Raw genomic sequence first — 115343 nt, 5'->3', positions numbered from 1 at the left:
TCTGGTGAGGAGCTGACGGCGGGAGAGTGGGGCTTGGACATGGGTTCGACCCGAAGGGGTCAGCCGAAGGAGCAGTCCTTCCCGCGCGTCGGCAGGCAGGAGACCTCCTGGGACAGGTACGTGTCGACGGCCTTCGCCGCCTCGCGTCCGTCCGAGAACGCCCAGACGATGAGGCTCGCCCCACGGCTCGCGTCGCCCGCGCAGAACACACCCTGAGCCGACGTGGCGAAGTGCGCGTCCACCTGCACGGTGCCACGGGGGCTGAGCTTCACGCCCAGCTCCTCCGCCAGCTTTCCCGTGTCCGGCCCCGTGAAGCCCATGGCCAGCACCAGCAGGTCCACCTCATAGGTGACCTCGGAGCCGGGCACCTCCACCAACCGGGGGGGTCCGCCCGCCTCGCGATGCACCTCCACCCGCACCGCGTGCAGCGCCCGCAGCTTGCCGTCCTGCCCCTCCAGCCGCTTCGTCATCAGCCCGAACTCGCGCGCCCCACCCTCCTCCTGGCTCGACGAGGTGCGGAAGATGATGGGCCAGCGTGGCCACGGGTTGTTCTCGGAGCGCCCCTTGGGCGGCATGGGCATCAGCTCCACCTGCGTCACGCTCGCGGCGCCCTGGCGCAGCGCCGTGCCCAGGCAGTCCGAACCCGTGTCACCGCCACCGAGGATGAGCACCTTGCGCCCCGCCGCGTTCAGCCGGGGCTCGCGCGTGGCCAGGCCCGCCACCACCCGGTTCTGGTGCTCCAGGTAGTCCATGGCCTGCACCACGCCGGACAGCTCGCGCCCGGGAACCTCGAGCTCCCTCGCGCGCCTGGCGCCCATGGCCAGCACCACCGCGTCGTACTGCTCGCGCAGTGCGCGGAAGCCCGGCTCGCGGCCCACGTCCACCCCGCAGCGGAACGTCACGCCCTCGGCCTCCATCAGCTTCAGCCGCCGGTCCAGCACCGCCTTCTCCAGCTTGAAGTCCGGAATGCCGTAGCGCAGCAACCCACCGGGCCGGTCGTCCCGCTCGTACACGGTGACGAGGTGTCCCGCCTGGTTGAGCTGCGCCGCCGCCGCCAGGCCCGCGGGTCCCGAGCCCACCACCGCCACGCGCTTGCCCGTGCGGCTCATCGGAGGCCGGGCTCGCACCCACCCCTCGGTGAAGGCCCGCTCGATGATCTCCTTCTCCATCTGCTCGATGGTCACCGGGTCCTGGTCGATGTTGAGGACGCAGGCGGCCTCGCACGGCGCCGGGCACAGCCGGCCGGTGAACTCGGGGAAGTTGTTGGTGCCGCTCAGCGCGAGGAAGGCTTCCTTCCACTTGCCCCGGTACACCGCGTCATTGAACTCGGGGATGGGATTGCCCAGCGGACAGCCCTGGTGACAGAAGGGCACGCCACAGTCCATGCACCGCCCCGCCTGCCGCTTCGCCTCGTCGGCGGACAGCGGGAGCACGAACTCACGGGAATCCCCCACGCGCTCGGACTTCTCCCGCTTGGGGGCGGGCACGCGCTGCCACTCCATGAAGCCGGTCGTCTTTCCCATGGCTCAGCGCTCCCCGCCCACGACCTGGAGACGCGGCATGGCAGCCGGAGGCGGCTTGCGGGCCGCCCGGCGCGCCTGAAGCACGCGCTTGTAATCGGTGGGCATCACCTTCACGAACTGCGGCACCATCAGCTCCCAGTTGTCGAGCACCCGTTGCGCCAGCGTGCTGCGCGTGTGGTGCAGGTGGCGTTCGATCATCCCGTGCACGAGCCAGATTTCGGACTCGTCCACCAGCGACTCCAGCTCCACCATCTCCAGGTTGCAGCGCTCGCGGAAGGAGCGCTCGCGGTCGAGCACGAAGGCGATACCGCCGCTCATGCCCGCGGCGAAGTTGCGCCCGGTGGGCCCGAGCACCACCACCACGCCGCCCGTCATGTACTCGCAGCCGTGGTCACCCACGCCCTCGACGACGGCCTGGGCGCCGCTGTTGCGCACCGCGAAGCGCTCGCCCGCGAGCCCGCGCAGGTACACCTCACCGGCCGTGGCGCCATAGAGGACGGTGTTGCCCACCAGCACGTTCTCCTCGGGGAGGAAGCGGCTGCCCTCGGGCGGGTAGACGATGACGCGCCCGCCGGACAGGCCCTTGCCGAGGTAGTCGTTGGCATCGCCCTCCAGCTCCAGCGTCACGCCGCTGGTGAGGAACGCGCCGAAGCTCTGTCCCGCCGAGCCCTGAAGCCGGATGCGGAGCTGCCCGTCCGGCAGCCCTCGCGCTCCGTACCGCCGGGCGATCTCACCCGACAACATGGCTCCCACGGCGCGGTGCGTGTTGCTCACCGGGCGAACCAGCAGCGTGGGCGCCCCGCCCTCCAGCGTGGCCTTGGCGTGCTGGAGGAGGTCGTGGTCCAGGTGCTCCGACACGTCCTTGGTCTGTGGCGTGGTGCAGTAACGGGCCTCGATCTCCGGGGCACTGGGCGGCGTCAACAGGCCGGAGAGGTCCACCCGTGCCGCCTTCCAGTGGTCCGCGTGCGGGCGCTGCCGCAGCAGGTCCACCCGGCCCACCAGCTCGTCCAGCTTGCGCACGCCCAGGGCGGCCATCTGGCGCCGCAGGTCCTCGGCCACCATGAAGAAGAAGTTCACCACGTGCTCGGGCTTGCCGTGGAAGCGCTCGCGCAGGCCCGCGTCCTGGGTGGCGATGCCCACCGAGCACGTATTGAGGTGGCACTTGCGCAGCATGATGCACCCGAGCGCGATGAGGCTCGCGGTGGCCATGCCGTACTCCTCGGCGCCCAGCAGCGTGGCGATGAGCACGTCCCGGGCGGTGCGCAGACCGCCGTCCACCTGCACCCGGATGCGCCCGCGCAGGCCGTTGTGCACCAGCACCTGCTGCGCCTCGGCCAGTCCCAGCTCCCACGGCAGGCCCGCGTGCTTGATGCTCGAGAGGGGCGAGGCACCCGTGCCACCCTCGTAGCCGGAGATGACCACGCCGCCCGCGCCGGCCTTGGCCACGCCCGCGGCGATGGTGCCCACGCCCACCTCGCTCACCAGCTTCACGCTCACCCGCGCCGACGGGTTCACCGCCTGCAGGTCGTAGATGAGCTGCGCCAGATCCTCGATGGAGTAGATGTCGTGGTGAGGCGGCGGGGAGATGAGCGTCACGCCCGGAGTGGACCAGCGCACCCGCGCGATGCGCTCGTCCACCTTGTGGCCCGGCAGCTGCCCGCCCTCACCCGGCTTGGCGCCCTGGGCCATCTTGATCTGCAGCTCGACCGCGTTGACCAGGTACTCGGTGGTGACGCCGAAGCGCGCGCTGGCCACCTGCTTGATGGCGCTGCGGCGCAGATCCCCATTCTCGTCCGGCGAGTAGCGGCGAGACTCCTCGCCACCCTCGCCGCTGTTGGAGCGCCCGCCCAGACGGTTCATCGCGATGGCCAGCGTCTCGTGGGCCTCGGCGCTGATGGAGCCGAAGGACATGGCGCCGGTGACGAAGCGCTTCACGATCTCGCTCGCCGGCTCCACCTCCTCCAACGGCACGGGGGTCCGGCCCTCCGTCACCACCTCCAACAGCCCGCGCAGGTTGCAGTGCGCGCGCGTCTCGTCATCCGCCAGCCGCGAGAACTCGGCGAACAGCGCGGCGTCGTTCGCGCGCGCCGCCTGCTGGAGCTTCGCGATGGTGGCCGGGTTCCACTTGTGCGTCTCGCCCCGGCGGCGCCACTGGTACTGGCCGCCCACGGGGAGCTGCTCCGCCTCGAAGGCCGAGGCCTCGTCGAAGCCGCGCGCGTGCCGCTCCCGCACCTCGCGCCCCAGCTCCGGCAGGCCCACGCCCTCCACCCGCGAGGGCGTCCCGGTGAAGTGCCGCTCCACCAGCTTGCGCTTCAGGCCCACCGCCTCGAAGAGCTGCGAGCCGCGGTAGGACTGCAGCGTGGAGATGCCCATCTTGGACATCACCTTGAGCAGGCCCTCCTCGATGGCGTGGATGAAGTTCTTCTGCGCCTTCTCGTGGTCCACCGGCAGCTCGCCCGCGTCCGCCAGGGCGCGCAGCGTGTCCAGCGCGAGGTACGGATTCACCGCCGAGACGCCGTAGCCGAAGAGGCAGGCGAAGTGGTGCACCTCGCGCGCCTCGGCCGTCTCCAGCACGAGGCCCGTGTACATACGGGTACCGTCGCGCACGAGCCGCTGGTGCACCGCGGACACGGCCAGCAGCGCGGGGATGGCGGCATGGGCCGCGTCCACGTCCCGGTCGCTCATCACGAGGATGCTGGCGCCCGCGTCCACCGCCTCCACGGCCTCGGTGCACAGCCGCTCCAGGGCCTCCTCCAGCGCGCTCTCGCCCGCGCCCACCGGGTACAGCAGGCTCAGCCGGTGCGTCTCGAAGACGCCCTCGTTGCTGATGGCGGCCAGCTTCGCCAGCTCACCGTTGGTGAGGATGGGGCCCGGCAGCGCCAGCCGGTGGCACTGCTCCGGCGTCTCCTCGAAGGTGTTGCCCTCCGGACCCAGTCCGGTGGCCAGCGTCATCACCAGCGACTCGCGGATGGGGTCGATGGGCGGGTTGGTGACCTGCGCGAAGAGCTGGTGGAAGTAGTTGTAGAGCGTGGGCGCCTGGTCGCTGAGCACCGCCAGCGGCGTGTCCGTGCCCATGGAGCCCACCGGCTCCTTGCCCGTCTCGGCCATGGGCCGCAAGAGCAGCCGCACGTCCTCGTCCGAGTAGCCGAAGGCGCGCTGGAGCCGCCACAGCTCCTCGCCACCCAGGCGAGGGGGCGCGGGCACGGTGGGCAGGTCGTCGAAGTGGAAGACGTTGCGCTGGAGCCACCTCCGGTAGGGCCAGCGCGTGGAGATGTCGCGCTTGACCTCCTCGTCCTCGAGGATGCGGCCCTCGGTGAGGTCCACCATCAGCATGCGGCCCGGGGTGAGGCGGCCCTTGCGGCGGATCTGCGCGGCGGGCACGTCGATGACGCCCGTCTCCGAGGCGAGGATGATGCGCTCGTCCTCGGTGACGAGGTAGCGCGCGGGGCGCAGGCCGTTGCGGTCCAGCGTGGCGCCGATGAGCTGCCCGTCCGTGAAGGCGATGGCGGCCGGCCCGTCCCACGGCTCCATGAGCGAGCTGGAGTACTCGTAGAAGGCGCGACGCTCGTCGCTCATCAGCGTGTGGCCCTCCCACGCCTCCGGAATCATCATCATCATGGCGTGGGGGAGCTGACGCCCGCCCAGGTACAGCAGCTCCACCATGTTGTCGAACTGCGCCGAGTCGCTCTTGCCCGGGACGATGAGGGGGAAGAGCGGCTCCAGGCTGCCGCCGAAACGGGCCGACTGCAGCAGCCCGCGCCGCGCGTTCATCCAGTTGCGGTTGCCGTGCAGGGTGTTGATTTCGCCGTTGTGCGCGATGTAGCGGAACGGCTGCGCCAGCTCCCAGGTGGGGAAGGTGTTGGTGGAGAAGCGCGAGTGCACCAGACCCAGCGCGCTCACGAACTCGGGGTGCTGCAGGTCCACGTAGAAGCGCGGGAGCTGCCGGGGCAGGAGCAGGCCCTTGTAGATGAGCGTCTCCGCGGAGAAGCTGGCCACGTGGAACTGGCCCTCCGGATCCAACGCGCGCTCGCGGATGCGCCGCTCGGCCAGCTTGCGGATGCGGTACAGCTTGCGCTCGAAGGCGCTGGGCACCACGCGGCGCCGGGCGACGAAGAACTGCCGGATGACGGGCGCTCCCTCGCGGGCCAGCCGGCCCAGGTACGAGGGCTCCACCGGCACGTCCCTCCAGCCCAGCACGCGCTGGCCCTCGTCGGCGGCCACCTGCTCCAGCGCCGCCTCGCAGGCGATGCGCGCCTCCGCGTCCGAGGGGAGGAACACCATGCCCACGCCGTACTGGCGGCGCGGGGGCAGGGGGAAGCCCAGCCTCTCGCGCTCGAAGAAGCGGTGGGGCATCTGGACGAGGATGCCGGCCCCGTCTCCCGTCTCCGGATCCCTCCCCGCCGCGGCCCGGTGGCTCAACCGGTTGAGCAGCTCCAGGGCGTCGTCGACGATGGCACGCGACTTCTCGCCCCGGATGTGAGCCACGAAGCCCACTCCACAGGCATCGTGCTCGGTGTCCGGCTCATACAGCCCATAGCGTCCCGGGCCTTGCGGCATCAGTGCTCCCTCGCGGCGGGTAGAAATCCGTTCAACGCCGGGAGTGTATTGCGCCGCGTCAGGAGACGGAAAGAAGAACGCGAGGGAGGGAAGCCCGGAGGAACCCGGACCGGGCGGAGGAGCGAGGGCCCGGGTGGGAGGGGTGCCGGCTCCCTTCGGCGCCGTGGCCTCGCCTGTACGTCCCTGACGCGGAGGTGATGGGAGTGTGGAGTTCGCTCAACTCCGCCCCACCCCGAGCCCGGTAGGCGGCCTCCCACCAAGCCTTCACCTTCTCTGGCACCCACGGCGAGGACGCCGTGGCCAGGGAGGGGAGACGTCATGATGCGAAAGCCCGGGATGAAGGGGGGCGGAGGTGTGCTGACCGCTCTCGCGATGCTGGTCTGTGCCCAGGTGGGATGGGCGGACACCGGAGACAGGTACGAGCAGGTCCAACCCTCGAGCCCCCGTGTGCTCGTCTATCGGCCGGAGGCCTCCACCGCGGTGGACCCGCGCGCCACGCGGGACTCCGGTGACGACGGGCACGAGGGCCCACCCGGGTCCATCCGCGTCTTCTACCCGGTGCGCGGACAGTCCTCCAGCGGCCTGTGCTGGATGGGCCTGGCCGTGGACAGCCGGAACAATGTGTACCCGTTCTTCGGCAACGTCTCCCGCATCCGCCCCGATGGAACGCTCGTCAACGGGGCCAATGACACGAACTACTTCGCGACGGGTGGCCTCGGCTTCTGGTTCTCACTCGATGAGAAGGGAGGGGTCTTCTACAACGCGGGGGGTTCGGAGCTCCTCTCCGCCCCTTTCAGGGAGGGCAGCACCTTCTCCCCGCTCCTCTCGGGATTCGAGCTGGCCGAGGCCATCACCCTGGGGCAGGGCCCCCTCGCTGGAAGCCTCTTCGTGACCGAGCCCACCGTGAACCGGGTCAGCCGCGTGACGCTCTCTCCGCTGGGGCTGAGCGTCTTCAGCTCAGGGCCATTCACGAACCCGGAGTCGATCGCCAGCGCCCCGGACGGCACCCTGTACGTGGTGAACCTGGGAGCCACGCCGCCCGAGCTCATCCGCATCGCCCCCGATGGAACTCCGAGCCTCTTCGCCACGGGGACGGTCGGTCAGGTCAACAGGGCCATCGCGGTGGACCGCGCCGGCAACGTCTACTGGAGCCGGGCGGAGGGCTTCGTGAAGTATGACGCGAGCGGCGCGGTGGTCGGGATGCTGCCGGGGCCACCGGACAAGCCAGCCTTCGGCAACCCGATGGGCGCCGCCTTCGACCGGCACGGCAACCTCTTCGTCGTCGACAACGGCGACTGCAAGAAGGTCTACGAGTACCGGAGGGTGGGTGACATGGCGGGCCCGGTCGTCATCGACATCGAGCCGGGGGACGACACGAACGAGGTCGGCCTGGAGCACAACGCCCGGGTCAAGGTGGCCATCCTGAGCACGGCGGAGCTCGATGCCACCCGGGTGTCACCGTCGACGGTGCGCTTCGGGGCCACCGGTACCGAGGCCGGGCCGGTGAGCTACTCCCGCAAGGACGTGAACGGGGATGGGCGGCTGGACAAGGTCCTGTGCTTCAAGGTCCGGCAGACGGGCCTCACGTGCGACAGCACCTCGGCCGTGCTCACGGGCAGCACCCGGGACGGGACGTCCTTCCGCGGCACGGGCGCGGTGCGGCCCACGGGCTCCGGCTGCCGATGAGGCGGCTCAGGGAAGCATGAGGGCTTCCTGGGGAACGCGCTCCAGGTGGGAGGTGCGTTCCTCGGGACGGCCGCGCTCCTCGGAGGGCCCCAGCGTCGCATGCACGGCGGCGAGCAGATCCGCCTCGCGGTAGGGCCGTGAGCACAGGGAGTGCTCCGGCTGGGCCCAGGCGGGCCGCGAGGCCCCGGCCAGCACGATGGGGATGGGCCGGGCGCGTGGCAGCTCCGCGAAGGCCGCCAGGAAGAGCCCCAGTTGGGTGGGTGGGGCACTGGACGACAGCAGCACCAGGTCCACCGGAAGGGACGAGGCCCGGCGCAGCGCGTCCACGCCATCGTGCGCGGTGAGCACCTCGAAGCCCCCGGCGCGAAGCACGCGCTCGGCCACCACTTCCTGGGAGCGGTCCTCGTCGAGCAGCAGCACCCGGCGCGGCAGCCGGCGCACCTCGTTCACGGGCATGCGCGGCAGCCCCAGGGTGAAGATGGAGCCCTGGCCCTCGGCGCTCGCCACCGACAACGAGCCCCCGTGCAGCCGCGCGATGGAGTGGCTGATGAAGAGACCCAGCCCCAGCCCGCCGAAGTGCCGGTGCGAGGCGTTGCCCGCCCGGTAGAAGCGCTGGAAGAGCCGCGCCTGGTCCTGCGCGGGGATGCCGATGCCCCTGTCCTTCACGTGGATGCGCGCATCCCCGTGCACCACCTCCACCTCCACGCAGATGGGGTCGCCCTTGGGGCTGTACTTGTTCGCGTTCTCCAGCAGGTTGACGAGCACCTGCTCCAACCTGTCCCGGTCTCCCTGGACCCAGAGGCGCTCGCGCGGCACCGTCAGGGTGAAGGGGCGCTCGCAGGTGTGGCGGAACTGGTCCACCACCTCGGCCACCAGGTGGCCCATCTCCAGGGGCGCGGGCAGCAACGTCAAGCGACCTCCCTCCAACCGCGACACGTCCAGCAGACCGTTGACCAACCCCGCCAGCCGATCCACCTGCCGCTTCGACTTGAGGACGCTGGCGGGCTCCACCGGCAGCCCCTGCGCGAGCCGGCGCTCCATGGAGTGGAGCAGGAGCTTGAGCGGGGTGAGGGGCGTCTTCAGCTCGTGCGAGGCGATGGACATGAACTCCTCGCGCACCCGCAGGGCCGCCTGGGCCTCTCGCAGCAGGCGGGCGTTCTCCACCGTCACCGCCACCTGCCCGGCCGCCGCGCTCCACAGCTCCAGCTCGCGCAGGGAGAAGGAGGTCCCCTGCTCCTTATAGAGGACGAGCAGCCCCACGGCGCGCCGGGGGGACAGCAGCGGCACCGCGGCGAAGATGGAGCCCACCGAGTCGCCGTAGCCGCGCTGGACGCCGATCTGAGGCTGCCGGGTGACGAGCGCCGCCTCGAAGGAGTCGGCGTGGTCCTCGAGCGCGTCCTCGGGGGAGCCGGAGCTGGCCAGGTCGGACACGGCCACGCGGCGCAGGGGCTGACCCTCCTCGGCGAGGTACACCTCGGCGCGGCGGACCTGGGCGCAGCGCACCACGGCCAGCACCGCGGCCTTGCAGACGGAGTCCACGTCCAGCGTCTCGCCCACCTCGCGGGCGATCTCCTGGAGGGCCTGGGCGAAGGCGACCTCGTCATCGACACCGGAGGGCTCGAAGAGGAGCCAGGTGCCGGGGGCCGCGCCCGTACGGCCGGGGCGCGCCTGGATGCGCATCTGCTTGAGGCCGGCGGTGATGACGTAGCCCGAGTGGCCGCGGCCCTCTCGCAGGGAGCGCTCCAGGGCATCGCGGCCCCGGCCCCCCTCGAGGATGGACAGCACCGGGTCTCCCACCTTCAGGTCCATCCCCGTCTTGGCGTTGAAGTCCGGCTCCAGCCACTCCACACACAGGTCCGGACCCAGCCGGATCACGGCCTGGGGGACACACGCGAGGATGTCCTGGAAGTCGGAGGGCAGCATGCGGGACAAGAAGTGGAGTACGCCCAGCCGATCGGACACACAAGACGGGCAGCCTCATCCTGCTCCCCCCTGGACACCAGGGGCGTTGAACCCCTGACAGGAGGGGGTCCTGGCGTGGGGGAGAGCGTTCACCACTGAGAGGCTGCAATCCTCCCAGTGTGTGTTAGACGACACCCCGCCATGTCTTCCCAGCCCACCAAGGAATTGAAGACCTTCCCCAACCCGGCACCGGAGCGCGACTACGAGATCGCCTTCGACGTCCCGGAGTTCACGTGCCTCTGCCCGCTGACGGGGCAGCCAGACTTCGCGAAGTTCCGGATCCGCTACGTCCCGGACGAGCTGTGCGTGGAGCTGAAGAGCCTGAAGCTCTACATGTGGTCGTACCGGAACGAGGGCGCCTTCCATGAGAAGGTGACCAACACGATCGCGGACGACATCGTGCGAGCCATCCAACCGAGGCAGCTGACGGTGGAAGGCGACTTCTTCGTGCGCGGAGGCATCGGGACGATCGTGACGGTGCGCCACGAGAAGAAGGGCAAGGGAGCGAAGGCGGCGAAGAAGAACGTCCACGTTCCGGCGCGCCGCAAGTAGGCCCAGGAACCCCCCAAGAACCCCTCTCCGTGTCCAAACCCCTCTCCCCCTGGGAGAGGGTCGGGGTGAGGGTCTACCCGGGACCCGTCACCGCAGTGTCAACTGCCGCACGAGCCCCATCCAGTATGACTGCGTAAACGCGAGCCCGGCACCAAGACCCGCGGCGGCGGTAGAGGCGGCGAGGAGCCAGGGAACCCAGGCCCGGGGAGTCTGGGCCTGCAGGTCGAAGTCCTCGACGATGTTCAGCTCTTCCTGGGTGAGGTGTGCGAGCGCCTCGGTCTCGGTGAGCTTCTGCCGGTGGCGGAGGAAGCCGACGAGGAAGGCCTCGTAGGACATGCGGACGTGGCGGGCGAGGAAGGACTCCAGGTCGCGGCGCATGGCGGCGGCATTGGGGTAGCGCTCCTCGGGCTTCACCTGGAGGGCGCGCTGGATGATGTCGGCCAGGGGCTTGGGGACCTGGGGAGCGACCTTGCCCAGGGGGGTGTAGTCGCCATCGCGGATGCGGGCGAAGACCTCACCGGCGTTGCGGCCGAGGAAGGGGCGGCCTCCGGAGAGGGCCTCGTAGAGGAGCACGCCGAGCGCGAACAGGTCGGTGCGCCCATCCACCGGCGCGCCCGTCACCTGCTCGGGGGACATGTACGAGGGGGTGCCCACCGCCATGCCCTGGGCGGTGAGGGCCTCCAGGCCCACGTCCTTGGCCACGCCGAAGTCCATCAGCTTCACGTCGCCGGCCTTGGTGAGCATCACGTTGGCGGGCTTGAGGTCGCGATGGATGATGCGGCGGAAGTGCGCGTGCTCCAGGGCTCCGGCGATGCGGGCGCCCACGGCGGCCCCCACCTCGGGAGGCAGCGGCCCCTCCTTGATGAGCTCGTGCAGGGTGGGCCCATCCACGAACTCCATCACCATGAAGAGGACGTCGTTCTTCTCCACCAGGTCGTACAGCGTGACGATGTTCTGGTGGCGGAAGGCGGCGAGCGCGAGCGCCTCGCGGCGGAAGCGGGAGACGGCCTCCTTGTCCCGGACGGGATCGGCGAGCATCTCCTTGATGGCGACCTCGCGCTGGAGCATCTCGTGGAGACCCCGGTAGACCTGGGCCATGCCGCCGCGGCCCAGTTCTCCGAGCACGCGGTAGGCGCCTATCTTCCGGTGTCTGACAACAGGCTTCTCGGTGGAAGGCACGGGCCGGAGGGTAGCGAATCCAGGAGCGCGGCGTCGACACGCCCGGAGTGCAGACAGCCGGACGGTAGAAATCCCCACATACGGAAAGCGAGAGAACGAGAAGAGCCACGCGCGCGCTGATACTCTGCGCGCCCCATGAAGAAGCTGCTCATCCTCCTCCCCGCCTTCCTCATCGCCCTCCCGGGCTGCCTCGTCATCCGCGATACCCGCTACGTCCCCTCCCGCTCCAAGCACAGGGACAGGGACCCCGAGTGCCACCCCAGCCAGTACTGGGATGGGCACAAGTGCCGCCACAAGGGCAAGGGCAAGGGCGCGCGCAAGCACGACGACTGAGACGCACGGTACGCGGACACCGAACGGACACGGATGGAATCACCGGCCCCGGAGACCCTCACCCCTGCCCTCTCCCGAAGGGAGAGGGAGGAGTTGTCCGCGGAGACACGGGGGCAACGCATCACCCTGCTCGACGGGGGCGCCGAGGCCTACCCTCGCATGCTGGAGGCCATCGCCTCGGCCACCCGGCGCGTGCACCTGGAGGTGTACGCCTTCGAGCGCGAAGGTGTCGGCACGCGCTTCGTCTCGGCCCTCGCCGCCGCGGCCCACCGGGGCGTGGAGGTGAAGGTCATCGTCGATGGCTGGGGCAGCATCGGCGGGAGCCGCGCGCTCGCGGAGACGCTGAGGGCCGCCGGCATCAAGGTCCGCATCCACAACCCGCTCACCTCCATCCTCCTCGGCCGCATCTGGCGCAACCACCGGAAGCTCCTCCTCGTGGACGACACGGTGGCCTTCCTCGGTGGCATCAACATCGGGGACCACTACGCCACCGAGGAGGGACGGCCGGGGTGGGCGGACCTGGCGCTGGAGCTGCGGGGCGACATCTGCGCGCGACTCGGCGAGAGGCTCACGGCCGGAGCGTCCACGCTGGAGGCGGGCCCGGTGCGCCTGCTGCTGTCCGGCTTCGGCGGAGGGTGGCGCCTGCGGGGGCGCTACCTGGCGGCGCTGGCGCAGTCCCGGGAGAAGGTGGTGCTGGCCCACGCATACTTCCTGCCGGACCGGGGCGTCGTGCGCGCCCTCAAGCGGGCGGCGAAACGGGGGGTGGAGGTGCACCTGCTGCTGGCCGGCCGCAGCGACGTCCCCTTCGCCCGCGCGGCCACCATGCGCCTGTACCACACCCTGCTGCGCGCGGGCGTGCGCATCCACGAGTGGACGGCCACCACGCTGCACGCCAAGGCGGCGGTGGTGGACGGGCGGCGGCTGCTGGTGGGCAGCTTCAACCTCGACCCGCTCTCGCTGGTGAACCTGGAGACGCTGGTGGAGGTGGAGGACGCGGACGTCGCCGCGCGGGCCACCCAGTGGATGGAGCGGCACATGGGCCAGGCCCGGCCGGTGGGCCTGGAGGACTGCGCGCGCTCGGGCCTCCAGCGCTGGCTTCTGGACGTGGTGGGGCTGGCGGTCGCCCGCTTCACCGAGCGCTTCGCCAGCTTCATCGGCTCGCGGCGCATGCGCCGCCGGGGCTGACGGCGCTCAGGCCCTGCCCTCCACGCCGGACGCCCGGGTCACCGCGTCCAGGAGCTGCTCGAGCCGGAAGGGCTTCCTCAGGAAGACGTGCCAGCGCCGCGGCTCGGATTCCGGCGGTGAAATCTCGCTCATGAGGACGATGGGCACGCCCTTCAGCTCGGGACTCCTCGCCATCTGCTCGAGCACCTGCGGTCCGGAGAGGAGGGGCATCATCACGTCCAGGACGATGACATCCGGGCGGTGCTTGCGCAGATACTCGAGGGCCTCCCGGCCATTTCCGCAGACGGCGACCTCATAGCCCTCGTCCCGCAGGACGTCGGCCACGACCTGTTGCACGTCGAACTCGTCCTCGACGACCAGGATGTTCTTCACCGCTTGCCCCCGCCGCCCTTGCCCGGCTTCTTGCCGGCGCGCTTGACCGTCCGCCGCGTCGCTCCCTTCCGGGCCGGAGGAGACCCGCGCAGACGCCCGTGCCCGCTGAGGAGGACCTCGGCGCTCTCGAAGGAATCGGCGACGTCGATGCCCTTGGAGGTGATGCGGAACTCGCGCAGCGAGGTGTCGTAGGCGCTCTCGCGCATCTTCATGATGGAGAGCAGCCGGTACATCTGCGAGCGCAGCTCCAGGTAGCGCAGCACCACCACCGTCTCCACCACGTTGGCCAGCTCGGGGGTGGGCAGGTCGAGCTCGGGCTGGAAGAGCTCCAGCTCGTCGGTGATGACGGTCGTCACGTCCTGCATGCGCAGCTGGTTGGTGAGGGCCGACAGGAAGCGGGGGATGCGGTCCGCGTACACCGCCGCCGCGCGGAAGCCCTCGGCCCCGTCGATGAACAGGCGCCGGCGCTCCTCCTGGGGCTCATCGAGCCGCAGCTTCTCCAGGAGCTGCTCGGCCAGCGAGTCCATGAAGTGCTCCAGTGGCGGCTGCCACTCCAGCTTGATGCTGCCGTCCTTCACGTAGCGCTCCAGGGGGATGCCCACGTCCTCGGCCTTCTCGATGAGGCGGGGCGGCGGCTCGTAGAACCCGAAGTACGTCCCGCGCTGGCCCTGGCGCGCGCCCTCCACCAGGAAGGAGAGGCCCAGCAGCGTCTTGCCCGTCCCCGGCGCCCCCACCAGGGCGATGGTGGAGCCCGAGGGCACACCTCCACCGAGCATCTCGTCCAGCCGCTTCAGGCCGAAGCCCATGCGGACGCGCTGCTCGCGGGCCTGCTCGGGCGGCTTGCTGAATTGAATCTCCGTCCGTGGGTGGATGATGAGACCCGCGTCGGTGATCTCCACCTCGTGGCGCCCCCGGAGGTAGTCGCTGCCACGGAACTTGTGCACCGTCAGCTCGCGCACGGCGCGCGGTCCGATGAGCTGGTCGGACAGCTCGATGACGCCATCCACCAGGGAGTTCTCCACGTGCGAGCGCGAGCGCAGGGTGGAGAGCAGCAAGATGGTGCAGCCCAGCAGGTTGGCGGCGGTCTGGAGCGCGTGCACGAACTCCCGGTAGGCCTGGGGACTGGAGGAGAGCTGCTCGGCGCTCTCCATGCCATCGATGACGAAGAGGGTCGCCCTGCGCTCGCGCAGCGTGCGGCGGATGAGCTCGAGCAGTCCGGTGAAGCCCTGTTCGCGCACCTCCTGATAGCCACTGATGTAGTAGAGCTTCTCGGGGAGGTACTCGTGCTTGAAGAAGCGCAGCGAGGAGAGGTGCCCCACCATCTTCGCGTGCGACTCGACGAGCAGCGTCATGTAGACGCACCGTCCGCCCTGCTTCTCGATGTGATTGCAGCACACCTGGTTGGCGAGGATGGTCTTCCCGCTGCCCGGCGGCCCCATCACGGAATAGGCACCGCCCACCTTGAAACCGCCCTTGAGGATGAAGTCCAGACGCGGAATGCCCGTCTGGACCCGCTCCTCCCGGGTCCCACCGCCCTCGCCCTCGTTCCGGGACTCACTCACTGGCCACCTCCGTCACCTCCACGGGCAGGCACAGCGTGAAGCTGGAGCCCCCGCCCTCCCGCCCCGACACCCTCACCGTGCCCCCATGGGCACGGGCAATCTCCCGGACGATGTACAGGCCGAGCCCCAGGCTCTCCACGCGATGGCCCGAGGCCGCACGCTCGAACGGGTTGAAGATGCGCTCCCTGTCACCGTCGGCCACGCCGATGCCCCGGTCCTCCACCCGTAGGGAAACCGTCCCGCCCTGGAGCCCGGCACACACCGAGATGGGCCCGCCCGCGCCGTACTTGATGGCGTTGGTGACGAGGTTGCTGAGCGCCTGCTCCACCCGCATCCTGTCCCAGTGGACCTGGACCGGGGGACAGTCCTCCACCACCAGCGTCGAACCCGCCTGCCGGGACTGCTCGGTGAAGCGCTCGCACACCTCGCGCACCAGGGTGCCCAGCTCGAAGCGCTCACGTTCCAACACGAAGTGGTTGTTACGGGCCCGGCTCACGTCGAGCAGGTTCTGCACCAGCACGCCCAACCGGCGGACCTGCCTCAAGGCGGGCTCCAACCTCTCGGCCACCTGGCTCCCCGACAGGTTCGTCTCGCGGCGGGCGCCCCGTTGCAGGCGCTCCAGCACGAGCTGGAGCACGGTGATGGGGGACTTGAGCTCGTGCGAGGCCACGGACAGGAAGGTGTCGCGTGCCCCGAGCGCCCGCCGCAGGTCCTCTTCCGCGCGCCGCCACGGGCTGACTTCCTGGAAGGTCAGCGTCACCACGCCCGGCGAGCGGGAGCGGTCCACCCGGGAATGCACCACGAACGTGTGGTCCCCCTCGGGCGTCGCCCAGCGGAACAACTCGCCCTCCAGGCGCTCCCCGCGCGCGGCCCGCGTCACCGGGTGTTGCTCCGGTGGAAGGGGGGCGCCCTCCCCGTCGGACACGGCGGTGGGGGGAACAAGGGAGAAGGGCAGCGCCCGCGCCGCCGCGTTGGTGAACAGCACGCGCCCGGACGCCTCCTCGAGCCGGACCACGGGAACCGCGAGGAAATCGAGAACGCTCTCCCTGCCTGACTGCTCGGACACTCCCGTCTCCCCGTCCATCAGCACAGCACGAACAGATGGCCCCCGGTGTCGCATTCGGTAACCGCGGTCCCCCAAGATGGGCATGCGGTCAACGGAGGCAACCGGGCGGAACGACGCGCCTCGCGCCGCTCCGTCATCTGTTCGACGCTTTTCAGCCCGTGGCCTGTGGCACCTGCCGCGAGGGCACGGGCGCATCCGGGGCCGTGGCATGGCGCAGCGCCTCCAGCGGCTTGGGATCCTGATGGCTGTTGCGCTTCGCCATCTCCATCAGCACGGCCTGGCTGCGCACCTGCCGTCCATCTCTTCCCACCGGCACGTAGGAGCCATCCACCTGGAGCCGCCGCGCCTTCACGTTGTCCGCGAGCGCGACGCCCAGCACCTCGTCCAGCAGCCGCTGGCGGATGGCGGGATCCTCCACGGGGAACATCACCTCCACGCGGCGCAGGAAGTTGCGCGGCATCCAGTCCGCGCTGCTCATCCACACCTCGGGGTTGCTCCCCGCGCCGAAGGCGAACACCCGGCTATGCTCCAGGAAGCGGTCCACCACGCTCGTCACGCGGATGCGCTCGCTCACGCCGGGTACCCCCGGCCGCAGGCAGCAGATACCCCGCACCAGCAGGTCGATCTCCACCCCCGCCTGGCTCGCCGCGTAGAGGGCGCGGATGACGGTGGAGTCCACCAGCGAGTTCATCTTCGCCACGATGCGCGCGGGCTCGCCGCGCCGGGCCTTCTCCGCCTCGCGCTGGATGAGCGAGAGCACCCGCTCCTGCAGGCCCATGGGCGCCACGGCCAGCCGCTTCCACTGCGGCGCCACCGCGTAGCCGGTGAGCATGTTGAAGAGCGCGCTGACGTCGTCGGCGATCTCCTCGCGCGAGGTGAAGAGCGACAGGTCCGTGTACAGGCGCGCGGTGTGGGGGTTGTAGTTGCCCGTGCCCAGGTGCACGTAGCGGCGGATGCCGTTGCCCTCGCGGCGCACCACCAGCACCACCTTGGCGTGCGTCTTCAGGCCGATGAGGCCGTAGACGACGTGCACCCCGCTCTCCTCCATCTTCCGCGCCCAGGCGATGTTGTTGGCCTCGTCCAGGCGGGCCTTGATCTCCACCAGCACCGCCACCTGCTTGCCGTTCTCCACCGCGCGCGACAGCGCCCGGGCAATGGGGCTGTCCCCACTGGTGCGGTACAGCGTCTGCTTGATGGCCAGGACGTCCGGATCCTCCGCGGCCTCCTCCAGGAAGCGCACCACGGGATCGAAGGACTCGTAGGGGTGGTGCAGGACGACGTCCCGCTCGGCGATGACCCCCAGCAGGGACTCGACGTCGCGCAGCACCGGAGGCACCGCGGGGGTGAAGGGCTCCACGCGCAGCTCCGGCCGGGGCTCCACATCCAGCAGCCCCATCACATCCGAGGGCTGCAATGGCGCCTGCTGCCGGTACACGTCCATGCTCCCCAGCTTCAGGGCCGCGGTGAGCAGGGATTCGATCTGCGGACTGGCCGTGGCATCCAGCTCCAGGCGCACCGCGGCGCCCCGGTCCCGCCGGCGCAGCTCGTCCTGGATGGTGGAGAGCAGATCCTCGCTCTCCTCATCGTCCACGTTGAGGTCCCAGTTGCGCGTCACGCGGAAGGCGGCGGTGTGCTCCACCACGTAGCCGGGGAAGAGGTCGGCCGCGCACAGGGCGATGACCTCGCCCAGCAGCAGGAAGGCCAGGCCCTTGTCCACCGGCATGGGCACCAGCTGGCGCAGCACGCTGGGCACCTGCACCACGGCCAGGGAGGAGCTGCGCACGTTGCGCTTGCGCTTGGGGCCCTCGCGCCGCAGCAGCACCGCCACGTTGAGGGACTTGTTGCGCAGGTGCGGGAAGGGGTGGCCCGGATCCACCGCCAGCGGGGTGAGGGCCGGGAAGACGGTGGTGGTGAACCAGGTGCGCGCGGCCGCCTTCTGCTCCGCCGTCAGCTTGTCCCGGGTGAGGAGGCAGACCCCCGCGGCCATCAGCCCGGGCTGGAGCTCCTCCACCCAGAGGCGCGAGGCCGAGTCCACCAGCCTGTGCACGCGCTCGCTGATGGCGCTCAGCTGCTCCGCGGGCAGCATGCCGTCCGCGGCCGTCTCGGCCACGCCGCTGGCCAGCTGCTGCTTCAGGCCCGCCACGCGGACCATGAAGAACTCGTCCAGGTTCGAGGAAGCGATGGCGAAGAACTTCAATCGCTCGTAGAGAGGGAGCTCACGGTCACGAGCGTCGTCCAGCACCCGCTCGTTGAAGGCCAGCCACGACAGCTCGCGGTTGATGAAGAGCTGCGGATCATTGAATTGCACGGCCGGAGAGTCTTGCAGGAGGTCGGTCACGTCACGTCACGGAGCTGTCACGAAACTCTACTAAAGAATGGCGGACCCGGCAGAGGGCCCCATGCTTCGAGCCGCAACCTTTCTCACATCCTGAACCCATGCCCACCTCGTCCCTACATCCCGTGCTCGCCGCCATCGACGTGGGCACCAACGCCGTGCGCCTGGAGCTGGCCCGGCCGGATGCCGAAGGCTCCCTGGAGACCCTGCACCAGGAGAGAGACCCCATCCGCCCCGGTGAAGGGGTCTTCACCAGCGGTGAGATGCCGAAGGAGACGGCGGATCGGCTGCTGTCCACGCTGCGGCGCTACGCGGCGCTGTGCCGGCGGCACAAGGCCCGGGTGCGGGCGGTGGCCACCAGCGCGATGCGGGACGCGAGGAACCGCGATGAAATCGTCCAGCGGGTGCGCGACGAGGCGGGGCTGAACCTGGAGGTGGTGAGCGGCAAGGAGGAGGCGCGCCTCATCTGCCTGGGAGTGCTGCACCGCAAACCGCCCCAGACGCGCTCGCTGCTGGTGGACATCGGCGGAGGCTCCACGGAGGTGGCCATCGCCACGGGCGAGCGGCCGGATGACCTGTGGAGCCTGTCGCTGGGCTCGGTGCGGCTCACGGAGATGTTCGACGCGGCCGGGAAGGTGACGCCCAAGCAGCTGCGGCTGATGCGCAGCTACGTGGAGGAGCAGATGCACAAGGGGCTCCCCAAGAACCTCTCGCACCTTCCCCGGGTGGCCCTGGGCTCCTCTGGCACCATCAACGCGGTGGTGGGCTTCGCGGCCAGCGAGGGCACCGCGCACGTCTCCGTGCGCCAGTTGCATCAGGCCGTGGAGACACTGGCGGAGATGCCACCGGAGCGGCGGCGCAAGCGCTTCGACCCGCGGCGCGCGGACATCATCGTGGCGGGGGCCACCATCCTCGAGCGGGTGGCGCGGCACCTGGGCGTGGAGAGCGTCACCGCCGTCAACCGGGGCCTGCGCGACGGCCTGCTGGTGGACCTGATGTACCGGCAGGACGAGACGCGAGAGGACACCTCGCTGGCGGACGCGGCGCTGGCCATGGGGCGGCGCCTCCTGTTCGACGAGAAGCACGCGCGCCAGGTGGCGAAGCTGGCGCTCACCCTCTTCGACGATCTGGCCGCGCTGCACAACCTGCCGCTCTCGTGCCGGCCCTACCTGGAGACCGCCGCGCTGCTGCACGACGTGGGCAACGCCGTCAGCTACGAGCGCCACCACAAGCACACGTACTACCTCATCCACCACGGCGACATCCCGGGCCTGGCGGATCGCGAGCGCGAAATCGTGGCGCGGGTGGCGCGCTACCACCAACGCAGCCCGCCCGAGTTGAACCACTCGGGGATGGTGGGGCTGAGCCCCGCCGAGGCGCGCCTGGTGCGCAAGCTGGCCACGCTGCTGCGGGTGGCGAACTCGTTGGATGGCAGCCACCACCAGCCGGTGAAGGAGCTCCGGGCCGTCAACGGCCGCGACGCGGTGTCCCTGCACCTCAAGAGCCGCCAGCCGGTGGACCTGGAGCTGTGGAACGTGGAGCGCGAGGCGGGCCTCTTCCGCCGCGTCTTCGGCAAGCGGCTCTCCCTGCACACCAGCCGTTAGCGCGGACCGGATGGCAGACCCAGAGGGATTGCTCCTGTAACCGCATCGTCACTAAAACTGCCTCCGCAGTACCCAAACCCAAGGAGGCAGACGTATGAGCCAGGACAGCAAGAAGACGGAGCAGAAGGAGCAGCAGAAGAGCCAGCGCACCCCCGGCCGCAAGCTCACCCGCGAGGAGCTCGACCAGGCCACGGGCGGTACGAGCCAGGCCGCCATCCCCGGCTGCTGCACCCAGGGCTGCTGCGAGAGCAATCCTCGTTAGGCCCCCAGCCGTTGCCTGAGGCCCTCCGCACGCCAGGGCTGAACCGGGGCCCTTCCCAGGGCCTCGGAGGCGTGAGCATCCACTGAGCGCCTGATGGGAATCTTCGCCTCTCCCTGTACCGCGCCGCGCCTGTCACCGGGGCGTAATTGCTCCTCCAACGGCACCTCCACTAAAACCCCCCACGCCGTACCCAAACCCAAGGAGGCAGACGTATGAGCCAGGACAGCAAGAAGACGGAGCAGACGGAGCAGAAGACGCAGCAGAAGAGCCAGCGCACCCCCGGCCGCAAGCTCAACCGTGAGGAGCTTGCCCAGGCCACGGGCGGTATCGACCGGAGCCCCTCCATCCCGGGCTGCTGCACCCAGGGCTGCTGCGAGTAATCAGCATCGCCGCCGTCCCCTGATGCCCTCCGCACGCCAGGGCTGAACCGGGGTCCGTCAGGGCCTCGGAGGCGTGAGAATCCAGCTGCCCCGGACCCTGTTCTCCGGGGCAGTCCTCTCCCAAGAAGAACCCGCGCCCTACCCTCCCAATCCCCATGATGGACGATCGCTTCTGGTGGCCTTTCGATCTCTCCCCCCGCACGGAGCGGGCGTTCCTCGCGTTCCGTGAGCGGATGCGGCGCGAGCCGTGTGCGCTGGACACGCGCACCACCCGGCTGGCCGCCGACCTGCTGGCGCACACGATGGCCCGCCATGTCGCGGACGTGCTCGAGCGCGACTCGCTGCCGCACCTGGGTCACATCATCAACGGCTGGGGCAACGCCCGGCTGGGCGGGCGCACGATGCTCGAGGGCCTGGAGCGGTTCGTCCACCGCGACGAGGCCCGGCGCCCCTTCATCCTCCAGCGCGACACGGAGGGCGAGTTCCACCCGTGGCAGAGCTTCGCCTACGTGGTGATGGCGGGAGTGGAGCCCGGACTGCCTCTGCCCACGGTGGGAACCACGTTCCGGGAGATCGCCCTCAACAGCCGCCAGCTCAACGTGACGGATGGCATCGAGCTGGGCCACCAGCTCTACGCGCTCGCGTACCTGGAGCCCGAGCCCCAGCAGGCGCCCTTCTTCATGGGCAAGCAGGCCCTGGACGTGCGGGGGCTGCTGGAGCAGGCGGTGGACGCGCACCACCACGGCGGCTTCCAGGTCTGCCGCAAGGTGCACCTCACCGAGGGCCTGTGCACCGCCGCCGCGCGCATCCGCGGCCTGGAGGACTTCCGCGAGCCGGCCCAGGGCTTCCTGGAGGGACAGCTCGACATCCTCTTCCTGCTCGGCGCGGTGCTGGAGCAGGTGGATGAGCTGTCGGCGTCCGGCGGTCCCTGCGGGCCGGGCACGCTGGTGTACGAGCTGCGCGACACGCTGATCATCGACAACCTGCTGGAGAACCACTGCTACTACGCCGGGCACATCATCGAGCTGGCCGGGCTGGCGCACATGGCCGGCTACGCCATCTCGCCCGAGCACTGGAGCGCCATGGCCTTCGTGGCCAACCGGCTCAACCAGATCTTCCCGCGCTACCTCCCCCACGCCACCTTCGAGGAGTGCTTCCTGCACTTCGGCCACTACCGCCGCGCCATCACCCTGCTGCTCGAGGTGGAGCGAGCCCGCGCGGAGGGGCGTCCCCTGGCGCTCGCGGACCTGGCACGCTTCACCGTGGACTTCGACCACCTGCCCGCGCTGCCGGAGGGCATCAGCCTGGAGCGCGTGGGTTCCCCGCCCGCCAAGGACGACCTCTTCTGGCTGGCCCCGCCCTCGCCCGGTGGCAGGCCCGGCTTCGAGCAGATCGTCGCCCACTACACGCGCCAGGCCCGGCCCCAGCTGGAGGCACGCGGCCGCTTCAACCACTTCCGCCGCGTGGGTCCGCCCACCTGGCCCCGCGCCCTGCACTACGAGCTGCTCGACTACGGCGAGCAGGTGGGAGCGGAGATCCACCTGGAGAGCGAGGCGGTGCGTCCACTCGGTGAGCGGCTGCGGGCCCTGACCGAGCGCGTGGCCCGCCGCTTCCCCAACCAGGCCGTGGAGTGGGACTCCGACTGGTCGCGCCAGCGCGGCCGGCTGCGCCTGCTCTTCGCGCCCCAGACCCCGCCCGAGGCCGTGGCCGCGGGCCTGCAGGCACTGATCGACGAGACCTATCCCGAGCTCGATGCCCTGGCCTCGAACGTGGTCGTGCCGCTGAGCGAGCGGCCCCTGGTCTCCAGCCCCAGCCGGTCCACGCAGTCCGGTCACTGAGTGGGCCTCATGAAGCAGATGGTCATCCTGGCGGGTGGGCGAGGCTCGCGCATGGGCGGGCTGCTCGGCACGTTGCCCAAGCCGCTGGCGCCCGTGGGTGGCAAGCCGCTGCTGCGGCACCAGCTCGAGCTGGGGCTGCGCCATGGCTTCACCGAGGCCGTGCTGCTCACCGGCCACGGGGGCGAGACGCTCGAGAGCGCCCTGGGCCCCGTGGAGGGGCTGAGGCTGCGCTACGTGCGGGAGGAGCGGCCCCTGGGCACCGCGGGGGCACTGATGCAGGCCCTGCCCGTGCTCGCCGAGCGCTTCCTCGTCCTCTACGGGGACACCCTCCTGGAGGTGGACCTGGAGCGGATGTGGACCCACCACCAGCGCGCGGGCGCGGACCTCACCCTCTTCCTCCACCCCAATGACCACCCGCAGGACTCGGACCTCGTGGAGGTGGATGAGGAGGACCGGGTGGTGGCCTTCCACGCGCCCCCCCACCCTCCGGAGCGGCTGGTGCCCAACCTGGCCAACGCCGCCCTCTACGTGGTGGAGCGGCGGATGCTCCAGGGCATCGAGGCCGAGGGCGCGGACCTGGCCCGGAACCTCTTCCCCCGGCTGCTCGCCCGTGGCGCGAAGCTCGTGGGCTATCGCAGCCCCGAGTACATCAAGGACATGGGGACCCCGGAGCGCTACGCGCGCGTGCAGGCGGACCATGCCTCGGGCAGGCCCCAGCGCTGCTCGCTGGAGGCACCCCGGCCGGCGGTGCTGCTGGATCGCGACGGCACGCTCAACCGGCACGTGGGCTACGTGCGGCGCCCCGAGGAGTTGGAGCTGCTCGAGGGTGTGGGAGCGGCGCTGCGCCGGCTCAACCAGGCGGGGCTGCGCACCGCGCTCGTCACCAACCAGCCGGTGGTGGCTCGCGGCGAGTGCACGGAGCAGGAGCTGCGGCGCATCCACTCCCGGCTGGAGCTGCTGCTGGGACGGCAGGGCGCCTACCTGGACCGGCTCTACTGGTGCCCCCACCACCCGGATGGGGGCTTCCCCGGCGAGCGGCCCGAGCTGAAGCGGGTGTGCGACTGCCGCAAGCCGGCCACCGGGCTCATCGAGCGTGCCACCCGCGAGCTGTGCCTGGAGCCGGGTGACTCGTGGATGGTGGGCGACACCACGGTGGACGTGCGCACGGCGCGCCAGGCCGGAGTGCGCTCCGTGCTGCTGAGGACGGGCGAGGCCGGCTCGGACGCGCGCTTCCCGGACCGCCCGGATTTCGTCTTCCTGTCGCTGGCCGAGGCGGTGGAGTTCATCCTCGTGGGCCATGCGGCGCTGCGTGCCCGGCTCGAGCCGCTGGCACGGGACATCCCGCCCGGGGCGTGGGTGGGCGTGGGCGGGCTGGCGCACGCCGGCAAGAGCACCACCGCCTCCGTGCTGCGCGAGGTGCTGCGCGCCCGGGGCCGCGCCGCCTCCATCGTCTCGCTCGACAATTGGATCCGCTCCGTCGGGCAGCGGCGCGAGGACGGCCTGGCCGACAACTTCGATTACGAGGCCATCGAGGACGCCCTGGGGCGGCTGCGCCGGGGCGAGCGCGTGGACATGCCCTGGTACGAACGCGCCACGCGCACGCGCCGCGAGGCGGGGGAGTCGCTGCGGCTCGAGCCCGGCGAGGTGCTCATCATCGAGGGAGTGCCCGCGCTCGACGTGCCCTGGCTCCAGCCGCACCTGGCGCTCAAGCTGTACGTGGAGGCACCCGAGCCCGAGCGCCTCACCCGCTTCATCAGGGACCGCTCCTGGCGCGGACAGGACGAGACCACGGCGCGGGCACTCTACGCGTCGCGCGAGGACGGCGAGCATCCACGGGTGCGTGCCACGCGAGCCCGCGCGGACGTGGTGCTGGGAGTGGGTGGATGATCATCGCCCATGCCCCACTGCGCATGAGCTTCGTGGGTGGGGGCAGCGATCTGCCCTCGTACTACCGTGAGCACGGTGGCGCGGTGGTGTCGGCCACGCTCGACCGGTACGTGTACGTGGCGGTGAAGGAGTCCTTCGACGGCCTGCTGCGGCTGGGGGGCGAGATGCAGGGCAGCGCCGAGCGGGCCGGGCAGCTCCAGCACCCGCGGGTGCGCGAGGCCCTGCGACTGCTGGGCATCGAGGGCGGACTGGACCTCGTCTCCATGTCCGACGTGCCCGCGCAAGGCACGGGCCTCGGTTCCTCGGGGAGCTTCACGGTGGCGCTGCTGCACGCCCTGCACGCCCACCAGGGCCGCCAGGTGGAGCCCGAGTCACTCGCACGGCAGGCCTGCCACGTGGAGCTGGAGCGGCTGGGCGAGCCCATCGGCAAGCAGGACCAGTACGCCTCCGCCTACGGCGGGCTGAACCTCATCGAGTTCCACGCCGACGAGCGCGTGTCGGTGCACCCGGTGGCCTGCCGGCCGGAGGTGCTCGAGGCCCTGGGACGCCGGCTGCTGACCTTCTACACGGGCATCACCCGCAGCGCCTCGGCCATGCTCCAAGGCCAGAACGAGGCCATCCGCACGCGGCCGCACACGCGAGACAGCCTGGGGCGGATGGTGGAGCTCGCGTATCAGATGAAACGGGAGCTGGAGGCCGGGCACCTGGAGGGCTTCGGTGCGCTGCTCGACGCCAACTGGCAGCTCAAGCGCGAGCTGAGCCACGGCATCTCCACGACCGAGATCGACGACTGGTACGAGCGCGCCCGGAAGGCCGGCGCACGGGGCGGCAAGTTGCTGGGCGCGGGCGGCGGCGGCTTCCTGCTCTTCGATGCTCCAGAGGAGCACCACCCCGCCATCATCCAAGCGCTCCCCGGGTTGCGCAGGGTTCCCCTGCGCCTTCAGCCCCGGGGCAGCGCCATCACCTCCATACGCCAGGGAGTGGCACCATGAGCTACAGCCAGACCTATTACGCGCGGATGATCCGGGCCATCCAGGGTCTGGATCTGCAAGAGGTCGAGCGCGCGGTGGACCTCATCGAGGACGCCTGGCGGGCGGACCAGCAGATCTTCACCCTGGGCAACGGAGGCAGTGGCTCCACCGCCTCGCACTTCATCTCGGACTGGAACAAGGGCATCCCCGCCAGGGACGGGCGGCGCCTGCGAGGCATCTGCCTCAACGACAACGTGCCGATGATGATGGCGTACGCCAACGACGTCTCCTACGAGTCCATCTTCGAGGAGCCGCTCAAGAACCTGATGCGGCCGGGGGACCTGGTCATCGGCATCTCCGGCAGCGGCAACTCGCGCAACGTGCTGCGGGCCATCACATATGCCAACGAGCATGGCGGGCGAACGCTGGGCCTGTGTGGCTATGACGGGGGACGGCTCAAGGAGCTGGCCCAGCACGTGCTGCACGTGCGCGAGCACCACATGCAGCTCGTGGAGGACCTGCACCTGTCCTTCGGTCACGTCGTCATGGGGCGGCTCTGCGGCGACCCCCGCCAGACTTGAGCCGGGAAGGCTCGAGCTCCACCAGCCGCCCGTTCCAGGTCTGGGTGTCGTCCGTGTAGGTGCCCCGGTAGTGGCCCACGCGGTAGCACTCGAGGCAGCGCGCGAAGTTGAGGTGCTCGCTGGCGGCGCGGCTCTGGCCCTGCAGGTCCCTGTGCTCGTCCCCGTGGGTGAGGTGGGTGACGCTGCCGCTGCGGCGCGGTGACAGGCCCAGCTCGAGCTGCAACCGCACCAGCAGATCCAGATCCTCCCAACCCCAGCCGGACAGGTCGGAGTTCATGCCGTCCACGGCGAGGAAGTGCTTGCGCCGCAGGAAGACCAGGCCCGGGGCGCTGCGGCTGTTCTCGCGCGGACGCATGAGGTTGGTCTCCACCTGGGCCGAGCGGCCCTTCGCGTCCACGAAGCGCACCGAGTAGGCCATCTCCACCAGGTTCGAGCGCTCTCGGCCGGGCTTGCGCTGGGACTCGAAGGTGCGGTCCACGGTGACGACATGGCGGCGGCCGAGCTGGGTGAGCGCCGGCCCGAGGAGGTCCGCCCCGAGCACGATGTCCGTGTCGAGGAAGAACAGGCGCTCGGCCCGGGCCGTGCCGACGCCCACGTTGAGCGCCAGGGATTTGTTGAAGCCCACGCCCGGCAGCTCCACGCCGCGCAGCCCGGGAAAGGGCCTCGCGCCCAGCACCCGGCGGAACAGCTCCGGGTCCCCTCCGCAGTTGACCACCACCACCTCCGCCGGACAGGCGGTGAACTGGCGCGAGTTCCTGCGCAGGGTCGTCTCCAGCTCGGGGCGGTTGCTCCAGGGAATGATGACGGACAGTTCGGGACGCGTGCTCATGCGCCGCGGAGCAAACCCGCTGCCCACCGCCGGGTCAATCACCGACGAGCAGCAACCCCAAGCGCACCAGGTGCACCACGCGCTCGCGGTCCCACGAGCCCTCACGCTCGAGCTGCTCCACCCTCACGGGCTCGCGGCAGCGCTCGGCCAGGCGGAGCTCCGCGGCGTCCAGGGAGAAGACGGCGGGCCAGGCCGCGTCGTCCAACCGGTACCGTCCGGGGGATTCCTCCGTCAGGGGAGCGGCCAGCCGCAGCCACGAGCGGGGACCGGGCTCGGGCGGCGCTCCGCTGGTGTAGTGGTCCACCACCCCCTGGTAGTGCTCCCAGGGACGATTGGCGGGCGGGAGCAATCCGGACACCTCCGGCTCGGGCCCGCGGGGCGCCAGCGCCACCGGATGCACCGGGCCCTGGGCCCGCGCGGCGACCGCCTCGGAGACCGCGTCACACAACACGCGCGTGCACACCTCCTCGCTGTAGGCGGTGCGGGCCCGCCGCAGTGCCGCCTCGGACATGCGCGCCCGTAGGGGCTCGTCCTGGAGCAGCCGCACCACCTCCTCCACTCCCCTCTCCAGGTCCATGCGAATGCCCGTGCGCGTGGTCCAGGTACGCATGAGCGCGCCCGTCTCCCCCGGCAGCACCGTGTCCTTGAGGCCTCCGTAGGCCGAGCCCACCACTGGCACTCCGCAGGCCATGGCCTCCACCGGCACATAGCCGAAGTTCTCGTCGATGGAGCTGGTGGGGTGGACGAGCACGTCCAGCGCTCCGTAGACCGCCGCCAGGTCCTCGTCCGGGAGGCCGGCGGGGAAGTAGAAGATGTCCTCCTTCAGCCCCAGCTCCTCCAACAGTCGGCCCATGTACTTCTGATACTCCCGCGTGTAGGCCAGCACCGGGTAGTCGACCCAGTAGTTGCCCACCATCACGCCGGCCACCCGCCTGGGATGCAGCCGGCGCTTCAGCTCCGCCACCATCCGCAGGAACTGGTGTGCCCCCTTCTGGGGTACCAGCCGGCCCACGAAGCCCACCACGTAGTCATACGCCTCCACCGAGAGGAACTCGCGGCACCCGGAGCGCTCCTGGGGATGGAACACCCCCGGGTCCACCGGCAGCGGCAGGTGGCACATCCGCGGCATGGGGCCGGAGAAGACCTCGCGGAAGATGGAGATGTCCGAGGTGCAGTTGACGATCAGCGTATCCGTGGTCTCCAGATGGCGCAGGTGCGAGGCGAGGCTCTCCTGGTCCAGGATGGGCCCGCCGTGCATGGCGAAGAGGAGGGGAACGGGCGGATGCGGCCGCAGCTCCCAGCACCGCTTGCTGGAGAAGGACAGCACCGCGTCCACGTCCGGCGGCAGCGGCGCCTCACCTTCGATGGGCAGCAGGGTGAAGCGGGTGGAGAGCGCCCGCTCGTAGAACAGCCGCGTCCGCTCGACGCTGGGCCAGGAGTGTTTACCGAATCCGAAGAGCGCGAGGCGCATGGGGCGGACCGCCTTCCGAACGATGACCAACGACAGACAACGGAGTGGCATCATCCTAGTTGCACCCGAGCAAGGACCCCAATGAACTCTCGACCCTCCTCCGCTCCCCTCGTGACGCGGCTGCTGCTCACGGCCGCCGCCATGACCCTGACCGCCTGCGCCACCACTCCGGCTCCCGCCACGCCCATGGAAAAGACCGCTCCCGCCCCAGAGGCCCGGCCACCGCTGGAGGTGGCGATCACGTTCGATGATCTGCCCAGCCATGGCCCCGAGGTGGCCGGCATCACCCGGGCCGCCGTCATCGACTCCCTGGTCGCCACGCTGCGCAAGCACGGCGTGCCGCCGGTGACGGGCTTCGTCAACGGCTCACTGGTGGAGCAGCACCCCGAGCAGCGCGCCCTGCTCGAAGCGTGGCTCGCCGGCGGCCAGCGTCTGGGCAATCACACCTGGTCACACGTGGACCTGGGGAAGGTGGGACTCGCGAGCTACCTGGAGGACGTGGACCGCAACGAGCCGCTGCTGCGCGAGCTGGTGGGCGCGGGCGAGCGCGAGCGGGAGTGGAAGGTGTTCCGCTATCCCTTCCTCCAGGAGGGCGTGGACCTCGAGTCGCGCAACGCCATCCGCTCCCATCTCCTCTCCCGGGGCTACCGCATCGGCCAGGTCACCATCGACTTCGGCGACTGGGCCTTCAACGAGGCCTACGCGCGCTGCGTGGCCGCGGGCAACACGGCCGCGCAGGAGGCCCTGCGCAAGGCGTACCGCAAGAACGCGAACACCTTCCTGCGCTGGGCCGACGCGGCCGGCCAGCAGGTCTTCGGCCGCCGCATCCGCCACATCCTCCTGCTGCACGCGGGGGCCCTCCAGGCCGCCACCCTGGACGAGCTGCTCACCGCCTACAAGAAGGCCGGCGTGCGCTTCATCTCCCTGGACGAGGCCATGGAAGACCCCATCTACGCGCAGGACCCCGGAGTGGCCAGGACGTGGGGTGACAGCTTCATCGAGCAGGTCATCCAGTCGAGCAAGGCATCCCACCCGCCCTTCCCGCTGCAGCCGCTGGATCTCCTGGAAGTGCTCTGCCGCTGAGCCTCGGCGCGGCGGATGGCCCGCTCCACCGCCTGCTCCCCACCAGAGGGAGCGCCCTTGTCTGGCACCGGACGGAGCCCGTGCCCACCCCTAGCGGGGAGATTCTGGCGCCGAGGACCGGCGCCCGGAGCCCCATGCGGGGGAGGAGTGACAATGAAGGCGGTCGTCTTTCATGGGATTGGGGACATCCGGCTCGAGGACGTCGCGGAGCCCGTCATCCAGCAGGACACGGACGCCATCGTCAAGCTGACGGCGAGCGCCATCTGCGGCACGGACCTGCACTTCGTGCGCGGCACCTTCCCGGGGATGAAACCGGGCACCATCCTCGGGCACGAGGGCGTGGGCGTGGTGGAGGCGCTGGGCAAGGACGTGCGCAACCTGCGCGTGGGGGACCGGGTGGTGATTCCCTCCACCATCGCGTGCGGCACGTGCTCCTACTGCCGCTCGGGCTACTACGCGCAATGCGACGTGGCCAACCCCAACGGCAAGCGCGCGGGCACGGCGTTCTTCGGCGGGCCGGAGATGAGCGGGCCCTTCCACGGCCTGCAGGCGGAGAAGGCGCGCATTCCCTTCGCCAACGTGGGACTGGTGAAGCTCCCGGACGAGGTGACGGACGAGGACGCCATCCTGCTGTCGGACATCTTCCCCACTGGCTACTACGGAGCGGACCTCGCGGAGATCCACCCCGGAGACACGGTGGCGGTATTCGGCTGCGGGCCTGTGGGGCAGTTCGCCATCCTGAGCGCGAAGCTGATGGACGCCGGGCGCATCTTCGCCATCGACTGCCACGCGGACCGGCTGGAGGCCGCGCGGGTGCAGGGCGCCGAGGTCATCAACTTCGACGAGGAGGATCCGGTCGAGGTCATCCTCCGGCTGACGGGAGGCATCGGCGTGGACCGGGCCATCGACGCGGTGGGCGTGGACGCGATGCACGCGCACCACGGGCCGGCGGCGAAGTCGGCGCGCAAGGAGAAGGCCGAGTTCAAGCGCGAGCAGAAGGAAGTGGCGCCGCACACCAACCCGGATGGGGACAACTGGGTGCCCGGTGACGCACCGGCCCAGGCCATCACCTGGGCGGTGGATGCGCTGGCCAAGGCCGGCACGCTGTCCATCATCGGCGTGTACCCGCAGCAGATGCGCACGTTCCCGCTCGGCCAGGCGATGAACAAGAACCTGACGCTGAACATGGGCAACTGCAACCACCGCAAGTACATCCCCCACCTGCTGGAGCTGGTGCGCACGGGCGCGGTGGAGCCGACGGAGCTCCTCACGCACGTGCAGCCCCTCACGAGCGCCATCGAGGCCTACCGCTCCTTCGACACGCGCAAGCCGGGCTGGATGAAGGTGGAGCTCGAGCCGGTGATGCTGACCTGACGGCTCCGGGGTTACAGGATGAGGCACGAGTCCCCGAACTCGTGCCCCAGGTAGCCTCGTGACTCCGCGAGCACCGTGGCGGCGCGCAGCAACTCCAACGGCGCGAACGCCTGGAGCAGGGTGAAGTGGCTGGTGCCGGGCTCGTGCATCCCGGAGAGCAGCCCGTCCACCACCCGGGGGACGAAACCGGGCCCCAGCAGGAGGTCCGTCACGCCCTCCCCCGGCTCCAAGCGGCCCCCGCCCTGCGCGGCGCGCCCCTCCAGTGCGCGGACCACGGTGGTGCCCACGGCCACCACGCGCCCACCCGAGGCCCGTGTCTCGTGAATGGCCTCGACGGTGGAGGCGGGCACGTCGAAGCGCTCGGGACGGGGAAGCGCGGCATCCAGCGCCGCATCTCCGGTGGAGGACAGCCCCGCGGCATGGGTGAGCGAGGCCAGCCGGACGCCCCGGCGCTTCACGTCCAGCAGCAGCGACCAGGTGAGCGGCAACCCCGCGGAGGGTGTCTCCACGGCCCAGGGGCGCGCGGCGTAGGCCGTCTGGATGTGCCAGAGCGCGAGCGGGCGCTCCACGTGGGCGTACTGCACGGGCCGCCCGGCGCGGTAGAGCGCGGACCACAGCGCCGCCCCCTGGGCCTCGAACGCCACGCGCAGGAACCGGGGAGAGGGAGGCAGCACCTCCACCACACGCGCCCCCAGCTCGCCGAAGACGAGCCGCGCCCCCTGGGCCACGGGTGGAGGCGGTGGCCGATCCTCGGTGCGGGTGCGCCAGTCCCCCTGGCCGAAGAGGACGGCGGTCCACGTCCCCTCCTCCTCGCGGGACACGAGGCGAAGCTCGATGGGGGCACCCGACTCCGTGCGGCCCTGCAAGGCCGCGGGGAGCGTGGCGGCGTCGTTGAGGACGAGCAGGTCCCCCGGACTTAGCAGCCGGGGAAGGTCCGTCATCCAGACGTCATCGAGACGGCCGGAGCGGGGGGCCACGTGGAGCAGGCGCCCCGAGTCCGGGTGTTCACGAGGCCAACGGGCGGCGTTCATGCGGCCTCCGACGGTGACACCTGCACGCGAGCGGCCTCCAGCCGAGCGCCGGACGGGTGGACATGGGCGGACTCGATGAGGGCCACGATGCGGGTGGCCACGTCCTCGGGACGGGCGAGCGTGGAGGGATCGGCCTCGGGGATGGCATCGCGGTGCATGCGGGTGTCCATCTCGCCGGGGTCCACGTTGAGGAAGCGCACGCCCGTGCCCTCGAGCTCGGCGGCCCAGATGCGCCCGAGGTGCTCCAGGGCGGCCTTGGACACGCCATAGGCGCCCCAGCGGGGGTAGGCGGCGACGGCGGCATCCGAGGTGAGGTGCACCACCACGCCCTCACCGCGCAGCACCATGGGCCCCGCGATCGCCTTCGTGAGGCGGAAGGGGCCCACGAGGTTGACGTCCAGCACGCGTCCGAGGTCCTCGCACGCGGTATCCAGCAGCAGCGGCAGCGGCGTGGGGCCGAGCGTGCTCGCGTTGTGGATGAGGACGTCGATGGGTCCCACCAGCGCGGCGGCGGCCCCCGCCAGGGGATGGATGGCCTCCTTGTCACCCATGTCGGCGGCGAGCGCGTGGGCCTCGTATCCCCGGGCGCGCAGCCGGGAGACCACGGCCTCCATCTCGCCCGCGTTGCGCGAGACCCCCACCACCCGGGCACCCTTCCGGGCCAGGGCCTCCATCAAGGCCTCACCGAGACCCCTGCTCGCTCCGGTGATCAGCACTGCCTTTCCCTCGAGCTTCATGGTGTTTCCTCCTTGCTCAGGAGTACGCGCGAGGTGCCCGTTCGTTGGCGGCGGTGCCAATGCCTTGGCAGAATGCCATCCCATGAGCGACGAGGAACTGGCGGGCTGGCTGGCACGCAACATCAAGGCACTGCGAGAGGCCAGGGGAGCGACCCAGGCGCAGCTCGCGAAGCTGGCGGGGGTGCCCCGGGCGACATGGGCGAATCTCGAGTCGGGGTCGAGCAACCCGACGCTGGCCGTGCTGCGCCGGGTGGCCTCGGCGCTTCAGGTCTCGCTCGAGGAGCTGGTGGCCAGGCCCCGGGCAAGCGTCCGGCACTACCCCCTCAAGAGCCTGCCCGTGCGAGCGCGGGGTCCGGGCTTCGTGCGCAAGCTGCTGCCGGATCCACTGCCGGGCATGGAGTTCGACCGGATGGAGCTACCACCGGGAGCTCGAATCACCGGCGTGCCACACACTCCGGGTACTCGCGAATACCTGGTGTGCGAGTCGGGCCAGCTGGCGCTGGTGGCGAGCGGCGAGCGCTTCCTGTTGGACACGGGAGACGTGGTGGTATTCCGAGGGGACCAGAAACACTCGTACGAAAATACGGGGTCGAAGGTGGCGGTGGGCTACTCGGTGGTGCTCCTCGCGCCCCCGCTGCACTGAGGTGGAGACTCCGCGAGCTCTGAGACTTCCAATCGGATGCCTCATCGGGTGTGCTAATGCGCCGGCCCGAGAGGGTTCTTTCGACGATGGGTGACACCCGAATGCAACGCGGAGCGAGCGTCATCGCGACGTCCGCGCTGCTCTTCCTGCTACCGCTGGCCACCTATTGGCGCACGATCTTCCATCGCTATGGGATGCGCGATGACTACTCGATCCTCCGGGAGGCCCAGGAGGAACCCGGAAAGGTACTGAGGGTCTGCGCCTCGATAGGGCGGCCGCTCTATGGCTGGCTCCTCGAGCTGTCCATGCGCGTGGCCGGAGGAATCGATGACTTGTGCTGGCTGCGGTTCGCCGGGGTCGCATGTCTGGGTGTGCTCGGCGCGGCGGTCTTCCTCTTGCTGAAGCAGCAGGGTTGGCTCCTGCCACACGCCGCGTTGCTCGCGGCCACGTTGACGATGCTGCCTTCCGCGCAGGTGATCGCGAGCTGGGCCATCTGCTGGCCACAAGCCCTGGCGTCGCTGCTGGGGGCGGTCGCCTTCGCGCTCTCGGACTGGGAGGCACATCGCGCTCCCGGGGTGCTGCCACGCGGGAGCGGGTGGATTCTCGCGGCCCTGGTCATGGCCGTGGCGACGCTCACGTATCAACCGAGCGGTCTGTTCTACGCCGTCCTGGTGGCGTCCTGGCTCGTGGCGCGGCGCCACGACACCTTCCGGAGCACGCTCGAGGGCCTGGCGCGTCACCTGGCGGTCATGGGAGCCGGACTGGGCGCCGCGTTCGTCTTCACGAAGCTCTCGTTCGCCATGGAGGTGTTCCAGCCCTCACCGCGGGTCTCCTTCGAGCTCCACTGGTTGGACAAGGCGGCCTGGGCGATGACTCACGCGCTGCCCAACACACTGGCGCTGCTCGTTCTCAATGACACCCGTGGCGGACCGACGGAGGCGTTCCGGCTCATGGTGGGGCTGACCCTGGTGACCCTCACCGTAGGGGTCCTGCTCGAGGGCCGTCGCGCCGGACTCGCGGGATGCGGGCGCTGGCTCGTGGGGCTCGCGGCGCTATCGGCGGCGGCCTACTGCGTCAGCTTCCTCGCGCATGAACGCTGGCCGACCTATCGCACCATCTACGCGCTCACCGGGGTGTGGAGCGTCTTCTTCGCCGCCTCGCTGGTGAACCTCGGAACCCTCTTGCCCACCGGAGGACAGAAGGTGGCGACCGCCCTGCTCGCGTGTCTCGCGGCGGCCAGCGTGGTTCTCGCGAATCGGCAGTCCTTCGAGCTCTTCGCACTGCCCCAGAGCCGCGAGCTCGCGCTCATGGAAGAAGGCGCACGCCGGGCCGTGCTGGCGGAGCAGCCACGCATCTTCGTCATCACCGTCCTCCAGGACGACACTTCGGCGCCGCGCCGGTATCTGGATGAGTTCGGCTCTGTCTCCATCGACGCCGAATGGATGGCCAAGGAGGTGCTGAGGCAGGTGATGAAGGAGCGCTTCCCGGAGGTACGCGACGTGAGCGGCGCTTATCGCTTCGCCACCGGGTCACGCGCCCCGGAACCCGGCGGCTACGACATCCTGATCGACCTGCGCCGCCTCCGCCAGGGGACGTGAGATATGGAACGCTGTCATCGCTGCAACACGACCTACGAATCCTGGGTGCCCGCCTGCGAGAAGTGCGGAGCACTCATGCCCGAACGGAGCGACTCCCCGGAGCCACCCAAAGCCCCCAGCGTCGACAGGCCCAGGGAGCCCACGGAACTGGAGTCCATGATCAGCAGGGAGAAGACCCGGGCCTTCATCGCCCTGGTTCCCCTGCTCTTCTGCTGCGCCTTCCCGAAGAACGCCTCCGTCTGCCTCCTCGTCATTCCCTGCGTCATCAGTGTCTACTACTCCTACAACGCCACGATGCTCGCCCCGCATGGCAAGCCCGGGAGCGCCGCGTTGTCCGGGTGGCTCGGCCTCGGGGGGATCGTCGGCTGTCTGTTGCTCGGGTTGGTGTACGAGAGTCGGAAGGACGAGGTCAGGAAGCAGGAGAAGGAAGAGCGGATGCGGATGGTGCGCGACCGGCTCGCCAACCGGGACGAGACGCTGGAGAGGATCTCGCGTGACGGAGCGTGTGACCGGCTCGAGATGGAGCTGCTCTACGGCTACCACAGCGACCCCTACGGTTTCGACCTCACCAGCGCGTTGAGCTGCGAGTCCGCGACCTTCGAGCAGGTCGGAACGAAGGCCGTGCTCAGGGGAGTACGGCTCGAGACGAAGAAGGGCTCCGCGAACGTGTCCGCCTGCTTCGAGCGGAACAAGCTCTCCTGGAACCTGATGCAAGTGGGCGGCGATGTGAGCTGCTTGTGATGAACTGGGCGCGGGTAAGCCCGGGAGACGGAGTGCTCTTTCCACCAGTGCACGTCCGTGAAGCCCAGCGATGAACAGTCGGGAGCCGCCGCTCCCAGGTGACACTCCGCACCTGGAATCCAATCCCTACCGTTGGGGCCCCCTTTTCCTCGCACTGGGAGGCCCCGACGTGAAACACCTCAGACGCCTCATCCCCGCCACTCCCGTTATCGTCACGGCCCTCTGGGTCGCTGGCTGTGCCGCCCTGGCCCAGGACACGGGCAAGCCCAGGAACAAGCAGCCCGCCAGTGGCTCGGACATCCTCAAGTCCGAGCCCTCCAACACCTCCGAGGCCCGCCCGAACGCCAGCGGCAAGCCGCTCCCGAACCGGGACGAGGTGACACGCAAGCAGCGCCAGTACCTCGAGCAGCGCTATGACCTCTCCGGCCGCACGCACCCCACCCTCCGCATGTCCGGTGGCCGCAAGGCCGTCCCGGTGGGCCCCACGGCGCGTCTGCCCCAGGGGGTGACGTGGGACGCGCTCGGCCAGATGTCGCCGGAGGAGATGCGCCAGAAGAAGCTCTTCCCGTACACGCCCCTGTGGCACCCGATACAAGAGGTGGGCGGCATGGTGTTCCCGCCCGTGCAGACGAAGGTCGTGGACGGCCTGGAGCGCGTGGACGTGGCCTTCGATCTGCCGGACGCCTACCTGCCGGAGTTCCCCCCCGCCCTCTTCATCACCACCCGTCCCGACCTGGGGGATGTGAGCAAGGGACAGCTCATCACGCTGCAGAACTTCGAGACGCTCTTCCAGGACGTGCTCACGCCCTTCCAGATGGAGGGCATGCGGCTGCTGCTGCAGAAGACGACGGCCCAGCGCCACAACCTCACCCTGGACCGCTCCACGGCGCGCCCGGTGGAGGGTGTCTCCTGCCTGGATTGCCACGTGAACGGCCACACCACCGGCCAGTTCCATCTCACCCCGGACGTGCGGCCCCAGAACGAGCGCTTCCGCCTGGATACCACCTCGCTGCGAGGCCTCTTCGCCCAGACGCGCTTCGGCTCCAAGCGCACCCTGCGCTCGCTCGAGCAGTTCGCCCAGACGGAGGAGAACTCCGCCTACTTCGACGGCGACATCGCCCTGGCCGAGCGCAAGGGCGCGCGCCACTTCACCGACCGCGAGCAGATGGCGATGGGCCACATCCAGAACATCATCGACTTCCCGCCCGCGCCCAAGCTCACCGTCAACGGGCGGCTGGACCGAACCCAGGCCACCGAAGCCGAGCTGCGCGGCGAGGCCGTCTTCGACAAGCACTGCGCCAGCTGCCACCCGGCGCCGTTCTACACGGACAACCTCGCCCATGACCTGCGGGCCGAGCGCTTCTACAACCACGTGGGCTCCACGCCCACGGGCGCCAGGGGCCGCGCCGAGGGTCCCATCAAGACGTTCACCCTGCGCGGCATCAAGGACTCGCCGCCCTATCTGCACGACGGGCGCCTGCTCACGCTGGAGGACACGGTGGAGTTCTTCAACATCGTGCTCCAGTCGCGCATGACGCAGAAGGAGAAGGCCGACCTCGTCGAGTTCCTGCGCGTGTTGTAGCCGCTCCGAATCGGGACCCGGGTGGGTGCTACGCTGGCCCACCCCTCCGGCCAGAGCGCCGTGGGGTGGACCCCTGGAGTTCGCGCGTGAGCCCACTCATGGAAGAGCGTCCTCGTCTTTCCCTGCCATTGACCGCGGCGGGTTACGCAGCGGCCAATGAGGCCTTCCGGCGTTGCTGGTCGGCGGACCGCGAGGAGGTGCTGTCGTTCCTCCAGGCCCATCCGCCCACGAGCGGTACCGAGAACCTACGGGTGCTGGGCATCGGAGTCGGAGACGGCTCGTTCGACCTGCGGATCATCGACACCCTGCGCACGCTGAGGGGCGGGGTACCCATCTCCTACGTGGCCGTCGAGCCCAACGAGGCGCAGCTCGCCGGCTTCCGCTCGCGCGTGAGCGGGGCTCAGGAGCAGGGGACCCAGTTCACCTTCCTGGCGCTCCAGGCCGAGGACTACGTGCCCGACGGGCGCTTCGACCTCATCCACTACATCCACTCGCTCTACCACATGCCCGGCGCCGAGGAGCGCCTGGTCCGCATGTCGTTGGAGCACCTGCGCCCCGGCGGCAAACTGCTGATCTCCCTCTCCTCGGAGCGAGGCGGCATCTACCAGTTGATGCAGCGCTTCTGGAACGAGATCGACTACAGCTTCTTCACCCGGGGGCTGTTCGGCCAGGAGAGCCTGCGCGAGCTGTTCGAGCGGAACGGCATTGCCTACCAGTACGAGCTCTACCCCCAGGTGTCGATCGACGTGAGCGCCTGCTTCGAGCCGGATTCGGCGCAGGGAAGGCACCTGCTCGACTTCCTGCTCCAGGCCGACATGCAGCGAGCCCCCGAGCCGCTGCGCCAGCGGGTGCTCGAGGCCCTGGCGGAGCTGTCCCGGGTCGTCGAGGGCCGGCGCCTGCTCCCGCACCCGAGCGGCGTGTTCACCGTATCCGGGTGACGGTTGTCGAGAGAGCCATTGCACTTCGATCCCGATACGGATGGAGTGCGCCGCCAGCGGAGGCCGCCCTGGCTTCCGCGCTACATGCCATGGGGCATCATCAAAGGGAGGGGTCCTATGTCGAAGGTCATTCGCGCGGCGGTACTGTCGGGAGCGCTGTCGAGCCTGCTGCTCGTTCCGAGCCTGGGCGCCGCGCAGGACAAGGCGCACGTGAAGGTGGGCAAGAACGGCCAGGTCGAGGTGAAGACGGACGACACGTCGGTGAGCGTCGATGGTGAGAAGGCCACCGTCCAGACGGGCGGTGCCGGGACCGAGGCTGGTGGGAACATCTCCATCAGCGGAGCGAACAGCCAGGAGACGCACCGCTGCTCGCCGAAGACCGAGGTGGAAATCACCGGCAGCGACAACGAGGTGACGCTCACGGGTGACTGCAAGAGCGTCAGTGTGAACGGCTCGGGCAACAAGGTGCAGGTGGAGGCCGCCGCCGCCATCACCGTGATGGGTGCCGATAACGAGGTCATCTGGAAGCGCGGCGTGGGCGCCAAGAAGCCCAAGGTGAGCCGCACCGGCACGGACAACAAGGTGACGCAGGCCCGCTGAGCGCGGGTCCGCGGCGGACGTGGCGCCGCGGCTTCCGGTTGGCGACGGGCTCGAATGAGGGTAGTTCGAGCCCGTCACCCCCTTCCGTGAGGACGATGCCTTGGACTCGCTACGCGCGCTCTTCTCGTTGGCCGTGCTGCTCCTGTCTTGGGGCAGTGCATGGGCCCAGGTCACCGCCATCCGCGCCGGCAGGCTCGTGGACCCGGAAACGGGCACCGCGCTCGCGAACCAGGTCATCCTCGTGGAGGGCTCGCGCATCAAGGCCGTGGGCCCGGGGCTCGCCATTCCCGAGGGTGCCACCGTCATCGACCTGTCGGGTGCCACCGTCCTGCCCGGCCTCTTCGATGCCCACACGCACCTGTGTGCCACGCTGGACCCCTCCCAGGACGGAGGGGAGTTCCTCCTCATGAGCCTCCGGAGCCGCGCCGGCTACCGCGCCCTGCGAGGAGCCGCCCATGCCCGCGAGATGCTGGAGGCGGGCTTCACCACCGTGCGAGACATGGGCAACGCCGGAGACTACGCGGACATCGACCTGCGCCGCGCCATCAAGGAGGGGCTGGTGTCCGGCCCCACCATGCTCGCCGCCGGCCGGATCATCGCCCCCTTCGGCGGCCAGTTCGGCGTGCGCACCCGGCGTGAGGTGCTCGAGGATCCCGAGTACCTCTTCGCCGACACCCGCGATGAGCTGCTCAAGGCCATCCGCGAGAACATCTTCTTCGGGGCCGACGTCATCAAGGTCGTCGTCGATGGACAGCGCTATGCCTATTCGACGGAGGACCTGCGCTTCATCGTCGCCGAGGCCGGCAGGTCCGGGCTGAAGGTGGCCGCCCACGCCCAGACGAAGGAGGGCGCCCATCGCGCCATCGAGGCGGGGGTGGCCTCCGTCGAGCACGGCTTCAAGGCGACGGACGAGGACCTCGCGCTCGCGAAGAAGAACGGCGTGGTGCTCGTCAGCACGGTCTTTCCCGAGGACGTGCTGCGCGCGTTCGGCTGGGACGCCGCTGGCGCCCGGCGTGTCCACGGCAACCAGGTGGAGCGGCTCGATCGCGCGTGGAAGGTGGGCCTTCCCATCGTCTTCGGCTCGGATGTGATGGTGGAGGTCCAGGGCCAGACGCGCGGCTCGCTCGCCCTCTCCTATACCGATAGCTTCGTCCGGGCGGGCATCCCCCCCCGGGCCATCCTCCAGTCGATGACGACCCATGCGGCCCGGCTGCTGGGCGTGGAGAAGGAGCGGGGCGCCATCAAGCCCGGGTTCTTCGCCGACCTCGTCGCCACCCCGCGCAATCCCCTCGACGACATCCAGGCGCTCAAGCAGATCCACTTCGTGATGAAGGAGGGCCGGGTGGTGCGGCGCGCTCCGTAGCGGAGGCCTTCACCGCGGTCTTCTGCTCCTCGATCGTGTGCGCCATGCGCTCGAGGAGTTGCCGATCCGCGGGGTCCCGCGCGAGACAGTAGACGCCGATGTCACCCTGGCGATGGGACACGACGACGTCCGGGAAGCTGGCCATGACCTCCTCGTGGGACCAGTCGTCCTTGACGTGCGCCTCGAACGGGTTGCCGTTCACCTCGCTCTGGGGATAGTGCTCCACGGGAATCGAGATGATGACGAAGCGGCCGTGCCGCAACAGCCGGTCCGCCAGGTCCACGGCGTGCTGCTTCTCCATGTGCTCCATCACGTCACCGCAGAGCGACAGGTCGAAGCCGCCCAGCAACGACCAGTCCACCCACCGCGCATCGGCCACGATCACCCGGTCGTACAGCTGCGAGAGCTCGAACTCGCGGACATAGGGGCCCCAGACCTCCACCGCCGTCCAGAACTGTCCCTCGACCTGGAAGCCGGCGTACGTCCCACGGCCCGGCCCGATGTCCACGACCCGATCCACGCCCCCGTGTGTCACCAGCCCCGCATAGAGCTGGAACGTCCACTGCTTGCCCTTGGGAGAGCTCATCGCCATGGGTTTCCCCCCTTCCACATGAGCCAGTGCTTCTGCCCCGCCAGGGTACATCCCTTCCAGCGGAGTGCCTCCCTCATTCATCAACCGGCGCTCCGCCCGTAGAACCAGGCGGTGAGCGCCAGCCGGGGGCCATGCGCGGGCAGCACCTCGTGCTCGATGCGCTCGCTGAGGAACACCACGAGCCTGTCCAGCGTGGGCTCCACGTCCACGGGTCCGCCCTCGGGGTAGATGCGCAGCAGCCCGCCGTGAGCAGGCACCCAGTCCGGGTTGAGGTAGTAGATGGCGGTGACGCGCCGGTTGGACTGTCCGGGGAAGGCGTCGAAGTGGCGCGCGTACCGCGCTCCCTCCCCCGGGTACCAGGCGAGCTGCAAATCGAAACGCCCGAGGCCCAGGTACGCCTCCGCCGACAGCGTCTCACCGAGCGCGGCGTAGGCCTCCCGCAGGTGGCCGATCGCCGAGCCCTGCTCCTCCGGCGTCACCCAGGTGATGAAGTCACCGCGCGTGTCCCGGTCCAGCGTGTGGTCCGCGCCGCGACGGATGCCCGCCGGACGCAGCTGGCCGGCCTCGACGCGCGCCCTCGCCTCGGCGTGGACGGCTCGCGCGGCCGCGTCTCCGAGGAAGGACGCACGGGTGAACCAACCCCGCTCACCGAGTGACTGGATTTCTTCATCCCGAAGGGACAGCAGGCTCATGGCTCGGCGAACCCTACCCCACAACGGCTAGAATGGCGGGCCATGGTGCGCCTCCTCCTGCGGGTGTTGTTCCTCGTCGTCGCCCTGGCCGCCGGGGCCGTGGGAACCTTCCTCTGGCTCCGTCCCAAACCCACTCCCCTGCCCGACACCCCAGCGCTCGTCACCCGCGTCCGCGAGGTGGCCCGCCTGGAGACGCTGGATGTGTCCCTCTACAAGAAGGTGGAGTTCTCCCCGGAGCCCCAGGCCACGGAGTCGCTCTGGAAGGACGTCATCAACTGGGCGCGCTACTCCATCCACACGCCGCGCGGCCGCGCCATCGTCTTCGCGGACGTACACCTCGGCTATGACTTCGGCCGGCTGGATGGCTCCTCGCTGCGCGTCCAGGGCACACGCGTGGACGTGGCCCTCCCTCCCCTGGAGGTGAAGGTGGAGCTCAAGCCCGGGGAGACCGAGGTCATCGGCTCCAACCTCGACAGCGCCCAGACGACCCTCCTGCTGGAGAAGGCCCGCGAGGCCTTCGAGCGCGAGGTGAAGGGCGATGTCCGGTTGAAGGAGAAGGCACGCCGCTCGGCGGAGAATACGCTGCGCGCGCTGTTCCTCTCGGTGGGGTTCCGCGAGGTGAACGTGGTGGACGTGCTGCCTCCTCCGGCCACCGCCGGGTGACCCTCACCCCAACCCTCTCCCAGAGGGAGAGGGAGCATCATCAGAGGGCTTCGAGATGGCCGGCGTCGAGCCGGAAGAGGCCGGAAATGCCATCGGGTGCACCGCCCAGCCGCGCCAGCGACTCGCACGCGGCCACGTCCGTCTCGCGGCACAGCAACGCGAACTCCCGCCAGCCCAGGTGGACGCGCAGGGCCTCCTCTCCCGCGTGCAGCACGAGCCGCCGCCGCTGCTCCGCCGTGAGGAGCCGGGCCGCGTCGTACCCGTCTCCCCCAGCCACCGCCCACAAGCCGCTGAAGGTCTCCGCGAGCACCACCTGCCCCTGATCCAACACCACCGGCCGCACCGGCGCGGGCAGGGTCTCGAGGTTGCGCCAGGCCGCCTCGTCCACCGCCTCCGCCGACAGCCCCGCGGGTCCGAGCGTCGCCTCGGGCAGGTAGTGCACGAACTCGGCGTCCTCCAGGACGTAGAAGACCTCGAGCCCGGCCGGTCCTGGCCGATGGAGCGCCCCCACCGCATGAGCCTCGAAGCCGGCGGGCCGCAGCACCGGACGCAACCGCTTCACCAGGGAGCGTGCGTCCGACGTGAGCCCGGGCAGGCCCTGGAGCTGCGCCACCAGCCCCTCCACGTACGCGCCCAGTTCCTGGGTGCCGTCCCGGTAGGCGGTGTAGAGCGAGGCCACGTCCACCCGGCCCACCTCGCCCGAGGCGAGCCTCACCAGCAGGGCATTGCCCTGCCGCCGGCATGCCACGCCGGCCCGGTGGAGCGCGGCCAGCAGCGCGGCGGTGAACTCCGGACGCAGCGCCTGGACGCGAGGCACCGCCGACGGTGGCACGTCCGCCGCCTCCAGCTCCTCCTTGAGCAGCCGTGCCTCCTGATCGAACGGATCCCTCTCCAGCACCTCGGCCACATGAGCCCGTGCCCGGCCGTGCTCGCCCCGCCGCAGCGCCAGCACCGCGAGCACCTTGAGGGCCTCGGGATCTCCCGGGTTGAGGACGAGCGCCTCTCGCAGCACCGCCTCCGCGTCGCCCGGACGCTCCAGCCCCAGCAGGGCCCGCGCCAGCCCCAGGCGGACCTGGATGTCCTGGGGGAAGTCGCGCCGGAGCACCTCCAGCAGACGCAAGGCCTCGCGCTCGGCCCCCGCGTTCATCAGCGCATGCGCCACGGTGAGCCGCAACGTGGGCCCCGGCGTGTTGCCCGCCACGGTGCGGAGCGCCTCCAGCTCCGCGTCGCTCAGTGTCTCTCCGGCCTCCACCTTGCGGCGGATGCGCTCCAGGGAAGTGGGGTCCACGAGGCGAGTCTATCCGCCCGCCGCGCACACGGCGCATCACTCCCAGGAGATGTCGTATTCACTATCGAGTGGTCCCGTCTGGCGGCCGACGACCGTCACGTTCCGGGCGTTCGTCTTCCCGAGCAGCTCCAGGAAGATGCCCTCCAGGTACGGGTAGGGCAGGAACCCGCCCTTGATGCTCCAGAGGCAGCTCGTCACCCCCGTCCACCGCAACGCGTGCTCGCCATAGCTCAGCGACACCCGGTAGCCCGTGGGAGTGCTGTTCAACAGCCGCTTCGGCTCTCCCCCACCCATCACCAGCAGCATCCTGCCCGCGTTGGAGCCCAGGAAGTCACTGGCGGCCCGCCGCCCCAACAATCGCAGTGCCGGCTCCCAGCCTCCCAGCCGCCCGGCCAGCGTCTCCATCGCGACGGAGATGAGCCGGAGCTGCAACCCGACGGGGTAGCTGAAGAGCTCCACGAACTCCTCGTGTCCGCTGACCTCCCGGCAGCGCCGTACCAACGCCTCGTCCCCGAGCTCCCCGATTGCCTCCAGGAGTCCCCGGAGGAACATGCCTCGCACGGTGTCCTCGGGCGTCGCCAGCTCCATGCGCCGCTCCAGATCTCGCGCCCACTCCTCTGGTGACGCTGGTGACGCCAGGCCCATACCCCCCCTTGTTCATGAGCTATTGCCAGGAGATGTCGTACTCGCTGTCGAGCACACCCGTCTGCCGGCCGATGACCTTGATCTTGCTGGCATTCAACCGCTCGAGCATCGCCACCAACTGCCCCTCGTGGAACTCGGGGGGCATGAAGTCGCGCGTCATGATGAACCGGCAACACTGCGGTCCCAGCCACTTCACCGAGCGCTCGCCATCCACCGACACCTGGTAGGTCGACGGCAGGTTGTTCACCAGCCGCTTCGGCTCGCCGCGGACCAGCACCTGCATCGTCCTGCCCGCCTCGGACTCCAGGAAGTCCATGGCGACGCAATGGCCCAGCAGCCACAGGGCCTGCCCGGAGTCCCCGTAGCGCGCCGCCAGGGCCGGCATCGCCGTGTCGACCAGCTGGAGTTGCAGCCGGATGGGGTAGTTGAAGAAGTCGGAGAAGCGCTTCTGCCCACACACGGCGGTGCAGCGGTTCACCAGGGCCTCGTCTCCCAGCGCCCGGATGGCCTTCAACACACTTTGGAGGAACAACCCACGTGCCATGTCGTTCGGAGTCGTCAACGCCATCCGCTGCGCCCACCCCGACCTCGGAGAGGCCACGTTCCAAGCCACCGCTGCGCCACTCATATGCCCCTGCCCCCTTGATGCCTGCTCACTGCCAACAAAACTCACACTCACTGTCGAGCCCTCCGGTGGGCCATCCGCTCACCCTCACCTCCCGCGCGCCTCCCAGCTCCAGCAGCGTCGCCACCGTGCCCTCGTGGAAGGGGTGGGGCATGAAGTCGCCCCTGAGGACGAAGCGGCCGCTGCGAGGACCCGTCCACCTCAACTCGTACTGGCCGTAGCTCACCGACAGCCGGTAGGCCGTGGGCAGCGTGCTCAGCAACTGCCTCGGGCTCCCCGGAGACAGCGACAGCATCGCCTTGCCCGCCCCGGCCTTCAGGAAGTGCTTCGCGCCCAGGCGCCCGAGCTGCCGCAGCGCCTCCTCCGCGCTGCCGAACTCCTCCGCCAGCGCCGGCAGCGCGGCGGAGACCATCTGCCCCTGCAACCTCACCGGGTAGCGGAAGAAGTCCAGGAAGCGCTTCTCCCCACTCGCCTCCACACAGCGCCTCACCAGAGCCTCGTCTCCCACCGACTGCAGGACCGCCAGCGTGCTGTTGAAGTACAGCCCGCAGACGGTGTCCTCCGCGGTCGCCAGGCACATCCGACGCTCCAATTCCTGTTCCCAGGTGTCTGACTTCACCCACCTGGAACGCGCGCTGGTGCTCACGGCCATGTGTGCCCCCTGGGCAGGAATCAGCCTGATTGAGTAAAGGCTATCCTAATTGCTCCAAGTCGGCCTGTCAGCACAACGGCCCTCCTCCCCGCGCCTTTCCCCCGAGGAGGGACGGGCTTTTCGCCCGCCCATCCACCCGCGTTGTGGGATTGTACCGGCAGCGCACGGCACACACTGTGTTTGTGAAAGCTTTCAGTCCTGCAAGGGTTTCCGCTTTCCGGTGGGGTGGAATTCAAACAGCCCCGCCAAAGAGCCGCCGCTCGAAGTCCACCGGCAGGGTAGTGAAGTCACCAATGACCCAGTGGGCACCGGCGTCGATCAGGACCTCGGCGGGCGTCATGGTGGTGACGCCCACCGCGAGCATCCCGGCGGCGCGCGCCGCGCGGATGCCGTTCACCGCGTCCTCGAAGACGACGCACGTGGAGGGCTCCACCGAGAGCGCCCGCGCGGCGGCGAGGAAGATGTCCGGCGCCGGCTTGCCGCGCGTCACGTCCTCCGCGCCGACCACCTGGGCGAAGTGCGAGCGCAGCTCCAGGCCGTCGAGGACGAAGGCGCGGTTGGCGCTCGGCGCGGCCGTGGCCACCGCGAGTTGGAAGCCCGCGCCGCGCAGGCGCGCGAGGAGCTCGCGAGCCCCCCGCAGCGGCGACAGGTGCGGCGCGTAGAGCTCGCGGTAGTGGGACTCCTTGCGCTCGGCCAGCCGCGTCAGCTCCTCGGGCGGCACGGGACGGCCGAGCAGCGCGGGGAAGATCTCCTCGTTGCGCTTGCCGGCGAACTCCCGCTCGAAGCGCTCCACGGGGACGTCGAGGCCGAGGCTCTGGGACATGGACACCCAGGCCCGGGCGTGGAAGAGCATGTTGTCGACGAGGGTGCCATCCATGTCGAAGATGGCGGCGGAGAGGGGATGGAGGCTCATGACCTCCTCCCGTATCAGCCGGGGAAGGCCAGGGCTACCTTGCCGAAGTGTTGCCCGCTCGCCAGGTGTTCGAGCGCCGCCCGCGCTTCCGTGAAGGGGAACACCCGGTCCACCACGGGGCGCACCGAATGGACCTCCAGCGCGCGAATGAGGTGCTCGAGGCTCGCCCTGCTCCCCGCCGACACCGCCCGCAGGGTGACACACCGGCGGATGGCCTGCGTCAGCTCCAGCTCCGAGCGCGTCTCCTCCAGGAAGCCCAACACGCTCACCTCGCCGCCCAGGCGCACCGCGCGCAGCGCGCGCCCCAGGTTGGCCCCGCCCGCCACCTCCACCACGTGGTCCACCCCGCGTCCGCCCGTGAGCGCCAGCACCGCCTCGTCCCACTCCGGCGTCTTCCGGTAGTTGACGCCCGCGCTCGCGCCGAGCGCCTTGGCCCGGGCCAGCTTCTCGTCACTGCTGGACGTCACCAGCACCCGCGCCCCGGCCAGCCGCGCCAGTTGCAGCGCGAAGAGCGACACGCCTCCCGTGCCCTCCACGAGCACCGTGTCCCCGGGCCGCACCCGGCCCACCTCGAAGAGCGCGTGCCACGCCGTCACCGCGGCGATGGGCAGCGTGGCGGCCTCCACGTCCGACAGGTGCGCCGGCGCATGGACGAGCCCGTGCTCGGGCACCTTCACGTATTGCGCCAGCACGCCATCGGTGGGCCCGCCCAGCCGGCGCGCCACCAGCGAGGGCACGGGCGCTCCCGCCACCCAGTCCTGCACGTACGAGAGCACCACCCGCTCCCCGGGCTTCACGCGCGTCACCTCGGGCCCCACCGCCACCACCTCGCCCGCTCCATCGGACAGCGGAACGAGCGGAAACCGCAGGTTCGGGTCGTACGTGCCCCGCATGAGCACCAGGTCGCGATAGTTGAGCGAGGCCGCGCGCATGCGCACGACGACCTCGAATGGGCCCGGCACGGGGTCCGGCCGCTCGGTGAGCACCAATGAGTCCAATCCGAATCCGCGCAGCTCAAATGCCTTCATGTGATTACTCCTCGTGGATGAGACACCCGGAGGATGCGCTGCCCCCTCCGGGCGCGAAACCCGGGGACGGCGCAGGTACACCCTGCGAAAATGCAGGGCATGCACCATTGGGATGACCTGCGGGTGTTCCTCGCGGCCCACCGGGGCCGCTCGCACGCGGCGGCCGCGCGGCTGCTGGGCGTGGACGCGACGACGGTGGGCCGCCGGCTCTCCGCGCTGGAGTCGGCGCTCGGCGCGCGCCTGTTCGACCGGACGCGAGAGGGACTGTCCCTCACGCGAGAGGGAGCCCGCGTGCTCTCCATGGCCGAGCACATCGAGGAGCGGTTCCTCGGCCTCGAGCGCGAGGTGGGCGGCAGCGATGTCCGCCTCGAGGGCCTGCTGCGGCTGACGGCCGGCGAGGGGTTGATGAGCCTGGTGCTGGTCCCCCACCTGCTGGAGTTCCGCGAGAAGCACCCGGGCATCGACCTGGAGCTGCGCACCGATTCGCGCCCGCTCGACCTGGCCCGCCGGGAGGCGGACGTGGCGGTGCGCCTCTTCCGCCCTCGCGAGGAGGCGCTCGTGGTCCGGCGGCTCGGGTCGCTGCCCTACGGCCTCTATGCCAGCGAGGCCTACCTCGCGCACCGGGGCCACCCGCGCACGCAGCGCGAGCTGTCCCGGCATGACTTCGTCACCTTCGACCCGTCCCTGGACTCCGTGCCCGAGATGCGCTGGCTGCGCCGCCACGCCCCCGGCGCGCGCTACGCAGTGCGCACCAACAGCACCTCGGCGATCCTGGCCGCCTGTGCCTCGGGCCAGGGCCTGGCCGCCGTCGCCACTGCCTTCGCCAGCGCGAACCCCCGCCTGGTGCGCGTGCTGCCCGGCGCGAAGCTACCCACCCGCGAGGCGTGGAGCGCGGTGCACCAGGATCTGCGCGGCAATGCCCGCGTGCGCGCCCTCCTCTCCTGGCTGGTGGACCTCTTCGCGCGGCTGGAGCGCGGAGCCGCGCCCGCTCACGCCTCCCAGGAGACGTCGTAGTCGCTCTCGAGCGTGGAGAGCTGGGACCCGCGCACCCGCGCGCCCCGGGCATTCACCTTGCGCAGCACGCCCAGCAACATCCCTTCTTGAAAGGGATAGGGCATGAACTCGTGCCGCATGGTGAACCGGCCACGCCTGGGCCCCGTCCACACCACCGAGCGCACCCCGAAGCTCACCGAGGCCCGGTAGGCCGAGGGAAGATTGCCCACCAGCCGCTTCACGTCTCCCCCGGCCAGCAGCTGGAGCGTCAGGCCCGCCGCGGACGCCAGGAAGCTCTCCGCCGCCCGGGAACCCAGCTGCCGCAGCGCCTCGTCGAAGCTCCCATAGCGGCCCTCCAGCATCCGCGCCGCGGTGAACACCATCCGGAGGTTCACGCTGACGGGGTAGATGAAGAAGTCCACGAGGTTCTCCTCCCCGCTCAGCCGCTGGCAGCGCCGCACCGCCTCCTCGTCCCCGAGGGTGCGCACCGCGTCCAGCGTGGCCCGGAGGAACATGCCTCGCGCCGTGTCCGACGGGGAGGCCATCGCCAGCCGCCGCTCCAGGTCCTCATCCGAGCCGGGTGGAGCCATCGACATCGACCACCAGGCGCTCTCCTTGCCCATGTGCATGTCTCCCCCTTGGTGAGCCAAGTCCCCGCACCCGCCCACATTGTACCCGCTTCATTTCGCTCCGTCAGGGGAGGGAAGGCACGTTGAATCTTCGTGTCGCACTGTCCTTGAAGAAATCCATTGCGACTGCTCGCGCCCGGCGCGGTGACTCACGCGGAAGGGGGTGCCGACCCGGCTCCGCCGGTGGCCGAGGGTGACTCCGACTGGCCGAGGAACTCGTCCAGCGCGCCCACGTCGATGGGCTTGCGGAAGACGGCGTCCACCAGCGCGAGGTTGGAGCGGTTCTGCCCGCGCACATCCATGCCCGTCACGATGGCCAGCAGCGCGTGCGGGGAGCGCTTGCGCAGCTCGCGCGCCACCTCCCACCCCGAGATGTCCGGCATCACCGCGTCCAGCAGGGCGGCGTCGTAGCGGCGCTCCTCCCACAGCTTCAACGCCACGTCCCCGCTGTGGGCCACCTTCACGTCGTAGCCCTCCTCGCTGAGCACCTCCGCCATCATCCGCGCGTTGTCCGGATCATCGTCCACCACCAGCACCCGGCGCGTCTGCTGGAAGCGCCGCGGGCTCACCACCGAGGTCCGGCTCACCGCCGTCCGCTCCGCCTCCTCCTTCGTGGAGCTCGCCAGCGGCAGCCGCACCACGAAGGCCGCGCCGTCTCCTTCCGGCAGGTTCTCCACCGTCAGCTCGCCGCCCCAGCGCTGCACCTGGTTGCGCGCCACCGCCAGCAGCAGCGAGAGCTGAGGAGCGCCCGCCTCGCGGTTGAGCGGGTCGAACATGCGCGTCATCTCCTCTTCCTCGTACAGGGCGCCGGAGTTCTCCACGCGCAGCATCACCCACCCGTCCGACTCCGTTCGCGTCTCCACCACGACGCGCCCACCCTCGTCGCCCAACCGCTCCTTGGCGGCCAGCAACAGGTTCACCACCAGCTCGCGGAAGAAGCCCTGGTCCGCCCGCACCGCGCACGGCTCTTCCAGGCGCAGCTCCACCGACACCGGGTGCTCGCCCTGCTCCAGCTCCGCCCGCGCCAGCTCCAGCGCCTCGTGCACCGTCGCGTCCACCTGGACGTCCACGAGCTGCTCCTCGGTGCGCTGCACGTTGAACTCCTGCAGCCGCGCCACCAGCTCGCCGATCTGCCCCACCGTCTTGTCCAGCGCGTCCAGGTGCTCGGGCTTGGAGTCGCGCCGCAGCAGGGTGATGCGCAGCCGCAGCACGTTGAGGAAGTTGTTGAGCGCGTGCGCCGCGCCACTGGCGAGCTGCCCCAGCGCCTGCGTTCGCGTGCGTTGCAGCAGCCGCCCCTGCAGCCGCCGCACCTCGTCATGGGCGCTCATCAGCGCCTTCGTCTTGGTGGCGGCCTCGGTGCGGTCGGTGAAGGTCTGCAGGACACCGGCCAGCTCGCCGCCCTCCTCCCAGACGGGCGTGGCGCTCATCTCCAGGGTGGCCTCGCCCCCGCCGGGCCGCTCCACCACCATCATCACCCCGCGCACCGGCCCGCGCTCCTTCATGGCCCGCATGAAGGGCATGTCGGCCACCTTGAAGGGTGTGCCGCTGGGCTGACGCGCGTTCACCTGGGTGAGCACCGCCGTCAGCGGCGACTGCGAGCGCGAGCCCACCACGGCCCGCATGGGCACGCCGAGCAGCCGGCTCACCGGCGGGGTGGCGAAGGACACCGTGCCATCCACCTCGGCCAGGAGGATGCCCACCTCCACGTGGTGCAGCACCGACTCCATCACCGCCGCCTCGCGGAAGCGCACCTCCTCCGTCCTCAGCACCCGCGCGAAGGAGGCCTGCGCCGAGGCATGCGCCTCGCCCACCAGTTCCACGATGAACGTGGCCACCTCCGGCTCCAGCTGGCCGTTGCGCCGCGCGTAGACGTAGAGGAGCACCTCCTCCAGCGCCTTGAACTCGCGCGCCAGGTCCTCCACCTCGAAGCGCTGGTCATACCGGCGCGCCCCATGGGGACGCACCACCTCCGGCCAGAGGACCAGCGCGTCCCTCCCCCGGTCCCTGAGCAGACGGACGAGCTCGTCGACGAGCCGGCGCAGCGGGGCACGCAGGTTGCGGCCGGGGATGTCCAGTTCATACGTCTCCGCTCGGATGCGCTTGGACCACAGGCGCACCACGCGCTCCTCCTCCTCTTCCAGGAGCTGAAGCAGGGCGGCCACCGGATCCACGGGAGGCGGGGTGTCTTGGAGGAAGGGGATGGCCATGGTTCCTCCGGGAGAGAGTGGGCACGGCGTGCGGCTACGGCTACCCGCCCGCCCGGGCGCTCACAGGGAGGAAAAGGAATGGCCAACGAGGGTAACGAGCGCGACAAGAACGAGTACGAGGCCGTACCGCTCTCGGACGCGGCCATGGCCCAGCTGTTCCGGGGCGAGCTCACCCGCTCGGACACCTGGCGCTCGCGCCTGGACAACACCACCAACTGGGCCATGACCACCACCGCGGCCGTCGTCTCCTTCGGCTTCTCCTCGGCCGCGTCCCATGTCGTCTTCCTGGTGGGCATCTGGATGGTGGTGTCGTTCCTGTCCATCGAGGCGCGCCGCTACCGCTATTACGACTTGTGGATGAGGCGGGTGCGCCTGTTGGAGGAGGGCTACTGGATTCCCATGCTGCGCCGCGAGCCGGTGGACCCGGACTCCCTGCGCGAGCTGGTCACACTGATGGAGCGGCCGCAGATCCAGCTCTCGGTCTTCTCCTCCATCTCCACCCGGCTCAACCGGGCCTACGGGCCCATCCTGCTGGTGCTGACCCTGGCCTGGTTCGTCAAGGTGTACAGCCACCCGCAGGCGCCCCTGAACTTCGGCGAGTTCGTGAGCCGGGCACGCATCGGCCCCATCCATGGCGGCTTCGTCATGATGTTCTTCTTCGTGCTGGTGCTGCTCTTCGCCTACCTCTTCGTGGCCTCCTTCTTCACCCGGGCGCCCCTGGGAGAGCTGCGCAGCCGGCCGCGGGGGCGCCGCGCCACCCTGTGGGAGTCCTTCTACCGGCCCTACGCCACGCTCAGCCCCCGCCGCCGCAACCGCCGCAAGGCGCCTCCCGCCCCCCAACCCCCCTCGGAGCCGCCTCCCATCCAGACTCCACCCATGCATTAGCCAGGCTGAGCCAGGGACGTTTTCCTCCTTCCGAGGCATGGCCTTTTGTGCTTGAAGCGCGAGACATGGCGAATACGCGTACGGTCACGGTCATCAATGGCGATGGAATCGGCCCCGAAGTGATGGCGGCCACCATCCGCGTCCTCGAAGCGCTCAAGGCCCCGCTCGAGTTCGAGTACAAGGACGCGGGTGCCGAGGTCATCGCCAAGTACGGCACCAACCTGCCCCACGAGACGGTGGAGGCGGTGCTGCGCAGCGGCGTGGCGCTCAAGGGCCCCACGGGCACGGTGGTGGGCGGCGGCATGGCCTCGGCCAACGTGGGCCTGCGCAAGCGGTTGGATCTGTACTCCTCGCTGCGCCCGGTCAAGAGCGTGCCCGGCGTGAAGACGCGCTACGAGAACGTGGACCTGGTGGTGGTGCGCGAGAACACCGAGTCGCTCTACGCGGGCCTGGAGCACATCATCGTGCCGGGCGTGGTGGAGTCGCTGAAGATCATCACCGAGAAGGCCTCCACGCGCATTGCCCGCTTCGCCTTCGAGTACGCCAAGAAGAACGGGCGCAAGAAGGTGACGAGCGTCCACAAGGCCAACATCATGAAGCTGTCGGATGGCCTCTTCCTCGACTGCACCCGCAAGGTGGGCCGGGAGTACCCGGAGATCCAGTACGAGGAGGTCATCATCGACAACATGTGCATGCAGCTGGTGAAGGATCCGACGCGCTACGACGTACTGGTGATGGAGAACCTGTACGGCGACATCGTGAGCGACCTGTGCGCGGGTCTGGTGGGCGGCCTGGGCCTGGTGCCGGGCGCCAACATCGGCGAGCGCACGGCGATGTTCGAGGCGGTGCACGGCACGGCGCCGGACATCGCGGGCAAGGGCCTGGCCAACCCGACGGCACTGATGATGTCGGCGGTGATGATGTTGGACTGGATGGAGCTGAGGGACGAGGCGCGCAAGTTCGAGAACGCGCTGGCCAAGGTGCACGGCGAGGGCAAGGTGCGCACCGGCGACCTGAGCGGCAGCGCCACCACCCGCGAGTTCACCGACGCGGTCATCGCGGCGCTGTAGCAGGCAACAGCCCTTCGCCACCGCGGTACGTCGAAGCCCGGTAACGGCGCCACCTCAAGGCACGTTGCCGGGCTCGTTCGTGAAGAGCACATGGAAGAGCGTCGTCTCTGGAGGCTCCACCCACTGTGCGTACAGGGGGACGGGAGTCTCGGCGATGTCTCTCGGGAGCTTGCTGGCTCCGAAGCGTGCTTCGATCCTCCTGGAGATGACATCGGCAACGACTTGCCGCTCGGGCAGGAGCGGCTCGAGGCTGACCCGGGGATTGAGCCGCCTTCTTCCGACTCGGCCGTACTCCACACCATAGACGATGTAGATGGGCGCCAGGATGCTGAGACAGCCGACCACGATCCAATGGTACGGCGGGAACGGGCGGCCCTTCACTGGGTAGACAACCCCCCTGAAACAGGCGTCAGCCGTCGCGGTGACGTCCCCGACGGTGTAGTCGGGAAACTCCTGCCGGACCTCACGCAATACCGCACGCCATCGGTCAAGGTCCTCGAGCGCTTCCTCCCATCGTGACTCGAGCCGATCGTGCTCGGGGCTTCGCTCCTGCCTCAGCTCGTAATCCCGATCAGGCCGCCAGTACCCTCGCGCGATGGCCAACAATTCTTCCTTGGAGAGTGGCATGGCCTAAGAGACGAAATCGCCGAATTGAACGGGTATGGATTTCTTGTGGCACGGTGTCTTGACGCGTGAACCCTCGATGGACGCCCAAAGCATGGGCTTGAGCGTCGTCTTGAGTGTTTGACACAACATGCCGAGACCGGACTCTGGCGTAGCAGCACTGAAAACCGCCTCGGCGGCCTCATGAGTGCGTTCCGCTGTGATGCGTTGTGCCAGGCGGAGTGAAATAGGGCCATCCTTGCTCCTGATTGGCACTTCGACTCCAAACTCACAAAAGAAGGACTCCCCCGTATTGGCCCTCTGGATGTTGATACGAATACATGCCACGCGCCATCCGCTCGGCGCGTCCGGGTCCGGCTCGGGCTCGACATCCGTGACGAAGTGAATCTGCCCCGGCTCTATCTTCCCCGTGACAATGGTCCTGGTTCTGGGACCGGTGCGCGCGCAGCCCAAGGACACCAGCAGCAACAGGGCCAGCGAACAAAGCCGTGAGCGTGCGCCGGGCATATCCAGGCTCCTGACGGAGGGAGGCGACTCCATTGGAGTCCCTCGACCCGCCGTCGAACAAGCCCATGCCCCTCCAGCCGTCCACGCCCGGACGTATCCGCGCGGACGGCCCGGAAAGAGCCTCAGCCCACGGTGACGCGGCGCACGCCGCGGGCCTCCAGGAGCGCGGGCAGACGCTCGCGCTGGTCGCCTTGCAGCACCAGGGCCTCGCCCTCCACGGCGCCCCCACAACCCAGGGAGCCCTTGAGGGCCTTGAGCCACTTCTCCAGCTCCGCTTCCCGCAGCCCGAGCTGCTCCACCACCGTCACTTCCTTGCCGCCGCGGCCCTTGCGCTCCATGCGCACCACGGCGCGCGCCGGGCCCTTGGGCTCCTCGGCCTTCACCAGCGCGGGAGCCGGCCCGGGGGGCAGCTCCTCGCGCTTCACTCCGAGCGCCGCGAAGGGGTTGTGGAAGGGCGCCGCCGGGGCGGGCGTCTCGGGCTTCTTGTCACGCTTGCCCATGGGGCGCCCGCTCAGTGCTGATCGCGCGCCTGCAGGGGCTGCGTCTGCGGCAGCACCTGGAAGGCGGGGTTGTTCGCGTCCCCGTCCGCCATGACGAGCGCGTAGATCAGGGACGGGATGGCCCGCACCTCGCGGCCGTTGATGACCACCAGCGGCGTGCCGCGAATCCCGTGCTGCTTGGCGTACGTGAGATCCTCCTGCAGCTTCTGGGTCGTCTCCGGCTTCGTGATGCACGCCTGGAGCTGCTCGCGCGAGACGGAGCCGGAGGAGAGGATGCTCAGCACCGCGTCGGAGCTGGTGAGCGACTGCTGGGCGGCGAAGAGCTTCTCGCGCAGCTCCCAGTAGTCGGGGGCCTCCTCGAGGCAGATCTGCGCCTTGGCCGCCGTGCAGCGGATGCCGGAACCATCGGTGTGCTGCCGGGCCATGGTCGTGTTGCACTCGCTGTCGAGCGGGAACTGGCGGGCCTCCAGGGACAGCTTGCCCTCGGGGAGACGCTTCTTCATGAGGGCGAGGAACTCCACCAGGTTCTTGCAGTGGGGGCAGCGGCTGTCCGTCCACTCCACCATCTTCACCGGCGCGTTCACCGAGCCGTAGAGGCGGCGCGCGGGGGCGGGAGCCGGCTTCGGTGTGGACTGGCGGTAGAGCGCCAGCGCGTTGGAGACGGCCTGCTGCTCGGGCTGCGACAGGCCACGCAGGTAGGCCTCCAGCGAGCCAGGGGCATCCGTGGTGGGCGAGTGGGCGAGGGCCTGGGCGGCGGCGGAGGCCTTGGGCGTCTGCATACCGGGCACGAGCAGCGCCACGTATGAGGCCACGGCGAAGCCGACCGTCCACTTGAGGGCGCGGCCCCACTCACCCGCCTGGGGCAGGACGGGGCCGGGCAGGGCCTTCCAGGCCACCAGGGCGAAGGCGATCGTGAGGACATAGGTGCCCAGACACGTGGGGCACAGCACGCCGGCGCTCGCGCTCGCGACGCCGAAGACGAGGCTGGCGCCCACGCCGGCGGCGGCCACCAGGCGCAGACCATTGGTGGCGGGCCGCACGGTGTACCCGTTGCGCTGCCACACCAGGTAGAGGGCGGAGAGCGCCACCGCGACGAGGCCCCACACCAGGCCGAGCCCGGCCACGGGGATGCGCAGCAGCTCGTGCACCGCGCTGGCGAAGGGGGAGTTCCACACCGTCTCGCAGTTGACGCGCTCGGAGATGCCGCACACGGTGGTGCCACCGGCGCGCAGGGTGAGGAGCTCCATCCACTGGAAGATGGCGAGCGCGCTCTCGGCGAGGGCCAGGCCGAGCAGCACCTGGGCGCCGCGGACCGGGACGGGAGGGGGCGGATTGGCCTTCTTGCTCATGCATGCTCCGGAGGGGGGGTCATCAGGACGAGGAGGCGGGCGTTGTCGGGGCCGTCATTGGTGACGCCGTGCTCGACGCCCGCGGGGGCGGAAATGGCGGCGCCGGGGCCATGGGAGGCTTCCTCGGCGCCGATGCGGAAGCGGCAGCGCCCCTCGAGGACGAGGTACACCTTGTCCGACGTGGCGTGCCGGTGGGGCTTCTGGGTCTGGCCGGGCGTGAGGCAGTACACGTCCAGGAAGAAGCGCTCGGACTTGAAGAGGTTGTGCTTCTGGAGCTTCTCGGCCGAGAAGCCCTGGAAGTCCGACAGGTATCTGACATCCATCGTGGCATTCACTCCCGGGCCTCTATATAGCGACGGTCATGGAACCGCTGTCTCTGCATTTTCTTCACGAGCAGGCAGGCGCCCGCTTCCAGGACGTCAACGGTCGGGAGGTCGTGGGCGACTATGGAGATGGGGGGGCCGAGTACCGGGCGGCCCGGGAAGCGGTGGCGCTCCATGATGCCACCTACCGGGAAGCGCTGCGGATAACCGGCGAGGACCGCGCGAGCTTCCTGCATGGGATGGTGACCCAGGAAGTGAAGGGCCTGGCCTCCGGGGCGGCTACCTACGCGGCGATGATCACCGTGAAGGGGGCCATGGTCGCGGACGCCCGGATCGTAAGGCGCGAGACCGACCTGCTGCTGGACCTGGAGCCCGGGATGGGAGCCAAGGTCCGGGAGTTCCTGGAGAAGTACCTCATCTCCGAGGACGCGGAGCTGCACGACGCCACGGGCGAGCTGGGGGTGCTGCGGCTGCTGGGCCCTCGGACGGCCGACCTGCTGGGCGCCGTGCAGGGGAGCCCGTTCACGCCCCTGCCCCAGGATTCCACCCGTGCTGTCACCGTGGCGGGCCAGGAGGTGCTGGCCGTGGGAACCACCCGGGTGGAGCCGAACGGGGTGGACCTGCTGGTGCCGCGAAGTGGGCTGGAGGCGGTGTGGAAGGCGCTGATGGCGGCGGGGACGGCCTTCGGGCTGAAGCCGCTGGGCTGGAAGGCGCTGGAGGTGCTGCGGGTGGAGGCGGGGGTGCCGCGCTTCGGTCAGGACATGGGGGAGACCACCATCCCGCTGGAGGCGAACCTCACGCACGCCATCTCGTACAACAAGGGGTGCTACATCGGGCAGGAGGTGATTGCCCGGGCCACCTTCCGGGGGCACATGAACCGGAAGCTGGCGGGACTGCTGCTGGGAACCAACGAGGCGGCGCCGGGCACCGAGCTGAAGAAGGACGGCAAGAAGGTGGGATGGGTCACCACCGTGGCGCATTCACCGGGCAAGGGGCTGACGGTGGCACTGGGGTACGTGCACCGGGACCACCTGGAGCCGGGAACGGTGCTGACGGTGGGAGAGGGCCCGACCGAGGCCACGGTCGCCAACCTCCCGCTGCCCTGAGCCCCATTTCATCTCCCCTGCGGCCACCTCCCCTCTCCCTCTGGGAGAGGGACGGGGTGAGGGTATGAAGTACCCGGGGTAAACCCATCTCCACCCGGAGAAAAACCCGAGCCAGAAATCCCGGGGGAAAATCCAGCTGACCGTGGAACGGAGCTCAGGTGTCTTCCGGCTGAATGAGCCGTCACCTGCCCGTCCCCCCTCATGCCACGAAGAGACCCCTCTCCGGAGGGAGCGGCCTGCTCGCGCTCCTGCTCGCGGTCCTGGCCTCGCCGGCCGGAGCCCAACCCGTGGAGACGGGAACGCTCATCACCAAGGAGCAAGAGGTCCGCGCCCTCGATGGAGGGCTGGTGGTCGAGACGCCCGATGCGGGGATGACGACCCTCACCCCGCCCTCGCTGCTCACGGACGCGCCGGCACAGTACCCGGCGGGGGACTGGAAGGGGCCGCGCACGGTGACGCTGGAGCTGCTGCTCACCGAGCAGGGCACGGTCGAGCGGGCCGAGGTGACACAAGGAGCGGAGGAGGCCTTCAACGACGCGGCGGTGCGCGCGGCCACGGGACTGCGCTTCACCCCGGCCACGCTGGACGGCACCCCGGTCTCGGTGCGTCTCCCCTTCACCTACCGCTTCGAGCCGCCGGCCGAGCCCGCGAGCCGCACGGTGCTCACGGGCCAGGTCCGCTCCAAGGGAACGCGGAAGCTCCTGGGCGACGCGGCGGTGACGGTGAATGGCACGACGGTGACCACGGACGCCGAGGGCCACTTCGAGCTCGCGCTGAAGCCCGGCGCCCATGAGGTGTACGTCTCCGCACCCGGCTACAAACCGGCGGACTTCCGCGAGGAGCTGAAGGAGGACCAACGCCTGGAGGTGCGCTACGGGCTGGAGCCGCTGGTGGTGAACCCCTACGAGACGGTGGTGCGAGGGGACCGCGAGCGCACGGAGGTCTCGCGCATCACGCTGCACGACCAGGAGCTGCGGGAGGTGCCGGGCACGCAGGGGGACCCCTTCCGGGTGGTGATGCTGATGCCGGGAGTGGGGAGCGTGGCGTCGGGGCTCTCGTACCCGGTGGTGCGAGGCAGCCAGCCGGCGGCGACGGGCTACTCCATCGATGGGGTGCGCGTGCCGATGCTGTACCACCTGCTGCTGGGCCCCGCGGTGGTGCACCCGGAGTTCATCGACTCCATCGACTTCCAGGCGGGAGCACCGCCGGTGCGCTACGGGCGGAACCTGGGAGGCGCGGTGGATGGGCGGCTCAGCCGGCCGCGCGAGAAGGGGCTGCACGCCACGGCGTACGCGGACCTGCTCAACGCGGGTGGCTTCGTGGAGGTGCCCATCGAGGAGACGGGCACGAGCGTGACGGTGTCGGGTCGGCTCAGCTACTCGGCGCTGCTGGTGTCGCTGGCGGCCAACGCCCTCTCGGCCACGAGCGGCGAGGAGGTGAGCTCCGGCTACCGCGCGGACTTCTGGGACTACCAGGCGCGGGTGGAGCAGAAGGTGGGCGAGGGACGGCTGCGGCTGCTCGTCTTCGGCAGCTCGGACCTGCTGGGCATGAAGGCCGAGAACAAGAACGACTACGCCGGAGACCTCGGCATGCGCTTCCACCGGGTGGACCTGCGCGGACAGCACCCGCTGCTGGGAGGAGAGGCGGAGCTGGGCCTCACCTGGGGCATGGACCAGCTGGGAGTGACGGCCCGGCGCGGGCCGGCGAAGGTCGGCGAGTTCGGCATGGCCGAGCAGAGCTTCCGTGCACGCGCCGGCTGGAGCAAGGGACTCACGGACACGCTGTCGCTGTCGCTGGGCGCGGACGTGGAGCACCGCCGCGGCGGGTTCACCCTCACCGGCATCGCGATTCCTCCGGGCACCCGGGGCGATGACCCGACGGACGCGCTGCGCCAGCCCTCGACGCTGGCCACGTTCTCGGGCCTGTACGGCGAGCTGGGCTGGAAGCCGGGTGCCCGGTGGTCGGTGGTCACGGGCCTGCGCGGGGACTCGTGGCACCTGGTGCCCGGCATCACCTACTACACGCTGGAGCCGAGGCTGGCGGTGCGCCACGCGATGACCGAGCGCCTCACGTTGAAGGCCGGCGCGGGGCTCTACCACCAGCCGCCCACGGTGCTCGTCCAGCTGCCGGTCATGGACGCGGCGGGCCTGCGCTACGGCCTGCAGAACGGAATGCAGTTCGACGTGGGCGCGGAGTGGAAGGCCCTGGAGGGACTCGAGCTGTCCGCGGACGCCTGGTACAACCCGCTGCCGCGCACGGTGGAGTTCAGCTTCGAGCAGCTGCTGGAGAACCGGCGGCGCCGCAACGCGCCCGCGCCGGATCCGGCCTCGCACGGGTACGCGTACGGGTTGGAGCTGATGGCGCGCCACCCGCTCGGAGACAACTGGTTCGGCTGGGTGTCCTACGGCTTCCAGCAGAGCAAACGCTGGGCGCGCTTCGACCGCTACGACGACAAGGACCAGGTGGTGGGCCAGGGCGAGGGCTACCTGCCCTTCGCCTTCGAGCAGGTGCACGTCTTCAACGCCGCGTTGAGCTACCGCTTCCCCGGCAACCTCACGGTGGGCGCGGTGGTGCACTTCAACACCGGCCGGCCCGAGAGCGGGGAGCTCAGCTCGCGCAACATGCACACGGTGCGGGACGAGAATGGCGTCGAGCATTGGGTGCGCACCGACCGCGACCGGGCCGGGCGCCTGCCGCCCTACTTCCGCGTGGACGCGCGCATCTCCAAGACGTGGACGCTGGACGCGGTGGTGGTGGACGCCTACCTCGACGTGCTCAACCTCTCCCTGCAGCGGGAGGTGCTCGCGTACGACTACACGTACACGACCGAGGATTGGCCGGGCACCGGCGTGTTCGCCGACCGCAAGCCCATGGACGTGCCGCCGGTGGTGCTGCCACTGCTCGGCGTGAAGGTGAGCTACTGACATGAAGACCCGTGCTTCCCTCCTGGCCCTGTCCCTCCTGGCCTCCGGCTGCGGCACCCTGTACCCGGAGGATCCCCTCTTCGTGTACGGGCGGGCCCTGCGCGCCGATGGCACCCCGCTGGCGGGCACGGCCCTGATGTTCCAGCGCAAGGCCGCCTACGACGGCTCGACGCCCACCCCTTCCGGCTTCGAGCCCTTCCGCGAGGTGACGACGGAGCCAGATGGCAGCTACACGCTCGAGTTGCTGGTGAAGGAGATCAGCACCCAGGTCAGGGATTACTCCTTCAGCCCGCATGCGTTCCGGCTCCACCGCCAGGAAGAGGACGGATCGGAGACCTGGGTCGGGTTCGATCTCCACGGAGGCGACGTGGAGGTGCCCACGCTCCGCCCCTGGCGAGCGGACCTCCACACCACCCCCACGGCGGACGGGGTGATGCTGGCGCTGGGAGCACCCCTTCCCTCCCTGGAGATTCCTCCCTCGGCCACCTTCGGGGACTGGACGGTCATCGAACCCGACGGCACCCATCACATCGAGCCCAACCCCAGTCCACCCTCGCTCTGGCTGGAGCTGCGCAGTGGAGACGGCCTCCTCTGGTGGAACCCAAACCCGAAGGGGACCGAGACGCTGGCCGTGAGCCGCTCCATCCTGGAGGACTTCGCGACTCCCGTGGCGCGGACATCCGTCTTCATCGATGGCAATTGGAGCTTCAAACCGCTGGTGAGCCTGAACGACAGCTACCTGTCTTTCTATGTCGAGTGGGCGAGCCCGCCCCTGGCGCTGCCGTCCGGGGGGCTCGTTCCGGCCAGCCGGGGAGCGGCCTGCGAGCCGTTCGTCGACACGTGCCCGCTGACGGACGGGAAGTTGGAGACGATCAAGTCCGTACCCCTGAACGAGCTGCGCGTGCGGCTGCCGGCCCCGAAGAAGCTGCGCCAGGCGGTGGTGCGCGGCTTCGCCAGCGCCGGCGATCCGGAAGCGGTGGTGGTGGAGGGGAGCGTGGATGGGCAGGAGTGGACGGAGCTCGGCAGGGCTACCCTCGAGACCCGCCGCAGGGCCCGGAGCATCCAGCTCACGAATCGCCTGGGCGAGGAGCGATTCCTCGACGTGTCACTCGCGCCGGAAGCCCCCGCGGTGACGCAGGTGCGCCTGCGCGTGATGGGCGAAGGGCTGATGAATCGGGTCGACCTCCGCGAGCTCTCCCTCTTCGAGTAGAAGAACCCCCATGACACGGCGCTCGTTCGAGGAGTCCAGGCAAGAAGGCGGCATCCACCACCAGCTGGGGCAGCTCGTCGGTGAGTGGGAGGGAGTGACGAAGACGTGGTTCGAGCCGGACAAGCTCGCCGACGAGTCACCCTGGCGGGGGACGATCCGCCCCGCCCTGGGGGGACGGTTCGTGGTGCACGAGTACGAGGGCTCGTTCCAGGGCAAGCCGCTCGCGGGGATGGCCATCTACGGCTACCACCTCGACCCGGATCGCTACGAGATGGCCTGGATCGACAGCTTCCACAACGGCTCGGCCATCATGTTCTCCAAGGGCCCGAACGAGGGCCGGGGCTATGGCGTCCGGGGCAGTTACGAGGCCCCGTCCGGGCCTCCCTGGGGCTGGCGGACGGAGATCCAACTGCCCGAGCCGGATCGGCTCGTCATCACCCACTACAACATCCCTCCCGAGGGCCAGGAGGCCAAGGCGGTCGAGACGGAGTACCGGCGCAAGCGGTGAGGTGACGCACCGCTCCCAGCTCAGGAGCCGGTAGCGCGCGTGGGCTCCTGACCCTGGAGCTGGGCGTGAATGAGCCGCGCGTAGATGCCGTCGCGCGCGAGCAGTTCCTGGTGCGTGCCCTGCTCCACCAGGCGGCCCTTGTCCATGACCAGGATGAGGTCCGCGTTGATCACCGTGCTCAGCCGGTGGGCGATGACGACGCGGGTGCAGCGCAGCGCGCTCAACGCTTCGTGGACCTTGCTCTCGGTGACCGAATCGAGCGCGCTCGTCGCCTCGTCCAGCAGCAGCATGGCCGGCTTGTGCACCAGTGCTCGCGCCAGGCCCAACCGCTGCCGCTGCCCGCCCGACAGCGATGACCCCTGGTTGGACAGGAGCGTGTCGTACTTCAGCGGCATGGCCATGATCTCATCATGGAGCTGCGCCAGCTTCGCCGCCTCCATCACGTCTTCCAGGGGGATGTCCGGATCATTCAGGGTGATGTTGGCGCGCAGGGTGGTGCCGAAGAAGGCGGGGTTCTGCAACACCACGCCCATCTGCCGACGCAAGGACTGCAGGTCCAGCTCGGACATATCCACGCCGTCGTAGCGCACGTGCCCGGTGGTGGGCAGGTAGAGCCCCAGCAGGAGGTTGGCCAGCGTGGTCTTGCCCGCGCCGGACCTGCCCACGATGGCCACCATCTGCCCCGGCAGGATGCGGCTGGACACGTCCTGCAACACCAGCGGCGTACCGGGCGAGTACCGGTAGCACACCTGATCCAGCTCGCAGGCCCCGGTGAGGCGGAGCGTCTGCCCCACCTTGTCCCCAGAGCGCTCCCGGGGCATGTCCAGCACGTCGGCGAGGCGCTCCATGTAGCTGTTCATCAACTGCAGCTGCGCCCCCGTGGCGACGAGGTTGGAGATGGGCACGAGCACCGCGGCGGCCAGGGCATTGAGGCCCAGCATCGCTCCCGTGCTCAGCTCGCCGCTCAGCACCTGCCAGGTGCCCAGGCCCAACAACAGCATCGGCGAGGCCAGCCGCAACGTGCTCGTCGCCGAGTCCACCCACGCGCTCAACAACCCGCGGGACACCGCCACGTTCAGCACATCCACGAAGACGTTCGAGTAGTTCTGGACCGACCGGTCCTCCACGCCAAAGGCCTTGAGGGTCTGGATGCCCGAGAGCATCTCCATCAAGTACGTCTGGTTCTTGGCCTCCAGCTCCAGGTTCTGGGACAGGAGCTGCCGCTGCCGCCGGCCCGCCAGCAGGAGCACCAGGACCTGCAGCGAGCCCAACCCCAGCACCAGCAACCCCATCCACGCGTTGGTGCTCAGCAGGATGGTCAGGTAGATGCTCACCAGCACGCCATCGAGCAGGGTGGAGAGCATTCCCGACGAGAGCATCTCCCGGATCGTCGAGTTGGTGCTCATCCGCATCATCAGATCGCCCGAGGGCCGCGTCTGGAAGAAGGGAAAGGCGAGGCCGACCATGTGCTCGAGGAAGCCCAGTGTCAGCTCCGAGTCCACCCGGATGCGCAGCTCGGTGAGCAGGAAGCCGCGGATGAGGGTGGTCAGGAACTGGAACAGCACGATGGACAGCATCCCCACGCCCAGCACCAGCAACAGGTTCTGGTCCCCGCGCGGAATCACCCGGTCCACCACCATGCCCGTCAGCAGCGGCAACGCCATGGCGAAGAACTGGACCAGGAACGACAGGGTGGCGATCCGTCCCAGCGTGTGGGACTGCTTCATCATCGGGACGATGTAGCGGCTCCAGCCCTTGCGCGGCGTCTTGCCGGGCGTGAAGTCCTCGCCCGGCGCCAGCTCCAGCGCGACCCCGGTGAAGGACTGGCTGAACTGCTCCAGGGACACCCGGCGCCGGCCCTGCATCGGGTCCACGATGTCCACGTAGTCCTTGCCCAGCCGCTCGAACACCACGTAGTGGGTGAAGCGCCAGTGCAGGATGGTGGCGGGTTGCAGGAAGGGCAGCCGGTCCAGGTCGATGGAGATGCCCCGTCCGCGCAGCCCGAACTGCTTCGCCGCATCCAGCAGCACGCGCGCCGAGGTGCCATCCCGGGACACCCCCGTCACCTGCCGCACCTCCTCCAGCGTGACCTGCCGCCCGTAATAGCCGAGCACCATGCCCAGGCAGGCAGCCCCGCAGTCCATGATGGTCATCTGCCGGATCTCCGGGATGGTGCGCGAGCGCAGCCTTCCCCAGAGCCGGCGCAGGGCCGGGAAGCGCTCGTGCAGCGGAGCCTGGGTGTTATCGGCCATGGGAGAACAACCCCTTCAAGCCAGGTACCAGCGTCATCAGAATGGTCTCGGTCCGCACCCGCGCCTCCGCCCGGGCCGGCATCCCATCGAAGTAGTTGTAGACCTGCCCCTCGCTCTCGAAGCTCTGCGCGGGCATGCGGGCCCGCACCAGGATGTACGAGCCCTTGAACTCGAAGGCGCCGGCGAGTCCCGGCCCCAGGATGCGGCCCACCTCGGTGGGACCGATGATCTGCTCACCCACCTGCTCCACCGTCACCTCCTGATACTCGTGGTGGAAGCCGTCCAGCTCGACCCGAATGGAGGTCCCCGGCCGCAGATACGGGCGGTAATGGCCGGGTAGGAAGGCCAGCAGGGTGGGCGAGACATCCTCCGGCACCAGCGACAGCATGCTCACGCCCTGGGTGAGGTACTGGCTGGGCTGCACACGCACGTCGTTGACCACGCCGTCGCGGGGGGCCCGCAGCGCGCGCGTCTCCAACCGGGCCTCCGCCAGCTCCCGCTCCGCCCGCAGCGTGGTCAGCACCTGGCGCGCCGCGGCGTCCGCAGGGTCCTTCAGGTACCGCACCAGCTGCAGTTCGAACTCGTGACGCAGCCGCTCCACGCTCGCCGTCTCCTCCTCGGAGACGAGGGTGACCAGCTTCTGCCCGGCCTTCACCCGCTGCCCGGGCCGCACCTCCACGGAGGAGACGATTCCGGCCCCCTGGCTCGTCAGCTCCACCCGGCCCTCGAGCTGCACCACCGCGGGACCGGTGGCGTACTCGTCCAGGGTGCCCACGCAGCAGTACAGCAGCCCCGTGACGAGCACGGCCAACAGCAACCAGTACATCCACCGGGACCACTCGGGCGAGATGTGCAGGACATCCCCCTCCTCGTGGACCTGGTTGTGGTGGTCGAGCGCTTCCTGCCGGTAGATGGACTTGTTGGCTCGCACGCTGCGCTCCCCTTCACTGGCCAGGGTGCTGGCCAACCCACGCACCCTGCTCCACGGAGACCTGGACAACGGAGCCGAATGGCAGCTGCGCTCCCTCCTCCTGGGCCACGCTGGCGATGGCCAGCACCATCCGCGAGGCCGCGTCCACTTCCGGTGCCACGTTCTCCACCCGGCCTCGCAGCCGTAGCTCCCGGCCCCGCACACCGATGCGCACCGGCGTGCCCACCGACACGCCCGGGGCGGCGTCCTCGGGGATGGCGAAGCGCACCACCTGCGGCCCCTCCCGGAGGAGGTGGACGATGGGGCGGCCAGCGGACACCAGCGCCCCCGGGTCCACGTAGCGCATGGACACCCTGGCATCGAAGGGGGCGCGGATGGTGGCCTCGGAGACGCGCAGTTGGAGCTGCTCCACCCGGGCCTCCTGATTGCGCACCTGCGCCTGCGCGGCGCTCAGCTTCGCGGCGGCCATCTTCTCCGCGTAGCGCAGCTTCGCCTGCTCCTCCTCGGAGATGGCTCCCATGTTGACCAGCTTCGGATCTCCCCCGCGCTGGAGCGTCTCCTGGGCGGAGGTGAGCGTGAGCCGTGCCACCTCCTCCTCCGCGCGCGCCGCCTGCAGGCTCGCCTGGGTGATGGACAGCTCGTGCTGGACGGACCGCACGTCCTGCCGCGCCAGGACACCGCCCTTGCGCACCAGGTCCCCCACCCGCACTTCCACGCTCTCCAGCACACCCTCGAACCGGGCCGAGACGTCCACGCTGTTGTCCGCGACGATGACCCCGACGAAGCCGGCGCCCTCGCTGGCCACGGAGGGCGGCTGCCCTTGCGGAGCATTCGGAGTGGCGGACGGCGATGATGCCCGGTGCGCCGGTGCTCGGCTCACCAGGAGCAGGGCCAGACCAAACGCCAGCACGAGCCCCATTCCCGCGAGGAAGAGTCGCTGAGCCATCGCTCTCCAGATTACCGGATCATCCCATCCCTGGCACCCAGGGGCTCCAGCAGCAGGATGTTGGGAACGCGCTCCGGCTCCGCGAAGCGCAGCAGGCCCCAGCCGATACCCGCGAGGCCAATCATCAACCCCGGCGTCTCGATGCCGAAGGGCACCGCGCAGCGCCAGGCGCGCTGCTCGGCACGCGAGAGCACGGCCTCCAGGGTGCCCGAGATGAGAGCATCCAGCCCGTCAGGCGCCTCGCCGAGCGCCCGGGCCTGGACGAGCACCTCCAGGTCTCCGAGGTCGCCGTGGCACAGCGAGTCGTTGTAGCCGAAGCCGTGCCGCAGCGTGCCCGCCACCGCGGCGCGCAGGTCCTCGCGCAACCCGGGCTCGTCCAGGTGCTTCAACGCCCGCGCGCGAGCGAGGCCGATGCCGGGAGCGCCGTAGCACCACGCACAGGTGGACTGGCCAGAGGCCGCCGGGGCCAGGTCGGGGGAGTTGCGCACGTCCCGCCAGTTCTCCTGCTCGGGGGAGAAGAGCGTGCGCTCGTAGGTGAGCGCCTCCCGGGCGGCCTCGCGGAAGCGCGCCTCGCCCGAGGCGCTGGCGAGCTCCAGCAGGGCCCACGCCATACCCGAGGCCCCGTGGGAGAAGCCGCTCAGCGGCCGCGCCGAGGGCACCGTCGTCATCCACCCCGCCCCGCCTCCCTCCTGCGGCTGCCGGGTGGCCAGCAGGTGCTCGCCGCAGCGCACCGCCGCGGCCAGCGCGGGCGCCGAGCCGGTGGCATGGCGCAGCGCGAGCAGGCCGCCAATGCACCCGGCCGCGCCGCCGATGACGTCCAGGTTGCGATCCTTCTCGATGATGGACGGCAGGGTCTCGACGACGGCCTCCGCCTCGGAGAACAGCGCCGGCTCGTTCCACAGCTGGCCCAGCTGCGTCAGCGTGTAGAGGATGCCGCCCCACCCCTCGAAGCCGCCAATCACGTGCATCCGCCCGAGCGCCCAGCTCGTCAGCCGCCGCAGGGTGCTGGAGACCTGGCGCGCGGCCTGGGTGAACCGTTCCTCCCCGCTCACCTGTCCGAGCTGCGCCAGAAAGAGAGTGATGCCCGGCATTCCTCCGTACAAGTCGAGCGTCAGCGGGCTGAAGGGCCAGCGGTTGCGTGAGCCCTGGTGCGCGCCCAACCAGCTGAGGGTCCCATCCCGGGCCACCGCCAGGGTGAGGATCCTGTCCCCGATGGCGCGGGCCGCCGCCACCAGCCGGCCGCGGGCCACCGGCGTCTCACTCCGCCGTGGCGGCGCCTGCTCCAGCTCCAGCGGGACATCCGACATGGAGGACAGGAGAGACGAGCGGATCCACCACACGTCCCGCTCCACCGTCGCCTCGTCCAGCTCGCGCAGGCGGTTCTCGGTGGACTCCAGGCCGGTGCACCACAGGAAGTCCGGAAAGCGCTCCCCGGGCCCGCTCCACAAGTCCTTCGACTCGGGCCGCGTGGTGTAGCGGGGAATGTCCCCACGGTGCAGCGCGGCGCGCTCCGCGCTCGCCACACCCGTCAGGAAGGGCCGGCGCTTCATGCCCATCCACAGGCCGTCGAAGTAGCGATCCCGCTCCAACCCATCGCGCAGCAGGTCCGGGTGGTAGCTCTCCTGGAGGAGCGTGTAATAGATCTGCGTCGAGCGCAGCAGGACGCGGATCTCGTCTCCGACGAAGCGCCGCACCGGTCCGCCGGGCGCGAGAAAGGCGTCGCGCTCGCGCATGAGCAGGCGGCACATGCGGGCATAGCCGTCGCACAGGTCGTCCTGGTAGCGGTGGAGCTTCACCGGCTCGCCGCGCAGCGTGGGGAGGTTGCGCGCGCCCTTCATCGTGATGCGCTTGCGGGCCTGCCGCATGGTGTCGTGGCCCTGCTCCTCCCAATAGGGCACCTCGCGCGGAGTGAGCTGCCCCTCGGGCGAGCCCATCCCCCCCACGTCCACACCCTCGTGGTCCGCGCGGGACCAGGCGACGAGCGGCAGCAGCGCGATCCGGCTGAGGGAGTAGTCGATGATCTGCGTGAAGCGCCGCTCCTCGTCGGTGCGGAAGTTCATCCGGTCGCTCACCTGGGGATGGAAGAGCGTCTCGAGATCCACGACCACCGGGTGTTCCCCCTCAGCGATCAGGTTCTCGTAGTGCATGTCCATGCCGCCCAGTTGCTGGAACAGGGCGAGCTGCGCTCCCAACCGGAAGTAGAAGCGCCGCACGCCCTCCTCGGACTCGCACGGCCGGGCGTCCACGAACTCGCTCCAGCCGTAGCCCTCGCGGGGCAGCAGCCGCAACAGCCGGAAGGCAGGCAGCTCCTCGCGCGCGTTGAGCCACGCCAGCAGATCCTGGAAGTGCGCGTCCACGGCGAGCGGGCGGGGCTTGTAGACCAGCCTGGCGCCCGAGGAGAAGGTGAGCGTCTGGACCATGCGCCCATCGTGGTGCTGGTCCCCTCCGTCACCGGAGAGCTCCGTGAGCAGGCCCGGCTCCCCGGGCGGGAGCAGCTCGCGCAGGGAGGGGCCATCCCCGGCGAGCCGGGTGAGGAACTCGATGCTGGCGTCGCTCCACTGCTCGACGGTCTGCGTGCACAGCCGGGCCAGGACGGAGTACTCCTGGAACAGGGAGAGGACGACCTCGGGCTGGCGCAGGGACTCGACGAAGCTCTGGAAACGCTCCGGACCGCTCTCCCCCTTCAACCGGCCCTGGAGCCGGGCGATGTTCATCTCCAGCACCATCGTGCGGTTGATGCGCTCCAGCAGCCGCCGGGGGAGCGCGGCGAAGAGCATCGGCTCGACGGTATCGGGTGAGAAGAGGAGCGAGGCATGGGTGCGCGCCAGCTCCTTCACGTGGGCCCGTACGCGCGCGCGGCCCCGCTCGATGAGCGGACGCACCGCCTCCAGGAAACCCACCACGGGTTGGCTCTGGAGGTTGGGGGGAAGCGGGAAGGGTTCCGAGGACACCGGCTGGGAGAAGGCCTCGCGGAACACGGACAGCCACGGCACGTGGCCCTCGAAGCGCCGCTGCAGCACGGGAGGCGACTCGGTGAGCAGGTAGCGCAGCTCCGCCTCCGTCAGCCCCTCCGCCTCCAGCCGCTTCTCGAAGGGCACGGCGCCGGACTTGAAGGGCTCCTTCTCACGCCACTTCTCCAGCAGACGCGCCGCCTCTTGCTGGACTCCACCGTCTCCCGCATCCGGCACCCGCTCCAGGCGCTCCCGGCGCTCGCTCAACGTCATTGCCCGGAACCACGCTGCGGATGCGAAGGCGGAATCGGTCATGGGGTGTTCCAGCAGGGGGGAGGCCAAAAAGAAACGGCGCGCGGATGCATGAGGGCATCTCGCGCGCCGAAGCCTACTTCAGGCGGAAGTCAGGACCCGAAACGGCTCAGGTCGACGAGGGGCAGCAGGCCGTCGCCGCCGTGGAGTAGGTGCAGCACGACGTCTTGCCGACGGACACGTCCACGTCGATCACCGCCTCGCTCTCCATCATACCTCCCGCCACGCCCTCGAGATCGCCATCGGTCAGCTCGACGATGCCCGCCGGGTTCACCGGGAGGTTGGCGCGCTCGGACTCGGTGAGGCTCATGCGGTACTGCTCATCCTTCCAGGCACGGACGATATCGACGCTCATGGGCAACTCCTTGACGTGACGGCAGGGGGGTGACGGGTACGGCAACACGAAACCCGAAAGAACCGGAACAGCCGGTCTCGCGGGTTCGTAGGGATATAGTGCAAAACCCCACTGTCCATGTCAACTGGAATTCATCACCGGTATTAAAAGAAGCTGTCCGAAGTCCGTACAGAGGGGCCGTTGACGGTGTGTGCACCCGTCGAATGAACTCCCGTTCTAGGAGAAAACGCGATGGAACGATTCCGTCTCAGCAGGTTCGTGCAACTGCTGCCCTATGGTCAGACGGTCATCATCACCCACGGCCCCCGCCTGAGGCGTGTGGTGGTCACCGAGGCCCTGGCGGAATCCCTGAAGCTCTTCGCCAGCCAGGCGCTCAGCCCGCGGGAGTACGAGGCCTTCTTCCCGACGCCGAAGACGGCCGCCCTCCTCTTCCAGTTCTTCCGGGCGCGGGGACTCATCGTGCCCGACGGGCTCGACGAGTTGGAGACACTCGCGCGGGAGCTGGGGCTCTCGAAGGAGAACGCCGCGGCGAAGAAGGGCAAGGTGCTCGAGGATCGCCACGAGGCGGTGATGTTCGGCAAGGCGGAGAGCCTGTCACCCACCGACTTCGATGCGCGAGACGGGCAGCTCGCTCCGCTGCGGGTGGCCCTCGTCGGAGGGTGCGTGCTCCAGGTCATGCCCGACTTCATCAAGAAGGCGGGACTCCAGCACGGCTACCTCGTGGAGGTCGTCTCCGTCACCTGGCCGGATTCGGCCGAGCGGATCCGCGCCGCGGCCGCGGAGAACGCGGACGTCGTCGTCTTCCACCCCTTCATCCGCCAGAACCTCGAGCCCCTCTGGGACCGGTACCACCTGCTCTCGGAGGCGGAGCGCGACGAGCACCTGGCGAGCCTCATCGAGCAACTGCGCATCAAGCTGGGCGCCTTCACCGAGGGCCGCGCGGGACGCCTGGGGCTGGTCCACAACCTCTCCCTGCCGCAGGTGTCACCCCGGGGGCGCTACGACCTCTCCTTCTTCCAGGCGATGGGCCGCATCAATGACGTCCTGATGGAGCATTGCCGTGCCCACCCGAACATCCTCCCCATCAACGAGGAGGCCATCGCCAGCCGCTTCGGCAAGCAGGGCGTCCTGGACGATCTGCACGACGTCTTCAGCCACCATGGACATGGCCTCGTCGGGCTGAACGAGCTCCCGGAGTGGGCCGACGCCGAGCGCACGAGGGACTTCATCGGGACGCTGGCGGAGGAGTACATCCACGCCCACGAGGTCTGGCTGGGCAAGGGGCAGCTCAAGCTGGTCGTCTGCGACCTGGACAACACGATCTGGCCGGGCGTCGCGGGGGAAGAGGGCTTCTCCTGGTACCACGACGGCTTCTATCTGGGCGGCCCCTTCGAGGGCATCCATCAGGCGCTGCACCTGCTGAAGTCCAGGGGCATCCTCCTCGCCACGTGCAGCAAGAACGACGAGAAGAGCGTCCTCGACCTCTGGCGCCAGCAGTGGCGCAAGGGAGCCCTCGGCCCCGATGACTTCGTCGTCCACCGCATCAACTGGAAGCGCAAGTCCGAGAACATCGTCGACCTCGCCAACCAGCTCGGTGTGGGGCTCGATGCCATCCTCTTCCTCGACGACAACCCCGTCGAGCGCCAGGAGGTGCGCCAGTCCCTGCCCGAGGTCCTGGTCTGGGACGGCCCCATCCACGAGGCACGCGCCTACCTCCTGCGCGAGCACCGGCTGGAGCGCGCCACCTTGAGCGCCGAGGCCCTGAGCAGGACGGAGATGATGAAGGGGCAGCTGTTGCGCGAGCAGTCGCGCGCCTCGGCCAGGTCCGAGGACGAGTTCCTTCGCACCCTGGAGGTGCGGCTCGACATCGCGCCCGCCCTGCCCGACGAGGCGGCCCGCGTCACCGAGCTGATCCAACGCACGAACCAGTTCAACACCACCCTGGAGCGGCTCGCTCCCGACGAGGTGTCACGGCTCGTCGAGCGGGGACGGGTCTGGCGGCTCAAGGTCTCGGACCGGTTCACCGACTACGGCCTGGTCGGTGTCGTGGTGCTCGACGAAGGCGTCCGCTTGATGGTGCTGAGCTGCCGGGTGATCGGCCTGCGCGTCCCCGTCCCGTTCCTCGCGACCGTCCTCCGGGCCTCGGGCATGGCCGGCTCCAATCCCCGGGCCCGCCTCGTCATCGGGCCACGCAACGAGCCTGCCCGCTCCGTCTTCCTCGATACGGGCTTCCAGGCAGCTCCCTCGGAGGACAACCTGTTCGTCCTTCCGAATGCCGAGGCGCTCGCCCCGGTCGACGCGTCCATCTACCGGCTCACCCTCTCGGGAGCCCTGGTGGAATGAAGAGGCCAGCGGCCCCGCGCGGGGGCCCCCCTCTCGTTCCGGCGAATGTCTCCATGGTAACATTTCACGTGGACAGTACCGGGTGCGCGAGCGCGCCGGGTGCCCACTGAACGGGAGTCTCTCCGCATGCGTCTCTCTGGCAGCAGCGTGATCAACCTGAGACCCACGCTGCCATCCCTCCCCTTCGAGGCACTCCTGCGGCAGTGGATGGACGCGGCGTTCGAGCCGGCGGAGTGCAGGCGCCGGCTCGAGAGGCTCATGGAGCAGAAGAAGCTCTCCCCGGCGCTCTTCAACCCGGAGGAGATCGAGAAGGGAGGACGCCCGGCGACCAATGCGTTGCTCTTCGACAGCTTCGCTTCGCCCGCGCGGGATTGGACGCTGTTCGCGCAGGTGAAGCGGGGGCCGGAGGTGCTGCGCGCCGGGGCCCGCCTGCCCATCGCGTCCGTGCCCTGGGTGGCCCAGCTCCTCCGCGCCGCCAGCTACAGCGATGACGTGGACACGCTGCGCGCCATGGTGGCCTCCGGGTTGCCCGGCAAGCTCGGACAGGTCTTCAACGCCTGCCTCGAGCCCGCCGAGGACGAAGCGGAGTACGGCGCCTGGCCGGTGGTCGACGCCCCCGGCATCTACCGCCGGGAGCATGCGAGCCTCGTCATCCGCTCCCAGACCACCACGCTCCTGTTCGATCCCCAGATCTTCACCCTGGGGGAGAGCACCCACTTCTCGCGCTATCCCCGGGAGTCCGGCCCGATCGAGCCGGATGCCATCCTCATCACCCACCCGCACGAGGATCACTGGCACGTACCCGCCATCCTGCGCCACGTGGCCAACCGGAACATCCCCATCATCGTGCCCGTGGTCCCCAGGCCCAACCTGCTCACCCCGGAGGATTTCGCGTCCTCGCTCGGACAGGTCGGGCTCGATGCCAGGGCCGTGCCCTGGGGAGACACCGTGAAGGTGGGGGACATCGAGATCGACGTGCTGCCCTTCTACGGAGAGCAGCCGACCCGCTGCGCGCCAGGGCCCGCCGAGGGGCTGCGCTGCTGGGGCAATTGCTATCGCGTCACCTGCCCCCAGTTCAGCGCGCTGATCCTCGTCGACAGCGGAGTGGATCCGCTGGGGGACATGGTCGAAGCGGTGCGCCAGAGCACGGCACGGCGGGGGCCCGTCGATGTCGTGCTGGCCAACTGCCGGTCGTTCCCGGAGGGCATCAACGTCGGGCTGCCCCAGTACGCCATGACGCTGCCCTTCGAGCGGCTGCGTGCCATGTACGCGGAGAATGCCGGCGGGCGCTGGCTGTCGATGACCCTGGGCGGGCCGGGCGTGGCCGAAGCCTGCATCGCGGCCCAGGCTCGTTACTTCCTGCCCTACGCGCACATGTTCCGGGGCCTCGGCAGGGACGCGGAGGACGACACGCTCGCGGGAATCCGCGCGGGGCTCGCCCAGCGCGGCGCCGCGACGGAGGTCCTGGCCTGGAATCCCGGTGACGTCGCCAGGTTCGACGGCGCGCGGCTGGGGCTCCAGCACGTGGAAGCCCCCAGGAAAGCAGCCTGAGCCGTGTTCAGGCCGGCTGCGCGTCGGGCTGCCGGTCCGGGAGTGCGGCCTGGAACGCGGGGAGGCTGGCGCACGCCGCCTCGATGCGCGTGAGCAGCCCGTAGGGCGCGAGGTCCACCCCGAACCGCCGGGCGCCGTAGAGCTGGGGCACCAGGCAGATGTCGGCGAACGACACCGCGTCTCCCATGCAGTACGTGCCCGCCGTCTCCTGCGCGGAGGCCTGGAAGGCCGCCAGTCCGCGGTCGATCCAGTAGGCGCACCAGGCCTTGTCGTCCCCCTTCAGCTCCCCCTTGATGCGTTGCAACACCCCCAGGTTCTGCATCGGTTGGATGCCCGAGTTCACCAGCTCGGCCAGCATCCGGCAGCGGGCCCGGAGATACGGATCGGCCGGCAGCAGCGCGGGCGAGGGGTGACGCTCCTCCAGGAACTCGAGGATGGCGATCGACTGGGACAGCCGGCGCACCTGGCCTCCCTCGGTGAGCTCCAGCGTGGGCACGGTGCGCATGGGGTTGATGGAGCGGTAGGCCTCGCTGTTCTGCTCGCCCCCGTCCTTCACCAGGTGCACGGGCACGTACTCATAGGACAGGCCCTTGAGATTGAGCGCGATGCGCACCCGCCACGAACACGACGAACGCCAATAGCTGTAGAGCTTCACGTGCCCACCACCTTCTGGGAGATACGCCCGAAGAGGCTGCGCCCCTCCGCGTCCAACATCTCGATGTCGATGGTGTCGCCCACCTTCATGAAGGGCGTCTTGGGCGCACCCGTCTCGATGGTCTCGATCATCCGGCGCTCGGCGAGGCAGGAGATGCCCCGGGCGCGGTCCTCGTTGGACACGGTGCCACTGCCCAGGATGGTGCCAGCGGTGAAGGCGCGCGTCTTCGCGATGTGCTGGATGAGGTCGAAGAAGGAGAAGTGCATCTCCGGGCCGGCGTCCGTGTCACCCACCACCTGGCCGTTGAGGATGGAGCGCAGGCGCAGGTGGACGCGGCCGTCCTTCCACGCGGCGCCGAGCTCGTCCGGAGTGAGGGCGAAGGGGCTGAAGGCGCTGGAGGGCTTGCCCTGGAAGAAGCCGAAGCCCTTGGCCAGCTCATTGGGGATGAGGTTGCGCAGGGTGACGTCGTTGCAGAGCATCACCAGCTTCACGTACTTCGCCGCGTCCTGGGCCTTCGTGCCCAGCGGCACGTCGCCGAGGATGACGGCCACCTCGGACTCGAAGTCCATGCCCCACGCCTCGTCCACCAGGGGCAGATCCTGCGTGGGCGCGAGGAAGGTGCCGGAGCCGCCCTGGTAGACGAGCGGATCCGTCCTCATCGTGGCCGGGGGCTCGGCGTTGCGCGCCTTGCGCACGAGGATGACGTGGTTGAGGTAGGCGCTGCCATCCACCCACTCGTAGGCACGGGGCAAGGGGGAGAGCAGTGCGCGGACGTCGATGGGGCGGCTCTGCACACGGCCGGCCTCGAGGTCCTCGGCCAGAGCGCGCAGCTTCGGCTCCAGCTCGTCCCACTTGTCGAGCGCGGCCTGGAGCGTGAGAGCCACGTTGGTGGCGAGCGCGTAGGCCGAGTTGTCCCGCTTGACGACGATGAGCCGTCCATCGCGGGTTCCGTCGTTGAGGGTGGCGAGCTTCACGCGTCGGACTCCCAGGCGGCCAGGGGGGATTGAGCAGGCGGGCCGGCGCCTTCGCCCCGGGGCTTTTCCGTACCGGGGCCGGGGTGTCAAGCACGGGCTGCCGGCGCAGCGCGTCATCCAGGACCCGCACCCGGGGTGATGGGTTGGGAAGAACACACCCTACCCGGGGTCCCAATTTCTCGACGGAATGCGACAGGGAGTTAAGCTGGAGAGCCTCCGACTCTTCCCCAGGGTAGGACCCAACCCATGCCCTCCAACAAGAACGAGCTCGCCGCTCGCATCGCCGTCACCAAGCCCACCGACGCGGTACGCGGTCTGTTCTTCCGGGTGGTGTTCGATCTCGTCGAGAAGCAGGGGGGCGCGGGAGCGCTGCGTCAGCTCCGCACCGGCACGCTGGCCAGAGACATCAGCGACCTGCGCACCTACCCGGCCTCGGACTACCTGACGCTGCTCTACTCCGCGGCGGACATCCTGGAGGAGAAGATGGGCCACCAGGACGCCGTCTTCAACGCCTGCGGCCGTGCCTGCGTGCGGCGCTTCTCCAGCGGCCCGGGCCAGGTCGTCTTCGGCATCCTCGGCAAGGGAGACCCACAGCGGCTCTTCGCCCAGACGCGCGTGGCCTTCAGCACCGTGGTGACGTACGGCCAGCGCGACCACCGTCCCGCCGGCCCCAAGGCGTGCATCATCGCCTACCGCGGCGACATGCAGCCGCCCGCCTACCACGTGGGCATCTTCGAGGGCGCGCTGGAGGCGCTCGGCTTCAACGGCACCGTCACGGCGAACACGCTCGGCATCGACTCGGTGGACTACGAAATCACCTGGGAGTGAGCGTCACTCCAGGCAGGTGAGCGTCAGCTCCATCACCCCCACCAGGCGCTCCCCCACCGAGGCCCAGCAGTAGAAGCGGTGGTCGCGCCCCTCCACCTCATGCAGGTGGGAGCCGAACGTCACCGTCTCCCCGGCGTAGGCCAGGCTGTCCGCGCGCACCTCGCCCCGCGTCACCAGGTAGCGCGCCGACGCGTTGCCCAACAGCTGGTGCAGCAGCGCGCCCGCCATCCCGGACAGGCCGCTCATCACCACCGCCACCGGCAGCACCGGGTGCATGGCGAAGTGGCCCTTGCACAGCTCCGCGCTCACCGGGCCCAGCGTGGCCTTCAGGCACTCGCCGTCGCGCACGTAGTCCCGCAGCGGCAACGGGAGGCGGTGCGGGTTCTGACGCATGGCGGCGAAGTCGGCCGGCGAGCCCTCGCACCGCGCACGCTCGCGGGGCTCGCGGCGCATGTCCTGGCGCGCGCACTGGAACAGGCGCTGGAAGGCCGCCGCGGACAGCACGTTGTAGTCCACCTCCACCGAGAAGAGCGGCAGGCCCTCCTCGCTGGCCAGCAGCGTGCTCGCCGTGGCGGTGCGCTTGTCCTTGAACTCCGCCCGCGCCGCGCCCCACAACAACCCTGTAGCCCGGGGCAGCGGGCCCTCGTGGAGCCGCTCCAACCGCGCGCGCCGCGCCAGGTAGTAGTGCTGCCCCTCCTTGGGGTTCACCAGCGACGACGCGCACGAGCCCAGGATGGCCAGGTGCCGCCCCACCTCCGCGGCGTTGATGGGCGAGGCCTCCTGCCCCGGCTCCTGCTCCACCGGCACCCGGGCCAGCACCTCGCCCTCACCCACGACCGTCACGTCGCGCAGCGCGAAGTACGGGTCCCTCACGCAGATGCGCGCGTACAGCTCCGACGCGCACAGCACCGGGTGCTCCCGCGTCCCCACCTCCTCGAAGGGCATCCGCCCACGCCAGGCTGCGCCCGGAGCGGAGGTGGTGGACTGCGTGACGGACAGGGGGAGATGAAGTGCGTGACCCATACGTCTTCCCTCGTGTGGAGCCCCCTGGGGATGGGGTCTCCTACGACACCGCGCGGTGTCGGACCCGACACCATGGGTGCACCCTAACCCAGGTCGCGGTCTCTCAGCCAGGGGGGAACTTTGCCGTGAGCCCGAATTCATCCTGGAAATGACACCGGGCCGGACAAGCCGCTGATCTTCCAGCGGTTCTCCGGCCCGGTGGCACTCGTCCTCCGCGGGCTGTCAGAGGTCCGTGGCCGGCGCGGCCGGGGTGGAGAGCGGCAGCGAGATGCCGACGCTCACGCGGATGCCGAAGTTGCACGAGGCCGTGTTGCCTGAAGCATCCCTGGCGGTGCAGGTGACGTTCGTCAGGCCCAGCAGGAAGAGCGCGCCGGAGGGGTGCGAACAGGTGACGGGCACCGGGCCGCAGTTGTCCCTGGCCGAGACGGCGTACTGGATGGAGAGGCCGAGGCTGCCGAGGCCCACCCTGGCATCCACCCCGAGCGGGCAGGAGATGACGGGCTTCGTGGAGTCCACCACGGTGACGATGCCCACGCACTGGGAGCTCGCCGCACCGTCCGAGGCCGTCAACGTGACGGAGTGGCGGCCCGGACCGAAGGAGGCGTTGGGCGACTCGGTGAGGGTGAGCGGCGAGGGCCCGTTGTCCGGGTCGTAGCTGCCGTTGTTCACGCTGGCGCGGCCCTGGCAGGAGTCGCTGGCGGTGACGGTGACGTCGCGGCAGAGGGCCACCGGCGGCTGGTTGCTGGGCGGCGGCTGGCAGGTGAGGTCCACCGTGGCGGAGGCGGCGTTGTTGTCCTCGCGGCACTCGGTGTCGCGGCCCGCGCCCGTGCCGTCGTCGTCCACCACGGCGAACACCTCGGCGCTGCCGGTGAAGGAGGAGGGCATGGAAACCGTCACGAGGGAGCTGCCGCCCACGGGCAGCGCGTCGGCGGCGGTGCCCACGGCGAGCAGCGTGCCGCCCGAGGCCGGGTTGCCCTGGTAGAAGGCCACCTTCACGCCGACGGGCACCGGAGCATCGCCCTGGTTGCGCACGCGCGCACCGAGCGTGAGCACGCCCGAGCCATCACACGAGGCCGTCACCTCGGAGGCGACGAGGTCCGCGGCGGCGTAGGGATTGCCCTGGCCCAGGTAGCCGGCGACGTTGGAGCGGAAGGCGTTGAGCTTCGGGTGCAGCCAGTGGGCCTCCGGGTTGCTGGGGATGGAGCCGTCGTCGTTGACGTTCGTCACCGAGTAGGCGTGCTGGTTCCAGATGCGCCGGGCGCCGGCCCAGCCCTCCTGGGTGTCGTGGTACACGCGGATGCCGTTGAGGCCCGGCGCCGGGGCGGCGTGGTCGTTCTCCACCACGACGATGTCCGCGGCGTTGTCCCCATCCACGTCCGCGACGAGCGGGTACTCGTGCGTGGTGCCCGAGCTGTGCGGCGTCTCCCAGCGAAGCGCGCCCGTGACGCCGTCGAAGATGCGCAGCTGACGCTCGTCGGCGTAGATGACCTCGAGCCTGCCATCCCCATCCAGGTCGAAGGTGGTGGAGGTCGTCTTCCCGGAGCTGTAGTCCCAGATGGGGAAGGTCCACTTCACGGAGCCGTTGGTACCGTAGACGGTGTAGTTCCAATCACCCGCCAGGCCGATCTCCAGCTGCCCGTCACCATCGAAGTCCGCGATGTTGGGCGGGCCGCCGTGGCCGGGTTTGTCGTGGTAGGGCTGATCCGTGCCGGTGATGTGGACCTGCCGGCTCCACAGCAGCGAGCAGTCGTCATCGAGCAGGCTCACCTGGCCATGGCCCGCCACGACGATCTCCCCCGCCGCGTCCCCGTCGAAGTTCGCCACACCCGCGAAGCCGCCCTGGATCTGTGAGTTGGTGCACTTGAGCGAGCCATCGTGCCGGTAGACGGAGCGGCCGTTGATGACCTCCTGCTTGCCGTCCTGGTCGATGTCCGCCGCGAAGGAGACGGGGCCGGTGGCCAGGGCACCATCCATGCCCTCGGAGCCCACCCACTTCAGCGCGCCGGTGTGGGTATAGACGCGGTTGCCGTCGAGGATCTCCACGGTGCCGTCGCCCTCCAGGTCCGCCAGCGAGGGGCCACCCCACTCGTTGTAGTCGTACGCATCCGGGGCAGAGCGGAACTTGAAGGCGCCGTCGTTCTCGAAGCAGATGATGCCGCGGCCGTTCTCCGGAATGCCGCAGATCTCCACCGCGCCGTCACCGTCGATGTCACCGGCGGCGATGCTGGCGGAGGGCTTCACCCGGTGCTCCGGGCCCCCCGCGGCCCACAGCTCGTGACCGTCCCTGCCGCTGATGGCCCGGAGCACCCCGTTGACGTTGGGGTTGCCGCCCGCCTGGGCCAGCGCGTTGTACAGCTCACCATCGAAGGTGCTGAAGACGATGTCCGGCGAGCCGTCCCGGTCCACGTCCACCACCACCGGCGTCATCATCACCTGCCTGGACTCGGGCAGCACCCCGCTCCCCGTCCACGCCCATTGGAGCTCCGGCTCGAAGTGGCCCGTGAAGGGCGGCGGAACCTCACAACGCTCCGAGAGGTGTCTCTCCGCCAGCGCCTTCGATCCGCCCTCCTGCTCCGTGGTGCCGCAGGCCCCCGCCAGCACCATCGTCCCCAGCGCAACGTACATCCGCATATCTTCTCTCCTCTCGCACCCGGGCTTACCCGGCGCACGTCCAACCCCCCCGCGACCCCCACCACGCGGTGAGGGCTCCCGTCCTGGAATTGAGGAGAGCACCGGGAATTGGATCTTTCCCCGGTGATGTAGGACATCTCGGGCACCGCCCCGAGTGCCACCCACCTCGGAATGGCACCCGGAACGGAGTCCCCGCTCAGCGGAACCAGGTCCGCACCGTGCCGTCCCCGCCGCGGTGACGCGCTGGGTCGCGTGGAAATATTTCTTCATCCATCCGAAGCCCGCCGGACATGTCCCGCTGGCACCTTCACTCTCGCGACCCGGGGGCATGAGTTCGGCTGCTCAGGGACGGGCAGCAAGACCGCGAACCCCTCTTCATGCCCCCGGGTCGTTCTTCGAGGGACCACGGGCATGGAGCAGACGACACAGGCCGCCGCGGACGAGGGCACCATCCAGGTGCTGCTGGTGGAGGACGACGAGCGGCTGGCCCGCCTCACCAGCCGCTACCTCCAGGAGCACGGCATCCTCGTCACCATCGCCGGCACCGGCCCCGAGGGTCTCACCGAGGCCAGCCGCCATGCCTATGACGTCATCCTCCTGGACCTCATGCTCCCCGGGCGCGATGGCGTGGACGTCTGCCGCGAGCTGCGCACGCGCAGCGACGTCCCCATCATCATCGTGACCGCCCGCGGCGAGGAGGCCGACCGGGTGCTCGGCCTGGAGACCGGCGCCGACGACTACCTCTCCAAGCCCTACTCCTCCCGCGAGCTGCTCGCGCGCATCCGCGCCCAGGTTCGCCGCGCCCGTGGCCGCGTCGGGCCCTCCTCACAGCCCATCCAGGTCGGCAAGCTGGCCATGGATCCGCGCGGCCTCCGCGCCACGCTCGACGGCAGGGTCCTCCCCCTCACCACGTACGAGTTCGGCCTGCTGCGCGTCCTCGCCGAGCGCGCCGGCCGTGTCCTCAGCCGCGAGCAGCTCCTGGACCTCGTCAAGGGCAACGCCGAGGAGGTCTTCGACCGCTCCGTCGACGTCCACATCTTCCGCATCCGCCAGAAGATAGAAGAGGACCCGCGCAACCCCAGGCTCCTCAAGACCGTGCGCGGCGCGGGCTACCTGCTCGCCACCGGGGACGAGCCTTGAACATCCGCCGTCCCCGCTTCCCCAGTCGCCTGCTGTGGCGCATCTACCTGGTGGGCATCGCCCAGCTCCTGCTCGTCTTCTTCGCGCTCACCACCCTCCATCGCTACACACGGGAAGACTCGTTTCGCGAGACCTTCGAGCGCGCCACCACCTACAACGTCTCCGAGTGGGCCTCGCTCCGGGATCGACCCGAGGATCTCCAGAGGGCACTGAACCGGGTTCGCCAACGGCTCGGCACGAAGGTGACGCTGCGCACCGTGGATGGCAGCGTCTTCGCCGCCAACACCTCGCCCCCTCTCCCTCCCCTCTCCGCCGAGCGGCTCCAACGGCTCGAGATCGAGCGCGTGATGAAGCGCGGCACCGGTCCGCCGCCCGCCATGTACGTGGCCATCCCCGAGACCGGTCCGATGGAGGCCTACGCCATGGTGGAGCTCCCCCCACCACCCCAGCCTCCCCCCAGCCCCGTGGTGCCCATCGCCCTGGCGCTCGGGTGCACGGCCATCACCTCGCTCGTCTTCGCCCGCAGCCTCGCCCTGCCCCTGCAGCGGCTGGCCAAGGTGGCTCGCGCCTTCGGTGCCGGCATGTTGGACGTGCGCACCGGCCTGCGCCGCCGCGACGAGATGGGCCAGGTGGCCGAGGCCTTCGACGAGATGGCCGAGCGCATCACCCACCTGCTGCGCTCCCAGAAGGAGCTGCTGGCCAACGTCTCCCACGAGCTGCGCACCCCCCTGGCCCGCATCCGCGTCGCCCTGGACCTGGCCAGCGAGGGTGACGCCGCCCTGGCCCGCGAGTCCCTCTCCGACATCGCCGAGGACCTCTCCGAGCTGGAGCGCCTCGTCTCCGACGTGCTCACCGCCGCCCGCCTGGACCTGGCCACCGAGCAGACTCCCGGTGCCACCCCTCCGCTGCGCCGCGAGCACGTGGAGGCCCAGACGCTGGTGGACAAGGCCGCCGCGCGCTTCCGCTCCGCACGGCCCGAGCACCGCCTCGAGGTCCACGTGGACGGCACCCTGCCCGTGCTGGAGGCCGACCCGGTGCTGCTACGCCGCGCCATCGACAACCTGCTCGACAACGCCGGCAAGTACTCCGAGCCCCACTCCACCGTGCGGCTGCATGCCCGTCCGTTGGAGCACGGCCTCCAGGTGGAGGTGCGTGACGAGGGCATCGGCATCGACGCGAACGACCTGCCCCACCTCTTCACCCCCTTCTTCCGCAGTGACCGCAGCCGGGCGCGCAAGACGGGAGGCGTGGGACTGGGGCTCGCCCTCGCCCGCCGCATCGTCGTCGCCCATGGAGGCACTCTCATCCTGGAGAGCCAGCCCAGCCTGGGAACGACGGCCCGCATCACCCTCCCCGCCGCACCGTAGGTCTCCACTCCGCGCAGTCACTGGCCGAGCGACGAGGGCGGCGGTTTGGCGCTGTAGGCGGGCAAGTAGCACTTGCCCTCGTACTCGTAGAGAATGTCCGGGCACGGGGCCTTGAGTTCATGCGGCAACCAGCAGGCTCCGACCAACTCGACCTCGACGTAGCGGGTGCAGGGAGGGCGCTTCTGCCCTTTGAAGGGCTCGCGCGGCAACGGACGGGCGAGCACGGACTCCCCAGCATCCACGACGTCCACGAGCGCCTCATAGGTGGGCTGGTCCGGATTCCCACCTGCCGTGGACGCCTCGTGGCTCACGGGCGCGGATGGAGTGCTCGCCACGAGTTCCGGGCCACTCGACGTTTGGGACACGGAGGACAGACGCACCAGCGCGAACAGCAGGGCGCACACCGCGGCGGCGCTCGCCACGCTCAGCCCCAAGCTCCAGCGGAGGCGCGGCGCGTGGGTGTTGGGGAAGGCGCGAGACATGCGCCCCACTCCCGCCTGTACCCCCTCGAACAAGAACATCAGCGCCTCCACCGAGTGCTTGTCGGGGGCCACGGACCAGGGGGTGTCCCTCGGCTCCATGGCGATGTAGCCAGCTGAGGCCGAGGAGCTGAGTTGCACCCGCCAGTCCGTCAACGGGGCCGCGCCCTGCTCGGCGGCGGGCTTGAGCACCAGGGCCGTCGCCCCGCTCGTCTCGTGCGTGGCCCGGTAGAGCTCCCCCTGGTTGCCAGCGGACTGCGGCACCTGCTCGTGCAGCTGGTACGGCCCCAACCGCTCCGCTTCCTCCCACTTCTCCTCTGACTTCTTCTTCTCGTCCATGCGTGCTCCTCGCGGGCCTCCCCGCCCACCGGAAGCCCCAGGCTCTTGTTCGCATGGAGTCGAGCCCTTGTGCCAGGAGGTGCTCGGGTGCATCAGGGTCGTCCTACCTTGGAGAGGGTCCCGGAAGGTACGAAGTGCTGGCAGCGCGGGAGGTGGCAACGCGGGTCTGGTCATCCTGAAGTACAGCGCTCCAGGCTGCCTGACGACTCCGGGCAAAGCTTGTGCCGAAGCTTCGTCACAAACTTTCAGCCAGGTGCTCTCTCCCCTTGGAAGAGGCTGTCGGGAATGTCTCCCGCGCCAGCCGTTCCCCGAGGAGAAGACGATGCGTTCCCAAGAGCCCCATCACCCGGGGTACCGGATCGCCCCGTGGGCTGTGACGGCATGCGCGGTGTTCCTGTTCCTCGTGCCACACCTCGCCAGCGCGTGCCCACCCGCGACTTCCGCTGACTTCAACGCGTTCCCGTCGACCAAGCACGTCATCCAGCCGGAGGACCTGTTCGTCGCGGGGGACCCGACCGCCTGCCCGGGCAATACCAACACGTCGCCCTGCGGCGCTCACTACGTGTACGTGCCGGCCGCCAATCACCCCGAGCCGCGCCAGGGCCAGCTCTATCTGTTCCTCCCCGGCACGAAGTCGGAGCCCAACAAGTACGAGGGTCTCCTCTCGATGGCGGCCTACGCTGGCTACAAGACCATCGGGCTCTCGTATGACAACACGGCTCGCCTCGAGAGCGTCTGCGCGCAGAACTGCGGCTGCTACGGGCCGGCGCGGCGCGAGGTCGTTTTCGGCGTGAACTGGTCGCCGATCCTCTCGGTGCGACAGGGTGATTCGATTGTCCATCGCCTCTACCGGCTGCTCGACTACCTCCGAACCAACTTCTCGGCGGAGGGGTGGGACGCCTTCCTCGCCAACGACGACCATGACTGCATGCCCGAGCCCGAGGACTTCAACTGGGACATCATCATCGTCTCCGGCCACTCGCAGGGCGCGGGCCACGGGATGATCCTCTCCAAGGACAAGGCGGTGGATGGCATCCTGCTGTTCGACGGCGGCAACGACGATTGTTCCAGCGGCGGTCGGACCTACGCGCAGTGGCACGACTGGCCCGACATCACGGCGCCCCGGCGTTCGTTCGTCCATGATCGCAACGGCTCCTTCGCGGTCCCGGACTCGTTCATCGCCATGGAGTTTGGCTCGATGCCCTCCGAGTTCGACGTTCTCGACAACGTCTGGCCCACCTCGTTCAACGTGGCGACCACCAACCAGACTCCAGTGGATGACCCTCTGGTCCCTCCAAAGAAGGACTGCACGGAGCATGGCTCGATGGCCTACGATGGCTGCATGCCCGACGCGCTCGGGAACGAGCCCGTGAGCCCGGCGGAGGCGTACCTGTTCCCGTTCTACCTCGACTGGATGTGCGAGGTCGGGAACTGAAGGGAGGGGCCTGGGCCTGTCACGGCGGAGCGCATCGAAGTCTCGGTTTCAAGCTCGACGGAGAGGCGGATGCGAACGATGGAACAGCAGGAGATGTCGCCGCAGGGAGCGATGCTGCAGATGATCACGGCCTTCTGGCTGCCACAAGCAATCCACACGGTGGCGAAGTGGCGCGTCCCTGACTTCTTGAAGGACGGCCCCAAGACGTCGGCCGAGCTGGCCCGCGACACGCAGACGCATGAGGAAGCCTTGCACCGGGTTCTGCGTACGCTCTCGAGTGTGGGCGTCTTCGCTGAAACGGAGGACGGGCGCTTCGGGTTGACTCCGCTGTCCCAGACGCTGCGCTCGGATGTGCCAGACTCGCTGTGGGGCTACTTGATGCTGGTGGACTCCGAGTGGTTCTGGCGGGCCTGGGCGCAGCTGCCTCATGCCGTCAAGACGGGGCAGCCCGGGTTCGAGCAGGCCCACGGACAGCCCTTCTTCGAGTACCTGTCCAAGCACCCGGACGACGGGGTGGTCTTCAACAAGGCGATGACGTCGTTCTCCGCGATGAGCGGCTCCGAGGTCGTCCCGGATCGGTATGACTTCTCGAAGGTGAAGACAGTCGTCGACGTCGCGGGTGGCCAGGGGTCATTCCTCGTGCACGTGCTGAGCGCACACCCGCAGCTGCGCGGCGTGCTGTTCGAGCTGCCGCCCGTCATCGAGGAGGCCAGGTCAACGATCGAGAAGAGTGGCGTGGCCGGCCGCTGCACCTTGCTCGGTGGCAGTTTCTTCGAGTCGGTGCCGTCGGGTCATGACCTGTACATGATGAAGATGATCATCCACGACTGGGCGGACGACCACGCCGTGCGCATCCTGAAGAGCTGCCGCCAGGCAATGCGGAACGACTCCAAGCTGCTGCTGATCGAACAGCTCCTTCCGGAGCGGAGGCTGTCGGGTGTGCAGATGTTCATCGACCTGACGATGATGACGATGTTCGGCAGCAAGGAGCGCACCGCGAAGGATTTCCAGGCCCTGTTCGCACAGGCCGGGCTCGAGCTGACGCGAACCATCGAGCTGGTCAATGGCTACGCAATCATCGAGGCGCAACCGAGGGAGTAGCCCTCCTCCTGGAACATCCCGCGAGGGCGTATAGGCGGGATGGAGGCCATGTTGAGGGTGAGGGCTGGAGCGCAGGGGCCGAGGAGGGCCGCGGACGGGGGTCGGCTCTCGGGGTACACGCCTGCCCAGGCCGCCCTCCCATCAGGTGCGCGGCAGGGGCCTGGCTCTCTTGAAGTCTCCTCGCGGCGTCTTCTCCTTCATCGGCTCCTTGCTGACCGCTGCCTGGCGCGCCACGCTCACCTCCTCCGCTCCGACTTGGGGGAACGGATAGCTGACAAAGGAGAGTCCGTCTCCCGGCAGGCCCCGAGGGAGGCCCGGCCCTGGCCCACTGGAGCCTGCCGCAGGTGTTGACGGCTCAACCCCGGGCGCGGGCACGCGTCACCAGCTTCCACACGCCAAAGTAGAAGAGCGAACAGAGGAGCCAATTCAGCACCAGCAGCAGCATATCCAACCACTCCGGAAAACCACCGAACATGGTCGTTTCAATGGATAGCCCCCAGGCGCTCTGGGCATACCCGAGCAGGCTGTCGGCGACAAGGAGCGGCCCGTAGAGCAGGAACTGGAGCGTACGAGAAATGATGTCCCTGCCCAGCCAGGATCTGATGGCAAGGACCTGGAGGAACAGCACCAGGAAGGAAATGAGAAGCGCGCTCGGCAGGTTCTTCACAGCGCCCTCAGCTTCGCCAGTGTCGTAGGGTCCATCTGGAGCCGTTCCGCGAACTTGAGGCCTACAGCGGTCGGTGGCAGACGCGGGTTGGCATCCGCGAACCTGTTGTAGACATAGGTCCCATAGCGCAATGCCCAATAGAACCGCGCCCACTTCCCTTTGCTGGTGTTGGCAGGTGGTCCCTCCAGCGTCGCCAGGACGGACTTGATCCTTTCCGCCAGTCTGGTCGTGTCGAGGGCGTACGCAGACCCATGGTGCATGATGATCTGCCACTCGCCCGCAGCGGGGGCATAGGCCCGCGCAACGTACTTGAAGCTGCGCTTGCTCAGCAGGTGGAGCGTGACATCCTGGTTACAAGGGACCAGGGGTGCTCCCGGTTCGGAGAAGGGCGTGCCCGGCGAGGTGGTCGTTCCCCCACCCCATCCACGCACCCATTTGGGATTCGTGTTCAACACGCCGAAATCGTAGAAGAGGTTGCCCCAGCGCCAGTGCGTGTGAAAGCAGTCATGCGCGCAAAACGGCGCCATCGCCACAGGTGCATTCAGGTTCCACGACGGTGGACTCTTGGCCACGACCTCCCAAGGAAGCTTCATCTTTGGCGCGATGTGGATGTTGTCGAACTCTCCCTGGCGGGCCAGCTTGGTGACGTCGCGGGGACGGTAGGTCGCCCCGGCAGGCATTGATTCCGTGGGACCCGTGGCAATCTCCTCGTGGAAAGACTTGACTGCGTCCACCAAGGTCCGCTCCGCTGCTCCCCGTTTGACGACCTCGAACTTTCCGGGGGTGGGATCCGTCGAGTAATAGTCGAACAGCAAATTCCAAAACGGCAGCTCCGGAAGCAATCCCTTGCTATTGTTGTCCGTGTAGAGTCCGCTCGATATTTCCGGCGTCATCTCATCCCCATCCATCGAAGTATGGGGTGTGCGCTCATTGCGTGTCAGGGTGATGGCGCCCTCGATACTCTCTGCTGACCTGTTGGTGGCAATCATCAGATGGGGCAGAAGCCGGGCCGCCCCCAACACCCCACCCGGCTCGAACTCATTCCGCTCGCCCATGCAGCCCAGTGCCAGACAGACGAGGACCCGGAAAGGCTGATTGGAGCCACTGGGCAGAAGGACTCCCGGCGTGGTGATGGGCCCAACCACCCCGGATGGACTGATGTCGTAGCCGAAGATGTGATGGAAGCTGGAGTGGAGATTGGCTGGGAGCTGCCAGAATCCCTTTTCGGAGGCCGGGATGACTCCCTCATCCACGGACTCGGTCTTGAGCAGGAAGGTCTGGGTGAGCGGCAAGGAAATCGGCGCGCCGCCGTACAGCTTCACGCTGACGTCTCCCCACGTGATGCTGTCAAGGACTGGCATGGGCATGTCCCCCATGCCTCGGTGCCGGGCCGTCACCTGGGTGACCGTGTCCAGTGTCGGGTGCTGGTACTCCCACACCTTCTTGGTCTGGACCCGAACATCGTCCCCATTCAACTTCTTGAGCTCCGCGAGTTGCTGGGAATTGAATGCCACCAGACGCGGTGCTCCCGTGAAGCCGCTCCTGACAGGCCCATTCGTCGCATGGAGCAACGTCTGCTGCAGCAGTGAGGGCAGCGCTCCCTTTTCATTCGTATGGACAGAACGAAGAGTAGCTCCCGTGTACGCGGCACGAACAGTCACCGGCGACAGCTGGATGGGTTCGAGCTTGGCTTCAAATGCCATCAGCCCTCCCTTCTGGAATTCCTGAAGGAGGGCTGTCTTGAGTTGATCCGCCTTGGGCGGAACGACGGTGTTCCTGGAGCCTTTCTCAACTTCTCTGTAGATGTCCTGGAGTATCGCCGGGTCTGAATTCCACCACCCCTCCACCAAGCCTTGAAGAGAGGAAGGTGTGACCTGCTTGTGTATCTTTTTAAAGGAATTCTTGTCCTTGTCGTTCCCTAAAATCACCCAGTAGCACCAGGTGTCGTATCCAGGCAACATCCACCGTTCAGGCATGGCAGGACTCCGGGAGCTTCCATTTGTCCGCCTCCGCATTCTAGGACCACGACAGGCAGCGTGGCAAACACGTGCGAGGCGAGTCTAGCAACGCCTGCGCACAGGCATGCTATGACGTCCCCAAACAACCCTCCCACCCCACTGATGCCTTCTGCCCTGCCTCCCGTGGATCCGTGGTTCCCCATCCGGAAGCCCGTCCCTGACGCCCGGCTGCGGCTCTTCTGCTTCCCGTTCGCGGGCGGCGGCGTCACCATCTACCATGGCTGGAACACCACCCTTCCCCCCCGGGCGGCGTATAGGCGGGATAGAGGCCATGTGGAGGATGAGGGCTGGAGCACAGGGGCCGAGAAGTGCCGCTGACGGGGGCCGCCGGAGCAGTGAGCCAAGCGGGTGGAGAAGCCGCGCAGCCCCTTGGGGTACACGCCGGCCCAGGCCGCCCTCCCATGAGGTGCGCGGCAGGGGATTGGCCCTCTTGGCCCTGACGGCTTGAGCTTCAACACCCCGAGGCTTGGAGGGTCCGCGCGCCGGGGCCAGCCTTGCACCTGCCGTGGGCAGGCCCAGGTGCTCCAGAATCGTGCGCACCCCTCCCGCCTCGTTCACGGCCCGCCAACACTCGCCGCCTGCCGCCACACCTCACGCAGGCGAACACGTCCATCGCGAAGTCCACGAGGGACTTGACGTCGCGCTCCCTGGTGACGTCCGCGATGCAAACAAGGGCCTGCCCACCCGCCTTTGCGGCGGCCTGCACCGTGGCTTCGAGCTCAGCGGCGCGCCGTCCGGCGGCCACGATCTTCGCGCCTTCTCGCGCGAACGCCACCGCCGTCGCTCGCCCGATTCCAGAGCTCGCACCCGTCACGATGCCTACCTTCCCCTCAAGTCATCTGGTCATGGTTCAGCTTCTTTCTGGATGGAGCGGTCCGTTCATGGGCGTACCGACGGGACCGGAACGTCGGTGCGCATGCTCAATCAAAGACGGTCGCCAGGGGGCCGACGCCGTCGTGCAGGGCGGCTGGTGTCAGACATGCTCGCCACGACACGAAACGAAGCTACCTCCCGAGCCCGGTCGACGCGGGCCAGGTCCCCGACACGCTCCAGGGCGTGCGGACCATGGTCTGCAGCTTCATGGCATGCGAAACGTGCCGTTGACAGTCCTTGAGATTCTGTTTACCGTTCCAAGCGTTCACTGTTGGTGAGTTCAGGGTGGAGCTGGCACGGGCTTGAAAGCCACGGCTCCACGCTCGATTGGCGATACGCCGGTTCCCGCAGCGCGCCTGCACAGGGGGGGGCTCTGAACATCTCGAATCCTGACGCGCTCGAGCGCGGGCGGAACACCCCGCTCGCAGGGTCATTGCGGTGACAGGATTTGACGTTTCATCAACGCCCCATGCGTGGGCAGGGGGGCCTGTGCGATGAAGGGGATTGTAGGGATGCCGTGTCCCTCATCAAGGGCATGAACGCGCGAGCTCTGCTTGTTGTCATGTGTTGGGTGGCGGCCTGCCGCCACGGAGGCGCCTCGAATTCGAGGGCGCCTGGGACCGGCTGTCAGTCACCGCGGCAGCTCGCTGCGGCTGCGCCACGTTTGGGAGTGAGCATGGACGAGAAGAGCCTCGGGAAGGTGCTCGACCGCGGTTTGATCGACCTGTACGAGCAGGCCGCGGCCCGGGCGGCACGAGCCCGCTCGACGTTAGCGCGGGCGGCGCCGGCAGATGAGTGCATTCCGGAGGTCATCGACGTCCTCGTCACGTTCACGGGAGACATCGCCGCCTTGAAGGCGCTTGGCTTCAGGGGCGGGAGTGGCGTTCGCACTCCTGATGGACTTCACATCCTGGAGGGGCGCCTCGATCCAACGCTTCTCGGCGAACTTGTCGCCATCCCACACCTGGTCAGTGTCCGGAGGGCGCCCAAGGCCCATCCGGAGCTCAACTAGATGTCAGGCAAGGGCCCCTGTCAGCGGCCCTCCTCGGCCCCTCCGCTCCAGCCCTCACCCTCAACACGGCCTCTATCTATGCGCCAACGCGCGCGGGATGGATGCCACATCTCTACCCAGGGCAGAATTTCCAATATGAGCATCGCGTGTTCGCTGTGAATGCCTTTTCAGGAGAAAGAGTTGAGTGTGACGAAAAGCCTTCAGGTCTGGCTGTGCGGAATAACCATGTTGTTCATGGCTCCAGCTGTCATGGCCCAAGACGACATTGCGGAGAAGGGCACCTACAACCAGCGGCGGTTCGCTCGAGTCCTGGGGCAGCCGTACAGTGTGTCACCAGTAGAAGCGCCCCAGTCACTGCCTGCGCCTCTGATGGTGGATCCTAAAGGTTCCGGTGAAACCAACGAGCTCATTGTCCTGTTGAACTACGGCAAGGCCGTGAAGCTCCCAGGCTTTGCGAAGCTCATTCGGCGCAGCTCGAGTCCTCCTGCAATCGAACGAGCGGTGGTCGACGCAGTCGTCAATCACTTGCCCGAGGCGAGCCAGGTCTTTGTGGGCGCAACTCACGCCCGTTCCCTCATCTCGACGGGGCGCTTGTCTGATGAGGAGCGTGTCCGAGGGGCGGCAGCAGGTTCGGCCAGAGAGCGGTTGGAGCGGTATCTCGTGCTGAGTTACCCGAGCGTAGCACAGGCTCAGGCGGCGAAGAGGCAACTCGAAAGAACAGCCGCGGTCCTGTCCGTCTCACACAACTGGGTCGCGACCACCTCGTTCTGGTTTCCGAATGATCCCTACTTCCCGTCCGATTTCGTGGTCGGTCCTTCAGAATACCCTAAAGCCTACTACCAGTGGGGCTTGTTCGCGATGCAGTTCTTGCAGGCTTGGGGCACGACACGGGGGCATGCCCAGATTGGGCTCCTGGAGCCTGGCTTTCCAGGAACGTTCACCAATGGCGTCTTCACGGTTCATCCGGAGCTGGCGAGAAATTTCAGACAGCATTTCATTTCGTGCTCTCCCGTTGACAACACAAGCGCGGGTAACCTGCAGCAGCGCGAACACAATATGCATGCTGTGCATGTGGCTGGTATCATCTCCGCGCAGGTTGACAATGGAGTCGGCACGGCTGGTGCTTGCCCGGACTGTAGCCTGACGTCTTTCGCCGCCAGAAACGACTGTGCGACTCCGCCGACAGGGTATGACGCCGTGGGGGTAGCGAATGCCCTGCGGATGGCTGTTGACGTCGGAATGCAGGTGGTGAATTGGAGCGGTTCAGGGCCTGCGGGAGGTATTTGCGACGACGCCTCCCTCAAGGTGATTTGTGACGCACTTGATTATGCGGCGGAGCGTGACGTCCTTTTGGTTGAAGCTGTGGGCAACTTCCCCCAACAGCAACTTGGCTTCCCGTTGAACCAAGCTCACAAGTACGCCATCCTCAAGGTGGGTGGAACTTCGATCACGAACCCGGCTCCCGGCGTGCCGGGAGCGCTCTGGGCTGAAGATGGAACGAATGGCTCATGGAAGGCCGGCGCTGACGGGGTGCTTGGCCCGGCGAAGAGCATCGTCTCTTCCATGCATGCTGGTCAGGGCTACCGCACCACCCCTTTCAATTATAGGTGTGGTGATACGGATGGGGGTGTGGACGAATCCGGGGCACGGTATCCGACGGGATACGTGGACGGAGCCGGGACACGGTATTCGGAGGGATACAAGGATGGGGTGGGAAGCTGCACCGGTACCTCCATGGCGGCACCGCACGTGACTGCGCTGGCCGGTTTGGTTCGGTCGATCAACCCCCGCCTCACGGCTCTACAGCTTCGCCAGCTCATCCAACAGAGTGGAAACCTGGCAAACAACGTGACGCCCGAGCTGGGCTCTGGACTCCCGAGTGCCGTGTCGGCCGTCAATGCGGCGATCGCCACGAACCCCAGCAGGCTTACTCCGCTGTTCTCCTTCTACAGCACCGAGCGCTCCGATTCGTTCTATACCACCATTCCGCAAATGGCGAACGCGGCCCTGGACGGGTCGTTGATGCCGCGCCAATCGCTCGGCATCACGGCGACCAACGCGAGTCATGGTACCTATGCGTCAGCTTACGGTAAGGCCATTGCAGGTTACATCTCATTCCCCCGCTCTCCTTTCGTGGTCGGACCGTCCGGAAACACCACGCCCCTGTCTCAAGTCTCGGTGTTTACTACGCCCGCGAATCCAGCGGACTCTGCCGTACCATTGGCACCGCTCTATCGCATGAGCTGGAAATGCGGCGATCAGACGCCATATCCGCCGCAGATTTGCAACACGATGCCCAAGCACATTGATTCGATCCTGGTCAATGAGGAGGAGCTCGGTTATTTGAAATGGCTGGGGTACAAGGTTGATGGGATCGAAGGTTATGTGTACCCCAAAGCGGCGACCCAGCCTCCTGGGACGGTCCGGCTCATGCGCAAGTATCATCCTGGGCGTGATGACAATGCCGTCTTCCCCGAGACCGAGCTCGCAAGTATGCAGGTGCAGGGCTACGTCGAGGACACCAACTCCACGGATTGGCTGGGATACGCCTATCTGAACACCCATGGCCAGACGCCGGGCGGTGGGGGCACGGGGAGCGATGGTGGAACAGGGGCAGATGCCGGGAGCGACGGCGGCGCGACGGACGCCGGGAGCGATGCTGGGGTTGAGGTGGACGCCGGAGGCACAGGCCCCATCGCGGACCCAGGCACCAACCCGGGCGAGGTCCCTTCCGGAGGCGGCTGCTCGGCGGCCAGTAGCCTCATGGCGCCGCTTGGGCTGATGCTCGCGCTGGGCCTCCTCTCGAGAAGGAGGCGGCCTGTAGGTACGTGAGCGGCCCGCCAGCCCCGCGCGGGCGCACGTAGCCAGGGAGGGCTTGCGGCCATTGGCACTGTACCCAACTGGCTCGCGGTGATGGGCGCGGAAGACGGGAGGCGTGTAGGTCTCCACTCGCGTCGAAAAATGGGCACCCGGGCTGCAACCAGCGGCCTCGGGGCTGTCTCGTCTTTCCTTCAAAACATTCTGTCACAAACACGTAAAGAACGGGTCACGAACACGCATCAGGGTCCCCACTCGCAGCGCCAGCGCCGGCTTGAAGCCGGGAGAGAGGACCCCCATGCAAAGAGGTACGCGCCTAGGAGCGCTCGCCACGCTCGCCTTCGCCTTCACCACCGCCTGTGGTGTCGAGCGGCCCGACGGCTGGAGCGAGGAGTCTCACGGCAAGAACGCCGCCCCCGCCTACGACGTCGTCTTCGCCCAGGACAAGGTGCAGCGGATCGACCTCGTCATCGCTCCAGAGGACTGGAAGACGATGCAGGACGACATGACCTCCATGCTGGGCCAGTTCGGCGCGGGCGGGGGGATGGGTCCTGGTGGTGGCCCTGGTGGCGGCAGCCCCGACGGCGGCGGTGGCATGGCGTTCCCGCCCGAGCTCGTGCAGGCCTGTGAGGGCAAGGCGGTGGGCGACACCTGCACCGCCACCTTCCAGGGCAACACCTTCACCAGCACCTGTAGCCAGACGCCGAATAGCCCTCAACTCCTGTGCAGGCCCCCACGCGGTGGTGGAGGTGGGCCGGGTGGTGGCGCACCGGATGGCGGTGGCGTTCCGGGCGGCGGCGCACCCGGTGGAGGCGGTGGCGGGGACATCATCCCCAACACGCCCGTGTACGTGCCCTCGACGGTGCACTTCAACGGCAAGACCTGGAACTACGTGGGCGTGCGCATGAAGGGCAACTCCTCGCTGTCGCAAACATGGCGCAGCGGGGTGGGCAAGCTGCCGCTGCGGTTCAACTTCGACAAGTTCGAGGACGAGCATCCGGAGATCGACGATCAGCGCTTCTACGGCTTCACCAAGCTGTCGCTGGGCAATGGCGCGGCCGACACGTCGCTGATGCGCGACAAGGTGGCCACGGACGTCTTCCGCGAGATGGGAGTGCCGGCCGGGTACACCGCCTTCGTCGCCCTGTACGTGGACTACGGAGAGGGCTCCCAGTACTGGGGCCTCTACACTCTCAACGAGGACCCGGCGGAGTCGCTGCTCGACCGCACCTTCGGTGGCCACAAGGGAGCGCTCTACGAGGCGGATGGCCAGGGCGCGCGCCTGGCGGCGTTCGATCAAGAGTCCTTCGAGATTGAAGAGAACGAGGAGCTGGGCTGGGCGCCCGTGGAGGAGGCCATCTCCGTGCTCAACTCCGACCGCACCGACGCGGCGGCCTGGCGCGCACGCCTCGAGGAGAAGCTGAACGTCGATGGCTTCCTGAAGTGGCTCGCGGTCAACACCGTGCTGCAGAACTGGGACGCCTACGGCGCCATGTCGCACAACTACTACCTGTATGCCGATCCGAACCAGGGCGGGCGCCTGCAATGGATTACCTGGGACCATGACCGGGCCATGAGCAGCGGCATGGGACGGGCGACGTCGCTGACACAGGACAACGTGGACGCGAACTGGCCGCTCATCCGCTTCCTGATGGATGACCCCGTCTACCGGGAAATCTATCAGCGGTATGCGCTGGAGGCCGTGCAGGGCCCGGTCGCCCCTGACGCGCTGCGGGCCCGGATGCGCGCGGCTCATGAGCTCATCACCCCGTGGGTGGTGGGCGAGAACGCGGAGCAGCCGGGCTACACCTTCGTGAGCAGTGCCCAGGCTTTCGAGGATGCGTTCAGCGGCACGAGCGGGCTGCTGAGCTTCGCGGCCAGGCGCCAGGCCGAGGTCCAGGCCGCTTTCGGAACGGCCCCATGAACGCCCTGGCCCACACGAGTCCCCCGCCCATGTCCTCCCCCTCTCCGGAGCTGGAGCATGAAAGGAAGTTCCAACCCTCGCGCGAAGCCCTGGATGCCTTCCTGAAGGACATCCGGAGCTGGACGGCGCCCTGCGTGTACGACTCCGGTCTTCCGTTCGCCTTCACGCGGACGACCTACTTCGATACCGATGGATTGGACTTCCTGGGCTCGTGCCGGGCCGGGCGCGCACAACGGCTGCGGCTCCGGGAGTACGCGGGAACGGCGGACCTCGCCCTCCCGCCCGTGCTGTCCGGAGCCCGGTTCCTCGAGCTGAAGAAGAACACCGGGGCGCGGCGCTCCAAGGTCCGCGTCGCCCTCTCCGCGGATGAAGCGGCGGCGCTGCTCTCCGGTGGGCTCCCCCACGAGGGGAGCGCGGCGGCCCTGCTCTTGCGGCAGCTGCCCCACGCGCCGGTGAAACCCTGGGTGACGGCCTGGTACCGGCGGGGCACGCACATGACCCACGATGCCGGCGTGCGCATCACCGTGGACGAGGATCTCGTCTTCGCGCTCCCACCGGAGCGCAGCGCCCTGGGCGAACCGGCGGCCCCCTCGCGCCTGCTGGAGCGCGCCCCCGCCATCCTGCTGGAAGTGAAGTGGCGGGGAAGCACCCCCTCCTGGCTGGAGGGACTGTTCTGGAGGCTGGAGCCCTTCGAGACCCGCGGCTCGAAGTTCGAGCAAGGCATGCGCGCGCGCTTCGCCAGCGCGTCTTCCACGCAGTGATTCCCCAGGAAACCCCGGCCGTGTACAGCCCTCATCATCCCCCCACCCGCCGGAGCCGCTCCGCCGGGTGGCTCCCACTCGCCGCGCTGCTCCTCGCGTCCTCCGCATGGGCACAGGAAGCCGCGGCGCCCCCGGAGCCTGCTCCCGAGGCCCCGAAGACTCCCGAAGCCCCAGAGGATGCCCCTCCGTCCGAGCAGGAGAACGAGGGGAGCATCCAACTGCCCTCCGCGTTCGGCTCGGTACAGGTGGGTGGCCGGCTCTCCGTCCGGGAGGCGATCGACGCCAAGGGCTCGGAGGCCCTGGCCGGGAAGCTCTCCCTTCCCGCCGCGCGCATCGAGCTCACCTATCAATGGAAGAAGCGCCTGCGGGCCGTGGTGGAGCTCGACGTCACGGACGGCCTGAAGGACGCGTACGCCTGGCTGAAGCTCTCCAAGGGATTCTCCCTCCGGGCCGGCCAGTTCAAGGTACCCCTGTCGCTCGTGGAGCTCGAATCCGCGTCGAAGCTCCCGCTCGTGCGCCGGGGCCTGGGACGGGATGTGCTGTCCGACGGGCTGGGGCTCACCGGCCGCCGGCTCGGCGCGCAGCTCGAGTGGAAGTGCTCGGACTGTGACCGGACGCTGAAGCTGCGGGCCGGGGTGTGGCAGTCCGGCGAGAACGAGGAGGTCGCCCTGGAGAACGGGCTCGGCCTCATCCCGGCGGTCCGAGGCACGTGGGCGGTGCTGGACTCGCTCGAGCTGGGCGCCTCCGCGCAGGTGCGACCGCCTGGAACGAGCACGAGCGGCACATGGTCCAACTGGACGGCCGGGTTCGACGCGAAGCACACGCTGGCCATTGCCCAGGGAGAGCTGCGCACCTGGGCCGAGGTGCTCGTGGGGCGCTCGGACCTGCTCGTCGGCGCCGAGGGACCGCTGCTCACGGCGCGGGCCCTGACCGCCTGGCGCATCGGGAGCGGCTCGAAGGGAGCGCTGTACGTCGAGCCCTTCGTGATGCTCTCGGCGCTCGACCCGGACCTCCAGCTCCAGAAGGACCTGCTCTGGGAGGCGGCGGGAGGACTCAACTTCGGCCAGTGGAGACGCTGGCGGTTGCAGGCGCAGGTGGAGAGCCGGCGCACGGAGCCCTCCGTGCCGGCGTCACTCAAGACACTCGACAAGAGCCTCACCGCGAGGCGGGCACTGATGCTGCAGATGGAGGTGAACTTCTGATGTTGATCGTCTTCGAGGGAATCGATGGCTCTGGCAAGACGACGCTGTCCAACCGCGTGGCGCGCGAGCTGCGCCGGGCGGGGCTGCGCGTGCGTCACGTCCGCGAGGACGGCAAGCTGGCCTCCCCGGTGTCCGAGGGGCTGAGGCTCTTCACCAAGAACCCCCGCAACCTCGCGCTCACCCCCATGGCCGAGCTGCTGCTCTACGCGGCTCGGGAGACACAGCTGCTGGAGGAGGTGACGCGCCCCGCGCTGGCCGAGTACGAGATCGTCATCGCGGACCGCTTCCTCTACACCGCGGAGGTGCTCGCCCGCTGGGGACGGGGGCTTCCGGAGCACGAGGTGCGGCCCGTGCTGGACGCCTGCGCCCGGGGCCTGCGGCCGGACCACGTCTTCCTCATCGACGTGGACCCGGCGATCGCCCGTGCCCGCCGCCGCATCTCCAAGCTGCTCGCGCCGCCGCAGGGTGTCTCCTCCCGGAAGGGACTGGCCGGAGTGGGGATGCAGGCACGGCTGCGCGCGGGCTACCGGGCCCTCGCGGCGGAGTCTCCCGAGCGGTGGAGCCTCATCGAGAACGCGGACGTGCCCCTCGATGCGCTCGTGGCCCTGTTGGTCCAGCACGTGCTGCACCTCGAGCACGGCGAGGCCCTCGTGTCCCTTCCCACGCGCGCCCGCCCGGTGCCGCCCATCCACTCGCTGGCGGAGGCCCGTGCGCGCTTCCTCGCGCGGGTGGATGCCTGGATGGACGAGGAGCCACAGCTCGCCGCCTGGTTCCTCGCGGGCCTGGAGGGCCCGGACATCGAGGAGCGCCGGACGCGGCTGGCCGGGCGGTTCCCCGAGGTGATCGCCTACGGCCTGTCCGGACTCACGGACGCGCACGCGTGGAGCCTGCGGAGACAGCTGGAGGAGGCGGCTCCGGTGCAGGTGCTCGGCTCGCTGAAGGAGCTGGCCGCGGAGACGCCGGAGGCCTGGGCGCTGCGCGAGCGGTGGGAGACGCGCAAGCCCGAGGCCGTCGCGGACTCACTCGCGGGGCTCGACTCGGAGAAGGCCTGGGCGCTACGAGATCGCCTCTACTTCGCCGCGGCGGAGCAGGTGGTCACCTCGCTGGCGGGGCTCGGGAGCGAGCGGGCCTGGAAGGAGCGGTGGCGCTGGCTGTCGGACATGGGCGGGGAGGCGGCGCTCGGCCTGGAGCGGGTGGCGCGCACGGCGTGCCGCTCCATCCGGGGACTCGATGACGCGCGGGCCTGGGACTGGCGCGAGCGCGCCTGGGAGGCGGCACCAGACGCCGTGCTGCGCACACTGGACGGAATCGACAGCGAGCGGGCCTGGGAGATGCGCGAGCGGCACGTGGCGCGCGCGCCCCGGGCGGTGCTCGGAACCCTGAACGGCCTGGACCATCCCCGCGCCTGGGCGCTGCGCGAGTCCTTCGGCGTGCAGTGTGAGGAGGCGCTGGACTCGTTCGTGGGCCTGGAGGGCGCCACGGCATGGAAGCTGCGCACGGCGCTGGCGGACACCTGGCCCGCCGCCACGGTGAAGAGCCTGGGCCCCCTGCTGGCCATGACACCGAAGGGGCGGACGCTCATCGAGCGGCTGCTGGAGAACCACCCCCACGACTTCGCACTGCTGCGCCAGGCTGCCCGGGCCGCGGCGGACACCACCCAGGAGCTCCGCAATGCCTCCGCCTGATGCCCTGACGCAAGCAGCCTCCTCCGTCAGCCCCCATGTCCTGCCCGTCCTCGACGTGCTGCTGCGCTTCGGCCTGTCCCTGCTGCTCGGCGCCATCCTGGCCTACCGGCCCTGGCGCAGGTGGATGCCGAACACGCCGGTCATGGCCCAGGAGACCATCCACACCCAGGTGCTGATCGCCGTGGCCGGAGCGGTGATGACGACGGTCATCGGCGACAGCATGTCCCGGGCCTTCGGGCTGGTGGGCCTCGGCGGCTTCATCCGCTTCCGCTCGGGCATCAAGGACCCGCGGGACGCGGCGGTCATGTTCGTGATGATCGGCGTGGGCATGGCCTGCGGGCTGGGAGCCTTCCAGGTCGCCGGCTGCGCGACGGGCTTCTTCGGCGCCGTGCTGCTGGCCCTGGACGCGACGGCACAGCGCCGCGCCCAGTGGGTGAAGCTGTCCCTGGATGTGGAGGACCTTGGCGCGGCCCTTCCGCCACTGCGAGCGCTGCACCCGGGAGTCCGCGTCCTCACGCTGGAGCAGGCGCCCACGACCCATGCGGGCACCGCGGTCGTGGAGCTCTCCGTCCCGGAGCGGACGGATGGTTTCGAGCTGCTCGAGCGGCTGCGCGGCGCATTGCCGGGAGTCCGGAGCGCCTCCATCGATCCAGGGTGACACGTCATCCGCACAGGAGAAGTCGCCTAGGGCCGCGCGGGCAACCGGACCCAGACCCCGCGGAAGCGCTTCTTCTCGGGCTCCCGCAGCCGCTTGCACTCGACCCCGTCGATCAGGCGGCTTCCGTCATCGCTGAGCAGGAGGATCTCCTCCTTGTCCTCGAACGTGGCGAAGGCCTCGGGGTTGAAGCCCGTGAGGTCGATGCCGTCCACCCCGGAGGGCCGCTCCGCCTTGCCATCCCAGGTGAACAGGCGGGAGGTGCCCTCTCCAGCGATGGCTCCTCCAATGAAGAGGTACCGGCCCCGCCACCAGGAGATGGCTCGAATCCCCAACCCACCCAGGTCCAACAGCCGTGCGGCACCCAGACGCGCGGACTTCCCCTGCGGCAGTTCCATGGGGTTCAAGAGCTCGACGGTGAGGGCCTTGCCCTGGGGCAACGGATTCCGGAAGCCGATCAGCAGGGTCTTCCCATCCGCCATCGCCGTCATGCCCTCGATGTTGAGACCGCCCTCCTCCTTCGGAGCGCGCGTGGAGGCCGAGGCGAGATCGAACGCCGCGAGCTGGGGAGCCGCGAGCAGGTCCTCGAGCAACCGGGTGTAGGGCTTTCCCTCGAACCGGATGGTCCTTCCATCGTCGGAGGAGCGGGTCGCGAAGAAGCGGAAGCGATTGGCATCCAGCTTCCCGGAGCTCTTGCGCCCATGGGAGGTCAGCCAGAAGGAGAGAGGAGGAATCTCCGTCGCGGCCTCGATGTCCGCCTCGGGCGCCTTCTTCTTTCCCACGGGAAGCTCCAGCCCCGCGGACAGGTCGACGGTGGAGACCGGGCGGCCTCCCGTCCTCGCGTCGTAGACCCGGATGACGTTGTCCTCGTCATCCGCGACGGTGAATGACCACTCGCCCCGCACCACGGCACCCGAGGCGTCGCACGCGCCCTCGAAGGTCACGACCTTGGGGGCCGCAGCCTTGGGGGGAGCCGGCTCCTTGGGCTTCTGCGCGGCCGGTGATGCCTCCAGAACGGCGCTCACTACGAATGCAGTCATGAACATGGCGCGGACTATAGAGAGTGGCTCGCGGGTCTTCGTGACCTGGAGCTTGCATACTCGTGACATAATATTTCCTTGACGCACCGCTCCATCGCGAGCGGCCCCCCCACGAGCAGCCTGGCCAGAACCGCGAACGCTTCACCCGAGCCCCGGTTGTATCTTCATCGCGTGACCCAGGGGTGGAGGGTACGGGGGGGAGGAGACACGCGTGGACCCGACGACACACACCAACACGGACGAGGGAACCATCCAGGTGCTGCTGGTGGAGGACGACGAGCGGCTGGCCCGCCTCACCAGCCGCTACCTCCAGGAGCACGGCATCCTCGTCACCATCGCCAGCACCGGCCCCGAGGGGCTCTCCGAGGCCAGCCGCCACACCTATGACGTCGTCCTCCTGGACCTCATGCTCCCCGGGCGCGATGGCGTGGACGTCTGCCGCGAGCTGCGCACGCGCAGCGACGTCCCCATCATCATCGTGACCGCCCGCGGCGAGGAGGCCGACCGGGTGCTCGGCCTGGAGACCGGCGCCGACGACTACCTCTCCAAGCCCTACTCCTCCCGCGAGTTGCTCGCGCGCATCCGCGCCCAGGTCCGTCGCGCCCGTGGCCGCGCCGGGCCCTCCTCCCAACCCATCCAGGTCGGCAGGCTGGCCATGGATCCCCGGAACATGAGCGCCACACTGGATGGCAAGGCACTGTCCCTCACCTCGTACGAGTTCGCCCTGCTGCGCGTCCTCGCCGAGCGCGCCGGCCGTGTCCTCGGCCGCGAACAGCTCCTGGACCTCGTCAAGGGCAACGCCGAGGAGGTCTTCGACCGCTCCGTCGACGTCCACATCTTCCGCATCCGCCAGAAGATCGAAGAGGACCCGCGCAACCCCAGGCTCCTCAAGACCGTGCGCGGCGCGGGCTACCTGCTCGCCACCGGGGATGAACCTTGAACATCCGCCGTCCCCGCTTCCCCAGCCGCCTGCTGTGGCGTATCTACCTGGTGGGCATCGCCCAGCTCCTGCTCGTCTCCCTCGCCATCAACACCGTCCGCCGCTACACACGGGATGCCTCGTGGCGGGAGTCGTTCGAGCGGGCCACCACCTACAGCGTCTCCGAGTGGGCCCTACTCCGGGACCGGCCCGCGGAGCTCCAGGGGGCACTGAACCGGGTCCACCAACGGCTCGGCATCAAGGTGACGATGCGCAGCGTGGATGGCCGCGTCCTCACCGCCAACACCTCGCCCCCGCTTCCGCCCCTCCCCGCCGACAAGCTCCAACAGCTTGAGACCGAGCGCGTGATGAAACGCGGCACCGGTCCGCCGCCCGCCATGTACGTGGCCATCCCCGAGACCGGTCCGATGGAGGCTTACGCCATGGTGGAGTTCCCTCCACCACCCCAGCCTCCCCCCAGCCCCGTGGTGCCCATCGCCCTGGCGCTCGGGTGCACGGCCATCACCTCGCTCGTCTTCGCCCGCAGCCTCGCCGTTCCCCTGCAACGGCTGGCCAAGGTGGCTCGCGCCTTCGGTGCCGGCATGTTGGACGTGCGCACCGGCCTGCGCCGCCGCGACGAGATGGGCCAGGTGGCCGAGGCCTTCGACGAGATGGCCGAGCGCATCACCCACCTGCTGCGCTCCCAGAAGGAGCTGCTGGCCAACGTCTCCCACGAGCTGCGCACCCCCCTGGCCCGCATCCGCGTCGCCCTGGACCTGGCCAGCGAGGGCGACGCCGCCCTGGCCCGCGAGTCCCTCTCCGACATCGCCGAGGACCTCTCCGAGCTGGAGCGCCTCGTCTCCGACGTGCTCACCGCCGCCCGCCTGGACCTGGCCACCGAGCAGACTCCCGGTGCCACCCCTCCGCTGCGCCGCGAGCATGTGGAGGCCCAGGCCCTGGTGGACAAGGCCGCCGCGCGCTTCCGCTCCGCACGGCCCGAGCACCGCCTCGAGGTCCACGTGGACGGCACCCTGCCCGTGCTGGAGGCCGACCCGGTGCTGCTACGCCGCGCCATCGACAACCTGCTCGACAACGCCGGCAAGTACTCCGAGCCCCATACCACCGTGAGGTTGCACGCCCGGTCCACCGCGGACGGACTCCAGGTGGAGGTGCGCGACGAGGGCATCGGCATCGATGCGAGCGACCTGCCCCACCTCTTCACCCCCTTCTTCCGCAGTGACCGCAGCCGGGCGCGCAAGACGGGAGGCGTGGGACTGGGCCTCGCCCTCGCCCGCCGCATCGTCGTCGCACATGGGGGCACGCTCACGCTCGAGAGCCAGCCCGGCCAAGGAACGACGGCCTTCGTGACGCTCCCCGCCGCTCCCGAGTCAGGGCAGGCGACCGGACAGGCGGGCCCGGCTCGTCATATTTCGTAACAAAGACGAGATTCACCGAAACATCGCGGCGCCTAGATCTCCGGACATGAAGTCCACGAGCGAGTCGCAGCGACGCGAGGAGATGTCCGCCCCCATGAAGCCCCTGCCCGTGCCGACCGAGCCGGCGCGGCGCTGGCGCATGCCCAGGCGGTGGGGGCTGTGGTTGCTGATCATCGCCGCAGTGGTGGGCGCGGGCGTATGGCTGGCCCGGCCCAAGGCGAAGGATCCAGCGGCCAGCTTCGAGACGGCGGCGGTGCAGCGTCGCGACGTCGAGTCGCGCGTGACGGCGACCGGCACGGTGTCCGCCCTGGTCACGGTGCAGGTGGGCAGCCAGGTGTCCGGCCGCATCCAGGAGATCCTCGTCGACTTCAACTCGCCGGTGAAGAAGGGTCAGGTGATCGCCCGCATCGACCCGCAGCTCCTCCAGGCGGCGGTGGAGCGGTCCCGGGCCAACCTGACGGCGGCGAGGGCCAACGTGCAGCGGGCGCGAGTGGAGGCGGAGAACTCCCGCCGCCAGGCCGACCGCGCCCGGACCCTGCGTGATCAGCAGTTCATCGCCCAGGCGGAGCTGGACACCGCGGAGGCCACGGCCCAGTCGGCCCAGGCCCAGGTGACCTCGTCCGAGGCCGCGCTGGCGCAGGCCCAGGCGGCGCTCAACGAGGCGGAGGTGAACCTGCGCTACGCCACCATCGTGTCGCCCACGGACGGCATCGTCATCTCGCGCAGCGTGGACGTGGGCCAGACGGTGGCGGCCTCGCTGCAGGCGCCCACCCTGTTCACCATCGCCGAGGACCTGCGGAAGATGCAGGTGAACACCAGCGTCGCCGAGTCCGACGTGGGCCGGTTGGAGGATGGCATGCGCGCCACCTTCACGGTGGATGCCTGGCCCGGGGTGAGCTTCGAGGGAAAGATCCGGCAGATCCGCAACGCCTCCCAGACGGTGCAGAACGTCGTCACCTATGACGCCGTCATCGACGTGGAGAACCCCGAGCTGAAGCTCAAGCCGGGCATGACGGCCAACGTCACCTTCATCACCGCGCACCGGGAGAACGTCATCACCGTGCCCAACGCGGCGCTGCGCTTCCGTCCGCCCCAGCCCGCCGAGGGCGCCGCGGGCGCGCGTCCCGGCGCGGCGGGCACCGGCACGGGCGGCGCGGGAGCGGCGGAGAAGCCCGCGCCCGGAACCAAGACGGTGTTCGTCCTGCGCGAGGGGCGGCCCCGGCCCGTGCGCGTGAAGCCGGGCGTGACGGACGGCACGTATACGGAGGTGGAGGGCGAGCTGCGCGAGGGCGACCAGGTCATCACCGCCCTGGCCGCGGGCGCCCAGGCACCGCAGGGCACGGGCTCGGGCCAGCTGCCGGGCACCAGGGGCGCCGGCGGCGGACGGGGCGGCGGATTCGGCCGGGGACCCTTCTAGGCGGTGGAGAGGCGCACCATGGACGGGAATCGTGAGCAGACGCCGCTCATCGCGCTACGGGGCGTGAGCAAGATCTACAAGACGGGAGACGTGGAGGTGGCGGCCCTGCGGGGCGTGGACTTCACCGTGGAGGCCGGCGAGTTCGTGTCCATCATGGGCTCGAGCGGCTCGGGCAAGTCCACGCTGATGAACATCCTGGGATGCCTGGACCGGCCCACCGCGGGCCAGTACCTGCTGGACGGCCAGGACGTGTCGCGCCTGGACCGCACCGGCCTGGCCATGGTGCGCAACCGCACCCTGGGCTTCGTCTTCCAGAGCTTCAACCTGCTGGCGCGCACCACGGCCCTGGAGAACGTGGAGCTGCCCATGCTCTACGCCGGGGTGCCCGCGCGCGAACGGCGGCGGCGCTCGCGCGAGGCGCTCGAGCGGGTGGGCCTGGGCGCCCGCCTGGACCACCACCCGCGCCAGCTCTCGGGTGGACAGCAGCAGCGCGTGGCCATTGCCCGGGCCCTGGTGAGCCGGCCGCGCGTCATCCTCGCCGACGAGCCCACGGGCAACCTGGACTCGCGCACCAGCATCGAGGTGATGGCGCTCTTCCAGGAGCTGCGCCAGGAGGGCATCACGCTCGTGCTGGTGACGCACGAGCCGGACATCGCCGGGTACTCCGGCCGCGTGGTGGTGGTGAAGGACGGGCGCATCATCTCGGACAGGCGTCAGGAGCCGGTCCCCGCGGAAGTGCCCCCGCTCGAGGAGGCCGTTTCATGAACCTGCTGGAAACGATGATGCTGGCGGTGCGCTCGCTGCTGCGCAGCAAGATGCGCTCCTTCCTCACCGCCCTGGGCATCATCATCGGCGTGGGCGCCGTCATCGCCATGGTGGCCATTGGCGATGGCGCGCGCGCCAGCGTCCAGAAGGTGTTCGACTCCATGGGCACCAACCTGCTCATCGTCATGCCCGGCTCCAACAACTCGGGAGGCGCGCGGGGAGGCTTCGGCAGCCAGCCCAGCATCACCTGGGACGACCTGGCGGCCATCCGCACGCAGGTGTCGAGCGTGCAGGCCGCCGCCCCGGAGATGCGCACGAACACCCAGGTGTTCTCCGAGGACCAGAACTGGACGACGAACGTGACGGGCACCACGCCCGACTTCTTCGACGTGCGCGGCTGGACCATCGCCCAGGGCCGGCGCTTCACCGAGGCGGACGTGGAGGCCGGAGCCAAGGTGGCCGTCATCGGCCAGACGGTGGTGGAGAAGCTCTATGGCGCGGGCTTCGACCCGGTGGGCCAGGTCATCCGCATCAAGAAGACGCCCTTCACCATCATCGGGATGACGGCGCGCAAGGGGCAGTCGCCCATGGGGCAGGACTACGACGACAGCATCCTCGTGCCCGCCACCACCTTCCAACGGCAGGTGCAGTCCCAGAGCCTGGGCAAGTTCATCACCGGCATCATCTACGTGCAGGCCGATGCCACCGCCGGCACCGCGAAGGCCCAGCAGGACGTCACCACGCTGCTGCGCGAGCGGCACCGGCTGGCCGATGACGCCGCCAATGACTTCGACATCCGGGACCTGTCCGAGCTGGCCAACAGCCGGCAGCAGAGCACCGAGACGCTCAGCCTGCTGCTGGCCTCCATCGCCGCCGTGTCCCTGGTGGTGGGCGGCATCGGCATCATGAACATCATGTTGGTGAGCGTCACCGAGCGCACCCGCGAAATTGGCGTGCGCGTGGCGGTGGGCGCCAGGCCCCAGGACATCCTCGCCCAGTTCCTCATCGAGGCGCTGACGCTGTCGCTCCTGGGAGGACTCATCGGCGCGGCGGCGGGGCTCGGCGTGGCCCGGTTCCTCGCGTCCCAATTCCAATGGCCCCTGCTCGTCCGGCCGGACGTCATCCTGCTGGCGCTCGGTTTCAGTGCGCTCGTCGGCGTGGGCTTCGGCCTCTACCCGGCGCGCAAGGCAAGCAAGCTCGATCCCATCGACGCCCTGAGGTACGAGTGATGCGTCCCTTCTTCCCCTTCCTCGCCATTCCCCTGCTGGCCACGGCGCCGGCCTACGCCCAGGCCCCGGCCCTGGTCCCCACCCAGGCCCCGGCCCAAGCGCAGGCCCGGCCCCAGCGCGTGCTCACCTTGAAGGACGCGCTGCGCACCGCCCGCGAGCGGCAGCCGCAGTTGCGCCAGGCCCAGGCCAGCACCGCCGCGGCCAACGCCCGCGTGGACCAGAACTTCTCCTCGCTGCTGCCCCAGGTGAGCGCCAGCGCCACCTACCAGCGCTCCCTGCGCGACAGTGACGGTGACGACGGCCTGCCGACGACCTCCTCCGGCTTCATCAGCCGCGAGGGACTCAACCTGGGCGCCTCGGTCAACCAGCTCATCTGGGACTTCGGCCGCACCACCGGCCGGTGGCGTGCCTCGCAGCAGTCCGCCGAGGCCCAGGGCGCCACCGAGGCCCAGACGTTGCTCGACGTGCTGGCCAACGTGCAGACCGTCTACTTCAACGCCCTGGCGCAGCAGGCCCTGGTGCAGGTGGCCCAGGAGACGCTGGAGAACGAGAAGGCGCACCTGGCCCAGGCCCAGGCCCTGGTGCAGGTGGGCAACAAGCCGGAGATCGACCTGCTGCAGCAGCGCACGGCGGTGGCCAACGCCCAGGTGCAGCTCATCCAGGCGCGCAACAACGCCGCCACCAGCAAGGCCCAGCTCAACCAGGCCATGGGCCTCGAGGGCTCCACCCACTACACCCTTCAGGACGAGGTGGTGGGCGTCGTGGAGGGCGAGGACCAGTCCGTCGAGGCCCTGGTGGACCTCGCGTTCCAGGGCCGGCCGGACCTGAGCGCGAGCGAGCACCAGCTCCGCGCCCAGGAGCTGCAGATCTCCGCCACGCGCGCCAACTACTGGCCGAGCTTCTCCGCCTCGGTGTCGGCGACGGACTCGGGCACCAACCCGGCGAACCTGAACTGGGGGGTGACCGGACAGGTGGGACTGAGCTGGCAGATCTTCCAGGGCGGCCTCACCCGCGCCCAGGTGCGCGAGCAGCAGGCCAACCTGAGCAGCATCCAGGCCCAGCGTGACGCGCTGCGGCAGCAGGTGCGCCTGGAGGTGGAGCGCGCGCAGCTCTCGGTGACCGCCGCGAGCGAGAGCGTGGCCGCCGCGGAGGAGGCGCTGACCAATGCCCGCGAGCGGCTGCGCCTGGCCGAGGGCCGCTACCGCGCGGGGGTGGGCAACATCATCGAGCTGTCCGACGCGCAGCTGTCCGCCACCAATGCCGCGGTGCAGCGTGTCCAGGCCGCCTACAACCTGGCCACCGCGCGCACGGAGCTGGCGCGCGCGCTCGGCCGCGAGCCGTGAGGCCGCTCCGTTCTCTGTTTGTCATGTTTTGAGAATCGGACGCTGATTCACGGGGAATCCTGGGGTAGCGTGCTTCCCTGCCCGCCTGGTTTCCAGGCGGGCAATACCCCCCCATCACAGGGAGCACCCCCCATGAGCGCATCCGTCCGCACGGCCGTCCTCGCGGCCGCAACCGCCGCCCTCCTCGCCGCACCGGAGGCATCGGCCACCAACTACACGCTGTGGATCCACGGCAAGAACGGCGGTGGAACGCAGATCGGCAACTACGCCGACTTCTCCAACTGGGGCCCGAGCACCGCCGCGGCCGGCGTGAACAAGAAGGCCGTCAATTGGAACGGCTCGCAGAGCATCGGCTCGCAGAACGCCTACATCCGCAACGCGCTCGACTGCTTCTGCACCGGAAACAACTGGTGCTACATCGCCGTGCACAGCGCGGGGGATCTGCAGATCGGCTACACGCTGGCGCTGTACGGCGGCTCGGCGCGCTACAAGAAGAACGCCACGCCCAACTCCAGCGGCGTGTGCGGCAACACCGACGGCACCACGCAGACGGGCTGGAACATCAAGTGGGTGGACGTGGCCTCGGGCGCCAGCGGAGGCAGCGAGCTGGCCGACCACGGCGACTGGGCGGTGGGCGATCCCATCGTGAGCGACCTGGTCACCACCACGGCGCGCGCCATGTACAACCACAACACCACGCGCGCCATCTGGTTCTACAACTTCGCTGGCGCCAAGGGCACGGCCTACTCCGGCGTGCTGCCCGGCCAGGATGACGAGGCCGTGGCCTACCACACCACCGGCGGCGTCTCCGGCTCCTCCGGCGGCTCCTACTGCAACCCGGGCGACTGGTTCTGCGGCGGCACGCTGAACACGGGCACCAGCGCGTGCAGCGACGGCCGGGCCAAGTGGTCCTACCACACGGTGAAGTTCCGGGATGACGGTGAGGCCTACAGCCACTCCGGCAACGGCAACTGGGAAGGCATCGTGGGCAAGGTCCGCGCGGACGTGGCCGCCAACGCCTACTGAGCCCTCGTTCCACTCCCCGTGGGAGGCCCCGTTGTCCTCCCACGGGTGAAGAGGCTATGCAGGAGCTTCTTCACCCCAGACCGAGAGAGAAGACACCGTGACGCCAACCGACGCGGCCCGGCCGCCCGAGCAGCCCCTGGAGTCGTCCATCTGGAAGGTGGCCGCCGCCAGCTTCATCGGCACGGCCGTGGAGTGGTACGACTTCTTCCTCTATGGAACGGCGGCGGCGCTCGTCTTCAACCGCCTCTTCTTCCCCTCGTTCGACCCGCTGATGGGCACGCTGGCCGCGTTCGCCACCTTCGCGGTGGGCTTCGTGGCGCGTCCGCTCGGCGGCGTCATCTTCGGCCACTTCGGCGACAAGCTCGGGCGCAAGTCCATGCTGAGCGCCACGCTGATGATCATGGGCGCGGCCACGTTCGCCATCGGGCTGCTGCCCACCTACGAGAGCATCGGCGTGTGGGCGCCCATCCTGCTGGTGTTGATGCGCGTGCTGCAGGGCTTCGGGCTGGGCGGTGAGTGGGGCGGAGCGGTGCTCATGGCGGTGGAGCACGCCCCCAGCAACCGGCGCGGCTTCTACGGGAGCTGGCCGCAGATGGGCGCGCCCGCGGGCCTGCTGGTGGCCAACGGCGTGTTCTCCGTCTTCTCCCGGAACGAGGAGCAGTTCCTCTCTTGGGGCTGGCGCGTGCCCTTCCTCTTCAGCGCGGTGCTCATCGGCATTGGCGTCTTCATCCGCATGAGCGTCGCCGAGTCGCCCGCCTTCCAGGCGCACAAGGCCGCGGAGAAGGCCTCCAGCGCGACCCCGAAGATCCCCGCGCTCGAGGCGCTGCGCAAATACCCCAGGCAGATCCTCCTCGCCATGGGCGCGCGCTTCGCGGAGAACGGCTTCTTCTACATCGTCACCACGTTCGTGCTCACCTACGGCACCGGGCAGCTCGGGCTGGAGCGCTCCACCATGCTCAACGGGGTGCTCGCGGCCACCGCCGTCCACCTGGTGGCCATTCCCGCGTTCGGAGCCCTGTCGGATGTGTTCGGCCGCCGCCCCGTCTATATCGGTGGCGCCGTGGGGTGCGCGCTGCTGGCCTTTCCCTTCTTCTGGCTCATCGACACCAAGGAGACGGGCCTCATCGTGCTGGCCATCACGCTGGGCATCATCGCCCACGCGGCCATGTACGGGCCCCAGGCCAGCTTCTTCTCCGAGCTCTTCGGCACGCGCGTGCGCTACAGCGGCGCCTCGCTGGGCTACCAGCTCGCCTCGGTGTTCGCCGGCGGCCTCTCGCCCCTCGTCGCCACCTGGCTGCTGACGGAGTCCGGCGGCAAGGCATGGCCCGTGTCGCTCTACATGGTGGGCCTGGCGCTCGTCACCCTCGTCTCCGTGTACCTCTCCGCCGAGACGTTCCGGGAGAAGCTCTCCGAGGCACCCGCCCCGGCCCCCGCGGACGGCGCCGCGGGGACCGATGGGAAGCGCGAGGTGGCCTGAGACTTCAGCGGGCCGTCCAGCCGCAGTCCATGACCTGGGCGGCCCCGGTGATGCCGCCCGCGGCCTCCGAGCACAGGAAGGCGATGTAGGCGGCCACCTCGCTCGGCTCCAGCAGGCGCTTCACCGCCGCCGGGGCCAGCATGATGCGCTGGATGACCTCGGCCTCGGTGATGCCATTCACCCGGGCCTGGTCGGCGATCTGCTTCTCCACCAGCGGCGTGCGCACGTAGCTGGGGCAGATGGCGTTGACCGTCACGCCCTTGTCCGCCGCCTCCAGCGCCACCGTCTTCGTCAGCCCCATCAGGCCGTGCTTCGCCGAGATGTAGGCCGACTTGTACGGCGAGGCCACCAGCCCGTGCAGCGAGGAGACGTTGATGATGCGCCCCCACTTGCGCGCGTACATCAACGGCAGGGCGTACTTCGTCAACAGGAAGGGCCCCACCAGCATGATGCGGATCATCTGCTCCCAGCGGTCCTCCGGGAACTCCTCCACCGGCGCCACGTGCTGAAGGCCGGCGTTGTTCACCAGGATGTCCAGCCGCTCCCACTCCCGCTGCGCCCGGTCCACCAGCGCCCGGCAGTCCTCGCGCGAGGACACGTCCGCCCGCTGCGCGATGGCACCGGGAATCCCCGCCGCCACGGCACTCGCGCCGGCCTCGTCCAGGTCCGACACCAGCACCCGGGCCCCACGCGCCCCCAGGTCCTCCGCCACCGCTCGCCCGATACCGCTCGCCGCGCCCGTGACGAGCGCGCACTTCCCAGTCAGCTCTCCCATGACCGTGCCTTTCACAGAACCATCCGAAGGGTGAGGAAGGCCGACAGGTCCCGCTCCTCGAGCTCGGGCTTGCCGTCGATCTCCCGCGCGTAGGTTGCCACGCGCGCGCCCAGGGCCACCTGGTCGAACAGCCACCAGGTCGCGCCCACGTTGAGGTACGAGTTGCGCGTGCCGAGCAGGGCCTCGCTGGCGGGGTTGCCGCCCGCCGCGGGGACGAAGGAAGGCGTGTGGTCCGCCACGCGCGTGTAGCTGAAGCCCACGCCGGACCTGCCGGAGATGAAGACGTCCAGGCCGGCGGAGAGGGTGAGCGCGTCGAAGGGCGTCTCGAGCAGCTGGTTTCCGTAACCCGCGGCCGAGTTGACGACATCGTTCTCCACGCGCGCCACGTTGAAGAAGGGCGTCACCTCGAAGGGCAGCGACGGCACCATGCCCTTGAGCTTGAGCTTCACGTTGCCGCGCAGGTTGTAGCCCTGGATGGCCGGGTCCTGGGTGGAGTTGACCTGGTAGTTGATGTCGAGCACCTGGGCCATGGCCCTGGCCTCGAACCAGGGGTGCTCGTAGGAGAGCGAGGGGCTGATGACGCGGAAGTGGATGTCGTCATCCGGCTGGCCATTGCGGAAGTTGCCCAGGGGCCGCTCCCAGAAGCGGCCGTTGCCGCCGAAGGAGCCACCCACCATGAAGGACGCCGAGGAGCTCAGCGGGTTGGCCTCGGTGTAGCTCAGGCCGGCGGTGAAGCCCCAGCGGGTGTAGCGCGCCTGCACGCCCTGGCCACGGTTGAAGCCGCTGTAGAGGAGCGGGTCGCGCGTGTACTTGTCCGCCAGCAGCACGTCACCGGTGTGCGCGGAGAAGAAGTCCACGCTCGCCGGATCCAGGATGATGCCGGCCTCCACGGTGGCGCCCCAGCGCTCCAGGCGCAGCACCTGGTCGCGCACGGACATGGAGGCCGTGCCCTCCCAGATGCCCGAGCCGTGGCTGCGGATGTTGCGCTCGAACTCGCTGCGGAAGGTGACGTAGGGACCCAGCCGGCCCTCCGCCCCGAAGCGCGCGAGGGCGATCGTGGTGATGCGGCCCTCCTTCTCGGGGTTGGGGTTGACGCGCAGGTTCTCCGACTGGACACCGCCCGCGATGGAGAGCACCGGGCTGATGAAGTACGTCTCGCTGCCCAGGGCGAAGAGGGGCCGGGTCGTGGGCGTCGGCGCGCTCACCACCAGCGTCTCCGCGTCCTGCTTGAGGGCGGGGTCCGGCTTCTCGGGAGCGGAGGGGGCGGGCGCGGCCGGAGCCACCGCGGGGGCCTGCGCGATGGGGGCATCGGAGGAGGCCGGAGCGGGGACCTCGGAGGTCTGCGCCAGGACCGGGGCCGCCAGCAGGGCGGACGCCAGCGTGCACGCGCGTGCCAGGCGGGGCGCGGTGGGGAAGGAAGGAATCATGGGGAGAATCTCACTTCGGCCGCGCTCGGAAGAGGGAGCGCCGCCCGCGCACGGCAGCCACGGTCGCGGGCGGCGGGAGGAGGGAGACAGGACCGACGGCTAGCGCGCCAGGTAGTCCATGGCGAGCTTCAGGCCCGAGGAGGAGCGCAGGGAGCCGAAGTGGTTGGCGATGAAGCCCTTGTTGAAGTAGCCGCTGGTGTCGTAGTCGCTGAGCGTCGTCAGCTTGTTGACCACGCACCCCGGCATGTCGATGCGCGAGGCCGACTCGGACACGTAGAAGTCCTGGTAGTTGGAGCCCTGGGTGATGTCCGTCATCGTGATGGTGAAGTACTTCACGACGTTGCCACCACACTGGCCCGTCTTGCCGAAGGCGTAGTCACCGTCCGCGCACGGGGTGGCGAACAGGTCCTTGGGGCCATTGAGCGGCTTGTGGAAGTACGTCTGCACGTAGTTGGAGCGGCTGCCCATCTCGCAGACGATGGTGCCGCGCATGGTGAAGTTGTTGGTGCACAGCCCGGCGTCATAGGTGGACACGCCGTGGTTGGCGCCCGAGCCGAGGATGACGTGGCTCACCTGGGGGAAGGGGTTGATGGCACCGTCCACGCCCTTCGTGTGCTCCACGTACAGCCGGCGCAGCGCATCACGCACCACCGTCACGCCCAGCGAGTGCCCCACCAGCGCGACCTTGCGGCCCGGGTTGTTCTTCATCACCGCCTTGATGAGGGACTGGAGGATGGGCGTGGCCCAGCCGTGGTCGATGTTGCCGGCCGCGTTCTCCCCGGCGCCGAGACCGGAGGGGTCCACGGCCGCGACCCGGTCCGTGCGGAAGTCCACGGCGAGCACCTGGTAGCGCGCGGCGATGAGGGTCTCGGCGAGCTGATCCCTCACCTCCGTGTCCGGCTTGATGGCGACCTTCTCCGTGGTGGCGCTGATCTCCGAGCCCAACGGCAGGAGGAACCGCTCCCAGGTGTGCGGCCGGGTGGAGTTGCCGTGCACGAGGATGACGATGGGCTTGGAGGTGTCCGGGTTGGGCTGCGTGTACTGCTTGGCGGCGCAGGGGTAGCCGTCGATCCGGGCCACGTCCCCGTCGATGTGGCCGGGGGCCTTGTTGGGGCCGCCGTAGTCGCTGCGATCGGTCCACTTGCCGTCGTTGTTCCCGTCGATGTAGGGCGTCGGCGTCTTGGGGTTGAGCTCGCGGGTGTTCGACTTGTCGTAGTAGAGGTCCGCCGTGGTGCAGCCCGGGTGGTTGGTCAGCGGGCGGTACCTGCCGTCGTACTTCCTGTGCGTCTCGGGCGTCTGCTGCTCGGTGAGCCCGGGATCCGCCATCTGGGGCGCGTCGTCGATGGACCAGCTGGCCACGTCCATGTTCTCGGCGCGTAGCTCGTCCTGACGGTCGGCGATCTGCTGGCGACAGCTCTCCACCGTCACCACCTGCTCCTCCTCGCCGGTGCCAGGAGTGTTCGGCTTGCCGGGCCTGCCACACGCGAGCAGCGCACAGGCGGAGAGGCCGGTCGCGTAGAGGCGGAGGGAGTGCTTGGACATCCTCATGAAATGACTCCTGTGGGGTAGCGGGGAGACGGGAGTGCCAGCCCCGCCCGTAGCGGGCGGCACTTCCCGGAGGCCGACCCTGGTGGGCGGCGGCGGCATCCTAGCGTCACATGATGCCGGATTCATGTTTACATGATGTCAGGTTCATGTCCGCAAGCCCCTCCCGGGTTTGACATTGCGCGTCATGCCCCGACCCACCCCACCTGACGTCAGATTCATGTTTACTTGATGATAGATTCATGTCTGCGCTCCCCTCGCGGGCGTGTTCCTTGACATCACGCGTCAGACACGGGCCCATTCCCTTTCACGGAACTGGATAAGGAGGATTCAAGAATATGTGATAAGGCATTACCTCCCCTTTCCAGGGAGGACACCATGCAGAAACGACGTTTCGAGGGAGTCGTGGGAGCACTTCTCGCTCTGGCGGTCTTCGGGTGCGAGGGGCTACCGCCACCGGAAGAGTCGCCTCCCCTGGGGACGACGCGCAGCGCGCTGACGCAGGTGACGGGCTTCGGGACCAACCCCGGCAACCTGAGGATGTGGAAGCACGTGCCGGCCAACGTGCCCGCCAACGCCCCGCTGGTGGTGGCGATGCACGGCTGTGCCCAGACAGCGGATGGCTATACCCCCACCGGGTGGAACGCCCTGGCCGACCAGCTCAAGTTCTACGTGCTCTACCCGGAGCAGCTGAGCGCCAACAACCAGAACACCTGCTTCAACTGGTTCGAGCCCGGTGACATCGCGCGCGGGCAGGGCGAAGCGCTCTCCATCAAGCAGATGGTCGACAAGATGAAGACCGACCACTCCATCGACGGGCGCCGGGTCTTCGTCACCGGCCTGTCGGCGGGAGCCGCGATGGCGCACGTCATGGCCGCGACCTACCCGGACGTCTTCTCCGGGGCCGCCATCATGGCGGGCATCCCGTACAAGTGCGCGACCACGATGACCGCTGCCTTCTCCTGCATGAGCCCGGGCACGGACAAGACGCCGCAGCAGTGGGGGGACCTGGTCCGCAACGCGTACGCCGGCTACACGGGCCCCTATCCGAAGATCTCCCTCTGGCACGGCACGTCCGACTACACCGTGAAGAACACCAACCAGACGGAGGCCCTGGAGCAGTGGACGTCGGTGCACGGCATCGACATGACGGCGGACGTCACCGAGACGGTCGCCGGCTACCCGCACAAGGTCTACAAGAACGCCGCGGGCACCGCGCTGGTGGAGACCTACGCTATCACCGGCATGGGGCACGGCACGCCCGTCGACCCGGCCTACAAGTTCCCCGGCACCAGCGTCGCGTGCGGCACCGCGGGCGCCTTCGTGCTCGACACGGACATCTGCTCCACCTGGTACGTGGCGAAGTTCTTCGGGCTCGACAACTCGGACATGGTGTCCCCCACCGTCAGCCTCTCCGCGCCGGCCAACGGCGCCTCCGTGAGCGGCACGGTGAAGGTGACCGCCAACGCCACGGACAACGTGGGCGTCTCCAAGGTCGAGTTCTCCATCGACAACACCCTCGTCGGCACCGACACGGCGGCGCCCTTCGAGTACAGCTGGAACACCGCGGCCGCGACCAATGGCACCCATACCCTGGTGGCCAGGGCCCATGACGCCTCGGGCAACACGGCGACCTCGAGCACCGTCTCCGTCACCGTGACGGGCGGCATCTCGGACACCTCACCGCCCACCGTGGCCATCACCTTCCCCACCGCCGGTGCCACCGTGGCCGGCGCCATCAACCTCGCCGCCACCGCGACGGACAACATCGGGGTGACGAAGGTCGAGTTCCTCATCGACGGCACCGTGGTGGGCCAGGGCGTACCGGCGCAACAGGCCGGGCCCTACCAGTACAGCTGGAACACCACGTCCTACGCCACCGGCCTCCACACCCTCCAGGCCCGGGCCTCGGACGCCGCGGGCAACACCGCGCTCTCCGGTGCGGTCTCGGTGACAGTG

Annotated in this window: 96 protein-coding genes (2 of these 96 cut by a window edge); 51 read left to right on the top strand and 45 right to left on the bottom strand. The window is 69.2% G+C overall.

Features of this window, described 5'->3' with window-relative positions; genetic code table 11:
* The 3 genes in view from NR810_RS04385 to gltB are tightly spaced (at most 18 nt apart) and all read right to left on the bottom strand, a layout consistent with a single transcriptional unit that may run on beyond the window.
* A protein-coding gene (locus NR810_RS04385) for a bifunctional diaminohydroxyphosphoribosylaminopyrimidine deaminase/5-amino-6-(5-phosphoribosylamino)uracil reductase RibD (RefSeq protein ID WP_257448213.1) crosses the window boundary here: on the bottom strand, nt 1-41 show its 5' portion. 478 nt of this gene lie to the left of the window's left edge; only the first 41 of its 519 coding nucleotides appear in the window; it begins with the start codon at nt 39-41; its stop codon lies off the left edge, out of view.
* 18 nt (nt 42-59) lie between these two features.
* Complete coding sequence (locus tag NR810_RS04380; RefSeq protein ID WP_257448210.1) at nt 60-1523, bottom strand: glutamate synthase subunit beta; 1464 nt, start codon at nt 1521-1523, stop codon at nt 60-62.
* A gap of 3 nt (nt 1524-1526) precedes the next feature.
* A complete protein-coding gene (gene gltB, locus NR810_RS04375) occupies nt 1527-6080 on the bottom strand; it encodes a glutamate synthase large subunit (RefSeq protein ID WP_257448208.1) in 4554 nt (1517 codons plus the stop codon).
* Nucleotides 6081-6398: 318 nt separating this feature from the next.
* Here gltB and NR810_RS04370 point away from each other — a divergent pair, with 318 nt between their 5' ends.
* Entirely contained in the window at nt 6399-7766 is a 1368-nt protein-coding gene (locus tag NR810_RS04370; RefSeq protein ID WP_257448190.1) for an NHL repeat-containing protein, read from the top strand.
* A gap of 6 nt (nt 7767-7772) precedes the next feature.
* Here NR810_RS04370 and NR810_RS04365 read toward each other — a convergent pair whose 3' ends face one another.
* Entirely contained in the window at nt 7773-9689 is a 1917-nt protein-coding gene (locus NR810_RS04365; protein WP_257449289.1) for a hybrid sensor histidine kinase/response regulator, read from the bottom strand.
* A gap of 180 nt (nt 9690-9869) precedes the next feature.
* Between NR810_RS04365 and queF the strand changes: the two genes are divergently transcribed.
* Nucleotides 9870-10280 carry a preQ(1) synthase gene (gene queF, locus NR810_RS04360; protein WP_257448187.1) on the top strand — a complete coding sequence of 137 codons (411 nt, stop codon included), beginning with the start codon at nt 9870-9872 and terminating at the stop codon, nt 10278-10280.
* Nucleotides 10281-10367: 87 nt separating this feature from the next.
* On the opposite strand, the gene NR810_RS04355 is transcribed toward queF, so the two are convergent.
* Entirely contained in the window at nt 10368-11405 is a 1038-nt protein-coding gene (locus NR810_RS04355; RefSeq protein WP_257448185.1) for a serine/threonine-protein kinase, read from the bottom strand.
* Nucleotides 11406-11594: 189 nt separating this feature from the next.
* Between NR810_RS04355 and NR810_RS04350 the strand changes: the two genes are divergently transcribed.
* Both NR810_RS04350 and NR810_RS04345 read left to right on the top strand, forming a co-directional pair.
* Nucleotides 11595-11792, top strand: a complete 198-nt coding sequence (locus tag NR810_RS04350) for a hypothetical protein (protein ID WP_257448183.1) — start codon at nt 11595-11597, stop codon at nt 11790-11792.
* A 93-nt stretch (nt 11793-11885) separates the two neighbouring features.
* Nucleotides 11886-12977 (top strand): phospholipase D-like domain-containing protein, encoded by a 1092-nt coding sequence (locus NR810_RS04345; protein ID WP_257448180.1) that lies wholly within the window; start codon nt 11886-11888, stop codon nt 12975-12977.
* 6 nt (nt 12978-12983) lie between these two features.
* Here NR810_RS04345 and NR810_RS04340 read toward each other — a convergent pair whose 3' ends face one another.
* The 4 genes from NR810_RS04340 to ppk1 form a co-directional block, all read right to left on the bottom strand.
* Nucleotides 12984-13349 carry a response regulator gene (locus NR810_RS04340; protein ID WP_257448178.1) on the bottom strand — a complete coding sequence of 122 codons (366 nt, stop codon included), beginning with the start codon at nt 13347-13349 and terminating at the stop codon, nt 12984-12986.
* Entirely contained in the window at nt 13346-14911 is a 1566-nt protein-coding gene (locus NR810_RS52575; RefSeq protein ID WP_257448176.1) for an ATPase domain-containing protein, read from the bottom strand. The genes NR810_RS04340 and NR810_RS52575 overlap by 4 nt, the downstream gene beginning before the upstream one ends.
* The gene (locus tag NR810_RS04330; protein WP_257448174.1) at nt 14904-15977 is read right to left on the bottom strand and encodes a sensor histidine kinase; all 1074 of its coding nucleotides are present in this window, start codon (nt 15975-15977) and stop codon (nt 14904-14906) included. The genes NR810_RS52575 and NR810_RS04330 overlap by 8 nt, the downstream gene beginning before the upstream one ends.
* A 151-nt stretch (nt 15978-16128) precedes the next feature.
* Nucleotides 16129-18285 (bottom strand): polyphosphate kinase 1, encoded by a 2157-nt coding sequence (ppk1, locus tag NR810_RS04325; protein WP_257448172.1) that lies wholly within the window; start codon nt 18283-18285, stop codon nt 16129-16131.
* A gap of 128 nt (nt 18286-18413) precedes the next feature.
* Here ppk1 and NR810_RS04320 point away from each other — a divergent pair, with 128 nt between their 5' ends.
* The 7 genes from NR810_RS04320 to NR810_RS04290 all read left to right on the top strand — a co-directional run bounded on the left by NR810_RS04320 (nt 18414) and on the right by NR810_RS04290 (nt 25835).
* Nucleotides 18414-19916, top strand: coding sequence for a Ppx/GppA phosphatase family protein (locus tag NR810_RS04320; RefSeq protein WP_257448170.1), 1503 nt, complete (start codon nt 18414-18416; stop codon nt 19914-19916).
* Between the two features lie 94 nt (nt 19917-20010).
* Nucleotides 20011-20178, top strand: a complete 168-nt coding sequence (locus NR810_RS04315; RefSeq protein ID WP_257448168.1) for a hypothetical protein — start codon at nt 20011-20013, stop codon at nt 20176-20178.
* 212 nt (nt 20179-20390) lie between these two features.
* A complete protein-coding gene (locus NR810_RS04310) occupies nt 20391-20558 on the top strand; it encodes a hypothetical protein (protein WP_257448166.1) in 168 nt (55 codons plus the stop codon).
* A 155-nt stretch (nt 20559-20713) separates the two neighbouring features.
* Nucleotides 20714-22396, top strand: a complete 1683-nt coding sequence (locus tag NR810_RS04305) for a hypothetical protein (protein WP_257448163.1) — start codon at nt 20714-20716, stop codon at nt 22394-22396.
* A gap of 9 nt (nt 22397-22405) precedes the next feature.
* Nucleotides 22406-24283 carry an HAD-IIIA family hydrolase gene (locus NR810_RS04300; RefSeq protein WP_257448160.1) on the top strand — a complete coding sequence of 626 codons (1878 nt, stop codon included), beginning with the start codon at nt 22406-22408 and terminating at the stop codon, nt 24281-24283.
* Entirely contained in the window at nt 24280-25275 is a 996-nt protein-coding gene (locus tag NR810_RS04295; protein ID WP_257448157.1) for a GHMP family kinase ATP-binding protein, read from the top strand. Before NR810_RS04300 ends, NR810_RS04295 begins: the two co-directional genes overlap by 4 nt.
* Nucleotides 25272-25835 carry an SIS domain-containing protein gene (locus NR810_RS04290; RefSeq protein ID WP_257448154.1) on the top strand — a complete coding sequence of 188 codons (564 nt, stop codon included), beginning with the start codon at nt 25272-25274 and terminating at the stop codon, nt 25833-25835. Before NR810_RS04295 ends, NR810_RS04290 begins: the two co-directional genes overlap by 4 nt.
* Here the strand turns inward: NR810_RS04290 and NR810_RS04285 are convergent.
* Both NR810_RS04285 and NR810_RS04280 read right to left on the bottom strand, forming a co-directional pair.
* Nucleotides 25798-26664 (bottom strand): galactosyltransferase-related protein, encoded by an 867-nt coding sequence (locus NR810_RS04285; protein ID WP_257448151.1) that lies wholly within the window; start codon nt 26662-26664, stop codon nt 25798-25800. The genes NR810_RS04290 and NR810_RS04285 overlap by 38 nt on opposite strands.
* 34 nt (nt 26665-26698) lie before the next feature.
* Nucleotides 26699-28135, bottom strand: coding sequence for a glycosyltransferase family 4 protein (locus tag NR810_RS04280; protein WP_257448148.1), 1437 nt, complete (start codon nt 28133-28135; stop codon nt 26699-26701).
* An 81-nt stretch (nt 28136-28216) separates the two neighbouring features.
* Here NR810_RS04280 and NR810_RS04275 point away from each other — a divergent pair, with 81 nt between their 5' ends.
* Complete coding sequence (locus NR810_RS04275) at nt 28217-29218, top strand: polysaccharide deacetylase family protein (protein ID WP_257448145.1); 1002 nt, start codon at nt 28217-28219, stop codon at nt 29216-29218.
* Nucleotides 29219-29371: 153 nt separating this feature from the next.
* Nucleotides 29372-30592 (top strand): zinc-dependent alcohol dehydrogenase, encoded by a 1221-nt coding sequence (locus NR810_RS04265; RefSeq protein ID WP_306817878.1) that lies wholly within the window; start codon nt 29372-29374, stop codon nt 30590-30592.
* Nucleotides 30593-30603: 11 nt separating this feature from the next.
* Here NR810_RS04265 and NR810_RS04260 read toward each other — a convergent pair whose 3' ends face one another.
* A complete protein-coding gene (locus tag NR810_RS04260) occupies nt 30604-31623 on the bottom strand; it encodes an S-adenosylmethionine:tRNA ribosyltransferase-isomerase (protein ID WP_257448142.1) in 1020 nt (339 codons plus the stop codon).
* Nucleotides 31620-32360 carry an SDR family NAD(P)-dependent oxidoreductase gene (locus NR810_RS04255; RefSeq protein ID WP_257448139.1) on the bottom strand — a complete coding sequence of 247 codons (741 nt, stop codon included), beginning with the start codon at nt 32358-32360 and terminating at the stop codon, nt 31620-31622. Before NR810_RS04255 ends, NR810_RS04260 begins: the two co-directional genes overlap by 4 nt.
* A gap of 82 nt (nt 32361-32442) precedes the next feature.
* Here NR810_RS04255 and NR810_RS04250 point away from each other — a divergent pair, with 82 nt between their 5' ends.
* The 7 genes from NR810_RS04250 (at nt 32443) to NR810_RS04220 (ending at nt 39825) form a co-directional block, all read left to right on the top strand.
* Nucleotides 32443-33003 (top strand): helix-turn-helix domain-containing protein, encoded by a 561-nt coding sequence (locus tag NR810_RS04250; RefSeq protein WP_257448136.1) that lies wholly within the window; start codon nt 32443-32445, stop codon nt 33001-33003.
* A gap of 101 nt (nt 33004-33104) precedes the next feature.
* Nucleotides 33105-34601, top strand: a complete 1497-nt coding sequence (locus tag NR810_RS04245) for a hypothetical protein (protein WP_257448133.1) — start codon at nt 33105-33107, stop codon at nt 34599-34601.
* A 156-nt stretch (nt 34602-34757) separates the two neighbouring features.
* Nucleotides 34758-35342 carry a hypothetical protein gene (locus tag NR810_RS04240; RefSeq protein ID WP_257448130.1) on the top strand — a complete coding sequence of 195 codons (585 nt, stop codon included), beginning with the start codon at nt 34758-34760 and terminating at the stop codon, nt 35340-35342.
* 169 nt (nt 35343-35511) lie between these two features.
* A complete protein-coding gene (locus NR810_RS04235) occupies nt 35512-36924 on the top strand; it encodes a cytochrome B6 (protein ID WP_257448128.1) in 1413 nt (470 codons plus the stop codon).
* 86 nt (nt 36925-37010) lie between these two features.
* Nucleotides 37011-37862 (top strand): class I SAM-dependent methyltransferase, encoded by an 852-nt coding sequence (locus NR810_RS04230; protein ID WP_257448125.1) that lies wholly within the window; start codon nt 37011-37013, stop codon nt 37860-37862.
* A gap of 117 nt (nt 37863-37979) precedes the next feature.
* Nucleotides 37980-38462, top strand: a complete 483-nt coding sequence (locus tag NR810_RS04225; protein ID WP_257448122.1) for a DUF3060 domain-containing protein — start codon at nt 37980-37982, stop codon at nt 38460-38462.
* Between the two features lie 100 nt (nt 38463-38562).
* Nucleotides 38563-39825, top strand: coding sequence for an amidohydrolase family protein (locus tag NR810_RS04220; RefSeq protein WP_257448119.1), 1263 nt, complete (start codon nt 38563-38565; stop codon nt 39823-39825).
* On the opposite strand, the gene NR810_RS04215 is transcribed toward NR810_RS04220, so the two are convergent.
* Complete coding sequence (locus NR810_RS04215) at nt 39770-40417, bottom strand: methyltransferase domain-containing protein (protein ID WP_257448116.1); 648 nt, start codon at nt 40415-40417, stop codon at nt 39770-39772. The genes NR810_RS04220 and NR810_RS04215 overlap by 56 nt on opposite strands.
* A gap of 80 nt (nt 40418-40497) precedes the next feature.
* The gene (locus NR810_RS04210) at nt 40498-41109 is read right to left on the bottom strand and encodes a 2OG-Fe(II) oxygenase (protein WP_257448113.1); all 612 of its coding nucleotides are present in this window, start codon (nt 41107-41109) and stop codon (nt 40498-40500) included.
* Nucleotides 41110-41151: 42 nt separating this feature from the next.
* On the opposite strand from NR810_RS04210, the gene NR810_RS04205 reads away from it, so the two are divergent.
* Entirely contained in the window at nt 41152-41772 is a 621-nt protein-coding gene (locus NR810_RS04205; RefSeq protein ID WP_257448110.1) for a DUF4230 domain-containing protein, read from the top strand.
* 40 nt (nt 41773-41812) lie between these two features.
* Here the strand turns inward: NR810_RS04205 and NR810_RS04200 are convergent, their stop codons facing one another.
* The 6 genes from NR810_RS04200 to NR810_RS04175 form a co-directional block, all read right to left on the bottom strand.
* Nucleotides 41813-43060, bottom strand: a complete 1248-nt coding sequence (locus NR810_RS04200; RefSeq protein ID WP_257448107.1) for a tetratricopeptide repeat protein — start codon at nt 43058-43060, stop codon at nt 41813-41815.
* A 36-nt stretch (nt 43061-43096) separates the two neighbouring features.
* On the bottom strand, nt 43097-43648 hold the full coding sequence (locus tag NR810_RS04195) for a DUF2378 family protein (RefSeq protein WP_257448104.1): 552 nt from the start codon (nt 43646-43648) through the stop codon (nt 43097-43099).
* Nucleotides 43649-43724: 76 nt separating this feature from the next.
* Nucleotides 43725-44273 carry a DUF2378 family protein gene (locus NR810_RS04190; protein WP_257448100.1) on the bottom strand — a complete coding sequence of 183 codons (549 nt, stop codon included), beginning with the start codon at nt 44271-44273 and terminating at the stop codon, nt 43725-43727.
* A gap of 85 nt (nt 44274-44358) precedes the next feature.
* Nucleotides 44359-44910, bottom strand: coding sequence for a DUF2378 family protein (locus NR810_RS04185; protein WP_257448097.1), 552 nt, complete (start codon nt 44908-44910; stop codon nt 44359-44361).
* Nucleotides 44911-45214: 304 nt separating this feature from the next.
* Nucleotides 45215-45895 (bottom strand): HAD family hydrolase, encoded by a 681-nt coding sequence (locus NR810_RS04180; RefSeq protein ID WP_257448096.1) that lies wholly within the window; start codon nt 45893-45895, stop codon nt 45215-45217.
* 14 nt (nt 45896-45909) lie between these two features.
* On the bottom strand, nt 45910-46923 hold the full coding sequence (locus tag NR810_RS04175; RefSeq protein WP_257448093.1) for a zinc-dependent alcohol dehydrogenase family protein: 1014 nt from the start codon (nt 46921-46923) through the stop codon (nt 45910-45912).
* A 99-nt stretch (nt 46924-47022) separates the two neighbouring features.
* Here NR810_RS04175 and NR810_RS04170 point away from each other — a divergent pair, with 99 nt between their 5' ends.
* Nucleotides 47023-47937, top strand: a complete 915-nt coding sequence (locus tag NR810_RS04170) for a LysR family transcriptional regulator (RefSeq protein ID WP_257448090.1) — start codon at nt 47023-47025, stop codon at nt 47935-47937.
* Here NR810_RS04170 and NR810_RS04165 read toward each other — a convergent pair.
* A complete protein-coding gene (locus NR810_RS04165) occupies nt 47913-48539 on the bottom strand; it encodes a DUF2378 family protein (RefSeq protein WP_257448087.1) in 627 nt (208 codons plus the stop codon). The two genes, NR810_RS04170 and NR810_RS04165, sit on opposite strands and share 25 nt — an antisense overlap.
* A gap of 155 nt (nt 48540-48694) precedes the next feature.
* Complete coding sequence (locus NR810_RS04160) at nt 48695-50752, bottom strand: response regulator (protein ID WP_257448084.1); 2058 nt, start codon at nt 50750-50752, stop codon at nt 48695-48697.
* 78 nt (nt 50753-50830) lie between these two features.
* On the opposite strand from NR810_RS04160, the gene NR810_RS04155 reads away from it, so the two are divergent.
* Nucleotides 50831-51637: a DUF2270 domain-containing protein gene (locus tag NR810_RS04155; RefSeq protein WP_407653757.1), complete on the top strand. Its 807-nt coding sequence runs from the start codon at nt 50831-50833 to the stop codon at nt 51635-51637.
* 65 nt (nt 51638-51702) lie between these two features.
* Entirely contained in the window at nt 51703-52707 is a 1005-nt protein-coding gene (locus NR810_RS04150; RefSeq protein ID WP_257448081.1) for an isocitrate dehydrogenase (NAD(+)), read from the top strand.
* A gap of 54 nt (nt 52708-52761) precedes the next feature.
* Here the strand turns inward: NR810_RS04150 and NR810_RS04145 are convergent, their stop codons facing one another.
* The 5 genes from NR810_RS04145 to NR810_RS04125 all read right to left on the bottom strand — a co-directional run bounded on the left by NR810_RS04145 (nt 52762) and on the right by NR810_RS04125 (nt 56010).
* On the bottom strand, nt 52762-53310 hold the full coding sequence (locus NR810_RS04145) for a hypothetical protein (protein ID WP_257448078.1): 549 nt from the start codon (nt 53308-53310) through the stop codon (nt 52762-52764).
* A 27-nt stretch (nt 53311-53337) separates the two neighbouring features.
* The gene (locus NR810_RS04140) at nt 53338-53838 is read right to left on the bottom strand and encodes a hypothetical protein (protein ID WP_257448075.1); all 501 of its coding nucleotides are present in this window, start codon (nt 53836-53838) and stop codon (nt 53338-53340) included.
* A 122-nt stretch (nt 53839-53960) separates the two neighbouring features.
* The gene (locus NR810_RS04135; protein WP_257448073.1) at nt 53961-54338 is read right to left on the bottom strand and encodes a translation initiation factor; all 378 of its coding nucleotides are present in this window, start codon (nt 54336-54338) and stop codon (nt 53961-53963) included.
* Nucleotides 54339-54349: 11 nt separating this feature from the next.
* Complete coding sequence (locus NR810_RS04130; protein WP_257448071.1) at nt 54350-55687, bottom strand: vitamin K epoxide reductase/DsbA family protein; 1338 nt, start codon at nt 55685-55687, stop codon at nt 54350-54352.
* Entirely contained in the window at nt 55684-56010 is a 327-nt protein-coding gene (locus tag NR810_RS04125) for a cupin domain-containing protein (RefSeq protein WP_257448069.1), read from the bottom strand. Before NR810_RS04125 ends, NR810_RS04130 begins: the two co-directional genes overlap by 4 nt.
* 38 nt (nt 56011-56048) lie before the next feature.
* Here NR810_RS04125 and ygfZ point away from each other — a divergent pair, with 38 nt between their 5' ends.
* The 4 genes from ygfZ to NR810_RS04105 all read left to right on the top strand — a co-directional run bounded on the left by ygfZ (nt 56049) and on the right by NR810_RS04105 (nt 61758).
* Nucleotides 56049-57116, top strand: a complete 1068-nt coding sequence (ygfZ, locus tag NR810_RS04120; protein ID WP_257448067.1) for a CAF17-like 4Fe-4S cluster assembly/insertion protein YgfZ — start codon at nt 56049-56051, stop codon at nt 57114-57116.
* A 173-nt stretch (nt 57117-57289) separates the two neighbouring features.
* Entirely contained in the window at nt 57290-60040 is a 2751-nt protein-coding gene (locus NR810_RS04115) for a TonB-dependent receptor domain-containing protein (protein WP_257448065.1), read from the top strand.
* A 1-nt stretch (nt 60041) separates the two neighbouring features.
* The gene (locus tag NR810_RS04110; RefSeq protein WP_257448063.1) at nt 60042-61250 is read left to right on the top strand and encodes a hypothetical protein; all 1209 of its coding nucleotides are present in this window, start codon (nt 60042-60044) and stop codon (nt 61248-61250) included.
* Nucleotides 61251-61260: 10 nt separating this feature from the next.
* Complete coding sequence (locus tag NR810_RS04105) at nt 61261-61758, top strand: DUF1579 domain-containing protein (RefSeq protein WP_257448061.1); 498 nt, start codon at nt 61261-61263, stop codon at nt 61756-61758.
* A gap of 20 nt (nt 61759-61778) precedes the next feature.
* Here the strand turns inward: NR810_RS04105 and NR810_RS04100 are convergent, their stop codons facing one another.
* From NR810_RS04100 to NR810_RS04080, 5 genes are all read right to left on the bottom strand, one after another.
* Nucleotides 61779-64010, bottom strand: a complete 2232-nt coding sequence (locus NR810_RS04100; RefSeq protein ID WP_257448059.1) for a peptidase domain-containing ABC transporter — start codon at nt 64008-64010, stop codon at nt 61779-61781.
* Nucleotides 64000-64941: an efflux RND transporter periplasmic adaptor subunit gene (locus NR810_RS04095; protein WP_257448057.1), complete on the bottom strand. Its 942-nt coding sequence runs from the start codon at nt 64939-64941 to the stop codon at nt 64000-64002. The genes NR810_RS04100 and NR810_RS04095 overlap by 11 nt, the downstream gene beginning before the upstream one ends.
* A 13-nt stretch (nt 64942-64954) precedes the next feature.
* A complete protein-coding gene (locus NR810_RS04090) occupies nt 64955-65887 on the bottom strand; it encodes an efflux RND transporter periplasmic adaptor subunit (protein ID WP_257448055.1) in 933 nt (310 codons plus the stop codon).
* 11 nt (nt 65888-65898) lie between these two features.
* Nucleotides 65899-69153, bottom strand: coding sequence for a type 2 lanthipeptide synthetase LanM family protein (locus NR810_RS04085; protein ID WP_257448052.1), 3255 nt, complete (start codon nt 69151-69153; stop codon nt 65899-65901).
* A 106-nt stretch (nt 69154-69259) separates the two neighbouring features.
* Nucleotides 69260-69505: a mersacidin/lichenicidin family type 2 lantibiotic gene (locus NR810_RS04080; protein WP_257448049.1), complete on the bottom strand. Its 246-nt coding sequence runs from the start codon at nt 69503-69505 to the stop codon at nt 69260-69262.
* A 231-nt stretch (nt 69506-69736) separates the two neighbouring features.
* Between NR810_RS04080 and NR810_RS04075 the strand changes: the two genes are divergently transcribed.
* Both NR810_RS04075 and NR810_RS04070 read left to right on the top strand, forming a co-directional pair.
* The gene (locus tag NR810_RS04075; RefSeq protein WP_257448047.1) at nt 69737-71848 is read left to right on the top strand and encodes an HAD-IIIC family phosphatase; all 2112 of its coding nucleotides are present in this window, start codon (nt 69737-69739) and stop codon (nt 71846-71848) included.
* Between the two features lie 126 nt (nt 71849-71974).
* A complete protein-coding gene (locus NR810_RS04070; protein ID WP_257448044.1) occupies nt 71975-73399 on the top strand; it encodes an MBL fold metallo-hydrolase in 1425 nt (474 codons plus the stop codon).
* A gap of 7 nt (nt 73400-73406) precedes the next feature.
* On the opposite strand, the gene maiA is transcribed toward NR810_RS04070, so the two are convergent.
* Complete coding sequence (gene maiA, locus NR810_RS04065; RefSeq protein WP_257448041.1) at nt 73407-74054, bottom strand: maleylacetoacetate isomerase; 648 nt, start codon at nt 74052-74054, stop codon at nt 73407-73409.
* Nucleotides 74051-75028 (bottom strand): fumarylacetoacetate hydrolase family protein, encoded by a 978-nt coding sequence (locus tag NR810_RS04060; RefSeq protein ID WP_257448037.1) that lies wholly within the window; start codon nt 75026-75028, stop codon nt 74051-74053. The genes maiA and NR810_RS04060 overlap by 4 nt, the downstream gene beginning before the upstream one ends.
* A 246-nt stretch (nt 75029-75274) precedes the next feature.
* Here NR810_RS04060 and NR810_RS04055 point away from each other — a divergent pair, with 246 nt between their 5' ends.
* On the top strand, nt 75275-75856 hold the full coding sequence (locus NR810_RS04055; RefSeq protein ID WP_257448021.1) for a DUF2378 family protein: 582 nt from the start codon (nt 75275-75277) through the stop codon (nt 75854-75856).
* A 3-nt stretch (nt 75857-75859) separates the two neighbouring features.
* Here NR810_RS04055 and NR810_RS04050 read toward each other — a convergent pair whose 3' ends face one another.
* Nucleotides 75860-76879, bottom strand: a complete 1020-nt coding sequence (locus tag NR810_RS04050) for a hypothetical protein (RefSeq protein WP_257448019.1) — start codon at nt 76877-76879, stop codon at nt 75860-75862.
* 222 nt (nt 76880-77101) lie between these two features.
* Complete coding sequence (locus NR810_RS04045; protein WP_257448016.1) at nt 77102-79510, bottom strand: FG-GAP-like repeat-containing protein; 2409 nt, start codon at nt 79508-79510, stop codon at nt 77102-77104.
* A 411-nt stretch (nt 79511-79921) separates the two neighbouring features.
* On the opposite strand from NR810_RS04045, the gene NR810_RS04040 reads away from it, so the two are divergent.
* Both NR810_RS04040 and NR810_RS04035 read left to right on the top strand, forming a co-directional pair.
* Nucleotides 79922-80650 (top strand): response regulator transcription factor, encoded by a 729-nt coding sequence (locus NR810_RS04040; protein WP_257448014.1) that lies wholly within the window; start codon nt 79922-79924, stop codon nt 80648-80650.
* Nucleotides 80647-82017 (top strand): sensor histidine kinase, encoded by a 1371-nt coding sequence (locus NR810_RS04035; RefSeq protein WP_257448011.1) that lies wholly within the window; start codon nt 80647-80649, stop codon nt 82015-82017. Before NR810_RS04040 ends, NR810_RS04035 begins: the two co-directional genes overlap by 4 nt.
* 17 nt (nt 82018-82034) lie before the next feature.
* Here the strand turns inward: NR810_RS04035 and NR810_RS04030 are convergent, their stop codons facing one another.
* Entirely contained in the window at nt 82035-82835 is an 801-nt protein-coding gene (locus tag NR810_RS04030; RefSeq protein ID WP_257448008.1) for a hypothetical protein, read from the bottom strand.
* A 322-nt stretch (nt 82836-83157) separates the two neighbouring features.
* On the opposite strand from NR810_RS04030, the gene NR810_RS04025 reads away from it, so the two are divergent.
* Together NR810_RS04025 and NR810_RS04020 are read left to right on the top strand one after the other, a co-directional pair.
* On the top strand, nt 83158-84270 hold the full coding sequence (locus tag NR810_RS04025; protein ID WP_257448005.1) for a BPSS1187 family protein: 1113 nt from the start codon (nt 83158-83160) through the stop codon (nt 84268-84270).
* Between the two features lie 69 nt (nt 84271-84339).
* Nucleotides 84340-85371, top strand: a complete 1032-nt coding sequence (locus NR810_RS04020; protein WP_257448002.1) for an acetylserotonin O-methyltransferase — start codon at nt 84340-84342, stop codon at nt 85369-85371.
* 355 nt (nt 85372-85726) lie between these two features.
* Here NR810_RS04020 and NR810_RS04015 read toward each other — a convergent pair whose 3' ends face one another.
* The 3 genes from NR810_RS04015 to NR810_RS04005 all read right to left on the bottom strand — a co-directional run bounded on the left by NR810_RS04015 (nt 85727) and on the right by NR810_RS04005 (nt 88870).
* Complete coding sequence (locus NR810_RS04015) at nt 85727-86038, bottom strand: hypothetical protein (RefSeq protein WP_257448000.1); 312 nt, start codon at nt 86036-86038, stop codon at nt 85727-85729.
* The gene (locus NR810_RS04010; RefSeq protein ID WP_257447997.1) at nt 86035-88014 is read right to left on the bottom strand and encodes a hypothetical protein; all 1980 of its coding nucleotides are present in this window, start codon (nt 88012-88014) and stop codon (nt 86035-86037) included. The genes NR810_RS04015 and NR810_RS04010 overlap by 4 nt, the downstream gene beginning before the upstream one ends.
* Nucleotides 88015-88507: 493 nt before the next feature.
* Nucleotides 88508-88870, bottom strand: a complete 363-nt coding sequence (locus NR810_RS04005) for an SDR family NAD(P)-dependent oxidoreductase (protein ID WP_326522485.1) — start codon at nt 88868-88870, stop codon at nt 88508-88510.
* A gap of 735 nt (nt 88871-89605) precedes the next feature.
* Here NR810_RS04005 and NR810_RS04000 point away from each other — a divergent pair.
* The 7 genes from NR810_RS04000 (at nt 89606) to NR810_RS03970 (ending at nt 98988) form a co-directional block, all read left to right on the top strand.
* The gene (locus NR810_RS04000) at nt 89606-89941 is read left to right on the top strand and encodes a hypothetical protein (protein WP_257447994.1); all 336 of its coding nucleotides are present in this window, start codon (nt 89606-89608) and stop codon (nt 89939-89941) included.
* A gap of 186 nt (nt 89942-90127) precedes the next feature.
* Complete coding sequence (locus NR810_RS03995; protein ID WP_257449281.1) at nt 90128-92773, top strand: S8 family serine peptidase; 2646 nt, start codon at nt 90128-90130, stop codon at nt 92771-92773.
* 283 nt (nt 92774-93056) lie between these two features.
* The gene (locus NR810_RS03990; RefSeq protein WP_257447992.1) at nt 93057-94682 is read left to right on the top strand and encodes a CotH kinase family protein; all 1626 of its coding nucleotides are present in this window, start codon (nt 93057-93059) and stop codon (nt 94680-94682) included.
* A 29-nt stretch (nt 94683-94711) separates the two neighbouring features.
* The gene (locus NR810_RS03985; RefSeq protein WP_257447990.1) at nt 94712-95443 is read left to right on the top strand and encodes a VTC domain-containing protein; all 732 of its coding nucleotides are present in this window, start codon (nt 94712-94714) and stop codon (nt 95441-95443) included.
* A 20-nt stretch (nt 95444-95463) separates the two neighbouring features.
* Entirely contained in the window at nt 95464-96645 is a 1182-nt protein-coding gene (locus tag NR810_RS03980; RefSeq protein ID WP_257447988.1) for an OprO/OprP family phosphate-selective porin, read from the top strand.
* A complete protein-coding gene (tmk, locus tag NR810_RS03975; RefSeq protein WP_257447987.1) occupies nt 96645-98330 on the top strand; it encodes a dTMP kinase in 1686 nt (561 codons plus the stop codon). The genes NR810_RS03980 and tmk overlap by 1 nt, the downstream gene beginning before the upstream one ends.
* Nucleotides 98317-98988: a DUF4956 domain-containing protein gene (locus NR810_RS03970; RefSeq protein ID WP_257447986.1), complete on the top strand. Its 672-nt coding sequence runs from the start codon at nt 98317-98319 to the stop codon at nt 98986-98988. Before tmk ends, NR810_RS03970 begins: the two co-directional genes overlap by 14 nt.
* Nucleotides 98989-99014: 26 nt before the next feature.
* On the opposite strand, the gene NR810_RS03965 is transcribed toward NR810_RS03970, so the two are convergent.
* Nucleotides 99015-100025, bottom strand: a complete 1011-nt coding sequence (locus tag NR810_RS03965; RefSeq protein ID WP_257447984.1) for a DUF3616 domain-containing protein — start codon at nt 100023-100025, stop codon at nt 99015-99017.
* A 211-nt stretch (nt 100026-100236) separates the two neighbouring features.
* Here NR810_RS03965 and NR810_RS03960 point away from each other — a divergent pair, with 211 nt between their 5' ends.
* The 8 genes from NR810_RS03960 (at nt 100237) to NR810_RS03925 (ending at nt 109637) form a co-directional block, all read left to right on the top strand.
* Nucleotides 100237-100965, top strand: coding sequence for a response regulator transcription factor (locus tag NR810_RS03960; RefSeq protein ID WP_257447981.1), 729 nt, complete (start codon nt 100237-100239; stop codon nt 100963-100965).
* Complete coding sequence (locus NR810_RS03955) at nt 100962-102380, top strand: sensor histidine kinase (RefSeq protein WP_257447978.1); 1419 nt, start codon at nt 100962-100964, stop codon at nt 102378-102380. Before NR810_RS03960 ends, NR810_RS03955 begins: the two co-directional genes overlap by 4 nt.
* 46 nt (nt 102381-102426) lie before the next feature.
* Entirely contained in the window at nt 102427-103797 is a 1371-nt protein-coding gene (locus NR810_RS03950) for an efflux RND transporter periplasmic adaptor subunit (RefSeq protein WP_257447976.1), read from the top strand.
* A gap of 18 nt (nt 103798-103815) precedes the next feature.
* Nucleotides 103816-104562 (top strand): ABC transporter ATP-binding protein, encoded by a 747-nt coding sequence (locus NR810_RS03945; RefSeq protein ID WP_257447973.1) that lies wholly within the window; start codon nt 103816-103818, stop codon nt 104560-104562.
* Nucleotides 104559-105791 carry an ABC transporter permease gene (locus NR810_RS03940; RefSeq protein WP_257447970.1) on the top strand — a complete coding sequence of 411 codons (1233 nt, stop codon included), beginning with the start codon at nt 104559-104561 and terminating at the stop codon, nt 105789-105791. The genes NR810_RS03945 and NR810_RS03940 overlap by 4 nt, the downstream gene beginning before the upstream one ends.
* Nucleotides 105791-107134, top strand: a complete 1344-nt coding sequence (locus NR810_RS03935; RefSeq protein ID WP_257447968.1) for a TolC family protein — start codon at nt 105791-105793, stop codon at nt 107132-107134. The genes NR810_RS03940 and NR810_RS03935 overlap by 1 nt, the downstream gene beginning before the upstream one ends.
* A 132-nt stretch (nt 107135-107266) precedes the next feature.
* Nucleotides 107267-108160 carry a hypothetical protein gene (locus NR810_RS03930; RefSeq protein ID WP_257447965.1) on the top strand — a complete coding sequence of 298 codons (894 nt, stop codon included), beginning with the start codon at nt 107267-107269 and terminating at the stop codon, nt 108158-108160.
* Nucleotides 108161-108257: 97 nt separating this feature from the next.
* Complete coding sequence (locus tag NR810_RS03925) at nt 108258-109637, top strand: MFS transporter (protein WP_257447962.1); 1380 nt, start codon at nt 108258-108260, stop codon at nt 109635-109637.
* A gap of 4 nt (nt 109638-109641) precedes the next feature.
* Here NR810_RS03925 and NR810_RS03920 read toward each other — a convergent pair whose 3' ends face one another.
* The 3 genes from NR810_RS03920 to NR810_RS03910 form a co-directional block, all read right to left on the bottom strand.
* Entirely contained in the window at nt 109642-110412 is a 771-nt protein-coding gene (locus tag NR810_RS03920; RefSeq protein WP_257447959.1) for a 3-hydroxybutyrate dehydrogenase, read from the bottom strand.
* An 11-nt stretch (nt 110413-110423) separates the two neighbouring features.
* The gene (locus NR810_RS03915) at nt 110424-111839 is read right to left on the bottom strand and encodes a hypothetical protein (RefSeq protein ID WP_257447956.1); all 1416 of its coding nucleotides are present in this window, start codon (nt 111837-111839) and stop codon (nt 110424-110426) included.
* 99 nt (nt 111840-111938) lie between these two features.
* Nucleotides 111939-113387: an esterase/lipase family protein gene (locus NR810_RS03910; protein WP_257447953.1), complete on the bottom strand. Its 1449-nt coding sequence runs from the start codon at nt 113385-113387 to the stop codon at nt 111939-111941.
* Between the two features lie 375 nt (nt 113388-113762).
* Between NR810_RS03910 and NR810_RS03905 the strand changes: the two genes are divergently transcribed.
* Nucleotides 113763-115343 carry the 5' portion of an extracellular catalytic domain type 1 short-chain-length polyhydroxyalkanoate depolymerase gene (locus NR810_RS03905; RefSeq protein WP_257447935.1) on the top strand. It continues 528 nt past the right edge of the window, so 1581 of the gene's 2109 nt are visible here — the first part of the coding sequence; its start codon is at nt 113763-113765; its stop codon lies off the right edge, out of view.

The sequence above is a fragment of the Archangium lipolyticum genome, assembly GCF_024623785.1.
In the GTDB taxonomy this organism is placed as follows: domain Bacteria; phylum Myxococcota; class Myxococcia; order Myxococcales; family Myxococcaceae; genus Archangium; species Archangium lipolyticum.
Note: the sequence above shows the minus strand (reverse complement) of the source record. Positions and strands in the feature narration are given on the sequence as shown.

Excerpts from the sequence above, each read along its gene's own strand:
- NR810_RS03920 (WP_257447959.1), bottom strand. The coding sequence starts at position 110,412 with ATGGGAGAGCTGACTGGGAAGTGCGCGCTCGTCACGGGCGCGGCGAGC.
- NR810_RS04260 (WP_257448142.1), bottom strand. The coding sequence starts at position 31,623 with ATGAACGCCGCCCGTTGGCCTCGTGAACACCCGGACTCGGGGCGCCTG.
- NR810_RS04310 (WP_257448166.1), top strand. The coding sequence starts at position 20,391 with ATGAGCCAGGACAGCAAGAAGACGGAGCAGACGGAGCAGAAGACGCAG.
- NR810_RS04320 (WP_257448170.1), top strand. The coding sequence starts at position 18,414 with ATGCCCACCTCGTCCCTACATCCCGTGCTCGCCGCCATCGACGTGGGC.
- NR810_RS03950 (WP_257447976.1), top strand. The coding sequence starts at position 102,427 with ATGAAGTCCACGAGCGAGTCGCAGCGACGCGAGGAGATGTCCGCCCCC.
- NR810_RS04070 (WP_257448044.1), top strand. The coding sequence starts at position 71,975 with ATGCGTCTCTCTGGCAGCAGCGTGATCAACCTGAGACCCACGCTGCCA.
- NR810_RS04240 (WP_257448130.1), top strand. The coding sequence starts at position 34,758 with ATGATCAGCAGGGAGAAGACCCGGGCCTTCATCGCCCTGGTTCCCCTG.
- NR810_RS04275 (WP_257448145.1), top strand. The coding sequence starts at position 28,217 with ATGAACTCTCGACCCTCCTCCGCTCCCCTCGTGACGCGGCTGCTGCTC.
- NR810_RS03990 (WP_257447992.1), top strand. The coding sequence starts at position 93,057 with ATGCAAAGAGGTACGCGCCTAGGAGCGCTCGCCACGCTCGCCTTCGCC.
- NR810_RS04250 (WP_257448136.1), top strand. The coding sequence starts at position 32,443 with ATGAGCGACGAGGAACTGGCGGGCTGGCTGGCACGCAACATCAAGGCA.
- NR810_RS04020 (WP_257448002.1), top strand. The coding sequence starts at position 84,340 with ATGCGAACGATGGAACAGCAGGAGATGTCGCCGCAGGGAGCGATGCTG.
- NR810_RS04100 (WP_257448059.1), bottom strand. The coding sequence starts at position 64,010 with ATGGCCGATAACACCCAGGCTCCGCTGCACGAGCGCTTCCCGGCCCTG.
- NR810_RS04115 (WP_257448065.1), top strand. The coding sequence starts at position 57,290 with ATGAGCCGTCACCTGCCCGTCCCCCCTCATGCCACGAAGAGACCCCTC.
- NR810_RS04195 (WP_257448104.1), bottom strand. The coding sequence starts at position 43,648 with ATGGAGCTGGCGACGCCCGAGGACACCGTGCGAGGCATGTTCCTCCGG.
- NR810_RS04155 (WP_407653757.1), top strand. The coding sequence starts at position 50,831 with ATGGCCAACGAGGGTAACGAGCGCGACAAGAACGAGTACGAGGCCGTA.
- NR810_RS04135 (WP_257448073.1), bottom strand. The coding sequence starts at position 54,338 with ATGGGCAAGCGTGACAAGAAGCCCGAGACGCCCGCCCCGGCGGCGCCC.
- NR810_RS04190 (WP_257448100.1), bottom strand. The coding sequence starts at position 44,273 with ATGGCGTTGACGACTCCGAACGACATGGCACGTGGGTTGTTCCTCCAA.
- NR810_RS04045 (WP_257448016.1), bottom strand. The coding sequence starts at position 79,510 with ATGCGGATGTACGTTGCGCTGGGGACGATGGTGCTGGCGGGGGCCTGC.
- tmk (WP_257447987.1), top strand. The coding sequence starts at position 96,645 with ATGTTGATCGTCTTCGAGGGAATCGATGGCTCTGGCAAGACGACGCTG.
- NR810_RS04215 (WP_257448116.1), bottom strand. The coding sequence starts at position 40,417 with ATGGCGATGAGCTCTCCCAAGGGCAAGCAGTGGACGTTCCAGCTCTAT.
- NR810_RS03970 (WP_257447986.1), top strand. The coding sequence starts at position 98,317 with ATGCCTCCGCCTGATGCCCTGACGCAAGCAGCCTCCTCCGTCAGCCCC.
- NR810_RS04050 (WP_257448019.1), bottom strand. The coding sequence starts at position 76,879 with ATGGGTCACGCACTTCATCTCCCCCTGTCCGTCACGCAGTCCACCACC.
- NR810_RS04300 (WP_257448160.1), top strand. The coding sequence starts at position 22,406 with ATGAAGCAGATGGTCATCCTGGCGGGTGGGCGAGGCTCGCGCATGGGC.
- ygfZ (WP_257448067.1), top strand. The coding sequence starts at position 56,049 with ATGGAACCGCTGTCTCTGCATTTTCTTCACGAGCAGGCAGGCGCCCGC.
- NR810_RS04040 (WP_257448014.1), top strand. The coding sequence starts at position 79,922 with ATGGAGCAGACGACACAGGCCGCCGCGGACGAGGGCACCATCCAGGTG.
- NR810_RS04090 (WP_257448055.1), bottom strand. The coding sequence starts at position 65,887 with ATGGCTCAGCGACTCTTCCTCGCGGGAATGGGGCTCGTGCTGGCGTTT.
- NR810_RS04105 (WP_257448061.1), top strand. The coding sequence starts at position 61,261 with ATGACACGGCGCTCGTTCGAGGAGTCCAGGCAAGAAGGCGGCATCCAC.
- NR810_RS04255 (WP_257448139.1), bottom strand. The coding sequence starts at position 32,360 with ATGAAGCTCGAGGGAAAGGCAGTGCTGATCACCGGAGCGAGCAGGGGT.
- NR810_RS03940 (WP_257447970.1), top strand. The coding sequence starts at position 104,559 with ATGAACCTGCTGGAAACGATGATGCTGGCGGTGCGCTCGCTGCTGCGC.
- NR810_RS04010 (WP_257447997.1), bottom strand. The coding sequence starts at position 88,014 with ATGCCTGAACGGTGGATGTTGCCTGGATACGACACCTGGTGCTACTGG.
- NR810_RS04350 (WP_257448183.1), top strand. The coding sequence starts at position 11,595 with ATGAAGAAGCTGCTCATCCTCCTCCCCGCCTTCCTCATCGCCCTCCCG.
- NR810_RS04210 (WP_257448113.1), bottom strand. The coding sequence starts at position 41,109 with ATGAGCCTGCTGTCCCTTCGGGATGAAGAAATCCAGTCACTCGGTGAG.
- queF (WP_257448187.1), top strand. The coding sequence starts at position 9,870 with ATGTCTTCCCAGCCCACCAAGGAATTGAAGACCTTCCCCAACCCGGCA.
- NR810_RS04365 (WP_257449289.1), bottom strand. The coding sequence starts at position 9,689 with ATGCTGCCCTCCGACTTCCAGGACATCCTCGCGTGTGTCCCCCAGGCC.
- NR810_RS04175 (WP_257448093.1), bottom strand. The coding sequence starts at position 46,923 with ATGAAGGCATTTGAGCTGCGCGGATTCGGATTGGACTCATTGGTGCTC.
- NR810_RS04150 (WP_257448081.1), top strand. The coding sequence starts at position 51,703 with ATGGCGAATACGCGTACGGTCACGGTCATCAATGGCGATGGAATCGGC.
- NR810_RS04205 (WP_257448110.1), top strand. The coding sequence starts at position 41,152 with ATGGTGCGCCTCCTCCTGCGGGTGTTGTTCCTCGTCGTCGCCCTGGCC.
- NR810_RS04125 (WP_257448069.1), bottom strand. The coding sequence starts at position 56,010 with ATGGATGTCAGATACCTGTCGGACTTCCAGGGCTTCTCGGCCGAGAAG.
- NR810_RS03930 (WP_257447965.1), top strand. The coding sequence starts at position 107,267 with ATGAGCGCATCCGTCCGCACGGCCGTCCTCGCGGCCGCAACCGCCGCC.
- NR810_RS04265 (WP_306817878.1), top strand. The coding sequence starts at position 29,372 with ATGAAGGCGGTCGTCTTTCATGGGATTGGGGACATCCGGCTCGAGGAC.
- NR810_RS04185 (WP_257448097.1), bottom strand. The coding sequence starts at position 44,910 with ATGTGCCTGGCGACCGCGGAGGACACCGTCTGCGGGCTGTACTTCAAC.
- NR810_RS04225 (WP_257448122.1), top strand. The coding sequence starts at position 37,980 with ATGTCGAAGGTCATTCGCGCGGCGGTACTGTCGGGAGCGCTGTCGAGC.
- NR810_RS04295 (WP_257448157.1), top strand. The coding sequence starts at position 24,280 with ATGATCATCGCCCATGCCCCACTGCGCATGAGCTTCGTGGGTGGGGGC.
- NR810_RS03985 (WP_257447990.1), top strand. The coding sequence starts at position 94,712 with ATGTCCTCCCCCTCTCCGGAGCTGGAGCATGAAAGGAAGTTCCAACCC.
- NR810_RS04285 (WP_257448151.1), bottom strand. The coding sequence starts at position 26,664 with ATGAGCACGCGTCCCGAACTGTCCGTCATCATTCCCTGGAGCAACCGC.
- NR810_RS04305 (WP_257448163.1), top strand. The coding sequence starts at position 20,714 with ATGATGGACGATCGCTTCTGGTGGCCTTTCGATCTCTCCCCCCGCACG.
- NR810_RS03945 (WP_257447973.1), top strand. The coding sequence starts at position 103,816 with ATGGACGGGAATCGTGAGCAGACGCCGCTCATCGCGCTACGGGGCGTG.
- NR810_RS03965 (WP_257447984.1), bottom strand. The coding sequence starts at position 100,025 with ATGACTGCATTCGTAGTGAGCGCCGTTCTGGAGGCATCACCGGCCGCG.
- NR810_RS04055 (WP_257448021.1), top strand. The coding sequence starts at position 75,275 with ATGCCCTCCAACAAGAACGAGCTCGCCGCTCGCATCGCCGTCACCAAG.
- NR810_RS04315 (WP_257448168.1), top strand. The coding sequence starts at position 20,011 with ATGAGCCAGGACAGCAAGAAGACGGAGCAGAAGGAGCAGCAGAAGAGC.
- NR810_RS04080 (WP_257448049.1), bottom strand. The coding sequence starts at position 69,505 with ATGAGCGTCGATATCGTCCGTGCCTGGAAGGATGAGCAGTACCGCATG.
- NR810_RS04030 (WP_257448008.1), bottom strand. The coding sequence starts at position 82,835 with ATGGACGAGAAGAAGAAGTCAGAGGAGAAGTGGGAGGAAGCGGAGCGG.
- NR810_RS04075 (WP_257448047.1), top strand. The coding sequence starts at position 69,737 with ATGGAACGATTCCGTCTCAGCAGGTTCGTGCAACTGCTGCCCTATGGT.
- NR810_RS04130 (WP_257448071.1), bottom strand. The coding sequence starts at position 55,687 with ATGAGCAAGAAGGCCAATCCGCCCCCTCCCGTCCCGGTCCGCGGCGCC.
- NR810_RS03910 (WP_257447953.1), bottom strand. The coding sequence starts at position 113,387 with ATGAGGATGTCCAAGCACTCCCTCCGCCTCTACGCGACCGGCCTCTCC.
- NR810_RS04000 (WP_257447994.1), top strand. The coding sequence starts at position 89,606 with ATGGACGAGAAGAGCCTCGGGAAGGTGCTCGACCGCGGTTTGATCGAC.
- NR810_RS04290 (WP_257448154.1), top strand. The coding sequence starts at position 25,272 with ATGAGCTACAGCCAGACCTATTACGCGCGGATGATCCGGGCCATCCAG.
- NR810_RS04170 (WP_257448090.1), top strand. The coding sequence starts at position 47,023 with ATGCACCATTGGGATGACCTGCGGGTGTTCCTCGCGGCCCACCGGGGC.
- NR810_RS04085 (WP_257448052.1), bottom strand. The coding sequence starts at position 69,153 with ATGACCGATTCCGCCTTCGCATCCGCAGCGTGGTTCCGGGCAATGACG.
- NR810_RS04280 (WP_257448148.1), bottom strand. The coding sequence starts at position 28,135 with ATGCGCCTCGCGCTCTTCGGATTCGGTAAACACTCCTGGCCCAGCGTC.
- NR810_RS04245 (WP_257448133.1), top strand. The coding sequence starts at position 33,105 with ATGCAACGCGGAGCGAGCGTCATCGCGACGTCCGCGCTGCTCTTCCTG.
- gltB (WP_257448208.1), bottom strand. The coding sequence starts at position 6,080 with ATGCCGCAAGGCCCGGGACGCTATGGGCTGTATGAGCCGGACACCGAG.
- NR810_RS04140 (WP_257448075.1), bottom strand. The coding sequence starts at position 53,838 with ATGCCCGGCGCACGCTCACGGCTTTGTTCGCTGGCCCTGTTGCTGCTG.
- NR810_RS04165 (WP_257448087.1), bottom strand. The coding sequence starts at position 48,539 with ATGGGCAAGGAGAGCGCCTGGTGGTCGATGTCGATGGCTCCACCCGGC.
- NR810_RS03915 (WP_257447956.1), bottom strand. The coding sequence starts at position 111,839 with ATGATTCCTTCCTTCCCCACCGCGCCCCGCCTGGCACGCGCGTGCACG.
- NR810_RS04370 (WP_257448190.1), top strand. The coding sequence starts at position 6,399 with ATGATGCGAAAGCCCGGGATGAAGGGGGGCGGAGGTGTGCTGACCGCT.
- NR810_RS03935 (WP_257447968.1), top strand. The coding sequence starts at position 105,791 with ATGCGTCCCTTCTTCCCCTTCCTCGCCATTCCCCTGCTGGCCACGGCG.
- NR810_RS04110 (WP_257448063.1), top strand. The coding sequence starts at position 60,042 with ATGAAGACCCGTGCTTCCCTCCTGGCCCTGTCCCTCCTGGCCTCCGGC.
- NR810_RS04180 (WP_257448096.1), bottom strand. The coding sequence starts at position 45,895 with ATGAGCCTCCATCCCCTCTCCGCCGCCATCTTCGACATGGATGGCACC.
- NR810_RS04380 (WP_257448210.1), bottom strand. The coding sequence starts at position 1,523 with ATGGGAAAGACGACCGGCTTCATGGAGTGGCAGCGCGTGCCCGCCCCC.
- NR810_RS04025 (WP_257448005.1), top strand. The coding sequence starts at position 83,158 with ATGCGTTCCCAAGAGCCCCATCACCCGGGGTACCGGATCGCCCCGTGG.
- NR810_RS04160 (WP_257448084.1), bottom strand. The coding sequence starts at position 50,752 with ATGGCCATCCCCTTCCTCCAAGACACCCCGCCTCCCGTGGATCCGGTG.